Genomic DNA, 115,343 nt, shown 5'->3' with positions numbered 1-115,343 from the left:
ATCAGCATATTGGCATATTCCGCACAAGCAGTTGACATATAATCTAAGAGCTCATCAGCCAAGGGATTTTTTTTGCCAACTAATTTCATTAAATCCTTGATGCCCACCAATAAACCGGCGGCTGTAAAAGGACCTGTAATGGCAGCAGACAAAAATTTCCTGTCGCCTACGGCTTTTTTAACACCCGCTGCTTGCTGTAATATTTTTTGAATCAGTTCGCATTCTTCTAATTGTTGTCTGATTTTAGATTTGTCTAACTTTGGTATTTCAGTTTTAACATCGGTAAAGGCCTCTTCAACAGTCACGTCTTTACACGGTTGTGACGTGATCGTGGGGCAGCCGAATGCTTTCAGCCATCCCGTCCAATTACCCACGGAAACTGTTTCGCTTTTTATATCATCAAAAGCCTTAACCGTCATTTCTACGCCTAAATCTTCCATCCCGTAATAATCATCATAAGAAATTCCTGCTCTGTTAATCGTCCAGGTAGTTCCCAGAAGAATCATTACCGGGACACGGTCCACCGGTTTGTGTTCTAAGGTTGCAATCATTCTCTCCGTTGGTGTCATTTCTTTCATTAAATAATCTCTCCCTTTGTATTAGAATTTTTCTTGCTATGATACAAGTGAGATGGATATAGCTATATAAACCCATCTCACTCAATAATTTGTCTTATTTTATATATAAAAAGCAGCTGTAAAATTATTTAATTTCAAAAGGCACCCCGCATGTTTCCTGCCACGCCGACTCAATTTGGGGCAAAATTTCTTCCCATACCTTGGAAATAACGACTATTTTTGTTTCATTGCCTTTGGCCTGAACCGGCTTGATTTCCACCTGGTCATTCACTGCATCCAAATAGAACCAGCCTTCCCCCCCGTTATGAATAAAACCTTTGATGCGAAAGGCATGATTTAAAAGCCTTTTGGCAAATTCTGCTGCTTGTGCCGGGTCAACATTCTCTTTCGTAGATACCACATAATGAACCGGTCTTTTATAAGGAGTCTTCACGCTGCGCCGCACCGCCAGGCTCCTTTCCTGATTCATAAGATCAAGATCCAAAAGTCCTTCCACTTTAGTAAAACTGGTTTCAACGATAGGTGCATTGGGGTTCAAGGTACCCCGATAATCATAGCGCTCTCCCGTCTGGCTCCTGATTTCCTTCAGCATCTGACGGATCGGCTGGGGATTGGCCATCCCGGAGGTTTCCACCAAAAGGTAGTCCAAAGGATAATCGGCAAACCGGACCAGGGCATCCACAAAATTACCGGCCAAACAACTGCAAAAGATCTGCCCGTTATTCAATTCCTGAATTTCGAAGCCATGGTCATGAAACAAACTGCCGTCAATACCTACTTGTCCCCATTCATTCACGATCACACCGGCTTTGATATTCCTTGCCGCCAGGTCATCTAAAATATTATTCATTAATGTAGTTTTGCCCGACCCTAAAAAACCTGTCACCAAAAACAGTTGAATGGGTTTTTGCTCGGTCATTACATTGCTTCCTCAATTTGTACAATCAATTCATCCAGATTGGGAATAATGGATGAGTATAATAATTTTCCGTTCAGATAAAGGCTGGGCAGCTGGGCAACAGCCATCTTCTTGGTGCGGGCAATATCTTCCAGGTTGTTATAACGATATTCCACCACATCAATTTTATCGCCGAAATGCTTCTGGGCATCCTCGGCAACAGCCCACATATAGGTACAGGCAGCACAGGCCGTGGGGTCAAGCAAGAAAGCTTCGATCATGGGTTTTTTCAGGTTTTCATAATCAGGCAGCTCCACTTCCACATCGATATCGCTTAATTCATAATTGGCCACCAATTCACGGGCTTTATCCGTATGGAGCACGGCATGGGATACGGCAATGGTATTCTCGATAGGTGTGGCGTAAGGCATGTCGCAGCCGGGAGCAATGATCAAATTCTTGTTATTGACGTCAATGGAGTCGATCAGGTCAATCGTGGCCTTAATATTATCCTGTTGATTACCAAAAAGCATAATAGTCGTTAAGGGGATGTTCCCGCCCATGACGATATTATATTTATCGGTAATTTTCTTTGCCTCCGGAAGATTAACATTCTCGTCAATGGAAAGAGAATCCGGGCCGGTTTGGCACATCAGCTCAATAATATGGGTGGCATTACCGCAGACAAAGAAGGATGAAAAAGCACCTTTTTCCCGAATATAGTCAAAGATTCTTTTGTAAGGTCCGGATAAAAATTTGCTGAAAACGGGGGGCGATATTTGTGATACGACAGGATCAACGGGAACGATGACATCAACACCCTCATCTAAGTACAGCTGGGCCATCTGAAGGGAGATTTCGGTACAATAAGCCATGATTTTTTCTACATAGTCCGGATTCTTTTTCAAATCCCGGAATAACTTGGTACCCCGCAAATGAGAAGCAAGGGTAAAAGGTCCGCAGAACAGGCCATAGAGTGCCGTTGTATCTCCGATTTCTTTTTTAATGCGCCGGGTTACGTCAATGACCAGGGGTAAACGGCCATCTTCCTTGGAAATCATTTTAGTAGGAATTTCATCGGTATCTGCCAAAGGGCTGTCCATAACGCAAGGAGGACCGTTTTTTTCAAATCTGACAGTACAACCTAAAATTTCCGCTTCCAACTGCAGATCAAAAAGCAAGACTTGACCGTCCGGACTGTATACTTTATTAACTTCCATCAAAGAATCAAAGAGCTTATTCGCATCGGTATAAACCTCCGTGGCATCATAACCCTTTAAAAATCCGGCATGCACACCGGCAAAAGGAATCCAACCGGGACGAGGTACTTCTTCATGCTGCAAAACCTTGTATATCATTTCTTTTCCTGTCAAAGTCATTACTAATGATCACTCCTTATTATTTTTATCAGCTTTTCATATTGGAAAACAGTCTAATTCATCATAATAATTTAATAAGCAAGATTTATGCCAATACTAAGAGTCAGGTTATATAACATCACAGCCAACCGGGGGTTTACGTGAATAATCCCACATGTAAGTTGTGCCTGCTGACTGATAAATCGTCAACAGGCACAAAAAATAAAGGGATCATGTCCCAAAATAATTCAAACCGGCATGATCATGTATCAAATCACTACACATTGATCATCTTCAATAGATAATCTGTTTTAAAAAACTACATCTCCATTTGATCTAAGCCATATTCTTTCATTTTGCGGTAAAGAGTACTTCTGCTGATACCCAAAGCAGTTGATGCATCCACAATACTCTTTTTCTGTTCCAGGGCATGACTGATGGCCATTTTTTCTGCCTCTTGTAAGGTAATAACCTTTGTGGTGCGTTCCTCGATTTGATGGGTCAGATCCAAAACATTTTTGGGTAAATCATTCACTGATAATTGGTTTCCTTCCGCTAACAGGACGCTTCGCTCTAAGACATTTTCCAACTCTCTAACATTACCCGGCCAATCATATGCTTTTAAGGCACGCATGGCCCCCGTTGAAATACTGGTAATGTTTTTCTGGGAATTTTTGGTCACCTGGGGCAGCAAGGCTCCCACCAACAAGGGAATATCATCTTTCCTTTCTCTTAAAGGAGGAATATTCACGGTGATGACATTTAATCTGAAAAACAGATCTTCACGAAAGGCGCCTTCTTTGACGCGATTGACTAAATCCTGATTTGTGGCGGCAATAACCCGGGCATCGATGGGGATGGGACGGTAGCCGCCGACCCGTACAATTTCTTTCTCTTGCAGAACCCTCAGGAGAATGGCCTGTAAATCCAGGGGCATATCTCCGATTTCATCCAAAAAGATTGTCCCATGCTGGGCCCGTTCAAATTTCCCCGGTCTGCCGTTTCGATTAGCACCGGTAAAGCTTCCTGCTTCATAACCGAAAAGTTCACTTTCAATCAAGCTTCTGGGAATTGCCGAGCAATTCACCGCAATAAAAGGACCTTTTTTCTTGCTGGCATTATGGATTGCCTGGGCAAATAACTCCTTGCCGGTTCCGCTTTCTCCTAAAAGCAGCACCGTGGAATTTGATGTTGCTGCTGTAGCGGCAATTTCCTTGGCTTTCATGAAATTTTCATTTTTCCCGATAATCGATTTAAAACTAAACTCCGCTTGCGCCCCGGTGATTTTATTAACCAGATCAAAAACCCGTTCCCTTTTTTGAACGATCAAGATGGAACCTTCGTATTCCTTGCGATTGTTATAATAAGGATGGATTGTGATATTCAGGTTTTCCATTGCGTCGCCATCTTCACAGGTAACCTCCATAGTATCTGCCAATCCTTTTTGTACTGATTTGGCAACGTTCACCATACAGGGAATGGTGTCTTTTAAAAGCATACCGATCACGTTCTCTTCTTTGATTAATAATAATTTTCTGGCCCTGTTATTTAATTGATTAATCTCACCTCTGACGCTCACATTCAAGATCCCTTGGGGCACGCTTTCCAAGGTACTGTTCAAAATGATATTGGCATTGCTGATTTCTTCCATGGCCTTTTCAATTTTTAACTGGTTTTCGATCGCCTTTGCTGAAGCCACAACCATACCCAGGGTATGGGGATGAACATTTTCCGAATTGGCAGACATATTGATCACGCCTTCCAACTCACCATCCACACCAAAAATCGGACTTCCCGAACAAGTGATCCCGTGATGAATGGTGCAAAAATGCTCTCCACCCACGATTTGCATAGGTCTTTGTTCAATAATTGCTGTGCCCACCGCGTTTGTTCCCGCTTCCTGCTCTGTCCAAATAGCGCCTTCCATCAGATTAATTTTACGATTGATGCGCAGTATTTCTTCATCACCTGTTAACAACAGGACGACACCTTATTCATCGGAAAGAAAAATGACAAATCCAGTGCCCGCCACATATTGATAAAGCAAATTAATAAAAGGACGCGCAATTCTGATTAACTTCTCTTTCCTTGCTTCTACCAGAGCAAACTCCTCCGGTGTAAGGATTCTGGCAATTTCATCGATGAAAGGATCCGTTCTTTGCGCGAGGCAACGTTTCCATGATTGAAGAACAACAGGCCGGACGCTTTCATCTTCCTTGCCATAATGAACGAAGTCTTCCCAGCCCTTCAACAGCTCTTTTTGAAGGTTCTCATTATAACTTTTTACCTTTTGTACCATATAACCTACTCTCCTTGGAAAGTTTTAATATTTTAAATACCTCTTAAAATTTCATTTATTGCTTTAATTGTATCATAATTAAACACATTTGAGTCATAAGAAGACAAATATTATTAATTCTCACTATTAAATAATATTGATTATGATTGCGACAACGATGCTTTCGGAAAATGTTGAAAATTTGCCCTAAACCAGATATTTTCTTGACTTAATTTCGTTTAGAAGGTAAAATAACCTTTGTAATCCTGCTGATGTGGCTCAGTTGGTAGAGCAGCGCACTCGTAATGCGCAGGTCGCCGGTTCAAATCCGGCCATCAGCTCCAATAGTATCAATGGTTTCCGGGTTCTTATTGAACCCGGATTTTTGTTTGTGTGCCAAATATGTGCCCAATTTTTTTTAAATTCAAAAGTTTTATTGGCACACGAACAAAACCGATCGGGTAGGAGGCTGACCATTATTTGGTCAGCCGACCTCCCACAGCACCGTACGTACCGTTCGGTATACGGCGCTTCCACAGTTTACACGTTAATTTGCAGAGTAACATTCCATCAAGCTAATGTAACCGGCACGTTTGAATCTCTCGTTGGATAATGTTCGTGACAAAATTGGGCTATGGGCAGTACGCCAATAGCCTTTTCTTGTGTTTGCCCACATCCATGCTTGTTCATTTTTAGCTCCTAGCTTTTTGAGATTTCCAAATCGTGTGCTGATTTTCTTCCATCGTTTCCATGTCACCATCCGTATGCGACTTCTAATCCATTCATCCAATCCTTGTATTAGTTTCTTTGCATCTGCCAATTTGAAGTAGTTCATCCAGCCTCTAACCACTTGGTTCAGTCTGGTTTTTCTCGTCTCCACCCCCATACCGTTACTCCGTCCGGTGATTTCTCGGATTTTATCTTTTAGTTTCCTGATACTCTTGGGGTGTATTCTAAGTCTTCCTTCTTATATTAATAGCAGGGGGTTAGCCTGCCGTAGATAAGGATCACCTCCTTATTTATTGAGCTTATCGTATATTCTAACAGCAACAGCGGCGAGTTCTGCTCTTGTAAGTGATTTTTCAGGCTCAAATTTGTCGGCCGAAGTTCCGTTCATGAGCCCTAGCTCTGCAGCCTTATCTACGCTGGCAGCATACCACTTCTTATCATCAACATCTTTAAATTTACCCATGTGATTTACCTCCTCTTTCCTCTGCACTCCCAAAAAGGCAAACAGGCCTTTAGATACACCCCGAACAAAGTTTTGTTTATTAGTTTCCGTCTTGATCTGATCGGCATCTGTGCTATCTACAAATCCGCCCTCGATCAATATAGCTGGCATACTCGTTTCCCTGAGCACCTGGAAATTAGCAAACTTGACTCCGCGATTTTTCATCTCGGTGTGGATCACAAGGGAATCCTGCACCGCGTTGGCCAGTTTCTCTGCTTGTCCCCCCGGCGCAAGGGCAAAAGTCTCGATACCAATACCTCCTCCGGCATTAAAATGGGTAGAAATAAAATAATCCGCCCTTGCGCGATTTGCCGCTGGACCGCGAATACTCAGGGGCACGGATAGATCCGTAGTCCGGGAATAGTCCACCACGAACCCTTGTTTGGTCAGTTCCTCGCCCAATGCCAGTGCATATTGCAGGGCGTAATCAGCTTCTCTGATTCTGCCGACCGCCCCGGGATCACTTCCGCCATGGCCTGGGTCAATAAATATTCTTTTAGCCATATCCTTCATCCTCTCCTCCTCTGTAATCCATTGATCTGGTCCCGGGAATCTAAATTTGCCATAACCAGTTTTATTATCAAATCCCGGATCTCCATAATCCTCTGCCCATGTTTTTAGAAAGTCTTTGAAGTCATAAGCGTTGCCTGTCTGGAATATTTCTTTCCATAAACAAGCCACCCCCGATATGGCAGGAGTGGCGCAGCTTGTTCCGTTAAAATTTATAGCTGGCTTTTCTTTATTCCAGTGGGGTATATCTACATATGTAGGAGCAATAATTTCAATCTCAGGTCCCGAATTCGACACTCCCCACCATTCCCCAGTGCTTGCTACATATGCCCCAACGGATATTACCCCGGGCTGGTCGGCAGGAAAATTAAGTTTCTCTTTGCCATCATTGCCGGCAGCGGCGCAAATGACTGTACCTTTATTAATCAGTTTCTTGATTAATGCTATTCTCTCATGCGTTCTAATACCACTTAATGACATATTAATTACAGCTATGTCGTTCTCCAAGCACCATCTAAGCGCGTCTTGCATCTGCCAGCTGCCTTCTGACGCTTTACTCAATACATTAATCCCAAAGCCTTTGGCATTAGGTGCAATTTTTTGAATGATATACTGACAAGAATAGGAATGATAGTGAATAGCACTAAAAGAGTTGACCGGGGTGACTATTACATTACCTGGGGCGTAATCCAGTACAGCGTATCTAACCCCCTTACCTGTAGTATTGCTCCACTGTGGCGGTATGTTTAGCTGATCTAATACCTTATCCACCTTATCCACCTTTTACCCCTTCCTATCTTTTAGTACCTCTAATGCCTTTATCAGTCCATTCGGCATCGGCAATCCTGCCCGGCCTGCATTTTCCATAATACTCAGCCCCTCATTTGCCAAGAAAAAGTAAATCACCAAAGCCCTAATAGTACCATCTCCGGCGTTAACACAATCGATCTGCACCGCCAGAGCAACCACCATCAATATAAATACTTTTTTGGCGATACCCTTTAAACCGGTTGTAGAGTTTAATTTGCCCTCGATTCCAGCCGCGAATATTCCGGTCAAGTAATCCAGTACAACTAGTACGACTAAAGCAGAGAGCAATTTGTCCCACCCCCCAAAAATAAATGTAGCGAATATCGCAAAACCTGATGCCACTGTATCCAGCTTTAAATCCATTCCTGACCTCCTTATACTAAGTTATAAAATAAAAAGAAGAGCCTCTTTAGCCCTTCTGCTCGCAATCTGCTTTTTTCTTAAAGCACTTGCCGTAAATGTTGTTTTCGCATTGAAGATTATTGCACGTGAAGAACTCCACGTTTCACCTCCTGATCTAAAAATTAAGTAAAACATAATCATTTTCCGCGCTTATCGCATACGCATAATTCACATCGTTGTTTGCAACCGCTGAATACGCACCCAATAAGTCAAAACTGTCTGTTAGGGTATACAGTTTCTTATGTGCAGCGTTTAAAAATCGAGGTAAGACACCAAAAAACAAACCACCATGTAGGCTGCTACTGGCAATAGCTGTTCCGGCTGCCTTATTGTAGACTACCTGCGGGTATGTTGTTGCTGATGTGCTGACAAAAATGATCTCCGTGGATTTTTCGTACCTATATGAGTAGGTATTACCGGTTGCAAGTACATTAACAAAAGCTGCACCATTCCATTTTAAAATCCCTGTACCAGAAACAGATGAACTAACAAATATTTCTCCTGATGAGCTCTCAAACCAATATCGCCAACTATTGCTTGAGCTATAAATGCTAACAAAAGCTGCACCATTCCATTTTAAAATCCCTGTACCAGAAACAGATGAAACAAATATTTCTCCTGATGAGCTCTCAAACCAATATTGCCAACTATAGCTTGTGTTATAAACATTAACAAAAGCTGCACCATTCCATTTTAAAATCCCTGTACCAGAAACAGATGAACTAACAAATATTTCTCCTGATGAGCTCTCAAACCAATATCGCCAACTATTGCTTGAGCTATAAATGCTAACAAAAGCTGCACCATTCCATTTTAAAATCCCTGTACCAGAAACAGATGAAACAAATATTTCTCCTGATGAGCTCTCAAACCAATATTGCCAACTATAGCTTGTGTTATAAACATTAACAAAAGCTGCACCATTCCATTTTAAAATCCCTGTACCAGAAACAGATGAAACAAATATTTCTCCTGATGAGCTCTCAAACCAATATCGCCAACTATAGCTTGTGTTATAAACATTAACAAAAGCTGCACCATTCCATTTTAAAATCCCTGTACCATAAAAAGATGAAACAAATATTTCTCCTGATGAGCTCTCAAACCAATATTGCCAACTATAGCTTGTGTTATAAACATTAACAAAAGCTGCACCATTCCATTTTAAAATCCCTGTACCAGAAACAGATGAACTAACAAATATTTCTCCTGATGAGCTCTCAAACCAATATTGCCAACTATAGCTTGTGTTATAAACATTAACAAAAGCTGCACCATTCCATTTTAAAATCCCTGTACCAGAAACAGATGAAACAAATATTTCTCCTGATGAGCTCTCAAACCAATATTGCCAACTATTGCTTGAGCTATGAACCATGTCCCAGATATTAGTAGCAATGTTGAGTTTGTAAATTCCCAGCGCAGAACTATTATTACCGCTGATATATGTATCTCCATTCCTGGCACGAAAAGCATATAGCGTTGTAGCTGCATTCAAACCGGAAGGGGGAGGGATTTCTAAGACAGACGTATCTAAAAAGCCGTTAGTTTTAAACATTTTGTAATTATTTCGGGGTTGAGTTGTTTGGAAAATGCCGTTTTCGTTTTTTGTAAGTACCCACAACCCATATGGCGTATCGACCTCAAGGTCAGTAAGAATATACTCTTTTGTTGTTGACGAAACATCAATAAAATCTTCAGTAATAGGAAGAGACGGTAAGCCATTTTTCTTAAAAGCGATTCGTTGCCCCGCATTTTCAGGTGGTGTCCACCGTAGGAGGATACCGTTAATCCCATGGTAGGTAGTGCTGAGATTAAGCACAGGCATAGTAAGGATTTCGCTTTGGTTAGTGCCTCCCCCAGAAATCGCCGCAATCCTGCCAGGCATATCCTGATGATTAATTAAGGCAGATGTACCATCTTTTTGGCGAATTGCATCACCAATGCCTTTAAATAAATCCGCTACAGTTTCATATGCCATTAAGAAGTACCTCCTAAAATAACTACATCGATATAGTTATTGATATAAGATTCCATACCAGCTACATCTGCAGAAGTCCAGTAATCAGTCCCGCGTACAGGAGTATAGCCGTTAGTACCATTAACGCCGTCGATACCAGGAACACCCTGCGCTCCGGGATCTCCTTTATCACCTTTTGCGCCAAGCTCCCCCGGAGCCCCCTTTAAATCAACAAAGGTATATTCGGCAGTTCCCACAACTCTTATGCCCAGCTGGGTGCCATTCCATAAAAACTCAATAGACTTCCCGACAGCCCCTGTATCACCAGGATCACCTTTGTCCCCTTTATCTCCGGGATCTCCTGGTGGGCCCGGCTCCCCTGGATCCCCTTTTGGACCAGGCAGACCGGGCAAACCTATGCGTATATCACCTATGTTCATGGGCATTGCAGATGCATTTATCGTAAGCAGTATATCAGCCATGGGTTATATCAGCCTCCACATCTACAAAGAAGGTTTCGCTTGATGAAACTACATTGTCATAGGTATATTCTATGTCTAAAAGCAATCTAAAACCAGCCCCCCAATCATCGGTCTGGCCAGCAGAGAATAGATACGTTCCGGGGGTTATTTCTGCTATAACCATTTCGTCTATCAGCTTGTGCGTTCCATTAGTGCGGCATTGGCATCTTAATTTATCCGCTATGCCTGTTAAAACATCACCTGTTACGTTGTCTTTTAGTTCGGCGGTAAATGAAAACGTATCGCCGCGTTTTATTTTGCCTAAAGATTTCAATCGACAACCTCCTTCATACTGCTATTGAATCGCTTGTTTTTAAACCCCACTAAGATTCTTCTGCGCCCACGCTCAGTTTAATCCACACCCCCGTCCTAGGCCCTAAATCTGCCATTACTTTAATCCTACACCCATACATCTCCGGAGGCACACCCGCGCCGGGGAAAGGTTGCCATGTTGCATTGTCTACCGAAATTAAAAATTCCCATGGAGCAGCTGTTGACAGTACCTCTGATATTAATTGCGTTCCCGCTTCGTCTGCATAAGCTCGTACTGCGAAGTGTAATAGCCATTGAGGATCCACTCCCGCCGGAGTCGGGCAAGAAAATACTATCGGGCATTTGGCGCTTGTAGCCTGAAAAGGTTCCAGTAATTGCGGGGGGCTGCACTCAAAAGGGGTAATGGCTGAACTACCTAGTGACACATCAGAAAAAACAGTATATCTATATTCTTTGTTTAAATAGCCCATAACAGGTGAAAATATTCCCTGCGTTAAAGTAACAGTGTATACACTTTTACTTTTTAGTTCAGGAATAACTATATCCACTATTTTGGGATCAGATGTAGGCAGGACGGTTATAGCCAAAAAGTTTTCTACATTATGATAGGTTATATTAGAATTTAGTTTTATGGCTCTTTCATTATGAACAGAAGGATTATCTAACCCCCTAACAAATAATCCTATACTTTCTGGATTATTAGCATTTTGAAAACCTATAGTGCGTCCGTTCCCGTAGTCCTTAGTCGCATCGCCTACAAGGACATCTTTATAATTAAAATAAATTGTATTTGTGTATTCAACAAATACACACTGAAAAGTTAATCCTTTTTCTATTGTGTCATTTTTCCCATAGAAAAAAGTATTTTCCCATGTAATAACTAACTCCCTGGGGCTAGTAGCTTTGACACAATAAGTAATACGGGTTACATCAGGGACGCCCTCAAAATCTCCCGCGAAAGGACAGATTAATGTTTCATGACTCGCATGAGGTAAGGCACTCCCATAGTCGTAACTCACTGTATCATCGAATCCCATAATACCGTTAGTGCCCACGTATAAGGTAGATCTAATAATGTTGTTAAACATTAGATTAAATCCAAGGGCCGATAAATCAATACTTTGAGCCTTATCGTCCTCCGCACTAATCAGTTCTAATAAGGTCCCTTCCCCTTCACGCCAAACATAGGGGGCCTGTTCCGTAGTATATCTGTGCTGGATCTTCAGTGTCTCTTTTGTAATAGATTCAATATCAACGTCATCTTTAAATTGAAATCTTAGCTTGCTGCCTAACTGTACTTCATTATATTCTAGGGAGTATTGTGTATCATTTGGAGTAACGCTGAATGCATTAAGTAACTCTAAATAATAAGATACCGCAGGATTGATTTTGCTGTATTTGGTTAACCGGGAACTAACTTGAGCGTATAGAGCATCTCCCTCAGCAAGGAGATACGCACCATAACCGGGAGAAGGGCTATTGACTCCAAGCGTTTGAACTACAATACTAAGATCGTTTACATCTAAAATATCAATTCGAATGGGGGTACTGTATAAACGATGGTTTCGAAGTACGGCAAGATACTTTACACCGGCCGACACAAATAAAACCATATCCCTAACTACCAGAGTTTCAGTATCTTCAAATCTTTGAACTGTGGCACCGTCGCTTTTTCTGGTTTTCACCAGAATATTAGGGGTTCCGGTAGACCAAGAAGTATAAATGTATTCTTCGTCTGCAGCCCAGCAAACCACGCTCATATTTACGGACGTTGTCGGTATTATCGATGGCGCCGGCCATACAAGCTCTCCTAAATTATCAAAGGCATAAATTTGACCATCAGTCTCGTTAATAGTATTACCATAAAGATCTATAGTAGATAAGACTGAAGGTGGGGAAAGAAAATAAACATGCTGGTTACTTGCATCTAGCCCTAAAATTTTACTGTATTGCCTTACTTGTCGGCTCCATAACAGCTGACCTGAATTAATATCAACACCCGAAAGGAAAGCAACTTCGTTACCTGGTTCGTACCGGTGCCCAAATCGAATACATCGCCCCCAAGGAGTGACTATGCATTCCCCCTCAGATATTAAGGGCTGAACACTATCTCCTTCATAATTATAATCATAAGGTATTTTGTAATCAATTTGCCCGGTTACCGCATCCATCCTTATCCTAAAATAAGGTCCCAATGGATCCGGGTCATTGCTATCATACATATTGAAGAAAATAGCATTGCTTACGCTATCATACGTATAATTATGAAGTGATCCCAAATTACCTGCGGTCCATAATACAGTTCCATCTATCCCAGACAGTCTTTGTATATATATGTTATTTGAAGGGTCTTCACAATAAATCAATATATCCCCTTCATTTGTTAAGGCTGTCGAATAATAATAGAGCGCTCCTAAACGGACCGTTTTAGTTTTCTGCCATAAGATGTCGTAATTCGTAAAATTATAACATGTGATGGTTATCGTTGAGTATGTTGAGGAATCAACGCGTTTTATACCATATAATTTGTTATTTAAAAAAAGCGTTTGATAATTCTCGCTTTGTGGTATATCAGGAAAATAATTTGGATGGCGGAATAAAGGAAATTGTATTATTGAATCATTAGCGAAAGATGAGAGATATTGATCTCGTACTCTAATGCGTGTCCACGGCATAATCTAGCCTCCTCTCCGAATGTATTTTATTATGCATAAATACGTGTTATGCCAGATTCCATTCAATAACCAAAAGCAGCAGAGGTAAAGATATGCCGCTGCCAAAATCTTCTTTCTCGAAGGCGACTACATCTCCATAGTCCATAATCTCTTCCATTATGCCGCCCATGGTGGTCATTTCAAAAGCATTTGCATCATTGCCCAATTTAAAGGTCTTGGTCCCCAGCAATTTATTCTGAGTCTTGTTCACCAACTTTAATTGGCAATAGTCATTATCATCACCGGTTATATTCTCGTGAGGGACAATATGCGCCGCAACAATAGTGCAATCTTCTTTCACGCTGGCGAATACAGGTATTTCAAATTCTCCAGATGATGGCTCTATGAGCAAATTCATCACATCTGAACCATTTATAATCTCATTCGTCCTATTTCGGCTAAAAAACAGATTATCAAAGTATCCATACCCTTCCAGGCCTACTGTCAGCACCTCGAAGTCAGAGGACAGCAGCTCCTGGTCTAGGTCTACCTCACATATAGCCTCTATTGCTGTCCAAACTATGGGTAATCCATGCAAGTCACTATCAAACCATACAAATGCCATCAGACGGTCACCTCTTCAACTACCCCGCCGGCAGCTTCGACGCAGGGTATCAGATGTTCATCTTTACTGTTATCGCCGTAGTGATGAATTACCTTCATGAATACTTTTTTTTCTGGTTCTGTTGTCGGATATTCGGGCAGGAAGAAACCGCCTACTTTCACATCAGGCGGTTGGGTATTTGACGATACAGACTGTTTCATAGATCCCGTTGATGCAATCTGAAAGCAAAAAGTGCTATCTTCCTGGCCTCCCGGTACTACTGCTACATTAAGGTATTCCCAGTATTCCAATGTCCCGGATTCGGCATTGCTATTTCGTAGTTTACTACGAGAATACACAACGGTCATAAGATCGTCCTACTGCCTTCGATTGTTCCGGATAGACCCCCATCATAAGCCAATTCAATCCGTTCAATCACAATATTCGTTAACGGAATCCTGTCTGTTGGATCATCTACTGTTACGACATCACCAATTTCCAGTGCAGGATTCCCCCTTACATCGAGGTAAAAGTTTTTAAAGGGATCACTCATGATAGATAGTATTTCTTCAGCATACTCCTGGGCTACTGTCCTATGCTGCAACAGGTAGTTTTCGACTTGCAGCTCTTTCCGGCCCCAATCCGCCACCAATGCCTCATTAATTACTTCCCTGTGACGCGTCTTCACGGTGATTGGGAAGCCGGTTACCGTTATGTCAAGCTTTTCGTCCTCCCCGGGGTTTTCCGTATTGATGATAATTGACCAGGCATCATAGGCCACTGTGGACATGTAACATTCTTCCGGCTTGAGCAGTGTCACTTTTTCTACCTGCCCAATTGGGCCGCCGGAAAAGTCTGTTTTGTCCAATACGCTTGTACCGGATTCAATCTCTGCGTCCTCGATCTTTAAAATTTCTTCTCTTTTACGTCCCATTCGAACCCCAGAGTAAGTCAGCTTTATAGCATTATAGATACCCAAATACTTCTGAGGGTTTTCGGCATGTAAAATCTGATTAGAGTCCTTTAATGTCGCAACTGCCACACCGGATGGGGTATTCTTTTGCGCTTTAATTCTACCAAAACGGTCCACGTTTACAAAACAATTACCGGCAGCACATAACAATTGCAGTGCTTGATTAACCGACCCTTTCGGCAGCCATCCGATGCTTACAGATTGGATTAACCTTGGATCAACATAAAAACTGTCTACTTCAAGCGCTTCAAACAGATCGGCAAACATAGTGCCTATTGTCGTGTCTTCCCTTGGCTTGACCATCGGAACGTCCATGGCGCCAAGAGCACATAAAGCATCATACCCCGTTACAGTTCCCTCTTTCCATTCTGCCGTATAAAAAATACCTAGCGGTATATCTTCATAAACCCCGGTAGTAATTTCTAAAGCTAAAAAAGCTTCAATTTTTACATTCGGCTTAAGTCGGTTGTAGTATGGGCTTGCTGTATTTGTTGGCGTGAAGTGATGGTTTGTATTATCTAAAGTAATAGTTAATTCATTTGACGATACCGCTCCCAGGGGATTACCGGTTTCCGCTCTTGCTTCTTCCAGCAAGTTTAGGGAGATAACTTCATCCCCCGAAAATTCCGCAGGGATTGTATTAAAATAAACCAGTACTTTAGGGATAATATGTCTGCGATTCGCGTCAATGGCGGCCTTATAAGCTTCTGATACACTAATCACTTCACCACCCCCCTTATTCTTCTTCCAAAGTAATATTAACGTTTTGCGCTAAATCACTATGATACTTTGGTATGTCCTTGGTTAATGCAGTAATGTAAACCGAAACGATATGCTCGCCTTTATCATCGTTATAAATAAAATCAACCGCCTCTCCCGCTTCATAGGCGCTTCTAAAGACAGCCATACTTTCTGGCTTTAAGCCCTTGTAGGACAGGCTGTATTTGTTTTTTATGGCTATTACATCCTTGACATACTTTCCGCTCGCTGTCCGGTTAACTTTGGCAATCTCGAAAGGATCTATTGACATCGTGATAGGTGCGGGTATATCATATCCGTTTAATTTCATCGCGTAGCACCCACCCTCACATCTTCCACAATCCTCATGCCTTTTAATTTTCTTTCCAGCTGCTTAAGACTGTAATCGTCAGCGATTAATGTGCCCACCTGAAGAGCAATACTGCCGCCGTCCTGCCGCTGCCCAATACTCCCGATTACTTTTTCTAGTGCGCTTGCTATAATTCCATCCAGCTTTTCAATCGGGATCACTGCCTCTTGTCCAGACTCACCAACTCCGATCAGCGAAGGTTTATCAAATATCCCTCCTTCCTTATACCATTTCACACCAAATGACGGCACGCTGGGCGGATTAAGACTAAACTTACCTTGTATATCAAAGTGCGGCAGCTTTATTTTCGGCAAAGACCACTCAAATTTAAAAAAGCCCTGGATCTTGTCAATAGCTCCTTTTACCGTATCAACGATGCCGCTCCAAATGCCTTTCAGGCCATCCCAAAGAGCCGCCGCACCCTCCTTAATTTCATCCCAGTTTTCATATAATGCAACACCTATTCCAACCAGCAAAGCGATGGCTGCCACTGCCAGACCGACCGGGCCCGTCAATAGTCCGAAGGCCGCGCTTAATACGCCGGCCGCGGCACCGCCCGCGCCAAAGATACCAATCAGGGAACTTACCCCCATCGCGATCTGACCAAAAACCATTAAGGCAGGTCCAACTGCCGCAACAAGTAATACAATCATACCAATAAAATTTTGAGTTTCCGGAGATAAATCGTTAAACCAGGACAACAATCCCGCTGTCAACTCAGTAATTTTAGTTATAACCGGCGTAAGGGTTTCTCCCAGCTCCGCAATGGCCATTTGTAAGTCAAATTGCGCATTAGCGCTATCAACTAATTCTTTATTAAATTCATTATAAGCGGCATTCACATCTGTCTATGGTAATCTAATAGTAGGCCACCGTAGTCATTGAAAAACCGGCCACAATAGATTAACCTACTTGAGAGGAAATTCAACAGGTAGGGGCTGGGAGAGATGATCACAATGAACATCAAGCAACAAATTTTAATGATGCATATTCATGAAGGGAAATCGCGCCGGGAAATTGCGAAAATAACAGGGATCAATCGGGACACCGTAGGAAAGTACATTGGACAATATGAGGAAGGGAGACAGCAATTATTGTCGAGCGGGTCGGCAGATATCCAGGCACTAGTCGACACCCTCACTTCTGCCCCCAAGTATACTGTGGGCATTCGACCCAAAAGAAAAATGACTGACGAGGTTGTGAACAGGATCCAGTTCTATCTTGACGAGAATGAAACTAAGCGAAATCAGGGGCGGCACAAGCAGCAAAAAAAAGCCATTGATATCTTTGAAGCACTGGAAGCCGAGGGTACTCAACTAAGTTACAGTACCGTTCTTCGAACCATTAGAAGCTTGGAACGGAAACCAAAGGAAGCGTTTATTAAGGCTCTGTATGAACTTGGAGACATTTGCGAATTTGATTGGGGTGAGGTTAAACTAAAAATTAATGGAAAATTTCAAGTTTTTCAGATGGCCGTATTCACAACGGCTTACGGGAACTATCGCTTTGCTTATCTGTTCACCAAACAAACAACAGAGTGTTTTCAGGAAGCACACGCCCTGTTTTTCCAGCATATCGGCCAAGTGTATCGTACCATGGTGTACGATAACATGAAAGTCGCGGTGAAAAGGTTTATTGGAACGGAGAAGGAGCCGACGCAAGGATTGCTTCAATTGTCGCTCTACTATGGTTTTCAGTATCGGTTTTGCAATATTCGCAAGGGCAACGAAAAAGGTCATGTGGAGCGAAGCGTCGAGGTCGTTCGCCGAAAAGCCTTCGCTTTTCGGGACGAATTTGAATCCCTGGAGGAGGCAAATCAATATTTGCAGGATGTGTGCACTAAGCGTAATCGTAAGTCCCATGATGAGTACAACGGCCAGACGGCGGAGGAACGATTGGAAGAAGAGCGCCCCGCATTGCTGCCCACCCTTCCACCATTTGATGCAGCTCGCGTGATTTATGGACGGGTGAACAAATATTCCACCATCATCGTTGATCAGAATCGTTACTCAGTACCGGATCATTTGGTAGGTGAATCGATCATGATTAAAGCATATGCGACCCGGGTGCGATGCTTCCATCAGGAATCCTTGGTAGCGGAGCATGTGCGATTAACCGGCAACCACGAGTGGCGGCTTGATCTGAATCATTATTTGGATACGCTAAGGAAAAAACCTGGTGCATTTGCCGGTAGTGCGGCATGGCAGCAGGCTCCTAAAAGGATAAAAGAAATATACGAAACATATTATACCAAACAAGACAAGGAATTTATACAGCTATTGCAATATATTCGAGACGATGTCCCATTTGCGGAAGTCGAGCAAGCTATTCGGGAGCTGGAGAAAATTCATCCGGCTCAAGTGACTACGGATAAAATTAAAGTGCTTTGTGCTAGGAATCGTGACGCGATGCCTGTTGTTCAACCAAATCTCTCGAAAACGGGAAAAGAGATTGTAGAGCGGTCAGCACAGCAGCTTCGCATGTACGATGACATGTTTGATACCCATACACCAAAAGCAAAGGAGGACGTTGCATGAGTAACGCGCCGCGCAAGGCGTTTAAGGAAGCGATATTGGAATATAGCAAAGAACTGAGACTCCCTATGATTCGTAAGCATTTGGATGAGCAAGTTCGGGAGTCAACGCAGCAGGATGCCAGTTATGAAGCATTTCTGGCGCAGTTACTGGAGAAGGAATGTGATGCTCGTCGGGAAGCCTCGCGGCATAATCGCATTCGTCTGGCTGAATTTACACATAAAAAGTACCTTGAAGATTTGGTCATCGCGGATTTGCCAGATGATGCCCAAAAGAAGTTAAAGCAGCTGAAAACATTAGAGTTTATTCAGGAGGGGCGCAACATTATTCTGGCGGGGAACCCGGGAACAGGCAAGACGCATGTGAGTATTGGGCTAGGCTTAAAGGCCTGCCTGGAGGGATATAAAGTATGGTTTACAACTGTTCCCCTCCTCATTAACCGGATTAAAGAATGCCGAGCAGAGCAAACTCTTCGAGCCTTCCAGAACCGCTTTGAAAAATATGATTTGGTTATTGCCGATGAAATGGGTTATATATCTTTTGATAAGGAAGGATCTGAATTATTGTTTACCCATTTGTCGCTGAGGGCTGGTCGCAAATCGACAATCATCACAACCAACTTATCCTTCGAACGATGGGGTGAAATTTTTCAGGATCCCGTGATGACGGCGGCCATGATTGACCGGTTGACGCATCAGTCATACATCGTCAACATGAATGGAAACTCGTACCGCATGAAAGAAACGAAGGAGTGGTTACAACAACAGCAACTGGCATGAAGAAAAAAACAATAACCCTGTATAAAGGTTTATCATGTTTTTGATAAACATTTATACAGGATGTAACAAGCGATAGCGCGTTAGCATTCATCGTGAAACAATGCTCTTTGAAAACTAAATATGCTTATGAAACGACTAAATTTTTTTTTCTTAGTGGCCGAAAATTAAATGACTATATGGCCTAATTTTAAGTTGACAAATACACACATCAGCTAGGCCTAAACTCGCCAATTGCTGTAAAATGTAATTTTGTTCTTCCCCGCTCGCACTAGCGGCTGTTAACCCTTCGTTAAAAGTATCCAGATCAACGCCCATGCGTTCCAGCAATTCCCCAAAAGGACCGATCGCCTCACCTGTGGCAAGGGTTTCCTGTAACCCATCAGCTAATCCTTCTATTTTAAGGGTGTCTGGGAATTTAATCACTGCACCGGATAATGCGTCCACAGCCTCAAGCAAATTGTTGTTAGTGAAGCCTGCTTGCATGAGGTTTGACAGCGCTTCCACATTACTATCCGTTTCCCCGGATACTGTGTTAAGATTTCTTAATGCCTTTTGGGTTTCCTCAACCCCTGACCCGGCCTGCGCAGCGTTTGTTTCAAGTTTTGCCAAGTCCTCTCTTAATTCCCGGGTTCCTTCCACCGCCGCTACTGCACCGGCAACGATAGGGGCGGTGACTCTCGTACTCATCGTACTGCCGATGTTCTTCATTTTTTCACCGGCATTCCCGATATTTGCACCTGCTTCTTTCCACTTACTGCTTGTGTTGCTTAGCTGCCCCTCCAGCTCCTTTAATTTCTGTGTTGTCCCGATAACTTCCCGCTGGATTGCCCTGTACTGGTCCCCACCCATATCGCCCTTGGCAAATTGGGCCTGGGCTTCCTGCTCGGCCTTCTTAAGCAGGTTTAGTTCCTCTTTAGTATTTTTAACAGATTCCGTTAGTACCTTTTGTTTTTGCGCCAGCAGTTCCGGGCTTTTACTATCCAGCTTTAGCATGCGATTTACGTCTACCAGTTCATTTGAAAGTTTATCACTTTCTTTAGCAGCTTCCGCAAGACTATCCTGGATTACTTGCAGATTGCCTTTCGATACAGGGCCAATGCTTTTTAATTGCCCCTCAAGTTTTTTTAGGTTTTGTTCCGTCGCGATAACTTCCCGCTGGATCAGACGGTAATGCTCCTCGCTGACTTTACCTTGGTTAAACTGATCCTGAACCTGTTTTTCAGCGGCCTTTAATGTTTCAAGCTTTGTCTTGGTGTTGTCAATTGACTTAGTTAATAAATCCTGTTTTTGTGCCGAAAGCTCAACATTTTTCGGGTCAAACTTCAACAATTTGTCAACGCTTCTGAGTTCTGATTGGAGATCTCGTGTTTTTTTGTTTACGCCTTCTAATGCTTTATTTAACGGCTGAGTATTCCCGCCGATCTCAATAGTAATCCCCTTGATCGTTCCCGCCACGATTCCACCTCCAATCAAAAATTATCAAAGTCTGCCTGGGCCGCATCTCGCACTATATCGATGCGTTCATTATCTTTAAGATGTTCATTATTATAAGTGATGATAAAGCCTGCTATCGTTCCAAAGGTTAGATCCTCAAAATCACGTAAAGTTAGACCTCTTTCAATTGCCCGGAGCATCAGTGTTTCCGTGGTCAGCTCAAAAGAGGTCTCATCATCATCTACGCTTTTTTTTTACTTGATACCGTGCTGGATAAACATCTTTGGATCATTTCCTGAAGCTCAGGGATGATGTCATTGAGCGGAAATTCACTAAAAGTATCCAACCATTCAATTGGCGGGGGCAAGGATGGATCCGCCGTCTTTGCCAAGCTCCACGCGATATTATACATTACTTCCAGGTCAAGCGCCTCAACATTGATTATTTCATTGTTTTTATCGATAGCGGTTTGCAGCTTATAAAGATCTTGCAGAGCATCCCTTCCAAATTGCGCTTTGTACTTTAACAGAAAGGCGCCGGTGGATTTAAACTTCACCTGGCGCCCGTCTATTGTTAATATTTTTTCCATTAACAAATCAACTCCAATTAAGGTGTAATAACCGCTTCAAATTCATACACATTAGTATACCAAGCTTCATAAGCCACAGCTTGTGCAGGTTCTGCCTTCGCTTTAACATACCCCGTATCAATCGCGGGGCTGGCGGTAATAGCCAGGGTTTCCGTTTTGACCTCAATGGTCTGTCCTTTGGTCGTGCCTTCCTCATTAGGTCTGGCAGCAGTAACGTTATAAAATACATGTCTGATTGCATTTGCGTCACCGTTGAATTCATACAAAAGCGCAAAAGGCTTTGCCACGGCAAAAGTATCTTCAAATAACACCCCGTTTTCATCTTCCTTGTAGCCCAGGCAATCCTTTTTAAATTGATCCGGGATTAAGGCCAATTCCAAGGTGCCTTCATAGCCGTTATTGGCATTCTGAACAAAATAAGCAATGTCATCAGCATAAAACTCAGACTTATCACCTTGTGGGTTTGCTACCAAATTGACCGCTCCTGGGATCTTTACCGGAACACCATAAGTTATCACGCCAGCTGTATCTGTAATTGGCGCATAATGCACGTTCTTTAAACCGTATTTTACTTTATTACCCATTTGACATTCCTCCCGATTTTAATTTAAATTGTTATATCATAAAACACTTGATACAGGTCTTCGCTTTCGATGTAAGCTTCCAGCTTTTCATAAATGATTTCATTAGCATCAAAAAGAGCCTCAACTGATCCTTCAATTAGCGGGCTCTTTATCACGGTATATAATTCGACCTTGTAATGGTTAATCGCATGATACGTCTTGTTATCTGCTTCATAATTATCTGATTCATCGAACATATAGACAAGATAGGGCGGTGTTTGTTTCTCTTTAAAATGGTGATAAGCTACAGGCATTCCGGTTTCCTGCAACAAAGAATATAGATCAACCATTCTTTATCACCCCCTCAACTTCACTGACAAATTCCTCGACAACCATCCTTTCTACCGGTTCAATATGCGGCCGTCCCTCAACCCTCCCTCCATTTGCTTTCGCATGCCCGTGTTCCAGTAAATGAGTCAGCCGATAAAAAGGCTCTTTTGAATGTATAATCCTTCGCGCCGTGATCTGTGACCCCTTACCTTTTTCGATACTCGACATGCGCCAGCTTTTTGAATAGTCACCTGTGTCTTTAGGTGATGTATCTTTTAACGCCTTAACTGCTTTCTTCCCAATCTTTTCACTGGATACATCAATTTTTTCCACGATGTTAGAGGAATATTTTTCTAACTCACTTGCAATCTCTTTTGCTAATTTATTAATACTAATCTTACTCAATCATTTTATCCTCCTCTCACATATCAGTTCAATTTCCTCAAAATCTACCTGATAGGTCCTGATTACATGATAACGTACCCCCTCAAACTCAACTAACCTTTCCCCGTTATATTCATAACCGTGCATGATAAATACCTTTTCGGGTTTAAAATTAACTACTGCGGCATTATAAAACTCACTTCTCCCGGCTGATTTTACGTCACAAAGAACGGTTGTCTTAGTCTCATCGGGGATTTGATTTCCTACTGAATCGCTTTGCTGGTATGTCTGATTAATCAGAGTTAATTCATAATCATACGTCATCAGTCTACATCCCTCGCATGGATAAATAGATTATGCAGCCTGTATTGCAGATGTCTTGGCATCCCGGTATCTTTGTCCCTGCTCTGATACCGCCATGTCGCGTAGTCAACAGTAAACATTAAATGATAAGGGTTAGCGTCATCAAGTGCTAACCCTTTCTCATCTTCAAGCTCCTTAAGTACGCCGTCAACAATGGCGGTCAGATAAGTATCGCGTACATTTGACTTTATACCCAATCTCTCTTTGACCAAAGCCACCGTAATTGATGCGTCCATTTAACTCACCCTTTCGGATTAAGCTTTAGCTACAACAGAACAGCTACCTACCTTAATTGCTCTGTTATCATCATTAAGCTCAACCACCGTAATAATCGTTCCGGTTGCAGCGGTGATCTCATCGTCACCATCCCAAGCTGTAAAGCCAACAAGTTTAGATCCGTTACTAACACTGATGGCCTTACCTGCCACTTTATAAGCCAGTGTAGTGCCAGAGCTTTCCTTTCCAGCAACTGTAATGATGGTGTCTCCGGATTTAGTTGCAGACGCAGCAGAAGTCACTGCCAAAGTACCGATATCAACATTGGCATAGTCAACATGGAATGTACTGCTTGTTGCCGCATCTGTTTCGTCGAATGATACCATCACAAAAGCCTCCCCAAATACCGGCATTCCGTCATATCTGGCATAACCCTTAAATCCGGTCTGATTCTTAACAAATCTTGCATGCTCCGAACTTTCAACCGCGGATCCTTCTCTTTCGGCTAACAAGTATAAGGATCCAAAGCCGCCGATTATCTCATTATCACCCACGATTTCTAATTCTTCGATAGTGCCCCCTAAAATAGGCATCTGACTACTTACACCAGCCACGAGAGCTGCCCCCGCATCAAACGCTAATGCCTTAGTCATTATATTGATGTGTGTCTTGCGGTTCATCACCCAAAATACGCGACCATCAGAATATGCGGGGCTGGCAATACCAAGAGCTGCGATCAGGTCAGCGTAAAATCCCGCGCCCGTTGCGCCGTTGATATTAAGTTTTTTGATGTTTGTGCTATGCAGATCAGTCCAAGCAGGAGCATAAGTTCCCCAGTCAGATGGAGCAGATGTCTGGGCCAGTCGGGTAACAATGCCAAGAGGCATCTTAACACCGGTACCAAAGAGGACCCCTCTGTCAACACCTTTGCCGATCGCTTTGCCGAGTTGGTCCATAATCTCGCTTCCAAGGGCAATGTCGCTGTCTTTTAGCAAATTATTATGTACCCAGATGATCCCACCGACCATGTAACCGTCAACCTCGATCTGATTAAGCGTCATGTCCAGCTCATTCAGTTCTCCTTCAGCTTCCATCCAGATACCTTCCGGTGCTGCACCCATGATATTTTGTCTTGCGATACCTCCAACAGATTTTACATTCACATACTTAATTAATTTACTGTACTGCTCCATATTGTTACGCAGGATTTCCAGCATGTCGTCCGGCACGGTCAAGCCTCCATTGGAGATACCCCTCGTTTTTATTGCTCGCACTTCATCAATGAAGTTTCTTACATCATCGCGGGCAAAAAAGGCATCCCTCTCCGCATGGTTCATGCCGTAAAAGTTAATTCTGGTCGTCATTCTTTTATCACCCTTTCTTTCTTCCTGTTCTTCGGTTTTTGCAGATAGCGTTTTTGCTCGGCTATCGATTTCATCTAACTCTTTTTGTAGTGTCTGGATTTCATCTTCCAGCTTTTTCTTTGCTACTTCATTCTCGGCTTGCTCAGTTCCAAGGGCTTCCTGATCAGCTTCAAAGGCAGCTACAGACTCATCAACGACAGCCTTATCTTCTTCCGGTGTTTCCTCAGTGATTTCGTTTACTGCTACTTCAAGCTCGGTTTCGCGGACCTCCAGAGCTGCCTTTCTTGTCGCAAAGTCAGCGTCTTTTGCCCTCAGAATTTCAAGCTGACTTTTTAAGTCTGACATACGCTTGTTCAATATCAGTTGTTTTAATGCCATTTTTTCAACCTCACTTTCATAGATTCCCGCCATACTTGTATTTGGCGGTTTTTTATCTGGTCATAATCATTTTTCCGGGCGGCAATGGAAGTGTCTTCATAAGCCGGGAAGGTTACGCAGCTGACCTCATAAAGTTTCACTTTCTTAATCGTCCAGTGGATAGATCCATCATCTCTCCACTCCGTTTCCTCCTCCAAGATATCAAAGCCAAAACTGCACTGATCAACATCACCACGCTCGACTCTTGCATAAAGATTCATTGCATCCACATCTGATTGGTTGATCTTGATTTGCCCCCATAGCCCCCGCTCATCAACCTTTAGTTCAAGGGTTCCAGCTTTATTTCTGCCAAGTACCAGCCAGGTTTTGTGGTCTATTAAGCCCCTGATATCATCGGACAAAGCACCATCAAAAGCATGTGGGTCGATGCTCTCAGATGCTCCCGGCCATAACTCATAGTTGGATCCAAAAACCGCAAAATAACCTTCGATATATTTTTCACCGTCAGCAGCTACCGCCCGGAATTGAGTCTGCAAACTCCGGGCCTGCCTAATCGTTCGGTTCACTTATTCATCACCCCCATTCAACTTTTTCTGATCACCCAGTTTGTTGGTCGGCAAATAATTTTCCAGCATAAGCAGCTCTTCCATGTCTTCCCTGGGTGACATGCCAATCCAATCCCGCCACTCATTCCTACTCATGGCGCCCCGGTCATTCATGGCCCCTCCGGCTGAGATGATATCACTTAAGCTGTATGAGTATAAGCTTCGGGAGTTGAATTTCCAGTAAAGATCAGGCGAATATAGCAGCTTTCGTGTCAGTTCCTGTTCAATTCCTTTCGCCTTCGACATGATCCTGGATCCAACGAAATTATTGTACTCCTCGGCGTTAAAATCACCGACACCAACTAAAAAAGGTGGCACACCGAAGATTCCGGCAACCGTCCTTTTGTCAATCTCTAAGTTTTTGGCAATTGCCAGATCGTTTAATGTCAATGGCTTGATTTGTTCAATTTCAAAAGCTTCAGATGGGATAAACCATGGCCTCCCATTCTCGCTACTATCTAGATATTGGGATGATAGCTTTTGCCGGCCTTCTTTGCTCGCAAACTCTTCAGTCAATCCGTCAACCTTGACGATGATAGATGGTGCAGGGCTCTCCATGAGCGCTTGCTTTGTCTCCCCAGCTTGGCGCAATCCTTTAATTACGTCCTTTAAGACCGCTTTGTACCCGGTACCGATCCAAGGTCTATCCGAATCAGGATTAATAGTAAAATGCAGTACCTCATCCGGGCTAAAATATTTATCGCCATACCTGATCAGATAGCCGTCGTCAGTATCCATAAAGCTAATCCGGGATGGTCTTAATGGTTCTAAATTGTCAATCAGGTCATCTCTAAATCTTGGATAGGTAACCTGATTCCCTTCCCCAGCCAGCATTAGCGTGTTAACCAAGTTATACATAAATGTTTTTCGGGTCATTAGTCTATTGGGCTCGATGTCCAATTTTTTGGACATCTCATTGCGGATGCGGACATCGCCTTTAGCGGTGTTTTGCATCAGGTATAGCGTCATATTGCTAATGAGATCAGCGTAAACATTTGCACACATGCGTACCTCAGGGCAATCAGCCAGCCGAGTATACGGCCCCGCTGTCAGCATGTTATAAGCATCAACAGAGCAAAGCCACGACGTTGTGCTCCTTTTTTCTGCATGAGCATCTCTCATCTTTGTGCTCATGCGCCATTTTCCCATCTAAGCCCCACCTACCTTTAATCAAGCCACTTCCTGGCCCTTTGTGATTTCTCTAAGTTTTCTAACATCCTTACACACGCAAAAACAGCGGCATCAAAAATATCTATCCGCTGTTCAGGCATAACCTTTTCGTATTGGATCATGTCATCGGTCTTTTCTATCGCTCGAACGTTCTGGACGCAATACTCAAAAGCATCAGAGTGTAAATAGTACAATTTACCGTCTTTTGCTTTTTGTTCTATCCTCCGGAACCCCTCAGATTTTTTATAAAAATACTGTGGCTGGTCAATTATCGAAAAGCCGGCCTGCTTCATGCCCAAGAAATATTCCCGGCAAAACTTCCGGTCGTGACCAACTTCTTTAATCTTATGCCCCTTTGTTCTCATGGACTTAAACCAGTTTACTATTTCGGCATGATTGACTGTTGGGTTATTGCTCATATCAAGCCATCCATCATCTTTCCAGCCAAATAAAGGTATATTGTCTTCGTCTGCTTTCCGATGAGCAGCTACTACAGGAAACCAGGCATGAGAAATGATTATATCAATGTCTTGGTAACACCCATAAAGCGCTGACGATGTAAGATCATGAAGTTTTGATAAGTCAGCTCCACCAAACCAAGTAATTGGCATCTGGGCTAATTCTGCCAGCGTCCAGTTATACTTTCGGTCCGAAGCCCTAAATTCCTCAATGTTGAAATAAGCCCTCATAGCCGATGTATAAACATTTAGTGACTTAGCAAAAAAGTCTTTTCTCTGTTGCGGATCATTCTGCGCTTGCATGGCATCGTTCATAATATCTTGGGGCCGAATAGAAACCCCATAAGCAGGATTGGCCATTTCGTGGATCCGCGGGTTAGTGTATTCGACATCGCCATTTTCGTCCTGATCAGCTTTGCAGATAAAAACAAAACAAGCTTCGTCCTTCACGGTACCATCCAGGATCTTTTTGCAGTATTGGAGCCGTTGATAACAAAAGCTTGTCATGTCATCGCCGGCGGTGGTGATGCCTATCATCAGCTTATTGGTGTATGCCTTCATGGCCTCCTTGATGATGTTGTACTGCTTAGGTGATTTATAAGCATGGATCTCATCAGCAATCCCTATGTTGCAGTTAAGAGAGTCTTGCTTATCCGGGCTGGCGGCTAATGCTTGGATAAAAATTGATCCATCACCAAGGCCCCCCTGGATGCTGTGCTCCTGGTTATTGTCAATCACCCGGAAGTTTTGCTTTTCCCCCATTTGATCAAGATTGAAGTTTATAAAATTAAAACTCTCAAGGGATTGTTTTAGAGCAGCCGCCGTAATATAAACCTTCGATCCGCTTTTTCTTTCTAATAATCCCAACGCCCAAGCAAGAGCTGCAGCAAAAGATGTTTTGATGTTCTTTCTTGGGATATAAATAAAACCTTCTTTAAACCGACGGATTCTCGTTCCCTTGTGATGAAAACCCAGCAAGTTATACACCTGGAATTTATGAAACGGCTCCAATAAAAAAGGCTCCCCTCTAAGTGGTGTGCCATCTAGTCTCTCGCCCTGCATGTGGACGAAGGTTTTTTCAATTATCCCGATAACAAATTCTGCATCTTTCGGGTTAAATTCATAATCGGGATTTTTTAAGTCTCTATAAAATCTTTGGCATCCTTGAATTTGTTCTATACATGCGATCTTTCGGCCTTCGACAATACTTTTGGCATACTCAACAACAACATCGTAATTCTTATGTTTTTTATCCAAGGCCACTCAATGCTTCCGCCAATTTAGATTTCTTAGGGACTTCAACAGTGACCGTTTCTAGGGATTTTGGATTGAGGCATAGCCGGTCGGAGTATGCCAAAATATCTTTGCGTAAATTTTCCATCGTACTAACAATCCCAGATTTCTTCGGGTTACCTGCAGCGGTTTCAGTTTCGTATTGATAACCACTCTCCTCAAAATCCGCAACGGCTCTTTGGTATTGATGGACTAATTCTGCGTAGATATCTATAAGTCTGTTAAACTCAGGTTTATGAGTTCCTAATTTTTTCATATCCCTTATGGTAGCTCTTTTAATAGTTTCCTTCGCTGCAATTGCCACGCCTCTCACCTCTCCAAAAAAGTTTTTGGAAGACCGCTCTATTGGAAAGAGTTCCCCTTACCGGTCCCCAGCATTTATTTTATTAATTTTGGGATGGGGGGGATACCCTTTGCATCCACTGATCTCCCGCTCCCGTAAGCTCCCTGCTTGTGCGATCGTGCATTGCGTCATGGCAAGTCGCACATAGACTTATTAAATTGTTGCTCACTAATGCAAGCTCTGGGTAAGAATCAAGCGGATGAATATGGTGTACCGTAGTAGCAGGAGTAGTCTTTCCATATCTTTTGCATTCCCTGCACATATACTCATCGCGCTTAAGTATCTTTGCTCTTTTACGTTTCCACCGTGGCTTTTTGTAGAATGGAGTGTTCATTGTTCCCTCCCAATCCCTTAGTGATCCCGGAAGCGGGTTTCCCCCGCCGTTGTGCCCCAGCCGAATAAATAGAAAAAGAGCCCGAAGGCTCCTTTTTCAAAACTGTTCTTTAATTATTTGTTTAAACCTAGCTTTAGCTTCTTCGTCTTCACCGCGTTCAATAAAACTAAAAATTTTATTTTCATATTCTTCCTTGCCAATAATACCTTTTTCAAGCAATAAGCTAATAATTGTTTCTAGCCTAAAACTATCTAACGCTATCATGTTAGTTAATTCTTCCATCCCATTCATCACGCACACCTCCTTTTTGCTACACAATTCGCCAAAAGGAAGTAACATTCCTTGATAAAAATTTCGACAATTTTCGATATAGCTCCATCCTTATTCGATATCAATAATCCTTAGTCTTGATACTTTAGTCTCTAATGTTCCTGAATCAAAAACTGTCTCCTTTAATGCGTAAACGGTTTTCTCCTTCATAAAGGATTTAGATAGTTTCTCAACATCTCCCCTGTTTAAAAAATCAAAATTATATTCAGATCCAACCATAATCTTTTGATCCTCTGACTGGGTCACCTTTAATCGACCAAAAAATTCTTTGCCATCAACTCTAAAGATTGTGGAGTGCTATAATTAAAGTGCAGTCCAAAATCGCAAGGAAATGATATACTAAAAATACAAAGGAGCGATTTTGGATGGCAAAAAGTTACACAAAAGAGGAACGCATTGAAGCTCTAAAACTAGCTAATGAAATAGGGGCAGCGGCAGCAGCCCAACGATTTAAACTAATATTTTATCCTTGCGCTTTTTTACTGAACCAATATTGACAAATCCAAAGTGCTCTGTAAACTTTTAATTAATAACATAATATATTATTAATCCGAATCATACCATGACATGTTTTTGACATCACATTGCCCTTAGTGCCTCTATTCCAAATAACCTCACCGCGAATTTTCTTATCGCCCGATCCTTAATTCGATAGACATGCCTCTCACTAATATGCATCTCTTCCCCTATCTGATCCTTAGGCTTGCGTTCAATGTACCAATCATGTAGTAATTTCCCATATAGTTCGCACCCATCATCCTTGCTGATATCTTTAATTATAGCATTAACCTCATCCATTGCCTTTTCAGTTTTTAATTTAATATCACTCAAAACCTGAATCTGATATAGGATATTAATCGTCTCATCATGCCCATTACCGGAAGTGGCTGCCTCGCTAATGGCGATAGCCGTCAAATGTTTTGGTCCAGCCTTGACAATCAACCTGCTAATATCCCTTTCATTTTGCCTAATACTTGCATAAAGCTCCCGGTAATATCTAAGCCTTTCTTCCGCTTCTCGGATGTAATTCAAGTACTCACCTCCACCTCGCATCTTTCCTCATATTATCTTATTACATCCAAATTTCAACAATCACGGGATCATCTTTTTCGTCCCGACCTATCCGCCACATAAAATAAGGGATTGCTTTTCTAGCTTCCTCTAAAGTATCTTTTACTACCGCGTAGCGTGTGGGCTTATTAACATCCCAAAGGCGTGCAACGAATTTCCCTGGATAATCTGCCGGATTATTATAGATTACAATAATAGGAACCCGCACCAGTAGGTTAGGTTTTACTTTTAAAAAACTATCTAACCGTATATCATCTTTGGCTTGAAAAGTAGCTGATTTCAAAATAAAAGCCTCCTTATTTCCTTATGTATTTGTTTGACCGCTTCCCTCCAGCCCAGCCAGATAATCCAGCACTATTCCATTCCGTGGCAGGACTTCAATCATATCCGCTACATCGATGTAATTATAACCGCGTTTACCCTTGTTCAGCTGCCAGCGGTCCCAATATTTCAACACTGCCTGACCAGAAATTAAATACCGTTTGTCCATTAGCTTCATATAGCAAAGGATATGCTTAAGCGGGAGTCCTCGTTCATCCTCAGACTCTTTACAATCAAAACTGATTGAAATCCCACCCCGGACCGTACCCCTGAAGTCTAAAGTTGATTTCGGCCGACATAATCCTGGAACCATCTCGGACCACTTGCCAGGGCGTACTGATCTTTTGGACCATGGCTATGCCTCTGGTTTCATACTTTGCATTGGTCATAATAATTTCTTGCTCAAAAACGGCACCCTTATTAGCATATATTCGGTTTTTAGGCGTTTGCTTTTCCGACTTCATGAAATCTTTTTAACCTCTCATTCTCCCGCTTCACATTATCTTTGTTTTAGCCGCTCCTGCATTTTTGTAATCATCACAGACACTTAATATTTCTTCTTTTGATTTATTACGCTCTTTTTCTAAAGTATCATGAAGTGTTTCTGATTTTTTCTGGACATCCGAAAATATCTGTTCCAAAATTCGAGCATTAGTTTCTAAATTTTCTTTTTCCTCCATAAGTTTTGAGTTAGATTCGCAAACCTCTTCAGCTGTCTTTTTAGCATTTTCTAATTTTTTAAGAGCTTCATCCCGCTCCTTTATAGCCTTTTGTAACTCCCGGGTAGACATGCTATCAAGATCGTGATCTTTAATAAATTCTTCCCGCTCCTCTTGGGGGATTCCTAGCAGGGCCACGGCCTGGGTATAGCTCAAATTCCCAAGCGCTTGGGATTTTGCATTGTTATCAAAAAGACTCAGCTGCTCGGCACCGTACTCTTCAAATATCCGCATAAGGTTATGGGCCGTACTGGGAGAGTACTCTACCGACTCCTGGAGCCACGTTCCCCATTCCCCGTGGGGAACGTATGATTTAGCTTCCCATAGGCGTCTGCCTATTTCAATGCTGTTATACAGTAGCATTGCTCTTGTTTGTTTTTTTATGCCATTTATCTCTGCAGCTATCTGTTCTGCATTTCTATAGATATTAAGGGTTGTTTTTATTTCCATATCTCTTGTCTCCTTCCAGGTTATGCCGTGGTAGCTACTCGGATTCTATTATCTTTACGAACAGGCAGCCTACTCAGAAATTCATTAGCGAACTTATTTACTTCTGGCGGAGCGGCTCGATCACTAAATCCATAAAGTTGTAATATCTTTAAATTTTCCATATCAATTTCTAATGTGTAATATGGTTTTTCTGGTTCCCTTGCTCTCCTGACAAAAAATATCATCTTGGTGCCGGCTATATGATTTTGATAGTATCTATCCACGCCAACACAATGTTTTAATGATTGCCCCTCAGCAATAAAATCACTGCGCGAAGCTGGAAATACGATGCAATAATCTCCTTTTTTGTATTCTTTTATGCCATAATAAAGCTTTCCGTAATTCTGCTTAAATGTCTCATCTTCCTTTGCATACTTAATCTTATTAAACCGTAATAAGATTAAATCGTGTGCCTCTTTGATGTTTTTAGGAAAATATACGGATTTTCGTGACATATCAACTTTTAATGATTCCGACATGCTCAGATAATCCTTATATAATATTAAAATATATTGAAGCGCTTTCTCATTATTTAAAGCCTTTTGTTTTGAAAAATAGTTCACAAATCGTTCAAAAGAGACGTTTTTAAGAATATCCACAATATCGTTGTAATCCGTAGTCTTTGGAGCAAGCAAACGAAGTTTTTCAAAGTTTGTTTCGCTAACGTATGTCTTTGCCGCCTTAATAATTTTGTGCTCAAGCATGGTGACGTTAAATTTACTGTATAGCGGGAGATATTGTTTGCTGACACCAAGCACTTCTGAAAACCCCGCACGATTACCCGGTTCTAACCAGTCACATCTGGCCGCCAGAGCAGGCATTCCCAATTTAAAAAGATATTCTGCTGCTGGAATGTTTTTGAGGTTGTCCAGTAATGATGTGAATGATAAACTGCCGGCATCTTTAAGTCCCGCTTCCAAGTCAACATGGTAATAAAAATCGCCAAAAACCTCTTTTAGATTGTTCGTATAAACGAATGATTCCCCATAATGCACAGAGCCATTCTTTTGGCGGTACCAGTTTTCGCCCCAATGTATAACCGGTTTGTAATCGTAAGCGTAAATTACCGGACCTTCCGAGGTGTGGAGGTAAAGATTTCTGTAGTAATCATCGAAATGATATATTGGTTTCGTGTCATTAAACGTACGGACTACTTTTGTCCATCGGATCAGCAGCTGCCCTTTAAATTTATGAGTGATGCAGATATTACTTTTTTCTTTATAGCTGCCCTTGGCCCATATGGCACGATATCCTGCAACCATTTCGCATCCCGGGCAAATCCCATTTTGTCCCGGTTTTACATCTTTGCTTACAAAAAATTTATGTCCACAGTGACCACATACCGCTTCTCTTTTCCCTTTCTGAATCTTGCTTAAGAAAATATAAGTGTAGCGGAAGACATTAGTATCGCAATAATCTGCCAGATCATCAGGATAATCAGGGAACATATTAAAATGCTCAGTCATCTTGGAATATTTTCTTTCCATCGTCTGCTCTTGTTTTTTCTCATTTATACCTCTGATAAAAGATGTCATCTCGTTTTTTATTCCGGACGTATAATACCATGGCGGTTGCTTATCCTTTAACATTTGATGTGCAAGTTCTATGTCGCCTTCTGCAGCTTCAATATACTCAAGATACAAAAATATACTGAGACTCTTGTCCCATCTTTCGACTGGCCACTTTTCGGTAATCAAGAATGTATTTCCGTCCGAGAAAAAGCGGAACAGTAACCCTTCGTCAGCTCTTCGGAAAACATCAATAACCAAAACTTCCCCGCATCTTTTTAATTTTAATACCTGAACCGCTGCAACATATTCACTCATTTTTCCCCCTACAGGAGGTGGATTCGGAAATTCTAGAATGTCAGTTCGCTCTATTTCTCTTTTTATAAGCATTTGCCATTATCCCCCCTTATAGCAAGTCTTCAAGGCGGATATTAAAACTAGTGTCCTCCTTTACCGGCTCCGGAGCGGGAGCTATGATTGCTGATGTGGCCTGAACAGGGGTTCCGTTAATATTATAATATTTTAACACAACCGCGAATCCTTCCTGATCAGTGAGTACGGCAAAATCCCCATGCTTATGTTTTTTTGCCTCAGCTCTCATCGCGCCCATGCTCATTGCTAATGTTTTATCATTCTGCATGATATTCTCTGCGGCACCCGGGTTGCTTTCCAAATATCGCAATAAAAAATTCCCTACGGTTTGCATAAAAACATTATTTTTATTCTTGTCTATGTCCATTTCGGACTTAATTTTATTAATTGCTTTTTCTAGCATTTTATCACCAACCTAATCGTTTATAATTAAATTTTCTCGATAATTTTAAATTCTCCCCGGGCTACTACGTAGCCCGGGCTAATGTCATCCATCTGGCGCCATGGCTTACTGGGTATATCAACTTCGACGAAAAAATCAGGCTTTATTTTTATTTTCTTGTTTTGCACTCTCTGCCGGGCGTTTGAATTCTTACGAGGCATATGACTCACTCCTTCACAAAATTACAAATTTCCCGGAGCAGACATTGATTGGCCATCCGCTGCATCATCATCTTCAATGCTAATATCTACCCTACATTTAGCCATCAAAAGAAGGTAATTTTCTACCGACATTTTCACTTTTAATAAAGCCAAATCTATCACCCCTCTACATTATGACTCTTTCAGAATAGTAATCATTCTCAAAATGGCAGATCGTCATCCGCGTGATCTATTTCCCCTACAATAAATTCATTTTCTACAGCATCTTTAGGGCTCAAAAATCTAACTGACTCCGCAATAACCTCAGCCACCCACCGTTTCTGTCCGTCTTGCCCATCGTAGTTCCTGATCTGCAAACGTCCATCCACAGCAGCGACCTTGCCCTTGGCCAAATAACTAACACATGCTTCCGCTTGTTTCTGCCAAGCAATAATTTTTATAAAATCAGCTTTTTGGCCCACCTTCCTGAGTCCGCAGCCTGTCCACTGCCAGTGTAAAAGTGGCAACGGCTACTCCATTTGGGGTATAGCGGAGTTCCGGATCCCTAACCAGTCTGCCAATTAATACAATACGATTGAGTATATACTTATCCCCCTCTTACAACTCGTACAGAAAACTCATATCCTTCTTTGGCGATTCAATTTTTCTGACACTAGATGACGGGGCTTTCCCCCGCTTCTGTTTTTTACTTTCATAGTCATCAATCCCTTGAATCGTCTTAATATTTGCCTTTTCCCATTCGAGTAAAATTTTATCTGAGTAATTTAAATTAAAGACACCACGTAATACCGATCGTTTAATAGCCTCCCTGATAATTTCAGGGGAATGATTTTTCTCCCATGAAATTATCAGATCACTCTCGATTGGGCTTAAAGCGCGACCGTATTCTTTTTCGATCAGATCAAAAATGTTAATCGATTCATCTCGCGCGCGCGCGTTTTTATTATTATTATTAGTTTCGTTTAGTTTAATAATAGACGCGGTTTGCGGTGCAGTTTGTGACGCGGTTTGCGCGCGGTTTGTGATGCGGTTAGCGTCTTTTAAAACGTCACAATTACTTTCAAAAAAAACAATTGAGTAAAGTGCTGATTGTTGTCCTGATCTGCTTCTGAATGATATTCTGCCAGCTTGTTGCAGCCTTTGACGCGCCCTGTTAATCGCATCCTTCTTCAGCCCAGTCTTGGCTTCCAGGGTAGATATGGCTACAGCGAACTCCGGTACCCATCCTGCTTTATTGCAGATGTGCATTAAGGCATGCCATAAGACAATACAGGAGTCAGATATAGAGTTGGTTTCGAGCCAATCGTAAAAGGCATTGATTTCTCTTATGTAGTTAAAGATGATTTATCCTTGCTAACAAAACTAATAGCACTCACTCCAATGGATCCGGCAAATCGCCATCTGACACCGGGACATTGAGACTGTCTCCCGGGTAAATAGTTTTTGCCTTACCCATAGAATTAGCTTCCAATAACCAATGCACACCCGTCCTGGGGTCAATATCAGGGTAGTAGTGTTTTGCTATCTTCCATAAGCTATCACCCTGCTGAACGGTGTATATCGTGTATATGGTGTATCCCTCTGGTTTTCGTAATTGCTGCCTCTTTGCATAAGAATCAAGTATCCCGGGAAGGGTAATAAATAATAGGGTTGCGATCAGCACAAAGGTTAAAATCTTGCGCATTTCAACTTTCATCTTCACTACCTCCGATCTCAATCACCAATAGGTTTGACTTCCTTGTAGCCGATATACTCCAGCCACTTAATGTATTGCTCCGGACTTTTGCCTTGATCAGCCGGCCGGCAAGATCCTAAATACATGATTTTATCTAATGCTAATCCTTCGAGGCTAAACCATACTTCCAATTCTGGAAGAGTGTCAATAATCACTGCCCGATGCGTCATTCCTTCAGTTAGTATCATTTTAAAGTGCCTCATAAGTGTCCCCTCGTTATTCGGCTTGCTCATCTTTTTGCTCTGATTTGGCAAATGCTAGTACTAGCTCTGCCGGGTCCGTTTTTTGTAGAAACACAATAAATTGCCCCGCTTCCTCGGATGTTAAGTCATTAAGCGCTTTATCATGCTTGATATGGAAGAGGTCCTCTACCATATTTTCATTCAGGCCTCTGTTTTTCCCAATCTCGATAATTGCCTTTTTCTGCTGCTCTAACCGGTTAGGTTGATCCTTTTTGCCATGTGAAGCAGAAGCGGTAGGATGATTTCCATGGTTTCCTTTGTTTCGCTTACCCTTATCGCGCTCATCATTACCGGTGCCGGCGATCCATGAATTGAAATCGTCATCATCCTGGGAGAATAATCCGCTCAATCCCGTAGCGGAAAGTATCGCTGCCACAAAGGCTCTTTTTGTGGCCATCTTCAAAACTGTATTCCATTGGCTAAAAAGATCTTCGTTCTCTACACGGTAAACTTTGAATTGACCATTTTTGCCGATCTTCTCTTTATAGTCCAATGAATCTTTATCAATACTAGAGAGCAGCTCCCATTCCGGTACCCAGCGGTAGCGGTATTTTGATTCGTATGTACTGCAGCTCCCCTCACCTTCGCCAGCTATAATTTGCGATCCCCGGTGGATCAGCCGTACTTTTACCGTTACATCATAATGGCCTGTGTCATAATCCTTCTTTTCTTGCTTTTCTTCAATCATTTTAGAGAACCCATACAAATTGCTGAGCTTGTCCGCTCCTGGTTGAAGCAAAGATGGCTTCTGAGTACCCGGGATAGTACCATAATCAACGTCTTTTTCCATTACACTTTCAAAGAATGACTTTGTTAATATTAATTTTGCTTTTGTCTCCTCAAGCCTCCGGGCCATATCTAATGCACTGCTGCCACTATCTTGAATTAAAATACCGCTTTGTTCTGCTGGGATAATATTCATTTGATTTTCCCTCTCCTTTTTGTTATATTTTTATTAGATAATTTTTTCTGGCCGCTTCAGTAGCGGCTTTATTTTTTAAAGTAATCAGAATAACTTATCCGCTCTGCAAAATATTGACAAGCAGCAAGAAGCGGGTTCATTCTTTTATTCCAGATATCACAGACCATCTTGCTGCTAAAGTGTTGACATATTTGACAGACTTTGCTTTTTCCACTCATATTACAATCTCAATGTTTCTCAGCTTATCCTCGATCTGAGCGATTTTCCTCTCTGTTTCGCGTTGCTGCCTTTCAATAAGCAATCTGATCCGGGGATGGATTTTTTTAACCTAGTCTAATATCTCTGTAACGGAGTATACCTCTTCTTTATAATCTTCCATAAAATCCAGCGCGTCTAAAGCTGATATCTTGTCCCCGGCTTTTACATCTTTTCGGTCAGGTGTATCCACTTGATCCGCTTCCTCCGGCCAGGGTTCCGGATTTACCAGCTCCACCTCGGGCATGGTCGGCTCAACGGCAGTTGTATTCATTTCAACGATCATTTTATCAACCTCCTTTTCAAATTCTTTATTAATCGAAGCAACTTTGGGTTTTTTTAAAATACTAATATCGTCGGCATACATTTTAAAAAGGGTGGATACACTTCCCTGAGAAATTCCTAGTGTCTTCCCTATCTTCCGATATGTTCTATGTTCCCTATAAGCTTTCAAAAAATCATCCTTGGGGATATTTGCTACTTCTACTCCGGAATAATTAGCCACGGAATCACCCCGTTTTTTCATCCTCTTTTCATCTGTTGTAATGCCGACTACCTCACCAAGTACTTCCCCGGTTTCAAAATTTACCGAATAAATCGCTTCACTGCTTAATGGGTTAATTGACTCCTTATTCTTGTCGCGCACCGGTTTAGGATTGACATTGCGATAATACTGGCCGCTCTGTTTAATCGCCATCTGCCTCTACCTCCTCCTTTTCACACTTCCCCCTTCGCTCTATTTATCAGATCCTCCAAATCTACGATTTCATCATGATAATTATCTGCAACTCCCTTGAAATATCGGTCATTTAATTTTTCATGGCTTTCCAAGGCTTTAACCTCGCATCTGCGAATAATGTTTACGTAATTTTCAAGATTACTAATAAGTTGATCTTTAGTCATTTGCTTCACCTCCCTTCAGGTAAAACTCCCTAATGAAAGCTCCACTTATTACATATCTCTCAAGTTCAGCCTTATGGAAACGGTACCCGTGTCCGCATATACGGGCCCTAATTCTTCCTGCCTTTACCTCATCGTATAAAAACTTTTTACCGCATTTCATATAGGCGCATGCTTCTTTTGTCGTTAGTATGGGAGACATCTTCATCCCTCCCTCTTCAATTTTATATGAATTTCCTGACAGGTTTTCCTCCCTTTTGTTGAAATTGGAATTGTCTAAGTACTATTTCACGAAAGGAGGTGTGAATATTGAGTTCAAATAGAGATGCATTTTTCTTTTGAACATTTACTGGGTTGCCCATCATTGTACAGCCAACAGGTTGGACATATTTCGCTAATTTTTATCCCGCAAAATTCACAAAAATTCCCATCATTATCACTTATCCTGTCACAATTTGGGCATACCCTCCTCATTTTGGTTTCAACACTTCTCTTGATTTTTCCCATCCTCGTGCCTTCCCCCTCCTCGTACTCACAGCTACAGCCGCATGAATCCGGTAACCACCTCTTACCCTGACAAAAGCCACTTTAACAGGATTTTCCTCCCTTTTGTCGAAAACGGTAATTGTCCAGACTACCAAATGAAGGGAGGTGTTTACTGTGGCTAAAACTGATAAGGAACTAACTGTTGAGGTCGTCAATTCTTTTATATCTGCCTGGTTTGGCAAGACTAACACAAATATTCTTACTGGTAATGATTTAGCATCGTTGATTAAAGACGTATATACTTCTATTTCTTCACTTGATAAGTCTCAGGAGAACAGTTAATTTTAATCTCTAGGGCACAGCAGCAGCTGTGCCTCTTTTCTATTTCGACAAGTCGTTCAATAATTTCTTCAATCGCTTGCAAATGGTCAACTCTCGCTTTTATTTTTAATTCCATCCTCCCCCGCCTCCTTTTTTTGTTTGATAGGTTTCCCTTCGCCTTTGTCGAATTTATCCAGCATAAGGATGTGATTAAAATTAACAATTTTGTTTTAAGTGTTATAGCCGGGATAGTGGCCTCTATAATTTTAAAATGGCTTGAATTTGTCTTTCGTAGGATTAAGAATAATGATGATTCAGAATCTATAGCATGTTCGAAAAACTACGTGGACAAATTAATTAAACAGTTTTATACTTGTTTCCCATCTGGTATGGGCTTTTTGGTATGGAGGATTTTTACTCCGGATGATTCATTTTTAGCCACACTCCAAGTAACTTTTGCGGCCATCTTATTAATGTTTTCTTTGTTTGCGTTTATGTGCGCGGTAGAAGTAATAAAAACTTTCAGCAACAACGAATCCGAGAATAAAACCAAAGATACTCTCTAATTTCAATCTCCCTCACCCCCTACCCCTTGTGAAAATTTGGGGATTTATCCGAAACTGTGAATAATGTTGCTATAGAAGATATTTCTTTAGCTTCTTCTTTGGTAACCGGTCTAAGCGTTCCCTTGCTTTCTCCCATTTCATTTACAAGCCTCATACCTGCGATAAATCTTTCAACGGAAGCAAAAGCAAAAACTTCCTCACGGTTCCAGCTATTTATTTCGTTTGGTGTATAAATTGCATATAGCAACATGATTTTTCCCCCTTTTTTATGCTTAATTTCCTTCCGTTATTGATTAGATTGCTTCTGAATCTTGTGGAGTTTCTTCCTTGTCGTTAAAGAATTTAATCCATTCAAAACTTAGAACTTTTGCTATAGCTTTTGCTGTTTCTATTGATGGATTTCTTTCTCCATTTTCGATCCAGCTATAATGGTTTTGGGAAATATTGCTTTTATTTGCTACTTCTTGTTGGGTTTTATCGCCTCTTAAATTTATGAGCCATTGCCTTTGCTTCAAATCAGTCACCTCATTTCAAGTTGTTTATATCTCTTAATGAGATATTAATATATATATTTGCGTTTGTCAACTCTTTTTGAGATATTTTTTAAATATTGCTTTATTCTTATCTCATTGAGTGATAAATTAGTGCTAGAAGGGAGTGTGTCTTGAAATGAGCAAAGATAGTGTTGGAGAAGTAATAAAAGAATTAAGAAATGAATGTAGTTATTCACAAAAAGAATTATCTGGTATGCTGAATATAGCTCAAAATACTTTAAGTCAGTATGAAACAGGCACGCGAGAACCAGACAATAAAATACTAATAAAAATAGCCGATTTCTTTAATGTGAGCACCGATTATCTTTTGGGACGCACAACCCCAGAATCTGAACTCAAAAAGCTATCCACTTTAAAAATCCCAGTCCTGGGCACCATCCATGCAGGGCTGCCGGTGCTTGCTGAAGATAACTGGGAATATGAGATAGAACTATCATCTGAAATCATAGCTGATTATGCCCTGAGGGTTAAGGGAGACTCAATGTCATGGGCAGGGATCCATGATGGGGATCTTGCCCTAATGCGCCAGGCTGACGCCGCCTCTCACGGGATGATCGTAGCTGCCGGCAGCCAGGACATGGACTGGGAAGCGACACTGAAATATTACATACAGGAAAATGGGCATACATTACTTAGAGCTGCTAATCCGGCTTATGCTGACATAAAAATAACTAATCATCGAATAATCGGGCATCTTGTAAAAGTCATAAAAGATGCCCCTTCTTTGTCTCTATACAGAGATCACTTAGTTAATAAGCAATTGGCTGATGAAGGTTGGACTGATGCGATTACTACCGCAGTGGGCATGGGGTTCGATCCGCAGAATCTTAAGCAGCAGCTAAAAATTATTGAAATGCTACAAAAGAAATAAAGACCTGCCCAGGTGGAGCGGGTCTTTGTAGTTCACAGACGTTTCGACAAAATATAACAATAATAGACATATTATTTCGTACTTCTTACGTTATAGAATATGAGAGGAGCAGAGCCATATTGCGAGAATTCACTCAAAATGAAATTGATATTTTAATTAAATGCCCCAAAACTATTATAACTAAGCCTAAAAAGCAACTATGTTTAGAAAACGGGCACTACAGAGATAATATAGAAATAAAATCTATTGATGATATTCATAGATTTTATGTATTCATGAGAAAGCATGAAGCGTTTGAAGAAAATTTCACTATCGGGTTAGATTATATTCAGAAAGACGGTTCAGGTAAAATTTGTTTATTACGTTGTAACGGCCCCCATGGAGATCATATAAATGATATAGAAGCCGATCTACCTCATTATAATTATCATATTCATCAAGCAAAAGATTATAATATTAATGCCGGATTAAAAAGTGATAGGTATGCCGAAGTAACAGAGGAGTACGCTACATTTGAAGATGCTCTTGTGTTTTTTTTAGAATACTGTAATATTCAAGATAGGGAAAAATATTTTCCGAAATATCAACAAGTAGTTCTTTTCCCAGAACAGGGGGGATAAAAAATGAATCTAGTTTATCTAGACCTATTAAAAAAACAATTCAACAACAAAATATCTTTCCGGGAAAAACGTCCTGGGATAATGCAGCTTTTTGCACCCTTTTATCATGAAGATGGTGATATGCTTGATATCTTTCTTCAAGAATCAAAAGAAAATCATGGGAAAATACGCATATCTGATTTTGGCATGACTCTCATGCATTTGTCTTATTCCTATGACATAGATTCACCTAACAAAGAACGGATATTCAACAAAATTGTAACTGAAAATGGTTTGATCACCGAAAACGGAACAATCTATACCGATATTGATCCTGCTAATTTATACGCCGGCATTTTTCAATTTTCACAAACCGTGGCCAAAGTATCAAGTATGAGACAATTTAAAAATGAGGTTGTCCAAGGTTTGTTCTATGAAATGCTAAAAGAATTTGTTTTTAAAGATCTCCTTCAGTTCAATCCTGTTGCTTCAGTAAATCCTTTGCCAGACAGGGACGACTTAGAAGTAGATTATGCCTTAACAACAGGGGGAAAACCCATTTATCTATTTGGGATTAAGGGCTTTAATAAAGCAAGATTAGCTACTATTTGTTGTCTTGAATTTCAAAAAGCTAAGAGCTCCTTTAGAAGTGTTATGATACACGAAGACTTTGAAGCATTACCAAAAAAAGACCGGTCAAGATTAACCAGTGCTGCGGACAAACAATTTATTGATTTGGAGGACTTTAAAAAGAACGGCAAGGATTACTTAGAGCGGGAAAGTGCTTAACCCTTGGTGTTGGGATGGCGACACCAAGCAAGAACATATGTTCTTGCCTTATTTGTTCTATGAAAACAAAAAAAAGGGGGTTGTATCATGGCAGGAACCATTAACCCATATAGGGGCAAAAAGGACGAATGGTTAATCACAGTCGAAGCAGGAAAAAATCCCGGTACTGGAAAAAGGCAAAGAATTAAACGCGTTTTTAATGGTGGGATCAGAGCTGCTGAAAAAGAACTTAAAAAACTAGAACAAGAAGTAGAAGATGGTATTTATATTGACACACAGAATATTACATTAGGAGAATATCTGAGAAACTGGCTTGATGATTATGGCTCGTTAAGACTCGCGCCAACTACACTTCGAAGATACAGACAAATTATTACTGGCAGGGTTATCCCTAAGATGGGAGCTATCCCTTTAGCCAAATTAAGCCCTGTTCATTTGCAAAGGTTTTACCGCGAGATAATTGAAGAAGGGCAGTTGCCTAATAAAATGAAAATAAAAAAGGAAGCGAGAAAGGAAAATCAGGAAAATAAGCCCATCTCACATGCCACCATTGTTTATCATCATAGAGTCATCCATAAAGCATTGGACACGGCCTTAAAACAGCAGTTAATACTAACTAATCCAGCTGATGCTGTCGAGATCCCTAAGCCACCCGCTGAGATCATAGACAGCATCGATGATGATTGTGACCTCAATGAAACTGTTAAGGTCTTGTCATCGGCAGAGGTAACTGCCATGCTGGAAGCGGCTAAAAACACCCCTGACAATAAGGTTAATCCTCACGGTAAAATAATACCAAAAACGAGGGTAAAAAACAATGACTACTACCCTATTCTTTTTACTGCCATTCGCACTGGGTTAAGACGTGGGGAGTTACTTGGGCTAAAATGGTCTGATGTAAGCTTTAGAGAAAAAACATTAAAGGTCGTTCGTGCGCTGGCATATGTCCCGGAAAAAGGCATATTTTTTAAAGTACCAAAAACCAAAGAAAGCCGCCGTAAAATTGATATATCAGATGAAGTCGTTAATGTGCTAAAGGAGCACAGGAAAGATCAGGCGGCTGCAAAATTGTTTTGGGGTGAAAAATATAGTAAAGATGATCTTATCTTTTGCCAGGATGACGGAAAGCCAATGCACCCGGATACTATTTCCGGATGGTTTCCGGAATATCTTGAGCAGATCGGATTACCTAGGCTAAACTTTCACTGCCTGAGGCATACCCACGCCAGCCTGATGCTGCATGCCGGTGTCGATGCCCACCGCGTATCTAAGCGCCTTGGTCACTCATCCATCAGAATCACTTTAGATATTTATGGACATTTAATGCCCGGGCAAGGTGCCGATGCAGTAGAAAAATTCGAAAGTCTTTTCCGGTGACCTGCGCATTTCACGTAAAAAATGCGCAGTCCGTGTGCCCTTTGTGTGCCCAATTTTTAATAAATCTCATTTCAGACGGCATCTATGTTTTACCAGATAATAGACCGGAAACCCTTGTGGCGCATGTCTCCTACCATCTCATATGATTTCATTTGGTCTCATAAGAACTAGTGTTATAGACACTCGTAATGCGCAGGTCGCCGGTTCAAATCCGGCCATCAGCTCCAATAAAGTCAATAATGGCAAGGGATTCCTAATTGGAACTCCTTGCCATTTTATGTGTCTATGCCGTTTTGCTAACATTTTACTTACTTATGTTTTTCAGCAAATCCTCTAACTAAAGCGATAGCAGCCATATAAAGAAGTGCTTTATCACTAACATACCCACATAAAGATGCCCAAGCCATCCAAGAGGCGATGGCATAGCCAACCCAGCCGGCTGCCCCTGCATCTGCTATTTAAACATTGTTTTCAGTCATGAAACTGATCATTCCTTTCATTACCCCAAGATACAACACGGGGTGAATTTTAATATTTGAACGTGAATTATTTAACTTATGAAGTGTCAACAAGTATCCTATATCCTATATACACTGTATATAACCTTTTTATTTCAAATGACTCCCCCTCGTAAATTGACTTTTAATATTAATCTTTGTTTTATTGTTTATCGAGCACGGCTTTTTTATTTTTTCCGAAAAATGATATGATCCATAATTAAGACTGAAATTACTCCTACCACAAAACCATTACCTAAAACCGGTCGCAGAAACAAGGGGAAGGTGATTAATACATCTTGGGGTAAAAACGATATCAAAATGCTTAGCATTAAAGAAAGTCCCATCACCAGACCGTCCTCAAAGGCAAAACCTTCCTGGGCATGAAAAGCTGTCATCAGCCCAGCCGCAATTTGAGAACACATTATATAGATCATGGTAGTGCCAATAATAACTGAAGGTATGCTGCCCATAAACGCAATTGCTTTAGGCAGGAAAGCCAAGATCATCAAGCCCAGCGCTGTAGGCACCAGGGTGAACCGGGAGGCTACCCCGGTAGATGCAATTACGCCGGGACTTAAAGAGAAGTTAACAGTACCCACTACCCCAAATAAACCTGCCCCGACATTCAGCAGACCCGTTAAAGTAATCCCTCTGGTGACTCTCTTTTCCATATGGTCGGTGTGAAGCATTGCACCCACAGACTGAATAGAGCCCAGGTCGTTTACGGAAAGGGCTAAGAAACAGATTAAAAAAGATAATAATACACCTGGATTGACAGAAAAATCAAAAGAAAGACTATGAAAAAATCCGGCAATAATTTTGGTATCTTCCCCTATGTAAAAGTGCTCACCAAATATCAACAGATAAATGATACTGCCTAAAATGATGACCCAGAGTAATAATGTAGATTTCCAAAATCCTGGCGCCAGTAATTTATTCGCCGCAAAAATGCCCAACAAAAGAAGTAAAGAGAAAACTAGATTTTCAAAAGGACTGATGGTGCCAAAAGTGGAGGTAATCAGATTAAGAATCATCGGGGTCAGGGTAAAGGCAATTAATATTAAAATTGTGGCCACTACCCGGGGCGTAAAGAGTTGTCTTAAACGGGCAAATAATCCCGTAGCTGCTAAAAGGGCCAGGATTAAACCGCTAATGACAATGGAGGTATCGATGACGCTTTGTCCGAAGCCCTGGCTTGCTCCGATGGCAACTAACAGGACCGTGGCCGGTCCTACGATTAAGGGCATGCGGTGTCCAAAAAGTATCTGCACTAATTGGGATACACCAACCACAAAAAAGAGCCGCTGCAAATAGAGAATTTGCTCCTCCGAGCTTCCTCCGCTTATCCCGGCCACAATCTTACCCACGATAATAATTATTGGCACCGTGATAGCCAGCCACTGAAGGCCAAATGCGATTAATTGGAAAATAGGTGGCTTGTCTTCCAGTCCGTACTTAAATTTCATTTGTGTCAATTAGTATCACTCCCAGGATTCATTCAAACGATCATTTTTTTATGATCATTCCGTGATATTTATTAATCATGATCCTCATGTGGAAACATATGGATGCAGGACTCTGGCATAAGCTTATCAGATTCCAATATTTATTGCAATATCCATCAATATGGTGGTTGTTATACTTATTTAAAAGAAGAGCCAATTATGAGAGATATCTGCTGCTTTTATAAAAAAACACATTGACAATATTTGTAGGCATGATAATCTAATATTAAGGGAAGTCATGGCAAAAAGATCCTTATTTTGACTCCAGAGAGGTGGTTTACTCAGATACAGTCCATATTACTTACTCAGAACCTTTTTAGCCAACTGCAAGCAGAAAAAGCTGTTAGCTTTATTAAATTTTGGTAGATGATTAAGAAAAGGAGTATAGCGATGAATAACGATGAAAAGATCTTATCCCTAATTGAAAAGATGTACATCGAATTTTCAGGAAGATTTGAGAAAATCGATGAAAGATTTGAGAAAATCGATGAAAGATTTGAGAAAATCGATGAAAAATTTGGGAAAATCGATGAAAGATTTGAGAAAATTGATGATAAATTTGATGAGCTTAATAACAAACTAGACCAGAAAGCCAATAAAAATGACATTGTGAGATTGGAAAATGAGCTTAAGCCTAAGATCGAAGCCCTGTTTGACGGTTATAAGCAAAACTCCGACAAGCTGGATAGTATAATTACTCGTCTTAATATAATTGAAGAAAAGGTAGAAAACCACGATATCCATATCGCGGTTCTAAATAAGAGAAAACCGGGTTCCAGATGAACCCGGTTTTTTGTTTGCGTAAAAATTAGACACAATAATAAAGCTCACCGATTTACCTAACCAATGTGCTCAAAATTCACATTTTTATAAAACTTAGATACCTGCTGTTTTTTTCGTTTCCCGATTTTTATTCAGATACCTAAAAAAATATTGACAATATTTAAAGGCGTGATAATCTAATATCAAGGGAAGTCATGGCAAAATAATCCTTATTTTGACTTCGGAAAGGAGTATAAAGATGAGCATCTTTTGTTCCGACTGTGGTTTTCAAAATCCTGATGGCAGCAAATTTTGTCAAAGCTGCGGCAACAAACTGACCCCCCCTGCCCTAACTTTTGAACCTCAACCCTTATCTCAACCCCAGCCCCAAGGAGACTCCTTTCAACGTCCGGACGGCAGAGCGTCTTACACCATCGAAGGTCATGAAATGCAATTCGTTGAGATTGACTTGGAACCAGGTGAATCCATTATTGCTGAAGCCGGTGCCATGATGTATATGGAGCAGGGCATCCAGATGGAAACGATCTTCGGCGACGGTTCCGGCAAAGAAGGGAAAGACCTGGTGGGTAAACTTTTCTCCGCTGGCAAACGCGTCCTGACGGGAGAAAGTCTCTTTATGACCATGTTTACCAACCATGGGCAGGTATCCGCTAAAGTTTCCTTTTCAGCTCCTTATCCGGGCAAGATCATTGTCTTGAATCTGGCAGAATACGGCGGTCAAATCATCTGTCAAAAGGATAGCTTCTTATGTGCCGAGAAAGGTACCCAAATAGAAATTGCCTTTCAGAAAAATATTGGAGTCGCTCTTTTTGGGGGAGAAGGCTTCATCATGCAAAGATTAATTGGGGAAAGAAACATCTTTATTCATAGCGGGGGAACCATTACCAAAAAGGAATTAAAACCGGGAGAAACTTTGCGGCTGGACACAGGCTGTCTGGTGGCGATGACTTCTACAATTAATTACAATATTGAGTTCACCAATGTAAAAACAGCCTTTTTTGGCGGCGAAGGACTGGCTTTGGCTACTTTGACCGGACCTGGCACCGTATGGCTCCAGTCCCTTCCCTTCAACCGGATTGTCGGTCTGGTTTTATCCAGCATGAAAGGCAAAAAAGGAAGCAAGGATGAGGGGAGTCTTTTGGGTAATATCGGTATCGGTGATTTCTTTGGCGGTAACAAATAAGTAAAGGCGCCCTATTACGTTAGGTAATTCATTTGGTACACATAAATCAATAAAAACAGAAAGGTGGTTGTCTTATGAGTTTTTTAAAAAAGTTAAGTGAAACGGTAATGGACACGGCCACATCTATCGGGAACAAATCTGCCGACTTAGTGGAAATAGGGAAATTAAAACTGCAGAAAAACCAGCTGGAAGGTGACATCACCGACAAAAAAGCCGCCATCGGTGAACTGGTTTACTTCGCTCATAAGCAAAGTGTTCCCCCTAGCGAAGAAGATTTAGCCAAAGTATTCGCAGAAATCGCTGAGTTGGAAAACCAAATCCTGGTCATTGAAGAAAAGCTCCGTGAGGATAAGCTGCACAAGGAAGATGAATCACCTGCCGAGACAGGGGGAGATACCGGGGAAGCCACGATTACTTGTCCCGCTTGCGGACAAAAATCGGCTTCGGGAGCAAAATTCTGCAATAACTGCGGCCAGGCACTGTAAAAAAAACAGCATTAAAACAGCACTGGAAAAACACCAGAGACATGAACCGATCCTTTGTCCCTGGTGTTTTTTTTCGTTTTTTTCGATATGACGATCATCATCAATCGTCTGATTTCAAGTTTACCTGATCGGGAACCTCCACCTTGGCCGCTTCCGTCGGTTCAGAAATTCCATCCAAATTTTCCTTGGAGGCAGAACCTAATAAATTGCTCACCAGGTGCATTCGCTCGGAAAATCTCTTTTTCCCTGCTTTACCTTTAAAAAACATCCTCTTTTCCTCCCTTTCTCATGTTCTAGATGATCTTATTCTTTCCCGACAAAGGATAATTATCATAGAATCAAAAAAAATAGCCTTCCTGCAAGGCTATTTTTAATAATGAAAGCAATGTGCGCTTCTTATCTTTATTGCGGGCTGCTGGTTCCCTGACTACATGTTTTTTGCGTCTTCCTTCAGTGCTTCCACCTTATCCAGACGTTCCCAGGGCAAATCCAGATCAGGACGGCCAAAATGACCATAGGCGGCAATTTGCTTATAAATAGGACGCAGCAGATCCAACTCTCTGATAAATCCTGCCGGTGTGAGGTCAAAATGCTTTTGAATCAGGGCCACCATTTTTTCTTCATCCAATTTCCCCGTGCCAAATGTTTCCACAGCAATGGATATGGGTTGGGCCACCCCAATGGCGTAGGACAACTGAATCTCACAACGTTCTGCTAAACCTGCGGCCACGATATTTTTCGCCACATGCCGGGCACCATAAGCAGCGGAACGGTCCACCTTGGTGGGATCTTTCCCGGAAAATGCGCCGCCCCCGTGACGGGCGTAACCTCCATAGGTATCAACAATGATCTTCCTGCCCGTTAACCCGGCATCTCCCATGGGTCCGCCGATTACAAAGCGCCCGGTGGGATTAACATAGTAGCGGGTCTTTTCATCCAGAAGTTCCGGGGGAATCACAACTTTGATAACCTTTTCAATAATATCCGCTCTGATCAATTCCAAAGACGCCGCCGGGTCATGCTGGGTAGAAACCACCACAGTATCGATCCGTACCGGTTTATCATTGTCATACTCCACTGTAACCTGAGATTTACCGTCGGGACGAAGGTAAGAAAGCGCACAGCTTTTTCTCATCTCGGATAATTTTTTCGTTAGCCGATGGGCTAAACTTACGGCCAAGGGCATATATTCCGGAGTCTCATTGGTGGCATAACCAAACATCATCCCCTGGTCTCCGGCACCAAGGCTATCCATAGCTGAACTCTCTCCATCATCTGTTTTTGCCTCTAAGGATTTGTTTACCCCCATGGCAATGTCTGGGGATTGTTCGTTAATAGAGGTGAGCACAGCGCAGGTATCACAATCAAAACCAAATTTCCCCCGAGTATAACCAATCTCCCGCACCGTTTCCCGGACGATAGTGGAAATATCAACGTAACACTTGGTCGTGATTTCTCCGGAAACTAAAATCAAACCTGTGTTGGCAGTAGTTTCACAGGCTACCCTGGCATAGGTGTCTTTTTCAATAATCGCATCTAAGACTGCATCTGATATTTGGTCACACATTTTATCAGGATGGCCTTCTGTGACCGACTCTGAGGTAAAGAGTTTCTTCAAGGATGTCATCTCCCTTATTTTATTCAGCCAGCATTCTAAGGTGATCAAGAATAGCATGAGCTGTATCAATCTTTGTCATTTGGGGTAATCGGTGCATCTGGCCCTCTTTGGTAATAATCGTCACAATATTGGTGGTGGTGCCAAATCCCGCGCCCTCTTCCTTAATATTATTGGCCACGATTAAATCCAAATTTTTCGCTATCATTTTTTCCTGGGCATATTCCAAGAGTGATTCTGTTTCTGCGGCAAATCCCACTAAAATCTGATGTTTTTTCTTTCGTCCCAGCTCCAGCAAAATATCAGGGTTTCTTGCCAATGATAGGGACAGGTCCCCATCTTTTTTCTTGATTTTTTGATTGGCCGTTATTTTCGGACGATAATCCGCCACCGCGGCTGTTTTGATCACAATATCCATCTCCGGAAAGATCTCTTCCACAGCCGCCTGCATTTCCCGGGCCGACTCTACCTTGGTGATTTTTATGCCCAGGGGATCCGCCAAACAGGTAGGACCCGTCACTAAATGCACTGCGGCCCCGCGGCAAGCCGCAGCTTTGGCCAGGGAATAGCCCATGGTTCCGGTACTGCGATTGGTCAGAAAGCGAATCGGATCCAGATATTCTCTGGTGGGACCGGCGGTAACTAATATTTTCTTGCCGGCAAAATCATGCTTCCCCAGAAACAGATCCATGATTTTTTCCTGGATCACCGCCGCCTCTACCATGCGTCCTTGTCCTTGGGTACCGCAGGCTAAATGGCCGGCAGCCGGTCCGATAAAATAAAACCCGTGTTTTTCCAAGGAACGAATATTTTCCTGGACAATAGGATTCAGATACATATTGACATTCATGGCCGGTGCGATCAGCACCGGGCATCGTGCTGCCATAACGGTTGTGGAAAGCATATCATCGGCAATACCTTGGGCGATCTTACCGATGATATTGGCCGTAGCCGGAGCGATGACCATCAAATCGGCCTTTTCCGCCAGGGAAATATGACGCACGTTCCAAGTCCCCGGTTCGGAAAACAAATCTGTTGATACCGGGTTGCCCGAGAGGGTGCGAAAGGTCAAGGGACTGACAAACTGAGTAGCTGCCTCGGTCATGATCACATGAACCTGGCATCTGTCCTTGACCAAACGGCTCACCAGATCTGCCGCCTTGTAGGCGGCAATACCACCGGTAACACCCAGGACGATGGTTTTCCCATCTGCCATGATGATTCCTCCAATTTTTATTTTATCCCGGATGTTTTCGTCCGTTCCCAGGTAACATAGCCGTCAGCTATTTCCCACAGGGCTGATGAGACCGGATTCATCCTAGGACGGTTATTTTCCTGTTCCATTTCCTCTTCTGTAATGCGCCGGGCGATTTGGGCACAAATCTCTACCAGGGTATATTTGGAATCCACCTTTTCCATTAATTCATCTAAAGACGGTTTAATCACAAGTGTTCCCTCCCTTCCAATACTCAAGTTCCTTGTATCTTGAGATACGGCATTTTTCTGCCGATATAATCGCCTTGATTTCTGAAGCTGCCTCTTCCACCTGTCCATTAACAATGGCATATTGATACTCGTTTATAACGGCTAACTCCTGATCCACACAGGAGAGCCGGTAGCGGATGGTATCCGGGCTGTCCTGAGCTCTTCCTTTGATTCTTTTTTCCAGTTCATCTTTGGAAGGAGGCAGGAGAAAAATAAAAACGCCCTCCGGAAAAATTTCTTTGACCTTTAAAGCCCCCTGGATGTCAATTTCCAGTACTACATCTTGCCCTCGGGCTAAGGTTGCTTCCACTGCCCAGCGGGGGGTGCCGTATAAATTTCCATAAACCTCAGCCCATTCCAGAAAATCCCCATTTTCCCTCCGTACCATAAACTCTTCCCGGGACATGAAAAAATAATTCTCCCCGTCCACTTCGCTATTACGTCGAGGTCTGGTTGTGGCCGAGATAGAAAAGGCTAATTCCGGATGTTCCAGTCTTAAGTATGAACAGACCGTTCCCTTGCCCACACCGGATGGTCCGGAGATCACTATCAGCAGTCCTCTATCTTTTAAGGGAAGCACTTTAATCCCCCGATTCCTCATTTTGATTAGTTGAAATTTCGTCTTTGCTGGATAAGCGGTTGGCCACCGTTTCCGGCTGCACCGCCGATAAAACCACATGATCACTATCAGTGATGATCACTGCTCTCGTTCTTCTGCCATAGGTGGCATCTACCAGGGTACCCTTATCCCGGGCCTCCTGAATCACCCGTTTAATCGGTGCAGATTCCGGACTGACAATGGCGATAATCCGATTGGCCGAAACAATATTCCCAAAGCCAATGTTAATCAGCTTAATATCCATCTTGCACGCCTCCTCTTTTCTTTATTTAATATCTAATTTTTCCAGCAGGACTGCCTTCTGTTTCGGACCTAAGCCTTGTATTCTTCGGGATTCGTCGATGCCGATTTCCTCCATGATTTTCCTGGACGTAACCTTCCCTATTTTGGGTAAAGACTCCAGAAGATATTTCACCCTCATACGGGCAACAACATCATCCCCGGCATGATCTAAAACTTCTGCCGGCTTTAATTGGCCTGATTTTAATTGTTTCCTGATTTCCATCCTTTTGCTGCGCATCTCCTGGGCTTTCGCCAAGGCATTGTTCCGATCCTCGTTCGTTAGTTCTGGAACAGCCACAAAATTCACCCCCGTTTCTTACTCCAGATTTTGTACCTGTTCCCGGACTTTTTCCAGTTCGCTTTTTACTTCTACCACGACACGATTAATGGCCAGATCATTCCCTTTCGACCCGATGGTGTTAATTTCCCGATTCATTTCCTGCACTAAAAAATCAAGCTTCCGGCCTACTGCATCGTTGCTGTCTAAAAATAAATTCATCTGACTCAGGTGGCTCTTCAAGCGCACCAGTTCTTCCGTAATGGAAGCCCGATCGGCAAAAAAGGCGACCTCAGATGCCAGTTTACTCTCATCAATCTGAATTTCTCCTAATAATTCCTGCACTCTTTGGGTCAATTTCTCCTGATATTCCTGAACCACCAAAGGACTTCTCTCTTCGATCTGACGGACATAGTCTAAAATGTCCCTGCCCCTATTTTTGAGATCCAGGGCTAATTTCTCCCCTTCCCCAGTCCTCATAGTCACCAATTCCTGACAAGCCTGGATGACGGCTTCTTCTATCCCCGGCCATATCGCTTCCAGATCCTCTTTTTCTTCCTCGATCATAATAACACCCGGCATTTGTGCCAGCTGTGCTAAATTAATTTCTTCCCCAATCTGGCAAAGGGATGATAATTCCTTTAAGGCCTTATAATACGCCAGTCCTATTTCCTTGTCAACCTTGACTAAATTTTTTTGATCCCCGGTTTTCTCCAGGGTCAGGAACAGATCCAACCGACCCCGGGTGACTTTCTCCTGCACCAGTTTTTTAATGCGCTCTTCCAGAGGAAGGAGCTGTTTTGGCATGCGCACGACAATTTCCAAATATCGATGATTCACTGATTTTGCTTCCACCGTAATCATTTGATTAGCGGAAGACCCTGCACCCCGGCCATAACCGGTCATACTTCTTACCAAAGCCGTCATCCTTTCATCAGAAACCTTCTCTAACAATTGAAAGTTTTGCTTGTTTTCTCCCTTATTATTTCCATACTCTTGATCATTCTACTCCTACCCATCAAAATCCTCTTCTTTTCGCATAAATTCTCGGCTTTTATTATTTTTTTAACTGCTTTTGATTACCCTGGAATTGGATTTCCGCCTATGATATACTATCTTTTGAATCATTTATTTTCTTGGAGGGAAATTTTATGCCTTTTGACGGCTTAGTTATGTGCACCATCCAAAAAGAACTGACGGATAAAATTATCTTTGGTAAAATCGTGAAAATCTATCAACCGGAGCGGCACACAGTGCTCTTTAAGATCCGCAAAGGTGCCGACAGCCACCAATTATTGATATCGGCCCATCCACTGGCAGGCCGTATCCACCTCACCACTGATACGAAAGAGAACCCCATGACCCCGCCCATGTTCTGTATGGTGCTAAGAAAACATCTGGAAGGCGGACGCATCATCGCCATTGAACAACAGGGACTGGACCGGGTGCTCCATCTTTCTGTTGAAGCCTACGACGAAATCGGCCAACTGAGCAAAAAAACCCTGGTCGTTGAAATCATGGGCAAACACAGTAATATCTTATTAATCGACCCGGAGAATAATTCAGTCCTGGACGGCATTAAAAGATATACCCATCTAGTCTCCCGGCATCGGGAAGTTTTACCGGGCAGAACTTATATCGCTCCTCCGGAACAGCAGAAACTGGATCCCTTTACCATCAATGAAGAAACTTTTGCTCAAACCCTGCTGGCTTTGCCTTTAAACACCAAAGTAAAGAAAGGACTGGTGCAGATTCTCGCCGGTTTTTCGCCCCTTTTGGCCCAGGAGATCATTTATCGCGCCCAGCTGCCTGAAAGCACGATCATAGACGAGCTGGGAGAATACGAATTAATTCGCCTTTGGCAGGCGCAAAATGAAATCACCGCCCCTTTCAGCAATCAGCAGTTTCAGCCCAATGTGGCCCTGGATGGGGATAAGCCCATCGATTTTTCCTTTATCCCGCTCCTGCAATTTGGTCAATACCGCCCGCTGGAATTTCCCCAGATGAGTGAAGCCCTGGATTTCTTTTTTAGGCGCCAGGAACAAAGTGAGCTTTTTTCCGCCCGGCAAAGAGAGTTAATCAAGGTTGTGGGCAATGAAACCGAAAGGGTAGAAAAAAAGCTGGCCCTGCAAAGGGAAAAGCTGCTGGAAACAGAGGAGATGGACTACTATCGTCTCTTGGGAGATCTGATCACTGCCAATATGTATCAATTATCCAAAGGAATGGATGAAGCGGTGCTGGATAATCTGTATGAACCGGGAAAGACCCTTCGGGTGACGCTGAACCCCACATTTTCACCGGCGGAAAACGCTCAATTCTACTATAAAAAATATAATAAGGCGAAATCATCCAAGATATTAATTGAGAAACAAATGGAAAAAAACCAGGAGGAATTGGATTATCTTTTTTCCGTGCTGACCTCTCTGGAGCAGTCTCAAAACACTAATGATCTGGAGGAAATCAGAAACGAGCTGGTGGAAGCCTCTTATCTCAAAGAAAAACATACCAGGAAGAAACCAAAAAACAAGAGCACCCCAGCCCCGCCTCATACCTTTTATACACAGGACAATTATACCATTTTAGTAGGGAAAAATAACAAACAAAATGATTTATTAACCTTAAAAATGGCTCGGAAAGATGATCTGTGGCTGCATACAAAGAATATTCCGGGGAGCCACGTAATTATCCGGCGTAAGCCCGGTGAAGAAATTCCCTTTGCCGTCATTGAAGAGGCGGCGAGACTAGCGGCTTACCACAGCAAGGCTCGAAATTCCGCCCAGGTTCCTGTGGATTACACCCTGGTAAGTCAGGTGAAAAAACCCAGTGGGGCCAAACCGGGGATGGTGATCTATTTTGAACAAAAAACCTTGTTTGTCACCCCGGAGCAATCTGACTCCCTGAAACAAGAGCAAGAACAAGATGAGCAGAATTAGAAAGTCCGGATTGGAGTACTACAATAAAAATGCAATCTTGTGAATTAATAAAATATGATGAAAAAGGGAACGCAGGTGTGTATTAAATGGCTGAGAACATTATGTCATTTAAAGAGGTACAAGAAAAAACTATTCCCGTTTTTAAGGCGTATCCGGTCAAAAAAAGCCGTTTTATTTGGTTCTTACGCTAGAAATAATGTAACAAACAATAGTGATATTGACTTATATATTGATACCGATGGACGATTGCGAGGGCTAGATTTTGTTGGATTACTGGAGCATCTTGTTAATATCTTGAGGAAGAATGTAGACTTAATTGATAAATCACATATAGAACCAAATTCCTTGATTCTTCAAGAAATTGAGCATGGAGGGATAGTTTTATATGAAAAATCAAATGATCTTCAACAAGATAGTGAACTCGTTCAGCTTTAGCTGAACGAGTTCACTTTTTCATTTATGCTTTTATTCCATCCGCTCTACTTCAGGCGCAAGCTTTGCAAGTCTACCGGTTACCGGATCCATCATAAAGCCATAAACACCAACATCTGCCGGGATAAATGGGTGTTTTCTGATAATGTGAACGGTTTCTTGGACAGATGCTTCAGCGTCATCAAAGCCTTTCAGCCATTTATGGAGATCAATGCCAGCATATTGAACCATATCGATTTTATCTTGGGAAATATTTCTCTCCTTCATTTTCTCGATCAACTTGGATGCCCCAAGACCCTGCATACCGCAGTCATAATGACCGATGACCATAATTTCCTGAACGCCCAATTCATAGATAGCTACTAATAAGCTGCGCATGACGCTGCCGAAGGGATGGGAAATCATCGCTCCGGCATTTTTAATGATTTTAATGTCACCATTTTTAAAGTTCAATGCTGCCGGCAGTAATTCCGTAAGCCTGGTATCCATACAGGAAAGTACCGCTATTTTCTTATTGGGGAATTTTGTCGTAGCCAAAGTTTCATATTGCTTGCTTTCGACAAATTCCTTATTAAATGCCAGTATTTCATCAATATATGACATGATTGCCCCTCCCTGATCAAAAAATTTCTTGTCTTCGTATTTTAACCCTTTAATAAGAAAATTACCAGCCTAAAAGATATGACTTCTTTTCGACTGGTATTCTGATTAACTGATTATCTGATTAAATGATTCAATAATTAAATGACTAATCTATTTTCTTCGGTTCTTTAAATTCAACGGAAATTTCCCGGCAGAATTTATAGACATGGTCGGCAATTCTCTCCAGGTAGTTGACGATATCAATAAAGATGACACCGGCTTCGACAGTACATTTCCCCGCTTCCAACCGCTGGATATGCTTTTGCACTAGCAGGGCAGCGATTTCGTCCACTTTCTCTTCCAGTTCATATACTTCCAGAACGATGGTCGGATCGTTTTCATTCACTGCCTGAATGGACTTATCATACATTTCCATAATGGCGGTTTCCATCTCTTTTAACTCCTGGACCGCTTTCTCGCTAAACTGAAGATGGCGCTCATTTTTTGACGTAGCGAGACTAATAAAATTCTCCGCATGGTCCCCCACCCGTTCCAAATGATTGATACTGTTGATCAGAGCAGGAATCATGATTGATTGGGATTCATGCATGGGACGTTTGGATAATTCCACCATATAAGCAGTAATATCATGCTGAAGCTTATTGACTTTTTCCTCATCCCGTCTTAACTGAGCAAACTTACCGGTATCACCGGTATAAAAGCTATCCATAACATTCAGCACCATCTTACGGGTAATCTCAGCTGCCCGAATAATCTCCGACTGGGTTGCTTTAATTGCCGCAACCGGGGTATCCAGAAGCAATTTATCCAGATGCACGGAAGTACCTTCATCCCTGCCGCGAATGACCGTTTCCAGAAACTTTACATAATACTTGGTCAAAGGCAGAAAGACTAAGGCGCTGAAGATATTAAAAAGGGTATGGGAGTTGGCAATCTCGGCGCTGATATTTGCCCCCGGCTGCATGTATTGGGTGAAACTATGGATAATCGTCAAAAACCAGGGCAGCATCAATGCCACCACAGTCACACCAAAAATATTATAGATGGTATGAGCCCAAGCTGTACGGCGCGCATGAATATTTCCCGTCATACTGGCCAGCTGGGCAGTGATACACGTCCCAATATTGTCACCCAGCATAATTAGAACTGCCGTCTTTAAATCTAAGATCCCTGCCATGCCTAAAACCATCACCAGACCCACCGTGGCACTGCTGCTGTGGACCATGGCAGTAGCCGCTGCGCCCAGAAATATTCCCACTATCGGAATGGAAGCATAGTTAGCAAAGAAATAACGCAGGGTTTCACTTTCTCTCATAATGGGAATCCCGGAATTTAAAATTTTCAGGCCCAGAAACATCAAGCCGAAGCCCATCAAAGCATTCCCTAAATGCTTGACAACATCCCGGCGGGCAAAATATGATAGGGCAAAACCAATGCCCACAACGGGCAGGGCGATATCCGTTAATTTAAATTTAAAACTGAAGGCCATCAGCTGAGCGGTGAGGGTTGTACCGATGTTCGCGCCGTAAATGATACCTACCGCCTGTGGCAGCTTCAAGAGACCGGCATTGACAAAGCCAACGGTAAGCACCGTGATAGCGGTACTGCTTTGCACCAATGCCGTTAATAAGGTTCCGACCAAAAAAGCGCTCCAGACATTACCGGTAAGAACAGCCAAGATTTTTTTCATTAATGGACCGGATGCCTTTTCCAGACCGTCTCCCATCTTATCAACACCATACATCAATAAAGCAGTTCCGCCAATCAGGCCGAAAATCAGTTCCTGCATTTCTGTCCTCCGTCCTCAATCATTGCTGAATCTTTTTGCACGAATTTTGTTAAGATTTGATGAATATTGATGCGTATTTGTTAAGAAATGTTAAGATTTAATTAACATTTAGTTAATATTCGACGGATTCTCTTATTTTCCTTTATTTAATTAATAACAAAAATCATTAGTCTATGCTTATTTCAGCCCCCTGCTGCCCGGTTTCACTGCCGGTGTCCCTTCTTTGCAAAGAGGACAGCTCTCCGGTTCCCAGGCAGGAACTTCCATGGTAATAACTCCAACTTTTCGTACGCCAAAATCTGCTTTGCCGCCACTCCTGTCAACCAGGACGCCAACGCCGACAACCACACCTCCCTGTGCCTGAACCAGATCAATCACTTCTTGCACAGATCCCCCGGTGGTGATGACGTCCTCAACGACCAATACCCTTTGTCCCGGTTGAATGGAAAATCCTCGGCGCAGAGTCATAGAGCCGTTTTCCCGTTCCGCAAAAATATTCTTCACCCCTAAATGGCGGGCGGTTTCATAGGCGACCAAGATGCCGCCCATGGCAGGTCCAATCACCAGGTCCACTTGGTCATCCTTGAAACGGCGGGCAATTTCCTCACATAAGGCGGATGTATCCTCCGGGTACTGAAGTACCTGGGCGCACTGGACATAACGGTCAGAGTGTTTGCCGGAGGTGAGCAAAAAATGGCCTTCCAGCAAAGCACCTGATTTTTTAAATATTGCTAAAGCTTGTTCCTGATTAAGCATGAATCCCTTCCTCCATTTCTGCAACGATTTTTTGAGCCGCTTCTCCCGGCTTTTCCTGGGCTGTAATAGGACGACCAACCACCAAATATGTAGCACCCAGCTGCACCGCTTCCTTTGGCGTCATGATTCTTTTCTGGTCATTGGAAGCAGCCCAGAGGGGTCTGATGCCCGGGGTGACAATGACAAAATCCGGTCCGCAGGCCTTGCGGATAGCGGAAATTTCCTTGGGGGAAGCCACCACCCCGTCAATCCCTGAATTTTGGGCTAATTTTGCCCATTCTACCACCTGGTCTTCAATGGGTCTTTGAATGCCTACTTCATTTTGAAAAACCTCCTGGCTGATACTGGTTAAAACCGTAATCGCCAGGACAATGGGGTTGGTAATCTTCATCTCCGCAGCTGTTTCCTGCACGGCAAGGGCGGATTTTTCCATCATTTCCTTCCCGCCTGAGGCATGAAGGGTAAACATAAAGGCTCCTTTTCCCGTAATGATCCGGGAGGCCTGACTGACGGTATTGGGGATATCATGAAATTTTAAATCCACAAAAACCTTGCCTCCGAGGGCTTGAATATCCTTGACAATATCCGGGCCTACGCTATTATAGAGCTGCATCCCTACCTTGAAGGCCCCGACCTTGTCCCATAGCTGTTCCGCCAAACGAAGGGCTTCCTCACGAGTTGACACATCAAGGGCAACAATTAATTTTTCTTTCATTTTCAACACCCTTTCCCTTGAACTTCTATATTTCCTTAAACTTCTGCTTTCCTTGTCTACTTTCCATTTTCCGCTTTGTGCCTTCTGCTTTCTGCTTTCTACTTTCTACATTCTGCTTTCTGCTTTACCCTTGCTGCCTTTTCCATGCCAGCCCGACGATTTCATTCACATCCTGATAGCCATGCTGTTCCAGGTAGCCTTCGATCCCTTGGATGATCTCTATCGCGGCACGGGGATTGATGAAATTAACGGTCCCCACGGCCACACCGGTAGCCCCGGCCAAGATCATTTCCACCGCATCCTGCCAATTGGTAATCCCCCCCATTCCGATAATAGGCAAAGATACCGCCTGACTGACCTGCCAAATCATACGCACCGCCACCGGCTTCACGGCCGGTCCGGAAAGCCCGCCCATGATATTGGCCAAAATCGGTTTCCTTTGCTCAATATCAATGGCCATACCCAGCAGGGTATTAATCAAAGAAAGGGCATCTGCTCCTCCGGCCTGAGCCGCCTGAGCCATAGCAACGATATCTGTCACATTGGGAGAAAGCTTGGCAATCACGGGCAGGGAGGTATTCTTTTTCACGCCGGATATCACGTCTTGGGCAGCGCAGGGGTCCGTGCCAAAAGCCATGCCCCCTTTTTTTACGTTGGGACAGGATATGTTCACTTCCAGAGCGGAAATCCCCGGTACCCCCTCCAACCGTGCTGCTAATTCCTGATAATCTTCCAAAGAATTTCCCGCAATATTAACAATCACCGGTACCTGAAAATTTCTTAAATAAGGCATGGTTGTTGTGATCAAGGAATCCACGCCGGGATTCTCCAAACCCACGGAATTTAAAATACCCGCCGGAGTTTCCACCAACCGCGGAGGCGCATTTCCGGGCCGGGGTTCAAGGGTTGTTCCTTTTACCGTAATGGCACCCAGCCGGTTCAAATCCATAAAAGGAGCATATTCCGGCCCAAATCCGAAGGTGCCGGAGCAGGTGGTGACCGGGTTCTGCATCTCTAAACCGCCGATATTGACCTTAAGACTAACGGCCATGAATCTGCACCTCCCCAAAGGAAAAAACCGGTCCGTCAGAGCATACCTTGGCATATTTCTTCCCTGTTTCATTTTCATCTTTTCGGGCGCAGGAACAGCTGAGGCAAGCACCTACGCCGCATCCCATCATGGCCTCCAGGGAGACCTCGCCGGGAATCCCTCTTGCGACTCCCAGCCGATCCACATGAGCCAGGACAATTTCCGGACCGCAGGCATAAAGAAAGTCCACCGGATGATCTGTAAGATATTTTTTCAAAAGTTCAATCACATTCCCTTTTTCCCCCAGGCTGCCATCATCTGTGGTCACGAGCACCCGGCAGCCCAGGCCAGAAAACTTCTCCCTGCTTAAAATTAATCCTTCGGACCTGGCCCCCAAAAGCACGGTGACCTTTTTCCCGGCTGATATCAAGCTTTCTGCCAGGGGAAAAAGAGGGGCGACTCCTATGCCGCCTCCCAAAAGCACCCCATGATCTCCGGAAAAATTTAAGGAAAAGCCTTTCCCCAGGGGACCCAAGAGATTAATCTCCTCTCCGGCCTGTCTTTGACTTAAGAGTTTAGTCCCCTTGCCCACCACTTGATAAAGAACCCCCAGTGTTCCCTCTTGACCCTTTATTTCATGCAAACTGAAGGGCCTTCTGAGCAAGGGATCAAAACCCTCACTTACTTTGATATGTACGAACTGTCCTGGCTGTGCCTTTTCGGCTATAGACGGAGCTTCTAGCTCCAGAAAAAAGATGTCCGGTCGCAGGGCACGATGGGAACGTATTGGAGCAGAAATCTGAAACATTTCACCATTCCTCTCAGTTTTAATTAGTATTCACTTTATGATTTCTCCGGTAAAACTAAATTCAGAAAAATACCGGCCAGGGTAGCATAACCGACTTTGCCTGTCCCTACGCCCAGAATCAAAATCACCGCCACAATGATCAGATTGCGGGTAGAAGATAAGTCTGTTTTTGCTTCAATCATGGTGCGAATCCCGGCGGCAGCAATCATCCCGAAGAGCAGGATGCAAATCCCGCCCATAACAGAGGTGGGGATGGTGCTGAGGGCAGCAGCCAGCTTGCCCACAAAGCTCAAAGAAATAGCGATGATGGCCGAGATACGAATTACCCAGGAACTATATACCTTGGTGATTGCCAAGACCCCAATATTTTCCCCGTAGGTTGTGCTGGGTGGTCCCCCAAAGATGGACGCCACGATCGTAGCCAGACCGTTCCCCATCAGTACCCGGTCGAATCCGGGATCCTTGATCAGATCCTTTTCCGTCACATTACCGATGACAAAAATATGTCCCAGATCTTCGATGATGGTGACAAAAGCAACGGGCGCAATGGCCAGCACCGCTACTGCCGTAAATTCCGGGATTGGAAGATGAAAACCGGCAAAAGAAAAGAGCTGTCCGGCAAAATCCTGGGCATATGCCGAGGTAGGATTTGAGAACCAGTCCGCAATAATAATCGGTGTCACATTGATCAGCTGATCGGGGCCGGCCAGACCCAGTTCCTGAAGCTTGGGTAGAAAACCGCCGTATTGGATGACCAGGGCAAATAGATAACCGGAAAGAATACCCATCAGAATGGGGATCACTTCAAACATGCCTCGCCCCAAAATGCTGTAAAACACCGTAATCGCCAGGGTGAAAATTGCCACCACCCAGTTGGTGGAAGCCATGCCGCCCACAGCAGTCTGGGCCAGGGCCAATCCGATAATGATCACAACAGGCCCTACCACTACACTGGGTGCAATACGGTGAATAAAATCTGTGCCAAAAGCCTTAATCAGTAAATAAACAATAAGATAGACAATTCCGGCAATCATGGCGCCGCCCATGGCTTGTCCCAAAGAATGTTTCTCCGTGACAAACAAAAACAGGGGCGCGATAAAGGCAAATGAGGATCCTAAATAAGCCGGAACCTTACCCTTGGTGAAAAAATGGAAGATCAGGGTACCGATCCCCGAGGTAAAAAGAGCGACCGCCGGTGATAATCCGGTGAGAAAAGGTACCAGTACGGTGGCGCCGAACATGGCAAAAACATGCTGCAGAGCCAGGGGAAAAGCCCTTGAGAAAGGCAGCTTGGCTTCAATCGGAATAATTTGCTTGCTCATCGAAAACCTCCATTTTGCAATTTATTTTTTTTAACCCTGACCCGGGGCATGATCAGGATTGAAAAACGATTTTGATCATAAAAAAGCCTGCTGCCGAGAGCTGAGCAGGCTTAAATATACACCGATCAGGAGTGGGTGCATCTTCCTTTGTAGTCTCTCCGGACTATCATAAAGGTCGCTTTTTGTCGGTTTAATTCTACTGGAAAACAAATATGAAGTCAATCAGGATTTTGCCTGGTCCTTTGGGCATGTATTCCTTTCACAAAACCACTATCTTGCACAAGGAGTCCAAAAGAATGCAAAGAAATGTGTTCAGGCTGGAAACAAAACAAATCTTTGATGCGTCTAAGACATAATATCCAAAAATATGCAGAAATCTGTTGACCCTAGCCTTTAAGTTAAAATTTAAGAAGTCGAAGAAACGAAGAATGACCCATTATGTTAATAAAGGGTGATTGATTAATATGATTTTATTATTAGGCAGCATATTGAAAAGCCTCCTGTGTGTGTCTTTTTAAATGAAAGCATATAATGGGATGTTTACGGGAGGTTTTATATGAAAAAATGGTTTAAGTCGTTAGCGTGTTTAGTTATAATGTGCTTCGTTTTTACCCCTGCTGCTTTTGCCGCAGATAATTCAGAAAGCAATTTTAGGCAAATCACTCCATTCTATATAGGCATAAACTATTTATATGCAGGTATAAAAATCGATTCAAGTGGTTTAGCTACATGCAGTGGGCTTGTAACCCTCTCTGATAGTAGTTATTCCACCGATCTTTTAGCTGAACTGCAGAAATGGAACAGTAGCAGTCAATCCTATGAAACAATTAAGTTTTGGACAAATAGTGGTTCGGGTTATTCTGGAGCATCGATACAAAAAAATTGGTATGTAATTAGAGGTAAGTATTGTGTAAAAACAACTGCTAAAGTTTATAATTCCAGTGGTAAATTGATAGATAATGCTTCGGCATGTTCTTCTGAATGGACTTACTAAACTCTGCAATTTCAGTTTATTTAGTAAACGGAGGTGGTGCTTATGAGGGTGTAGAGTTAGTTATGGGATAGAGGAATGAACTTAAATACGTTATATTGATGAATAAAGAAATAATGTTGGCGGGATTTAAATGAAAAAGTCTGTACTGACTAAAATCATTATTCTTACCGGTATTTTAATGGTTTCTTTAAGTGCAGTTGCATTTGCTGTCAGTTTTACCATGAAGGGCAACTCGTATGTATCAAGCGTCATGATGAGAGCAAACACTGAAACCTCAAATATGGTATACAGTGTTTATGTCAAGGGCGATTTCTATAAGGATGGCGTTCTTTTTTACAACCAATCGGAACGTAAAGCTTATGATAGTACTGCTTCCTTGCAAGTAATAAGGCCTTCTGGCATGGGGCTGTACAAGACAGTTGGTTTTCATTCTGCGTATGATGCAACTGGGAGTTTAACAGATAATAGTTCAGCTAGTGATTATTTCAATTTCTAAATTAGGGGGGAATAACTGATGAAAAAGCGGATGATTGTTTTATCTGTTTTGGTTTTGTTAATATTTTCAGCTAGTATCGCAACTTATGCCAATAACTCAACAAACCTGGATGTCCAAGCTCAAAAGCATATCGCTAAAGTAAATGAAAGACTATCTATTGGCTACGAAGATATTGTGAAGACCTATGAGATTGATAAAAATAACTATATTAAATGTGGACCAGAGGATATAGGTGATTTAGTGAATGGAAAAATTGTCGCAATTGATAATCTAGACAGTACAAAACTATGGGATATTCTGGTCTATGATTTTATGAATCAACATACAATTGGCTCCCTTGAACCCGTCATCTTAGCAAAAAACGATGGCAAGGAAATTTTGTTTATGTTCAAGGATAAAGATGGAAATAACATCTGCTTAAAAGCTAGTAAAAACACAAATAATCAATGGGAAACCGGAAAGGAAATAAGGAAAGGTCAGCCAATATTAGCTATAACGACAAATTAATATTAGTTGAAAGGCAACCAGTACGCAGTTTCAGGATAATGGTATTATTCAATCCCCCGGTCCAAATCAATATGATGGAGATAAGACGTGGAAATACTTAAGAAAAGGTCAATACTACTATCCATACATGCAGCCGCCCGGTACAGGAATATGTGTCAATCCTTATGTGACCTTCTTTATCAAAGCTAGTGTCATAGGTATCGAGAGTCAAGGTGAAAACTATTAAGTAATCTAAAAATAACGATTTCGGGCCCTTTTTTAAGGGTTCGAAGTCGTTATAATAAGATAAAAGGAGTTGATATGGTGTTTCATAAATCGAGTTAATTTTTTATTGTCTTGGTCATGTTCATATCTCTGGCTATTATGGCCGTAACTTGCTAGCCCCCAAAAACGGTTAGCGATAATATTGTTTTCAATTTTACAGTAGCCAGGCGTAGTTTTGCTGACAATCTACCATCGCGCCAACAAACACATTTTCACCAACAACCTGAAAAAGCAGCATATAGTGCTTTTCAAAGAGCAGCTTCCTGTATTTGTGTTCGGGTATCAGCGGGTCAATTACCCAAGGGCAGCGTTCCGGCATGGTTTCCAATGTTTTTGCCTGCTTGATGAATTCCGTAACCAAGCGGTTCGCAGCCGTTTCGCTGACCTGAGCAAGAAAACGTGCGTGATGCACAAGCATTTCGGCGGCCGGATCCTGAATCGTAACGGTATATCGCCTACCCTCGTTTGGCATCCGTAACCTCCCGAATTGCCCGGCTCATCATTTTTGCCGATTCATCAATAGAGTGCCCCGGTTTGCCGGCAATCCTTTCTTCCTCTGAGCGCAGCAGCGTTTCCCTGAGCTTCAGCATGCTTTCGCGTCTTGCAAATGCCTCCACATCCATCACTACAAGGTCGCCGGTTCCATTCTTCGTCAGAAAGACAGGTTCTCCTGTACGCTTGCAGAGTTCAGATATCTCGTTATAGTTTTTACGGATTGCTGCGGAAGGTCGTATATTCATCATCAGACTCACCTCCATGAAAGAGTAATTTTGTAATCATATTATATGCTTATTATACTATCTCATGTGTCCGTTGAAAAGTCTATCTTCTTAGTCTCCTTAACTATGCTTCCTTTCTTAATGTCAGTAATAAATCTTCAAAATAATCCGGTAAAGGCGCTGCAAATTCTAAATATTCCCCGGTGCGGGGATGATGAAAGCCGATGACCGCCGCGTGGAGGGCCTGACCCGTAAGGCCAAAATTACCTTTGCGGGGACCGTAAAGGGGATCCCCCACCACCGGATAGCCTAGGTAACTCATATGTACCCTGATTTGATGGGTACGTCCGGTTTCCAGTCTGGCTTCCATCAGGGAATAATCATGAAAACGCTCCAAAACCCGATAATGGGTGACGGCGGGCTTGGAATTCTTCATGACCACAGCCATCTTTTTTCTCTGTACCGGATGGCGCCCGATGGGAGCATCGATCACACCGGCCGGTTCGGCTACAGAACCGTGCACCAGAGCATAGTAGATGCGGGTCAAGGAATGGTCTTTGATTTGACGAGCCAATCCCACATGGGCGAAATCGTTTTTTGCCACCAGCAAAAGCCCCGAGGTATCCTTATCGATCCGGTGTACGATCCCCGGCCGGATCACCCCATTTATCCCCGAGAGATCCTGGCAATAATAAAGGAGGGCATTGACCAGGGTGCCTTCATAATTACCTGCGGCGGGATGCACCACCATGCCCTGGGGCTTATTCACCACCATCAGATCCTCGTCCTCATAAACTACTTGAAAAGGAATTTTTTCGGCCTTTACCTCTAATTCCTTGGGTTCTGGGATATTAAGAGAAATTTCATCCCCCCGGGCCGGGCAAAAATTCGCCTTGACCGTCTGCCCGTTAACAAAAACATCCCCGTCCTTAATCAATTTTTGGATCCGGGAACGGGAAAGGCCGGGCTGAAGCTTTGTCAATACAAGATCCAGACGTTTTGCGGCATGTTCTTCATCTACCGTAAAGGTCACATTTTTTCCTTCTGTTGCTGCCAAGTTATATCACCTGTTTTTTTAAATTTTTGGATCTTCTTGTTTTATTTATTCTTTGAACAAGCTATTATTTTTTAAAACTAATATCATTCTTAAGCACAACCCAGGCGATCAAAACCGCCCCCAGGACAATGGCACTATCAGCTACATTAAAAACAGGAAAAACGCGAAAATCAAAAAAGTCCACCACATAGCCGTGGCGCATGCGATCCAGGAGATTACCCAAAGCACCGCCCATAACCAGGGCTAGACCGAAACGGAGCAAGACCCATTTTTGATCCACCCGGAAATAAACATAGAGAGATACCGCTAAGGCAAGTGCCGTTATGATAATAAAAAAACTAATTTTCCCCGTTAAAAGGCTAAAGGCGGCCCCGGTATTCTCCACATAAGTAAGATGAAAAACATCTAAAATCAGGGGTATGCTCCCCACTTCCATGAGATAAGTCTGGGCCAGGTACTTGGTGATCTGGTCCAGGATCAATACCCCGCCCGTGATCAATATTAGCATCAACATTAAAATTATTCTCCCGCTTTTTAAATACTTTTATCTTTCAATTACTTCTAACATTTCCATCACTTCTATCATTTCTATCTCTGCTATCTTATCACGAAACCGCCGTGCTTCACAAGGAGTCAGGCGGTTATTAATTGCTTTACATCAAGAAAAGAATGCCAACAAATTTGCTTTGTTGGCATTTTTTGGCGCCGGTAAACAGGTTAAATAATCTTATCCCAGCTCAGGAACCTTTTTAAAATGATACTTGACGATGGCCGTCAATCCATCAAGGTTTTTCAATTGGTCAGGTTCCAGGGATAATTTAAATAATGTATCCAGGGAAATATCAGTGCTGGCGCCCAGGCTCATTTTCAGTTCATCTCTCTTTTCCAGTTGCACTTCATTTTCGTCAATTTTAATGGTCAGCGCCATATGGTCCTTAACCTGAGCTGCAAACACCACATTTTCGATTTCAATCTCCCCATTAAGAGCCTGCACCGGATAGGGCAGCCTTGATTTTTCTATCATTAGATCCACAGTTCCCTTGTTCTTAAGGAGATGCCACTGATTGGGCAGATCCAGCTTTAGGTTTAATGCACTCATTAATCCTGTTTCCTGAAGCTCTTCTTGCAGGGTCTTCAGCCATTTGCCCAGATGCTTGTTTGCCTCCCCTTTAATTTTCTCACCGCCTTCACAGGCCGTATACCTGAAGTGGATCACACAGTCTGCGATGCTATGATAGTCAAACTGTCGGAATTTCGGGAGTTCCAGGCGCCATCTGCTGATGACTCCCGCCCCTTCAAAGGGCAGATATCTCTCATCCCTGAAATTCAGTTCAAACATGCCCGTGTCATTTTGACCGGAGCTGGCGGCAATCCCATTGATCGGGATGGCATAGGAACTGAATCTTGGATCTGTTTCTTCCTGGTCTTCCTCATAAGCCTTCCCGCCGATGGCCGTATTGCGGAACTTATTTTTCAGAAGGGTCAGGGTTGCGTTTACGCCGGTGTAAGGTCCCGCGATACACGGAATCGATAAAGCTACAGCTTTAATGCGTCGTTTATAATGTCCGGGATAATCCATATCGAAGAGCACCTCAGGAATTTCAAATTCACATTTTCCTGTTTCCCTCAGCTGCATGACAGCTAAAGGATTTAACTGGTATAAAGAGATCTGTTTTGATACTTCATAGTCATAACCCCGTTCGTTTTGGTATGCTGCCTCCAGCTGCTTTAAGCCCACATAAAGCTGCTCTCCGGCTAATAATCCGTCACGTCCGGCATCAAAATAACCGGATTGGATAAAGTTGGCACTGCCGATACCCCTTTCAAAGCAATAGGTTTTTTCCGCTTTCTTAGCCAGCTCGTAAGCCTGGTTATAAACCTGATGATATAGGGTCTTCAGGCTTCCCCTTATCCAGGTATAAAGCTCTTCATTGGTGTACTTATTTCTGATAAACTCTTCTGCTTCATAGGCATTGTCGATGGCCTGCTGCTGGTTTTTTATTTCCTGCTCCGCAATATTGATCCGTATTTCCTGGGCCGTAATCTGCTTGTCGATCTGTTTAAGCTCGTACCCGGCCAAATTGGCTTGGAAGACACGCTCCTGAAGGGCGCGGGTAAAGCCGCCCTTTTTACCTGCCGTCTGGGATTGATAGAGCAAATGATCTGCATAGATTTTTAAGCCCCGTCCTACAGCAGTGGTGGCATTTGCTAAATTGGGGAAGCCCCAGATCACGCCGGCTCCCACCCCAAAAGGTTTTCCATCAACCGTCATGGAAGGAAGGGCATGGAACACTGAAGCCAAAGTTTCTACTGCGCCGATGCCGGTCTGCCAATCTGCTGCGGCACTGGCCTTATCCATATCTTCTTTTTCGAAGGGGATCAGCTTTAAGCCGCTCTCCCCGTCAACAGTGACAATATCATTAGGGATGCCGTTAAAATCAGCCGTATTATCCGGTACCAGGCTTTCATCCAGACCGCTGAGTTTTAAGTAGTATTTCATTTTGGCCTCAGGTGCCAAGCGGTTTTGCGTTAAACTGTCCAGATTCTTCTGGGCTTCCTCAAGCTGCTTTTTCTTGATTTCCATAAGGAGATTTTGCATCCCCCCCTCGTGTTTGGCGCGAATCTGGTCGATGGTTTCATTATCTTTTTTCTCGAGGGCGGCAAGCAAAGTGCTTCCTAAAGTCTTTAGTTCACTGCAAAGCTCCAGGGCCTTTTGCAGCAAATAGTAGAAGCGGTAGTTGGGCATCGGTGTATTAAGATCATTTAAGACCGATTCAATGCTTAAGCCCTGAGCGGCAGCCTTAACCAAAAGAGCCGGATCAATGGGCGGCTCAAAGAGGGGCAGCTTTCTAAACACACCTTCAATATTCAGACAGTGGCGGATCTTGAACAACCTATCCGCCAGGGTATCCCAGTAGCCCATCAGCTTCGGATTATTCGGGAGGCAGAAGTATCCTGCCGAAGCGGTGCCAAAGATATTGGCCATGGCAATTTCACCATTAATCACATTAAAAGGCAAGGTCGTCTGGTTGCTGAAGGGGGCGGCCAATTCCAACTCCACCATGGCATTGCCAAAAGCATCCCATTTATCCAACAGGCCCAGATAAGTCTCGGCCCTTTTTTTACCCCGCTTGGGAATCATCATCGGCTTTCTGCCCAGGATGTGACCTGCGTAAACGTACAACTGGATGGCCTGGTTGATGGTTTCGATGGTATCCTGACGGAAAAGATGGTCTGCCCAGGCAATCAGGTTATCGAGATATTTCATAACCACCCACTTCATATAAGCGACTGGTCTGCTGCGCGCCACCATGTGCGGCATAAAAGGTTTGTTGCGCCATTCGCTGATGGTTTTATCCCCGGTGTTAGGCTTCAGGTTATTAAAAATACTGTCCAAAATTCTTTGACTGTTGATTTGCTTAAAGGGATTAAACTGCCAAAAACGTGTATCCTCCGTCCCCTGGGCAATGGGATTGAAGACAAAATGGAACCATTTCATGGCTTCTTCATAATGCTGGCCTTTGCTTAAGGCATTAGCCAGCAATATCGGCGTATGGAAGAACAATTCCCAGTTGTATAGGGAGTAAGGCCTCTTTAATTCATGGTAGCTATTGGGAGTAATGGAGCTATCGTCATGGTCAAAGGGGCCAAAGCTGTCCAGGTTGAGAGCCAGGTTTTCCCGGAAGAAGGTCTCCAAAGCACCGATATTGATCATGCCCAGGAGTTTATGGGTATCGGGATGGTTAAATTCACTTAGATAAGGATCCAAGCCCTGGATTTTTTCCCGGGAAGCCTGATCATAAAAATAGATCTCCTTATTTTCCCTGGTTAAGCTGGAGGAATTAATCTGCCAGGAATACAGTCTTTTCGATTGACCCGTTGCCGTTTGCTGATTAAAGTAATCAATGGGCATTGCTTCCGTACTGACTTGAGCCGCGGTTTTCAAAGATGTTCCGTCAAAGACAAAAGCCCCTTTGTTGCCGCCGTCGCTATCGAGAAAGTCATCCACATCAATTAATACCTTATCAGCATAGACAATCTGCACGAACTTAAAAAACTGAAGATCATGCTTGTTATCGATCTGATTTGAAAAAACAGCATCCTTGCTGACCTGTTTCTGCGTCCACTTGCCGTTTCGATACTCGCTCCAGGCCATTTTAATCTCGTAATATTCAATTGGTTTTGATTTACCGATGCCATCACTGTCTTTACCCAGGGTTTCAAACCTACCGCCGGCAGCATCAGAGCTGGGTTTTGTCTTTTTGATGATTTGGGGAAAGAACACCAGCAAGCGATGGTTCCAAAGGGCCGGGATTAGATAGCATCCATTGTCCACTTCATCCTTAATGGCAGTGCCCACATTGGCAGCATCCGGTTTGAGCGCATCATAGCTTGGGATATCAAGCTGCATCTTTTCCCATGGATACCAGTTCCTTTCCTCGGCCTCAAAATAGCGGTAATAAAACATATAAGGTGCATTACGGGTACGGGCGAAGATATGAAGCTTCCGGGGAGCATTGGTTTTATTGCCCCATTCATCAGACTTCATTTCGATATAAAGCCCCACCACTTCCAGATTGGCAACCTCGTCCACCTTATACAGGTAAGACTTAAGGGCATCCGTAACATTTTGTCGGTTAATGTCCTTTTGCAAGAGTTCGCTTTCCAGCTCCTTAAAGAAGGGACTCTTATCATCACGGAGATTGCTTTCAATCCAGTTTTCCGGATAGAGGAACACCTTGCGGTTGGCTTCCCAAACCCTGTAACGCTGCATCCAATCCCAGCGCTTCCTGTCTAAAACATCCGGCTTGATACCGCTCTTTTCTTCCTCTAAGCCAAGGAAGCAGCGCTGAATGAACAACTGCACCGATGAGATGGCCTGTTTGATGCGGGAGGTTTCCATGCAGGCATCCATTTGTACATCGATCAGGAAGTATTCAAACAATCCGTCCGCATCAATCACGTTCCAGTCCAGCAATTCTTTTTGCTGCAACAAATATCCGGTGAGAGCCTCCTTTTGGTTATTGCGCAGCTGATCGTGGAGGGGTTTTGCCGCCTGTTCCCAGTCGCTTTGATTATATTTTGCGCGGATCGTAAATTTAATGCTCTCCGCAGTCTTGCGGCAGGTCTTGAAATGGGAAGTAGGCACCGCCCACTCAAATAACCGGTCAATATCGACGCCTGTTTTATCGGCTACCTTTAAAGCTTGCTGAAGCTTTAGGAGATTTATCTCATTCTGATAATCCTCCCGCCGGTGGATATTGAAATGTTCCTGGGCGATCAGCTTTTCGATGCGCTCTTTTTTCCATCCTGTCAGAGCGGCGATCTTTTCAGATAGCTTGCTCTCCTCCGCTCCCGGGTCAAAGACCCACTTCCAGAACTCCAAGAGATTGAACTCTCCCTGAGGGAGAGAATTTCTCAGTCTGACATAGGCTTCCAGGCGCAGCCACTGCAGCAGGGTAAGCGCGTTAAAGTCCAGGTGATCAAAGCTGCTTTTGTAACGATCTAAAAATTGAATTTCAGCAGCATTCAAATTAAAGGCAGATACGAGAAGGGCAGCTTTTTTCAGCATCACCAGCGCCGGTGCACATCGTTCAGATGCAAAGTCAGGGATCAGGGCTGATGAAGGAATCGGGGCCGCCGTTGAGGCCGGGGTTTTCCAGAAAATATTTTTCAGTTCAATGCCGGTTGTGGTCAGTTGATATAATTTTCCGGATTGCAGCGGTCTTGCTTCGCTCCACCATTCATTGGTGGGGTCTTCAAGTGCCGTAAAATCGAGAATTTCCCCATCGATGGTGACAGTGGGCTGATTGTCCTGATTTTTAACAATAAACCGATAGTTTTCTCCCTTTGGGGGGACCAAATATCCGCTCCAATGCTCCGTATCAGGTTTGGCACTCTCCTTGATTTTTTCGAAAACATCGTAAATGGGCGCTTCGGGAGTACCTGTTTTCAGTACATGTGCAATCAGAACATCGGTAACCTTAAGATCAAGACCGCTGAAATTGGCCAGGCTTTCCATGATAAAACGGCGACTTAACTCCTGACGTAAATAGGGCAAAAATACGGCCAGGAAAGCTGCCCTTTTCTTAGGAGCTGTATTGGGATCCTCTTCTCCCTCCGGTATTTCCTCGATGAGTTTGGTGATATCACCTGATTTGATCACCTCTTCCAGCTGTGTTTTTTCGGCCGCCGTTTTGGTCTTTTCATTTTCAAAGATGCCCGAAAGCAGCTCTTTAAATAATTTATCCTGCTGCTTTTGGATGCGGGTGAGGGTATTGACCCAATCGGCACTATGGTCCAGATTCTGATAGTCAAAAAGCTCCCCAGGGGTTAAAATGCCCGTGACCTGAACTGTTCCTGACTTATCATACTTCAGCTTGCCTTGCAAAGTACTGCTGTCCGGAATACTTAAGATCAAATTCTTGGGTGCATTGGTTATAAAGGTGTTGGTACCCTCTAAGATGCCGATAATTTTTTCTGCCGTTTCGCTGTCAAATATTAAGCCGGCTTTTGTCCTGATCAAATCACCGGTAGCCTGCTCCAGGATATTGATCTTTTGCAATGAGGGGTCATTAATTGCTGCATCGGCTTTGAGGTCCTGATGTGCTGCATCAATGGCATTTAAACCGTCATAAAGATTTTTTGCCGTGAGCAGCATGCTTTTTTGACTGGGCGCCAAGGGTTTCTTTTCATCGTCCTTGTCCATAATAATATAGCTTAACTGCTGATAGGTAAATCCCGCCTCCTCCATCCTTTGCCAGCGATCGATAAATTCCAGGGAGGCATGGGCATTTTTAAAGATTTCCTCTTGACCAAACAAAGTCATAATCTTGATCAAAGCAGGAATTTTTACGCCCAGCACTTTTGACAGTAATCTAAAGCGGTATAACAGGGACAGGTTTTCCAGGTTCAGCTGATCCCGCTCCCCATCATGCTCTAATGCCGCTTCCAGGACCGTCTGAATATCATCTGCGGAAAGATTAAGGGCGGCCATCACAGCCGGCAGATGCTCCCCTAGTTTAGCATTACCCCCCAAAAAATTACCCTGATCATCAGCTTTGAACACTTTATCGATGCCCAGCACATTGTGGGTCAGAAACAGTCTCTGATACAGGGATCTTTCTCCTCTTGTACTGATCTCATTCCAGAAGGTCAGGAGCTTAATAAGTTCCAGACCTGTTCGATCCAGGAGTTCCTTCACAGCTGCCAGCTGATGGATGAGCTTGCTATCAATCTCAAGCAGCTGGGCGGGCTGATCCTCCGGGCATTCGCTGCAACCGGTGTCAATGCACTCATCATTAAAACAATCAGCACAAATGCTCTCCTCCGGATTAGCGTTTCCATCATTCTTCCCACCCAATCCTGCCAGAGCCTGATCCGTTTCATCTATGGTCCAGCCAAGTTTTTTCCATAAGCGGATAAAACGATGGATCCGATCGTATTCATCAGCCGTTAAAGGGGTGCCGTCAAGATGCTGGAGCAGGGCGGTATCAAGGTCGCAGCTGTCTTTTTGTTCGATCATGACCAGATAGAGTTGGCCCTCGATGATCAGGAAACAGCCCTTTTCACCTTTCACCCCGACAAAAAATAAATCCTTGGCAATACTTTTAGCCTGATCATGATATGGGTCCTTTAAGGATACTGCTCCCGTGTTTTTGTCGATGCTACCGATTTCCTCTTGTTCTTTGTTATTAAGAACCAAGTAGATTTTACACTTCTCAACGATAATCCTGCTTCTACTTACCATGGCCATGGCTGTGGTCATATGGGATATGCCCTGCTGCCCGATGATAATTTCACCGTCGACACAGCCTTTGCCGCTTTCAATCACGATCATCCGGCCTGCTTTTTCAAAGCTGCATTTAACCCAGTGGATGATCTCCTGATCCGAAATCTCAGTTTCAGCACAATATGACTTGGGACAGCTCAGGGTGCTTTTACCGGTCGGAAAACCAATTTCATCCTTAAGGAGCGGGGCCAATTCCGCCAATTTTTCACCTTTCACCAAATCCTCTGCCATTTTGTCCAATCCGTGGGCTGCCGCATAGTTCTGCAAAAACCGGTAGCTGAAATGCAAACTCTCCATAATCCTTTTCCCTTTGCCCTTGGGTAGATGGGGATTGATGTATGCTGTTTTTAACAGCTCCACCAGGTGCAGATAGTCGATCCCCGTGCGGCGCAAAAATTCTTTTTTAATCAATGTCAGCCCATTGTCCCCCAGCATAGTTGCGTCATCATCAAAACCGTAGTAGCGGCAGACAGGTTTAACGCCGATCAACTGTTGATATTCGTCATCGGTATGGCTTTTGTTTTTAAGCTTATCCATTAATGCTCTGCTTTCAAAGCATTCCTTAGTCAGAATAACGTATTCTTCCATGGTAAGACCTAAAAATTCAGCATCAGCAGCTCGATCAAGCTCCTCATCCTTGAAACGGGTAAGGTCTTGATCAGGGCTCTCGTTATTTTTTCTGAAGGTTTTAATGACTTCATAACGGCTGGTATCCAAATAATCCAGATAAATCCTGGCCGCATCAACAGGCTGGTGATAAGGGAGGGTAAAAGGATAAACCGCATTTTTCAATATACAATAGGCCTGGTACTCGGTGTGCTGCGGCTCCGCAAGGAGTTCACCGCTGGTCTCATCCTCCACGTTAAAGGTTTTCAGTTGTTTAAAAGCCACATAATTTTCCATGACCTCATTAACCAAATCCACATAGGGCAAAATAGTGTTGGTATTTTTGCAGGTCAGCTCCAGACAGCCCAAGTCCGGCCGGCGCTGAAAAAGCTTTTCCAGGGGCGTGCCGGCAATGTCCTTGGCATTCGGTTTAATTGCCATCTCTCCCCCAAGGTTCGGATCCAGATTGTTGTTACGCAGGTATTGCAGCAGCTCCACATAGTATGAGGCGGCGCTGTAGACGGAATCACACTCTTCGCATTGGCAAAAATCAGCATCCCCAAAGAGCAGCTCCCAGGAAAGATTATGCTTGGTCAAGGTGTCTTTGAGCAGGGCTTCTAACGATTCCACCTGGTCCCCACCCTCAAGCATATGCATCTCATTCCCAGCATCAGCCTTGTTCATGCTTTTGTCGATCATGGCAATGCCGGTGCCCCGGCCTGCTTCTCTTAAAGCCATGATCGCCTGTTCATTTCTCACCCGAACCTGTTGAGCATTGCTGTGGATCTGTAAGAGCATAGTCTCATCTAAGCCGCTGCCCCTCATGGCGGAAACAAACTGTGCCTCGGGGAGAGCGGAAATCTCCAGGGCAGAATGAAGATTTGCTTTGTAAAGAACCGGCAAAGCATCGGTATCAGGGCTGAGGGCGGTAATGCGCTGCAGAATTTTCAGGTTCTTGATCACGCTTTCCCGATTTTCCCCAGGTATTTCCCCTAAGTTCTCTTCATTTTTAATGATCTCATAGACTGATGTGGTTTTAATATTGAAATCAGGCTGTTTTTCTAAGACCGCTGTGAGATTTCCCCCGATCGCGTCATTGAGCAGAGGAACCTTGGGATCCTTGATCATGTTAACCACCATGGCCGTCGGTTCGATGGCAAATAAACTGCGGTGCAGGTTGACGGCGTAAGCCTTTTTATCTTCCTTTGCTGCAACCGGCGCAAGGTCTTCCACCTTTTTGATAAAATCCTCCTTGCTTAATGATAATGCGATCTCATTCATGGAATTGAGCTTCCTGTCTTTTTGAAAAGCAGAGATCAGTTCCTCGTTGTCATGGCTCCAATCAGCAAGCTTTTGGGTAAATTCGATATTTTGTATAATTTTGGGGGTAAACCCCTCTTCCCCTTTAAGTTTAACAAGGTCAGCTTTTATTTGGGGCCAATCGCCTTCGTTTTTTTTGAAAATTACTTCAAAAGTTTTCTGTTGCTGCTCGGATTTTAAATCAGCTTTGAAGAAATTGATCTTCAGGTCCATTAATTTTGGGTTATCAATTCTATTTGCCATAAAATGTTCCCCCCTTGTTGGTGATTATTTGTTTGATTATCGAGACGGTACGAATAACTTCGATCGTATGGGACCTCTTCGCAGGGATTATTAATTTTATTATCGGGACGGCACTCTTACCGGAGGGTTTGGAAGCTGGTTGCCGGATCGGCATACTAAGTTATACACATCATCCACACTTGTAAAACCCGGCGCCTCGGCTGCTGTCATTGAATAAAAGGCTTTTAAATCTTCAAAAGTTTGACTTGGCGCAGGTGGTAATGTGCCCTCACCTGAAGACCGGATGGTCACAGGCCCTATCTCGGCCTCACCAGAAAAGCTTCCGCGCACAGATCGATTCACTATTCTTTGAACCGCGGTGGCCCGGCCATGCTGAGAGAGGAGATCAGTTGAGTGCCCCTCAAGAGCAACCGTCACGGCACTGGCATGGTTTGGATTTCCCGTCGCCGATGGACCTCCCGGAGAATATGATGCTGATTGGTGCACATGGTGACCGCCTTGAGAACTATATGTTCCTTCCGAAACCGGTGGTTCTGAGGATACAGGTTCTGACGCGGCCGGCTCACTGCTGCTGGGCGTTGATTCCTGCTGGGAACTGCCGCCGCCTCCCGATCCCGAAGAACTCATGGTTGCCAAAATCGGCAAGGCTGTTGCCGTTACGCCGGATGCAGCTTCAACCAGCACCGGGGTCACAACAACGGCTTCTGATAATAGGGGTCCTGTTGCCGGTGCCAATGTGCGGCCGCCGATCTGGGAAAGCCCCGCACTGGTAGGACCGGAAAAGGGAGCGGCAAGCAAGCCACCGAAGGCGGTTCCCATCTGGAAATCAGCCTGTTCCTCACTGATGGGATTATTAAACAGGTCCCGTCGGCGCGCAGATTGAACCACAGTAGCACCCGTTACCGCTACGCCGGTTACGGTAAGCCCCACCGCCACCGAAGTCGGAATCGAAATCGGTGCCGTAGCCACGACGGCCACCACCACTAAGGCGGTACCTAATCCCACCGCCACTCCTTTAACAATATCACGCCATGATTTTCCCGTAAAATCATTTCGGCAAATCGGATTGCCCCTGACATATTGGTAAAGATTCACTCCGTCCGCGATGCCAATGGGGTCCGGACTCAGCCATCGGCCCAGCCAAGGAGAATAATACCTGGCACTATGATACTCTAAGCCACTTTCCTCATCCCTTTCCATACCTGTATACCGGTAGCGTTTGGCCGCGCATTTTATCGACGCGTCTTTTGCCTGGTAGGCCGTTGTTCCGAAAGGATGATACTCTTCGTAGCTGATCACTCGGGCAGCAGCATCAAGTTCCAAGGCCGCGGAACCAAGATGATTATGCAGCTGGTAGCGCACGGTACGCTCCGGAGCACTTGCACCCATGGGTATCCCTAATAAAGAACCTGGGTTGGTTTCCGTATCGATCATGACAAAACGGTGCTGCTGATCCATCAGACTGAGGCTGGTACGCTCAAGGCCCGCATCGGCTCCGCTGTGCTGCTTGTAAAGCTCGAAGCTACCCAGATAAATGCGCTCGTCTTTTTTACCGGGGGTGATACCTGGATCAGCTTGATTTTCAGTTATTTTCCTGAGGCGCCGGCCTTGACCGTCATATTGGTAGTACGTAGTCTCCCCAGTGCCCCCGTCGGTACGTTTCTGGCGCGTTGTTCTGATTAGCTCTTCCTTAAAGTTCCAGCCCATCTCCTCTAAATGGGGCATGGCCGTAAGATACCCATGCTGCTTATGGTGCTGATAAGTGTAGATCTGGCCGCCCACCTGAGTGCTGATCAGCCGGTTATTTGCCGGTTCATAACTGTATTCCCTGGTCCAGTTGTTACCAGCGGCCTGATGCCTCATTTGCAGGATATTGCCCGCCCCGTCATAAACATAGCTTTGGGTGTAATTTCTCATATTCATGGGATCACCAGAGTTAAACTGCTTGAGATAGGCGCTGTCATTCCAGTTGTCCTTGCTGTCGAAGGTGAGCGGCTCATTGTTTTCCCTGCCGGTAGCCTCGGCCAATCGGTAAAGGGCGTCATAAGTATAGGCAGCTGCCCCGGCAATTTTTTGGTTATCAAAAAAACGCACCGGAATATTGTGGTCTTCAATATGGGTGATATTTCCTACCGGGTCATAGGTATAGTGCAAATCCTGCAAGGGATCTCCATTTTGCCGTTTTGTTGCCATCCCCTTCAGCCGGAAGGTTTTTTCATCATAATTAAACAGGGTAAAAACATCATTGCCATAGGTAATCTTATTGCGCTGACCCTTTTCGTTATAATCAATATCCTTGATATAAGTTGCAGCAACACCGGCATTATTATGAAGAACCCTTTCCCTATTCACTAAGCCGGTCTCGTTGTATGAGAACATGATAAGGCTGCCATCCGGCACCGTTTGCTGCACAATCCTGCCCAGGGCGTCACTTTCTGTTTTCACAGGATAGCTTTCCGTTTCCAGGTCATTAACCAGATTGGCATCGGTCCAATCCACAATCCCCTGATAATTTTTATAAAGCATGCGGATTGTTGATTTTGGCTGACCTTTAAAATCATATTCCGGCATTATCAAGAGTCCGCCGCTATCGTAATGCTTGATCACCTGACCCCTTAAGTTCTTATCTTCCGGATTTTGCTCTGTTTCCCCGTAAAAATACCGCTTAAAGATATTGTTCAGGGGAGCGGCCCCATCGCCCCCGATCACCTTACTGGATAGTGGGCGCTGCAGGATATCATAGAAATATTGAAACTCATGATTGCGCTCATCCCAGGTACGTAAGGGATGCTCCAGGATATTCAGAAGGAGCCGGCGCTGTCCCCCATCCATGCTTTTCTGATAAACCTTCCGGCCCAAGAGATCATATTTGAACTGCATCGCCGTATTTCCCCGAGGATCGATTACTTTCCGCAGATTGCCTTCGATATCCAATTCAATCCGGGTCAAGTAGAATTCATCTTCCCCGGCGGTGAGATGCCGGTTATGTTCTACGGAGAGAATCGGTCTGCCCAGATTATCAAAATGCTGGATATTAGGCGTATGGGCATGTTTTGCTGCCTTTTCCGCCGCTGTTTTTTCCTTTTCCGGATCCTTACCCTCATTGATCAGCGTAGCATCGATCAAACGACCGGCACGATCTTGATACCAGGAGGACTCCAAAACCGTATCGTTTTGGTCAGAAAAAACTTGTTTCCAGGCGTCAAACTCGACCCGAGTAAATGTCCCGTCCGGTAATTCAGTTTTTATCAGCCTTCCTAAGGCATCATAATACATGATGGGCGTGACACCCGTTTCCACCAGTTCTTTCAAGTCTTCATAACCGTGGACTGCGGAAAAATAGGGCTCATACTGCTTCACCGTATTGCCTTTGTTGTTAAGGACCTTTCTGCCGCTGCCGATCCAGCGAAGCTGCTGGGGGACAAGTTGAGCCGTGTCCACTTCGCTTACCCCGTAGCTATGATCAGGATTGACAACTGTGGTCTTGGCCTTGCCCGGTTCTGCCTGAACCTTCTTCATCACCATCTGACCCAAACCGTTGGAGAATTCAAAGCTGATCTGAAGGGATGCGTCATTATTTTTCACATAATGCTCTTCCCTGGCAATGGCAGCGATGACAGCGGGCTTGCCGGATTTTCGATAAGCGTCAAAGTCGTAGACAAAGCGCACCGTGGCATGGAAGAGCAGATTCTTGCCATGCTCCGTCAGCTCCATGGAGTTTGGGGCATTGACAAAAGCATCCACCAGGGTCTCTTCCGCCGGAGTTGAAAACTCCTTTAAACCAAGGAGATCATCTGCTTCCGACCCCTTGCCCATGACCGCCATAGCCTTCACCAAACCCAGCTCGTCGAAAATTGTCTCCGAGAGATTATGGTTCATATCCTTCATTCTCTGCGGTGCCAGGGTCCTAAAGTTAAAAAGATCCACCCCGGTTTTGTTTCCTAAGGGGTCCTCGGTTTCTTCAATAAAAAGATGATAGCTGCCCAAATACCTGACCTTGGTTTTCGCCCCATAGGGGTCGGTATATGACACCGGCCGATAAAAGCGGTTTTGGGCCTGGATCCTGGCTTCGCCTACCTCCAGATACTGATTTGTTCCGGATCTGATCCACCAGCTGTCCTCCCCTTCTCTTTTGGTGAACCTGCCTTCCAGCATTAGATCTTCGTTAACCCGTGAGCCGAAAATGTCCTCAAGCAGCTGGGGCGTATAGGCCAGCTGATAGCTTTCAAAAGGCAAGGCCATGGATTCCAGCCGAGATAAGGGCAGGGCATCTTTTAAATTATTGCTGCGGTAAAGGGTGCGCAGCTTTTCAACCAGCCTTTTCTGCACGGCTGATGATGGCGGGTTTTTATTGATTTCATGGTAAGCCGCTTCCCCCGCCTCAGCTAAAACGTCCTCAAAATCAGCCACGGTATATAAAGCTTCTTTTTTGCCCAGGCCTTTCAACTCATAAGTTGCCGCTTCTGCCGGGAGCCTAAGCCTATATGAATATTGATCATCAATATCATTGGTATAGCTGTTTTGGGTATAAGTGATCAGAGTCTTTTTCTGAGCTGACTGGGTTTCAGCAGGCAGGGAAGGGTCCGATTTGCTCCTGGGATAGACCACTGCAGCTGATTCCAAGATATTGCCGTATTCGTCCAGCTTAATGTTCAGGTTATGGGTAATTCTTGGATCCTCGGTATTACGCTCATAGTCGTAGGTAAGGGCTTCCCTTTCTTGCACGGCAAAGACGGCATGTTTGTTCCTGCCCTTGGGCTGGAGCAGCTGGATAACACAGTTATGGGCAGCCACAGAATAGGGTGTCAGCTGTCTTTTTAAATCCTCGCTGGAGGGATCATGAACCGGAGCATCGTAGGCGAAGATTTCCCGGTGCAGCTCCATGCCCTTACACGCCCTTAAGGCTTCCTTCCATTCCTGAGCTACCAGCTTGTCCAGAAGGGAGGGGTCAACTCCCGGTGCCGCCATCAGTTTGGCCTCCGGCAGGGATGACTCCCGGCTTTCCACCTCAAAACCCTGGCGTGCCATTTCCCGCTGCCAGTATTCCCCGGCAAAGTGATTCAAAATGTTTTCCCGGTCCAAAAAAGCTCCCGTATGAAACCAGCTTTTAGTGACCACCGGCTCCTGATGCAATACCTTTTCTACAATGTTGCCGGCCGTCCCTTGGACCCAATGTTCAAAATCCTCGGTATCGGTCTGTTCCACCATGCCAAAGCCTCGAAACTCCCTTTCCCCATGATCATAATAGCCATGATGGTAGCGATATTGGCTCACAAAGCGGAGTCCGGAAATTTTGTCTCTCGTCTCTATCTTGGAAAGGCAGTAGACCGGAAAGTGCAGCTTGGTAACCCATGGCCTGCCTGCCAGCTTGTCATCAAGATAAAACCTGGTGGACGGGGTATATGATAAGGTCACTTCTTTGCCCAGATTGTTTTTATAGAAAGTCATCAAATGGGGTTTCTTGCTCTCCATTAAATCGATATATTTCAAGGGTGCTTTCTTATCCTTTGCTAAAGGGCTGGACCAGGTAATGCAGGCAAGGCCATTACCCAGCAAATCGACCACAGTGACCTTGGCCTGATCATGCACCTCAGGAAATGGGTCGATTTCAAAGGGAAGAGAACTAAAGCCATTCCCGCTTACATTCAGCCAACAGCTGAATTTGTTTTTTCCCAGATAAATCACATCTGTCGTTCCTGAGCCGTCGATATCCGCTAAGCGGATGTATGAAGGATTAAAGGAAGCATCATGGTCAAAAACCGGGGCATGATCCATCCCCACCTTGGTGCCGAATCTGCCATAGCCCAGATTCGGCCAGTAACAGATGGCGCCGTTTCTGATCCTGACGATGTCCGACAGTCCGTCACCGGACATATCCGCCAGAAAGATGCTTTGCTCCAGGTCTGAGAAAAGCAGATTAGGTCCTTCTTCTTCATTAAATGATTGGAGGGTTTGATAAGGAATCTCAAAGCCCTTCCGTCCTGATGATTCGTAACAGACCAAAGCTTGATCCTCTGTAATTAAAATATCCTGCTTGCCGTCATTATTGATGTCCATCAGGCGCAGATTATTATCTTCCAAATTAAAGCTGGGCATCTGCCGAAAGGCTTTAAAGGTTTGCCAGTCTTCATTATCCCCTAATTCAAAGTACCCCTTGGGGTTGGCGCTCATGCTAACCAGTTGTTTAGTGCCGTCACCATCCAGGTCCAGCAAGTGCAGCCTGGAACCCAGACCGGCAAACGAAGGTTTAGGCGAAACCTGCTGAGCATCTGCAAAGCTGCCGCCTAAATTCCTTTTATAGAACAAAGCTCCCCCTTGCTCCGTGAGGATGCCCGCTAAACCTTCTCCATACAAATCCGTAAACAGATATTGAGGCTCATCTAATCCGGCCGGAGCATCGAGCAGTTCATCCGGGGCAATGTTTTTTACTTCCTTGCTCCAGCTATGCTCCTGATATTGAAATTCTAGGGGCGGCAAATGCTTTTCCGTATAGGTTCCGTCAGCCTTCTTGATGTAGCCGTGGCTGGTGATGGCAGTGAGAAACGTAAAACCCTCCGCCGCCGTATCGTATTCCAGATTCAGAGATTTTACCAATGATGAGCCTCCGGGCAGTTCATCAAAATAATGAAAGAGCATAATTCTTTCACAGCACCTGGTCGTCCTGATTTCAAAGCCGGCTTGATACTCTGAAAAGGCATCCTTCCGAAAGTTCCACTCCCTGATCTTTTTAAAAGGAGCCCCGCCCTCGTACTCACCGTAATCAAACACGGTTTGGAACATGTAATCTTGCTCATCCGGATATTGATCATTTAAATTCTGATAAGGAGTTTTATTGCCATAAAGGATCTTTGCTAAATAGAGATTGGTATAGGTAATAGCTCCCTGGTCCATCCTATTTTTGTGATGCAGCAATGAGCTTTCAAACCCGGCAGCATCTTCCCTCTGATAGATATAATTAAGGCAGTTTCCTTGATCATCAAAAGCGAACTCCGGTTTCCATTCATAGATCCTGTTCGGGTCTTTGGGGTCGCAGATTCTGGAAGCTTCGCTCCAGCCAAAAAGGGTTGTCCTATTATCCTTAGTGATAACTCTCCATTTGATTTCCCCGGAATTAATGTTGATCCATTTTTCGATCCTGGCAAACAATCCTTCAATTCTCGGCCGGTAAAATCGTACCACATAATCCGGGTGAGGAGAGTCCGGCGGATGCAGCTCTTTATACTGATAGTTTCCTTCATCATCCAAGGCAAAGCCGCCTTTTAGATCCCCATGGCTTTTCTGAAACTCCGGAACCAGGTCTTCGGTTTCTGAAAAAAGGAAGGTATCCGATTCGATATCGTCCAGATATTTGGGCAGACCCTGATCCGTTTTGCGTTTTATTGAGGGGAGACCCAAGCTCCATCCCAAGCCAAAAACGTCATTTCCGGCGCCTGAACTATAAGTTAAATTCAGCGCCGGAGTAACTCCTCCCCTGGCCGGAGAAAAAGGCAGCTGGACAGTGAAGGAAGCTGTCCCATTGACCGGGTTAACAGAAAATTTTTCATCAATCCCTTTAATGGCTCCTCCCCCTTTAGGCAAAGAGATCCCAGGAATTTCGATGGCGTTGGATTTGGTTTTGCCCCCATCAGTTTTCATAAATTGGGGGGATGAATTATTGCTTATCCTTTCATTACTCACCTCATTATTCATTTTACACCTCTTTTCCTCCAAACTTTCGATCCGGCAAACCGTATAAACAATATATTCGTTCTGAAATTTCTAAAATAGTCCGTAAACCGAAAATTTGGTCGGGAAGACCTTTTGAAAATTTGTTTTTAAGGTATTAAAGGATTATGAAAAATTTTCTCGAAAAGTAAACTTATTTTATCAATGGCAAGGGTGATTGGTATGATTGGTATCGTACCTGAAGTTTAAACAGCTTGAAAATAAGATGGAAATTGCCAAAGAAATAGGGCGATAGATATCATGAAATCAAGATAAAAAGGATTGATGAGATTATGCAGATGAAGAGAATTTTGAAAACGACTTTGACAATTGCCTTTATCTTGATAGCTGCTTTGATAATTTTGTTTTTCATGAGGGAGTACCTCTCCAACTATTTTGTCAGATCAAAATTAGATGATATTGTATTGCCTGGTAAAAACGACCATGTTCTTGTCTTTGCTCCTCATAATGATGATGAAGTACTTGGTGCCGGAGAATTGATCGGCAAGACCATAAAAAATGGGGCTTCTGTAAAGGTAGTTATGATGACGAACGGAGATGGTTTTAAAAATGCTGTACAGTTAGATTATTTCAAGCTAAATCCACAACCCTTTGATTATATTAAATTCGGATACCAAAGACAAAATGAGACGACTGCAGCACTGAATATGCTTGGGCTGTCAAGCAAAAATATCGTATTTTTGGGCTACCCAGATCGGGAACTGTCTGTTCTTTGGAGTTCCCACTGGGATAATTCCGATCCCTATATCAGCGCCTATACCCAAGTGAGCCGCTCTCCTTATTACAATAGTTTCACCAAAGGAGCTCCGTATGCCGGAGCAGATCTTGTCAGGGACATCACAACAATAATTAAGGATTTTCAACCTACACATATCGTAATGCCCCATCCCAACGATAAGCATCCTGATCATTGGGCGACTAATTGTTTTGTCAAATATGCATTGACTGCTCTCGACTACCATCCGGTAAAAGAATGGCTTTACTTGGTACACAGGGGGGATTGGCCGACACCGCCTAAGGAAAATATCAATATGTATTTAGTACCCCCGGCCAAACTGATCGGGACCGGTACAGATTGGCAAGCTCTTGATTTAAACGATCAGGAGATTCGTGAAAAAATCACGGCTATCCATTTATATAAGACACAAATTAATATCCTCAGACTGTTAATGATCGCTTTTGAAAGAAAAAACGAACTCTTTGGGGAATATCCGAATGCCAGGATCTCAAGGCTGGACAGAGCAGACAATGCCATCGCACCTGATAACAATAACAGGGTGATCATTGATCCGCTTCAGGATGCATTAAATCTTGAGATCAGCCGTGAAACTGACATTATTGGCGTTTATACAGAGCTGTCAAAGAATAATAATTTACACGTCTTCATTAAAACAGATGGAAAAATAGGCAAGCTGCCAAAGTATTATTTGAATATGATCCTTTTTTATGATCAGAAAATAGCGAGGCTAAGCTTGGCAGATGTTGATAATAAAATTACTTTAAAGCATGAATCAGCATTATCGATAGATAATTCAAGCGGTATCGTATCCGATACCAAGGGACAGTACCTGCATATTATGATACCTGGTAATATTATCGGAGAACCTAACCACATTTATATCAATGCCATGAGTTCCATCAGTGGCTACAGGATGGACAAAACAGCATGGAGAATGCTGGATAAGTGAACTCGTTCAGCTAAAGCTGAACATCGGGGCTTCAGATGGGGAATCTACCCCACCTGAAGTAAAAATCGGAACTCCCACTTATAGAAGTGGGAGTCTTGAAATTTGATAAATAAAAAAATACTTGCTGTTGTTGTGCTTAATCGGCTCTGACCGGAAACAAAACAGATCTTAGATGCGTCTAAGATAAATAATATCCAAAATTTGCAGAAATACATTGCATCAGCGTTAAAGGTCAACTTTAAAAATCAGGGGGTGCAGCTATGAAAAGTTTATCTTTGAAAAATGTATCTAAGAAAAATGTGAAAAAAATTGGTTTCCTTGTTACTTTATTATTGGTTATGGTCGGTGCATTTTGTCTATTTTCAACCTTTGACACAGCCAACGGACAAGGGGAAATTAAAGTGATCTGCAACAATAAAACTTTAAAATTTGACGTTCAACCCCGGATTGTTGATAATTATGTCTTTGTCCCATTCCGTACTGTTTTTGAAGCCTTGGATGCCCAAGTCACCTGGGATGAAAAAACCGGCACCATTAAAGCTGTTTCCGAACAAAGTGTTTTGGAAATTAATCTTCATGAAAACACCGCCATTATCAAGGGAAATAAGGTCACCTTATCACCGAAACCTATCATAGAAAATGGGCAGACTCTTCTGCCCCTGAGATTTGTCAGCGAGGCTCTTTATGCCCGTGTTTCCTGGGACGGGGCTCGGAAAACCGTATATATCGAAAAAATAAGCTCCCGGTGGTGGGCAGCTACCAAAATCTCAAAAAAATCCTGGAATCATCAGAAACAGCACGAAGAGAAGAATATCAAATTACAGATAATGAAAATGTTTCAGGCGGCGCAGGCGCAGGAGCACAGGTTCCCGCAAGCCAGGACATGAGTGAATCAAGGAAATCAGCAGACTATTCTACGACCAACATCCAGGTGGAAGGTGTTGACGAAGGTGATCTGATCAAAACCGACGGCACCTATATCTATCAGGTAAATAACAACCGGGTGGTAATTACCCGCGCCGTACCGGCAGAAAAAATGGCTGTTACCGATATTATTAATTTTACCGCCGGAGAATTTTCTCCCCAGGAATTATATGTGGATGACAAGCACATGGTGGTGATCGGTTCTTCCTATGATAACCGCCCCATGGCTAGACCCGGGATTTCCGAGGATATTAGAATTTACCCCCCGATGCCCAGGAGCCAAACAGTAAAAGCTGTTATTTATGACATTAGGGACAAAAACAAGATCAAAGAAATAAGAGTGGCCGAATTGGAAGGAAGCTATATCTCCTCCCGGAAAGTAGGCAGCCTGGTTTATTTAACGGCTAATAAGTATTTAGACTATTACCGCATCATGAATGGTGAGGAATCAGCAGCTCTTCCAATTTATCGCGACTCCATGCTGAAAGACACCGACATAAAAATCCCTTATAAGGATATCTGCTATTTCCCGGGCAGACCTCAACCCAATTATCTCTTGGCTGCGGGATTGGACTTGAACCATCCGGACAAGGAAATGAAGGTTGCAGCTTTCTTGGGAGCAGGACAAAATATTTATGCCACAGCAGACAGTTTATATGCTGCTGTTACCGGTTATCAGACCGGCGAAAAGGTTGCCCCTGAATTAAATACCCTTGTTTATAAATTCACCCTGGATCAGGGGGAAGTGAAGTTTGCCGCCCAAGGTGAAGTCCCCGGCACGATTCTCAACCAATTCTCCATGGATGAACATCAGGGGTTTTTCCGGATTGCCACAACCATCGGATCAACCTGGCGGAGCGGAGATACCTCCAAAAACAATGTTTATATCCTGGATGGAAAAATGAAGCTTGCCGGTAAAATTGAAGACATTGCTCCTGGGGAAAGAATATATTCGGCCCGCTTCATAGGCGACCGGGGCTACATGGTTACATTTAAAAATGTTGACCCCCTCTTTGTTCTTGACCTGAAAGACCCCAGAAAGCCGAAAATTCTTGGTGCTTTGAAAATTCCCGGATACAGTGATTATCTGCATCCCTATGACGAAAACCACATCATCGGTTTCGGAAAAGACACCGTGGAGCTTAGTCAAAAAGATGGGCAGGGAAAAGATGCAGGTACCATGGCTTTTTACCAGGGAATGAAAATTGCCCTCTTTGATGTCAGTGACGTGACCCATCCCGTGCAGAAATTTCAGGAAATTATCGGAGACCGGGGTACGGATTCCGAACTCCTCAGGAACCATAAAGCCCTTTTGTTTTCCCGGGAGAAAAACTTATTGGCCTTCCCTGTTACCGTGATGGAAATTAAAAACAAGAATCCGAACCAGAGCCAAAACAATTTTCCTGACTACGGAGAATTTACCTTCCAGGGAGCCTATGTCTATCAGCTTGACCTGGCAAAAGGTTTTGACCTGAAAGGGACCATTACCCATCTGAGTCAAGAGGATTATACGAAAGCCGGTTTAAATTGGTACTCCAACGCCAAAAATATCGAGAGAATCATCTACATCGGTGATACCTTATATACGCTCTCCCCGGGGATGATCAAAGCAAACAACTTAAACAACCTTACTGAAATCATGAGTTTGGAAATCCCGCAATAACCGGCCCTGTGGCAGTGCTCGGGAGTAGATCGTATTCCCCAAGGGGAAAAGAAAATATCTGACACTTTTAAGAAAACAGCGTATCCATTGTAGGCCCAATGGATACGCTATTTTCTTAAAAGTGTCGGGGTGTCATGCTTCTATTTTTGCAGATACTGTATTAGACTAACCAGAATAAATGCTGCGCCCAGCAGCAGATACATGAGAATTCAAGGAGGGCAATTCTTATACCAAGGTTTCTTACTCATCATATATGCTCCCTTCTATTCTTTTTTCATATGTGTTTATAGGCTATCTGCTTTAATAGGACTGATCGTAAATTCCGGCAGCCCCATTTTTTTGAGCACGTCAGGAGTTACAAATAACTGCCATTTATAGTTTATATATTCGCCCTCTGAAAGGGTAAACTTCTTTTCCCGATAAGAAACTTGATATTCCCAAACGAAACTACCCAACTGATTGATGTTAATCTTGATCCCCAATGACTCCATCAAAGGACGAAGGGGAATAAATTCCTTGTTTTCTCTTTTAAAAACATAAGGAACCGGAATAACCTGATCACTGATTCCAATTTCGTGCTCGTACCGGACAGTTTCTTCCGGAGTAATTACTTTTAAACCAGCCATCTGCAAATCCTCGGGAGAAATCGGTACTTTAGATGCCTCATCGGGTGAGAGATAAAACCTTTCCCAATTCATTTCCCGTTTTTCCAGTCTGGTTGAAAGATCCAGTGTCCAGTTCTCCCGTTTTGGTTCGTTTTTTACAAATAATATTTGATTGGTTTTTCCATCATAGGCATACAAGCTTCCCGATATAACTTTTTTAAATTCCTTTGTCTCTGGGTAAAAGATATAAATTACGTTCTGTCTCTCATTTTGACTATATTTATAAAACAAAATTGTGCTATCAGGAAGCCAGTAAAATCTACTGTAATCACCGGGGTTTACCAATTCCGGACGTTCTTCAATAGTACCATTTTCCAGATTCTTTAGCAGGAAACTTTTTGTTCTGCCCCCTGATCCATAATAGTCATTATACTGAAGACCCCACTTTTCATCCGGTGAAATTTGATACTGTTTTCCTAAGATCAACCGGTTATTCCCAATGTCATAATAATAATTTATATAGGGGTTGAATTTTTCACCTTTCTTTGCAATCCAAGCTTCGGGTAATTTGACATCATATGGCTTTAAAGGCTTGTAAAGAACACAAAATCTTTCTTCCAAGCGCACCCATTCATCCTGATCCAGGTTATGCATAATCACTGCGTTGTCTGTTACCTTCTCGTTTCTTGGCCGCAAATTATAGATATCGTAATTGGAATTATCATCATGCCAGCCACTGACCCAGTAATTATCCCAGTCTGCGGCAAAAGATGTTATGGGAAAAAGCATCACCGTAAACAGAATTAGTAAAATTCTTAACATTAGATCCACTCTCCTTTTTACTTTCTCCAAATCCTAATTTTCCCTGAAAATATTTGGGGGAGATTCATTTTTTAAATTCTAAATTAACAGACGCAAAATGGAAAATTTTGTTCCCGTTTTAGTCAAGGATCTTTTCTTTTACTTTTTCCAACCTCTTTAAAATTTAATTTCAGACATTTACATCAGATTTAACGACTGGATTAGGTAATGGTATAATGAAAGCATAGAAGCTCGATGAATAGCTGCATTGGATGATGTCATGAAGCTACTCACTACTGTTATGGGAAATATCAGTGTAGATCAGACAACTAATAATATGTTAAAACTTACTGAGCTATTTAATGTAGCTATTCCTGTGGCAAAAGGAAATCAACTTCCCTTACTCTGCAAATATGAAGATGCGGTTGAAGTTCACGGTGAAACCGGAATGAAGGGTTATAATTTTCCAGAACCCTCCCGCAAGGCACTTGAAAGGCATGCGGTTGCAGAAATGAAGGATTGTATTTTAAACAGCAAAGAAAAAATCACGATTGTTGCCATCGGTCCTTTGACGAATCTCGCATTACTCTTATCGGCATACCCGGAAGTAAAACAAAAGATAGCCGAAATTGTGATCATGGGTGGGTCAACATCCTTAGGAAATATGACCTCCTCTACGGAATTTAATATTTATGTGGACCCACATGCTGCACAGATGGTCTTACAATCCGGTTTACCGATTACTATGTTTGGTCTTAACGTAACGGACAGCGCCTTGCTTAAGAAAAAAGACGTTAATCAGATTAAGACTTTTGGAAAAGCAGGCGAGATGCTTTATGCGATTCTTACTAATTATAGAGGGGGAAGCTTAGAAACCGGGCTTAAAATACACGATGCTTGTACCATTGCATACCTTTTAAATCCGGCTTTATTTAAGTTTAAAGATTATTTTATGGAAGTGGCCTTAGAAGGTCCTGCCGCTGGGACCACAGTAGCCGATTTATATATGAAATATCATGATAGTCCAAATGTTAAGGTATGTATAGAAATTGATGCTAAGAATTTCCCCAAATGGATTGTAGAACAATTAGGGAATATAAACAGGTGAGCCGAAGGTACCATCGCCCCGGTTCATCAGGGCATCAGGTCATCAGGTCACCCTAAATCCCTATTCGGTTACCAGTTTTTTGAAAAATCTTTCCGTATCATTTAAAAACCTTTTCGTTATTTGATAGTGATCTGTATCCATATAATTGATTTTTTCCACAGGACGATGATCAAAATTGAGAATAACCCCCTGGGGAAATCCCATTAAGATCGGCGAATGAGTGGCAATGATAAATTGGGCATTGCCCTTTTCAATTAACTGATGCATCAATATTAAAAAGGCCAACTGCCTTTGGGGTGACAAAGCTGCCTCCGGCTCATCCAACAAATAGACGCCTTTTTGATTAAACCTGTTCATAAATAGGGAGAGAAAGGCTTCTCCATGGGACTGTTCATTCAAGGATTTTCCTCCGTAAGGCACGTACACACCATGCCCATCATCTTCAGCTAATTGATCCAGATAACCGGCAAAATTAAAAAACGTTTCCGCTCTTAAAAAGAATCCTCCTTTAATCTTGGGCATCCATGATAAGGTTAAAATATTTTCTAATTCTAAAGGACAATCCTCATCATCCATTCCAAAAATATTATTTTTCCCTCCACCTTGGGGAGAAAAACCACATTTATATGCAATAGCCTCCAGTAAAGTAGATTTTCCGGAGCCGTTTTCCCCCACAAAAAAAGTCACATCACTTTCAAAGGCAATCCCCGTTAACTCAGAGAAACAAGGAATATTGAAAGGATATTTATTTTTTTTGACGCCTTGGACCAGTCAAAATGAATTTCTTTTAGAAATGGCATAGGAACCTCCCCGAGAGATCTAACCCATGTGTGCTATTAATTCGAGAAATTATGCTTCTTTTTTATCCTTCATCCGCTGGGCCAGGGTTTCACCACCGATTAGAAAATCAGTAGTGTGGAGTTTTTTAATTCGCGTTTTGAGAAAAATATAAAACGTTACCGAGGGAGTAAACAGGGGACGGTTATTAAGTGTCATTTGGAAGTAAACAGGGGACGGTTCTTTGTTTGATATAGATATCCTGACTTAACGGGTTTACTTTTAATAAGATTTATTAGGTTAGAACAAAGAAACGTCCCATGTTCTGCCCTACTATTTGAGCAGCTTTGGATAGTCTTTCTTTCCGTTGACGATACGGTAAATGTACACGTCGTCATGAAATACTTTATAAATGCAAACGTATGTGGAAGTAATAACCAGCTTCCGATATCCATTTTCGGAAGTAAACAGGGGACGGTGAAGTAAACAGGGGACGGTTCTTTGTTTGATATAGATATCCTGACTTAACGGGTTTACTTTTAATAAGATTTATTAGGTTAGAACAAAGAAACGTCCCATGTTCTGCCCTACTATTTGAGCAGCTTTGGATAGTCTTTCTTTCCGTTGACGATACGGTAAATGTACACGTCGTCATGAAATACTTTATAAATGCAAACGTATGTGGAAGCAATAACCAGCTTCCGATATCCGTTTTCTGCAAGCACAGGGTCGGGATGCGTCTGACCCATAAGCGGAAACTGAGACAGACGGTTAATTGTTCTCTCTATTTCCACTGTAACCTCCCTCGCAGAGTTAACACCGACCTTTTCAAGATGGTATCTGGCTATATCCAGAATGTCCTCTCTTGCCGGTGCGAGATAGATCAGCTTATTTCTCTGCGGCGGCATAAAGATCCTCCAATTCCTCATGAATCTGCTCCGGCGTAAATGTGGGCATGCCGCTCAGACGTGCAACTTCCGCCTCGTATACCTTATCTCTGTGACGAAACATTTTTTCCCTTTCTTCAAAGGCATCTACACTCAAAACAACGAGATCCGCCTCGCCTTTATTGGTGATGATGATTGGCTCACCAGATGTTTTTGCAAGCTCAGATATTTGCGTATACTCATTTCTCAATGCTGTTGACGGTTTGATATTCATAACGCCACATCCTTCCTCTGATATTATTATATCAGGGATATGATAGATACTCAATGTGCTATTGGGTTTTTTAGTATACGCCGTAGCCACAGCTTGTGTGCCAAGCTATTGGTTAGTTTAGGTGAACCGCAGGGACTGTCCGGTTTGTCTCCCGGTTCACCATTCTGGTCGATTTAAAGTCAAGATTAAAGTCCAGTGTTTTTAAGCGTTTAATATGCCACTGATAAAATCATAGAAAATGGGAGTATCGCATACTTCTTCATACTATTTCGAAAAAGCAGTTCTGCATCACCCCTTTAAAAATGGAACTATGTATTTGCCGTTGATTATTTTTTCCAAATGATTCCAACCCCGGGGCTTCCGGCCCTTTACATTCAACATATACATCACGAGCAGCATTCCAATCACCTGGTTTTACCCTTTCTGCTAAACCTCCTTCCCCAGGTGTCTGATGAGCATGTATTTTTTCATGGAACAGTACAAAGGCTCAACAATCAGTGATTTCCTGACTGTTGAGCTTTTATTAAGGGGATAAATAAACGAAAGTGCAGTTTAATGAGAAGCGGGAAACAGGAAGAAAGGTTCACCTCTGTTATACCCCTCACCAATACCTGGGCCATAACCCCAGCCGATAGATTCATAGCTGCCCCCGGAATTAAACGTAGAGAACATCTTAATTATCATCAGAAAAACATTTCGTATAGATGTGCGGAATAAATTGGTTTTTATAAATGTAAGTGGTGATACGGTAACCCACACACCACATCACCACTTCATGATATTAGTACTTAGAATATTGATTACGAATAGTTTTCATCTCCCCGGCAATACTGTCGACATCAAGTACCATTTCCATCATACCAATCTGTTCTTCATATAAGGCTTCCGGAATTTCTGCTTTTATCTCCGGCTCACAAATATGATATACCTTAAGTCCTAACTGGACTCCTGCCAATGGACCTGCAAAAGTTGGGTCTCCGGCTGTCACTGTTTCGGCGGCAATCCCTGCGGCTTCACCCTCCGCTGCTCCAAGAACTACAACAATGTTCTCAGGGTCGTATTTTTCGGACAGTTCTTTTACCCTATTCTGGTTTTCCAGATCCATCGCACCTGCGGCAGTTCAAACAAAACATTCTGTTGAGGAGAATACAACTTCTGCTCCCGCCTCCTTTACACAGTCTTCAATAGTAGGGCCGGGAATGCCGTCTCTGTCGCCTACAATAATAATCTTCTTTCCTTCCAAAATACTCATTGTTTTCCCTCCTTCCTTAAGTATTCATATATACCAAACCGTTTGGTGTAACGGAGTTGGTGCCTTTTTAAAGATACTTATTAATCATAGCTTCAATATTTTCCCGGGAGGCATCTTCCTTTACCAGTTCCTCCACCTTTACACCGTTCTGATAGATAGCCATAACAGGCAAGCCCATGACCTTTTGCCCAATAGCAAGGCGGCGTGCTTTTGTGGTGTTAAGGGAGGTAAACTTCAGCTTATCTCCGTATTTATCCGCCATTTCATGAACAAAAGGCATCAGCGCCTCACAGGGCACACAGCCATCACCAAAAAAGTCTACGAAAACGCTACCATCCGCCTTTAATACTTCAGATTCAAAGTTTTCTTTTGTTAATTCCAGCATTATTTTCATCCTTCCATAAATGGTTCTTTAAATGGTTCTTATTTTGGTTCTTATTTTGGTACCGAAACTTCGCAAGGCACTCCCACCTGACATTTTCCACAACCATAGTAAGGACTGCACTTTTTTGTAATGCCATCTATAAACTCTGAACAAATTCTATCGTTTTTACCCTGTTCTAATGTAATTGCTCCCACCGGGCAATTATGTGCACATACACCGCACATACTACAGTAGTCGTTAATTCCTGTATATTTCCTTTTATCAGTCGGCAAAGGTATTGCAGTAATTATACTTCCAAAACGACCGCAAATGCCCTTTTTCGTAATTAATCCATTGGAGAGACCAAATGTACCTAATCCGCAAACATAGGCAACATGACGTTCCGACCAACAACTGGCAAAACGCAGGGTACTGCCTTCAATATATTTTTTAACAGAAAACCGTGGATCTAAGATGGGGGCAACACTGTCAAATCCAGCTTCAACTAGATTATTTAGCAAATAGATTGTCAATTTAACAACAAATTCTTGCCCTTCAATTCGGCCGTGAAGCCATTCCGCAGAAGGCCACGACATATCCTTTTTATTTCCCTTGCGGATCTGTTCGGTAAATGGAAGGAAAAATGATATAACCGTTTTTGCGTTGTTAAGCCACTGTTCAGGAATCATGAAATGTTCACCAACTGCAAAAGGTTCCTTTAAAGATTCAAAACAGTCATCTGCCGCATCACCAAAAGCTAAAATAGGAGGCTCAAAAATTCGCATACCTGACATTTCCGGCAAAAGGGCTTTTGCCTCCGGAACAAAGTTGTGTGGTGATATGTTCGTAAAATCTGTTGCTAACCTTATAATTTCATTACGTTCCATTGGCAAAAAACCCCCTGATTTAATTTAATTGTCTTTTTCATCAGATAAACTTTATTCGTCTGCCAATCACTAAATAAAACTTGAATAATACTAACCAACAGTTAAGATTCTTGGCTCAGTAACATCTTGCTGCAATAATTCCAGTGCTTTTTTAACATATTTCCTACGTAATTCTTTTTCCTTTTCCGGAGTCAGTTTAGGATTACCCACAGGATGGGGAACGGCCTCTCCTACAACGACCCTATTTACACCAAGCATTTCAGCGATATTAGGAATAGCCGTAATTTGTACTACCGGGAATCCAGCCTTTTCAATTTCTCTTGCTATCGTTGACCCGCAACGAGTACTGGTTCCTCAGGTGGATGTTAGGATTACAGCATCAACGGTACCCCTCTTTTTGAGTTCGGCGGCTATTAAACTGCCATTTTCAGCACATTTTTTTGATACAGTCGTACAAGCAGGCATAGAGTAAAATGTGTCATGAATTTTGCCAACCTCGCCTTCATTTACCAGATCACGCATAATATCGTAGGGGACTAACCTGTCTGGATCCTGCAAAACATAGTCATTAAAATATCCGGCATGCACAACTTCATAACTTTGGAACATCCCATCCAAATTGTATGCTCCCCAGCGAATGTTACTTCTTGTTGTCATTCTGTCGGGATTTCCTTTAGGTACTAAGCCGCCGTCACTAACAAAGGCAATTTCAGCTTTGCTTAAATCTTTAACAGCAGCCGGAATTTCAAATTTTTCAAACCTATCGGGAGTAACTTCACTGACAAAGGGTTCTCCTTTAATTTTCTTCAGTAAAGCTTCAACGCTTCTTTGGGCAATAGACTTATCACAATACTCATTTCTTAGCTGATCACGGGTAAAATAATCATATTCCTTGGGATCAGGCAGATTTTCAAAAGAGATTAACCTTATTCCATCTTCTTTGGCGGTAAGAGCGGAAGCTAACCGTGCCATTTTTTGCAGAACCTTAATCATATCACGGCTTTGATTTGCTGTCTTGACAATATGAACAGACTTTCTATACAAATCCATACCAGGGGCGGACTCATCCATACCAGATACAACGGGGATACCAAATTCATCACCTACCGCTTTACACATGGCACCGCAGGCAACGCTATAACGTCCGGCAGCAAAAGCAGGACCTGCAAAAAATAGGTCAGGTTGATATTGTTTTACTAATTTCAATCCTTCTGCCGCATTTTCTTCCGAATTAGCGGAAAAATAGTCATCACCGCAAATAATTGTGGCAACTATTTCAGCGTCATCGCCAAGTGCTTTTTGCAAAGCCAAGCCAGGCCCCACTGGACCTTCCTTAACGGAAAAACCAACTGCTGCTTGTTCTTCTCCGCCAACTTGACCAAAAAACTGATTTAGATAGTGAACTACTCTTTTCTTAGCCATTATAGGACACCTCTCTTTATAGACTAATATTCTTTAACGATTATTTCTCTGTTTCCGGTAAGATCGTGAACCCCGGCAAGCAAATACTCCTCAATATCAATAACCGGATCCCCTGCATATTGTTCAATACCTTGACTGTATAATCGGGTATCGGCAGCACCTCCCAGGAACTTTTCCGCCTGAAAATGTATTTTAGTTTTTTCAAATTGGTTGCCGGAAATAGTAATCAAATCAAGAAGCTCATCATTAAACAATATGGTATCTCCAAGCGTACCTGTTGAAGTTAAAGGCGTAGTATAAACGCAGGTTTTAATTCCCAGCTTTTCACATTCTATTCCTGTAGTCGAAATATCGATGTGAGGCATCCCGCCTAATATTTTTTGAATGATCGCTGCGTCGGCACCAAGAATATTCTTAATCAGGTGTGCAGACATGGAAGCACCGCGATTCCTTGAATCGGCATCCATATTTGCCGTTGCTGCGACAACCCCTACAAAATTCAAATCCTTTCCATGGTGCTTATAAAGTTCTTTTATGACACCATGATTTTGAATACAATAGGAATCAATACCTTTCAGGGCATTCCAACCAACAAACCCCCCATCCAGAACCTCGTTGGGATGTACCACGATCGGCATATTGAAGCTGATGTTGTTCCCATAAACAACTTTATCCGAAACAGCAAGATAATCGAATTGGGGACTATATGTCTGATAATACAGGGCTACCCGAGGAAGATCAGATTTTGCGCATTCAGTCAAATCGGATTCAAAAACTTCCACCTCGTTGACAGTAAGTCCTTCAGCAGCCTGCGCCATATAAACTGCCGCTTTATATCCGGCATTTTTTACAGCATCTTCAAAGTCTCTTTCCCCAACCCCTTCTGCAACATAAGGGGCAACAACTAAATTTTTCATTTTGCCATAAGGACTTAGCTCCGCTACAGGACCGCTCATATCAAGAAGTCCGCTTTCAGCTCTGTTTGTGCTCGGGTTGCAGACAACAACAGCTGTACCCCTTAAAGATCTGGTTTTCCCACTTCCGGCAATTTGCATCTTCCCAATAAAACCCGGGAAATCGGCATCCTCTTTATCCACCTTGCACCGCGGTTGTATAACGTCTTGAACATTTAATATCCTAGTCTTATCACCCGGGCAAGCCAGATTTATATCCACAGACTTGATTCTGGCGTCTTTAAGTATTAGCTCCTCCAGCTCTTTAAAATTAATTTGCAACACACCTTCTTGGGCGCAAGTTTTTAAACCTTCTTGAACATCATTAATGTCTATCGATTCGATCACAAGCCTCATTTGATTCTAACCTCCTATTATCAAATTTAAAACATAACCATAAACCCTGACTTATTCCACTATGTCTCCATGGGTGCACACTTTTTTTGCCTACTGCTCTTCTCTACCCTCCTTGAAAAACGCGAATAGGATCACACCCAAAATTAACCCGCAAGCCGGAACAGCAAAAGCTGCCTGGTAAGCCGCCACTGGATACACATTTTTCGCAATCGGTTCAAAAGTACCAACAACCGCTCCCATAACATACTGATAAAATGCCCCGCCGCCAAAGAGAAACATGTTTAATGCCCCTACAGCGGTTCCCGCAAATTTTGGCTCGTAGATTTCTTGTGAGCAGGTAAAGCAGGAAACAAACGTACCTCCCGTCAATCCATACCCAAAAAACAGTGCATATAACATTGTTGTAGACAAACTGCCTGCTAAAAAGATTAATGGAATATAAAACAGAATGTGCAGAAGACAACCCCAGAACAGAACTTTTTTACGGGATTTCAAAATTTTGTCCGACATATAACCTGCTATAGGACAACCAAACACCATACCCAGAGGGAACATCATAAGAACGCTTCCTGCCAATTCTTTCGATAGACCATATACATTTTGCAAATATGGACCTGCCCACAATGATCCCACACCCATAAAAGAACCGTAATAGGAGAAAAGCAATATAGCGAGCAAGTAGAACTTTTTGGTGCCGAACACTGTTTTTAAAGATTCACCTAATGAAGGTTTCACTACTTCGGTTTGCATCACAGCGCCGTTCACTTGGTTAGGTGAAGGTAACCCCATATCACTTGGTTTATTGCGAATAACCCCGTAAGAAATTGCCGCCGTTACAAAGGTCAATATTGCTACCAAGCTGAAAGAATTTCTCCATCCGATATTCCCCATAAGAAAAACTAAAGGAGTAGTGGATATCAACGCCCCAACATTTCCAACAGCTAGCAAAATACCTGAATACGTACCTCTTTCATCAGATTTGTACCAGTCAGCCAGAATTCTCATAGCTGCCACGTATACAACTCCAACACCTAAACCGACTATAAATCTTCCCGTAGCAAGCATTATCATACTGGTACCCAAAGAGAAAATTAATCCTCCGATACCTGCAAGAAATACAAATGCAGTGATCGTTTTGCGTGCTCCCCAGGAATCAGCCAATAGACCCCCAGGTACTGCAGTTACCGCATACGCCCAAAAATACATGGAACCGACCAGGCCCAGTTCAGATGGCGTTAAGGAAAATTCCCTCATAAGCTCCGGTCCCACAACAGCCGGAGCTGCTCTTTGGAAATAAGAGAGTATATATGTAACAGAAATGGCAACAAAGATCCAGAGCCTATACCTCTTTAGTTTGACAATCAACACCTCATCTTGTGGAGTACTACTTTTTGGCTCAACTTTCATGTTTGAACTGGCATCTCCTTTCTTTAATTTTGATCTTTTAATTTATATAAACTGGCATTCTGGAATGCCAGGGAAATTAAAAAATTTTAATTATTTTTAGTTTGGAATTCCGGTATGCCACTTAGATTAAAAAAATTTATGAAATGTTGAGCTATATTTTTTTTGAATTCTGTTATGTCAAGATGTAATCAAGAGATACCCATTTTGCTAAAGTCCTGCCGATGGTTCTGCATAAACAGAGTTCTTGGCATTAGGGGAGTTTTTACTCCATCGGATGCTTAGAAATCGTTATCCAGAAATTAAGTGTCACTTTCCACTTATCTCGCCGATAAAAAGTTCTTATGATAATATGTACAATTAACCCAATTTTATTGGCATTCTGGAATGCCAATAAAATTGGATATTTTTTAAGTTACAAAATTGGAATATCAGAAATAATAAAAGGCTGCACAGTTACTCTTTTATTGCATTGTGCAAGTCACATAGATGTTCGTGCATAGCTAGAGTAGCTTTTTCCACATCTTGTTCTTTGATCGCTTGAAAAAGTTCTTTATGGTATGATAATGCCGTGTTTTGTTGCAAAATTTCTTTTAATGATAGCTTTCGTGAATACTTTAATGGCTCCATCAAAATTTCATTTATCTTGATTATTATATCATTACCGGAAGCAGCGATTATGGCGGAGTGAAAACGGATGGATGCATTACCCACATCTTTTTTCATAATTATATTTCTTTCCATCTCCATTATAGCGTCTTCCATTATATCCATATCTTTTTTTGTGCGATTCTGTACAGCTAATTGAACTGCTTTGATTTCAATCGCATCACGTGCTTCAAATAAGTCATGCAAGCTATTCTCGGGATCAAACAATAAAAAACCAATATTACTTAATAAATAATTAATATCTATCTTCTTAACAATAACCCCTTTTCCACGAACATATTGTATAGCACCTAAAAACTCCAAAATTTTTAGGGCCTGACTAACAGGCATTCGACTAACATTTAGCATTTGTGCCAGTTCCCGTTCCGACGGAAGTATATCTCCTTCTTTTAAATACCCTTTCATTATCCACTCGCGAATTCGTTCGACAACTTGGAAATAGAGCATCTCTGAGTTCTTTTTTGTCATTTTGTTCAATTCTAGCTCTTCATCTGGAATACTTATTTTAATCATCCTTTTATGGAATGCCAACATTCCGGTTTATGAATTGAGTATATTCCCAATGTATTTAATTGTCAAGCATTTTTATAGTATTTGTAGTATTTGTAAAACCGCTTTGTAAATAAAATTTCCTCCGAAGAAAACCAGTAATCCGCCAAGTACTGCAATGATTATACGATAAATATTCTCTTTAATGAATTTACGGGTGGAGCCCACGACCGTGGAAACTAACCCATACCAAATAAAATCAGCGGAAATATGACCTACATAGAATACCAACACTCCCAAAGGGCCAAATGACTTGTATGCCTCCAGAAGAAAACCCAATCCGATAATTACCCACCATATAAGAAAATAAGGGTTGGCCGCACTAATCACAGCCCCCGAAAGGAGCATATTTTTTGTATCTGAGCCATTATGTTCCATTTCAATTTTAATTTTATTCTTTGCTGAATTGACAATCATTTCAATACCCATGAAAATTAATAATAATCCACCGATAATTCCAATAATGATCTGGGCCATATCCGATTGCAGGATAATGTCAAACCCCAAAAAAATCAAGGCAATAAGAATAACCTCCAATAGAGCATGTCCAAGGGTAATAATAAAACCTGACAAGGGACCGGTATTTAATGACTGCCTGATTGTGTACGTAAGTAAGGGGCCAGGCATCATGGCACCGGAAAAGCCTAATGCCAAGGCAGTTGTAAAAATAAGAAGCATTAAAATATACACCCGCTTTCAATTACCATAGGAGCAAACAGGGCAAACAGGGGACGGTTCCTTGTTCTAGCACCGGTAAATCTTATTAACATTAAAAACAGTAAGTATGGATATCTTTGTCAAACAAGGAACCGTCCCCTGTTTGACTCCCCTGTTTGACTATTAACCGATAACATTGAACCCCCGTCAATGTCTTTGATGGCTTCTCACGGCTTTAACCCGCATCCGACTAAAATCATGGATCCTATAACCAAAAGAACACATAGACTCTTTTTCATATTCATCCCCCACTTATTTAAAATCACAATTCCGGTTCGCCTGTTTGTGACCAATTTATATCCATATCCACATCTACATATCCACATATCATTTCAACATTGGCAAACTATTTCCTGCCGAAAATCAGATTACCTCCTTGGTTTGGTTTCCGATTTGGATAATTCGCTGGTTAAGAGTATTCTCATGTAAGCGGTGGGAAATAGAAATCACGGTTCGTCCTTGGGAGGCACGTTTTAACGCTTCCAAAACCCGGCCCTCGGTATCGCTGTCCAGGTTGGCGGTGATTTCATCCAACAGCAGGATTTTTGGAGAAGCGGCTACCGCCCGTGCAATGGAGAGCAGCTGAAATTGACCTTGTGAAAAAGCAGCATGTTCAGCCTCTGTGTCATATCCTTTTGCCAGAGCCAAAATACTCTCGTGAAGACCAACCAACTTGGCCGCATCCTCTACCTGTGTGAAGCTGATTTCCGGGTCAAACAAAGAAATTTGATCTGTCACCGTACCGGCTACCTGGTGAAAGGACTGCTCCACATAACCAAACAATTTTCTTTTTTGTGTATCGGGGATTTTATCGGCATCCACACCATTTATCAGCACTCTTCCTTCATCGGGGCTGTACATGCCCAGAAGCAAACGGAAGATGGTGCTTTTCCCGGCACCAGTTCTTCCCGCGATGGTAACTGCTTCACCAGATGCTACCGTAAAGCATAGATCATTGAAGATTGGATTTTCTAAAGTTTTTTCCTGATCATAGCTAAAACTCACATGGTCAAAGTGAATAAATGGACCGTTACCTGGGTTAAGTTCCCTATTAGTGATCGATGAATCCGTTTTCTTACGCTCCGGTTCCTGTAAAAACTCATTAATTCTTTTTATACCGGCCACAGCGGATTGGATGTTCTGAATCTCCATCCCGATACTTTCTATCGGTTCAAATACCCTGCTTACATAAGCAATCATCGCTACCGCCGTACCAACGGTAATTCCAAAAAACTGCTGTACCTGACCGCCCAAGGCTGCTAAGATCATCATTGATGCAATGATACAGGCGCTGATAAAGATGACAATGGGTGAATAAATAGAATCATACAGATTGGACTTATCTGTGGCACGATAGCTTTCCTCAATGTAATCATCATATTTTTGCTCCATGTATTTTTGGCGAAACAAGGTGTGAATCATGCGAATATTGCCAATGGTCTCCGGTACATGGTTGTTGACCTTGCTGATGGCGATGCGATTGGCCAGCTGAGCCTGGAGTATCTGCTTTTGGAATTGGCGTGTCATGACAAAGATCAGGGGTGTAATCAGGATCATGATCAAACCAAGACCTTTGCTTTTGTAAAAGATCACCGCCAGAATACTGAGGACCTTGAAAGCGTCGGCAAACATACTAATGATCCCGTTGGTGAACATGGAATCCACCGCATCCACATCGTTCACAAAGCGGGAAGTTATTTTGCCAGGTTCATGCTCTGTGAAATAAGCAACTGGCAGATATTGAAGCTTGGCGCACATTTCACTGCGCAAACCCCTGGTGACCTTTTGTCCAAACTTCGTAATCATGACATTCTGCCCCGACTCAAATAACCCTGAAATAGCGAGCAAGCCAAAGTAAGCGAGGGGGAGATTAAGGGGAACCTGCTCTGGTGCAATCAGGAGATTGACGATTCGTTCTAAAACCAGCGGCGGGAAGAGGGCGGTCACAATCGCACCTGCGATGATAAATACCATCGCAAGAGTCAGCCCTTTAGAGGACGAAATAATTTTGAAGACCACAGATTTAAGACCCCTCTCATGATTCATTTTGCCCGCCCCCTTCCGCTTGCGCCTGATAGAGCTTTTGATAAACGCCATTTACCTGCATCAATTCCTCATGGGTAGAAAATATGCCGGTGCCCTTGTCTAAAAAGAGCACTTTATCTAATGATGGAAACAGGTAGAGACGATGAGAAATAAGCAGCACAATTTTATCTTTGGTCAGCATGTGCAGGTTTTTAAATATTTCTTGCTCCGTGATTTTATCAACTGCGGAAAAGGGATCATCTAAAATCAAAATTTGCCGGGCGTTATAAAGGGTGCGGGCTAGGGCAGTCCGTGATTGCTGACCTCCCGAAAGCCTGATACCGCTGCTGCCAACTGTTGTGGCAGCCCCGTGGGGCATTTGTGCTATTTCTTCATCAAAACATACTGCCTGAAGATAAGGTGTAATGTCCCTTTCTTCTCCCAGCCGGATATTTTCCTCGATACTGTCGCTCATCAGTTCCGGCTCGTGTCCCATATATGAAATCAGTCTGCTCCGTTCGTAGTCACTTAACTGGGATAATTCCCGATCCCCCACTCGGATGCTCCCATGATAGGGCACTTCACCAATAAATGCTTTGCCCAGTGTGGATTTGCCGCAGGCAATGGGCCCTGTGACACCGATGATCTGTCCTGGATCGCCAGAAAAAGAAATACCTTTCAGCACCTGGGCACAACCCGGCCAGCGCAGTGACAGATCCGATACCATAAGTTTTGCCGGCTGTGAAAAATCAATTGAGGTGCGGGTATCCGGCTCCCTATATTCTTTCATCAACGGCTTAATCCTTGCCCATGATACCTGTGCCTTTTGCACTGAATTAAACAGTTTGGCCGCCTTTGAGGATTTAAGGGCCATTTTTGTAAAGGCGGAAAGAAAGGTGGTAAAGGCGGCGATATTCCAGCTGGTCCAGCCTGTCCCCAGCACATTTTTTGCTCCAAAATATATAATCAGGACAGCACCGCTCATAGCTATAATGTTGTAAAGGGGCTGCATGGTGTTTTCCCATATATTTGCAGCCACAGCACGTGTTTCGTAGTCCTTGAGATGGGATTCATAAGCAATGTCACGGTTGGTCTCGCCGCCATAAATACGATAGGTAACACCATTGGAGATCCTGTCCATGGTGGCATTGTTCAGGCGGCCCGCACTTTTTTTGTATTCCCCATTATAATAAGCGATGCGGGTTTTCAGCTGACCGGCAATGAAATAGGCAATGGGTGTGAAGCTGCAAGAAAGCAAAGCCAGCCGCCAGTCATAAAAGAAAAGCAAGGCGAGATAGGCCACCAGCACCACACCGGTATCAAACACCTCTGTGGTAAATTTGCGCATGCCCTCCACGCAGGCATCCACATCGGCGATTGCTTTGGTCATTACAGGACCAAGACCCTCCTGCTCCAATTCGTCCTTCCTCATGTTGACCAGACTGTTATAGAGCATATGGCGCATATTGCGGCTGGTATTATTGGCGAAGCGGCGCACATAAAACCGTTTGATGCTGCGCATCAGCTGAACCATGAGGATGACTGCCAAGTAGAAAAAAGCAAGTCTGACCATGGAGTAGAAATCCTTTTCTCCTTTAAAAATGTCCAGCAAACGCTGGGCCAGCTGCCCTTCAAAATAGGGCCCGGCCAGCATGCCCACGTTATAAAGGATGCCGGAAACCGTTACCAATGTCAGTGGCCATAATTCCAATTTGAAATAGGACAGGATACGATTGGGTTCTGTGACATTTTTAATCTGTCGTTTTTCGTCCCGTTTTCTGCCCATCTTATCTGCCTCCTTCTTTAAAAAGCCTTTTGTTAGATACTTTTCAACGCCGTTAAAATTTTTCCTGCCAAAAAATAAAAGCCGGTTCAGGGCAGTTTTGCCCCACCGGCTTTTGTTGAAATTTTTCACGTTCTGTTAAAGTTTTCATGCCTAGCTAAAATCCTGATGAATAATCCCATCCCGGGAACGAACATAGGGGATCTGATCCACATCTGTCACCCCACCCCGATCCTCTTCCCAATGCTCATAGACATTAGGATATTGAGCATCGCTGCCTTCTCCCAGATCCTGAGGCGTGTCGGCGGTACCAAAGCGGGCCACAGCCTGCCAGGCATCTTCCCCGTCAAAGGCGTTCTGTTCGGAAGAACCATCGACATGGTTTCCGAAAGGCGGTTGAATCACTTGCTCTTCTATGGGGCGGGGAGTACGGTCCGGTCCTGTTTGCTCCTTTTTACACTGGAAACATAAATCTGTTGAAGGCATGGCTTCCAGTCTTTCCCTATCAATGGGCGTCCCACACTGAGCACAAATGCCATAAGTATGGTTATCGATTTTTTCTAAAGCCCTCATTACATTTTGATACTGGATTTGGGCACTATCTCTCAGGGAAAGATCCTTGCTCCGTTCAAATAATTCATCTCCAATATCTGCCGGATGATTATCATACATGGATAATTCACCGATGGAAGAAGCCATCGGGTCGTCTAATCCCTGGCTGATGCTTTCGATACTCCTCTTAAGTTCTTCCTTCTCCTCTAAGAGTTGGGCACGGAAACATGCTAATTTATTTTGATCCAATTTGGGTTTCCTCCCTTTAATTAATAACAGAGTAATCGGAAAATTAGCGCACTCTTAACCCTTTGCTTTCCTGGACGTAATTCATTAATTCTGCGATAAAATCCCCGATTAATGGCAGATTTAAACCGACCAGATGCTGCAAAATCAAAAAGGCAACGGCACCTAAAATTGTAAAACCAATGGCAATGCCAAATCCCCGGGCTACTCCGGAGATTAAATTGACCCAAAGCAATCTTTTGGTATCATGCAGCAGGTCTACGTATTCCGCCAGCTTCATTTTTTCCATATACAAGGACAGTTGATCCAACTTTTTTTCTAAATGCTTATCCAAAATCCCGCAACCTCCCCCATCATTTTTATCTTTTCCTGCAGAAAAAAAATTATCCTCCCGGAAGGGACAGTGCAATTTAACCTGACGAATTTGCTGCAAAAATAAAGGGTGTCTCCTTAGCATAATAAAGATCCACCCTGATTATACCATATTCATTTTCCTAAAATTCCATAATATTTTCCATAATATTTCCCGGCCATCGGCCAAACAGGGTCCAAACAGGGGACGGTTCTTTGTTCTGGCACCAGTAACTCTTATCCAAACAGGGGACGGTTCTTTGTTCTGTTATCCAAACAGGGGACGGTTCTTTGTTCTGGCACCAGTAACTCTTATTAGTTGCAAAACCGGTAAGTCTGAATATCTGCATCAAACAAAGAACCGTCCCTTGTTCTATACCTTGTTCTATATCCCTTCCTGCTAAAGGACGCTGCCTGTAACAAGGGCCAAAATCGCCATGCGCACAAATAACCCGTTATGGGCCTGCTGAAAATACAGCGCCCCCGGGTAAGAATCCACTTCCAAGGCAATTTCGTTGACCCTGGGCAAAGGATGTAAGATGATCATGCCTTCCTTGGCCTCCCGAAGCAAATCCTGATCCACAATGAACAGATCCTTGACCTGATCATATTCAGCTACAATGGGGAAGCGTTCTTTTTGCACCCGGGTGACATATAACACATCTGCATCAGCAACGGCTTCTTTTAAAGAATCGATTTCTTTGACATTGATGCCCCCTGCTCTCAGGTTCCTGACAATCTCCGGCGGCATTTTCAGTGCTTCGGGAGAGGCCAGAATCAGATCGCAGCCATAAAGAGCAAAGAAATCGACTAAAGAATGAACTGTGCGGCCATATTTCAAATCACCCACCAGAGCAATGGTTAATCCTTCTACCCGGCCTTTTGCTTTCATAATAGTATAGATATCCAAAAGTCCTTGGGTGGGATGCTGCCCGGAGCCATCGCCGCCGTTAATCACCGGATGCAGGGCTGCCTGGGCTGCCCGGTCCGCGGTGCCGGTAACCGGGTTTCTGATCACGATCACATCGGCGTATCCGTCAATGACGCTAATGGCATCTTGAATGGTTTCCCCCTTGGCAGTGGAGGAAATTTGATTGGTTTCCGATTCAGCCACGGTGATAACAGCACCGCCCAAGCGCAGCATCGCCGTCTCAAAAGACAGACGCGTCCTGGTACTGGGCTCAAAAAAAGAGCCGCCATAACCTTCCCTTCCATATCCTTAATCACTTTCTTGTCTATTAAGAGCTGCTCATAATGGCCTGCCGTATTCATAATCGTTTCGATATCTTCCAGTCTAAATTGAGCAGCATTCAAAATATCCTTGTTGAAAAACGAAGCTAATTGTTCCTGCTGAGGTTTTTTAAATAGGACTGCCATGTAACACCTCCCAAAATCATTTTTTCTCTTTTCTATGTATTTTCGCGAAAAAATGACCAAATGTCAATTCTTTCGAGCTAAATTCTTTTTAGCAAATTGTCCGGGCACAATTTCCGCATGCTCCCTGCGGGACAAGGATCGAGTAGCCGGGTCCTTACGGCCCCAAGCCCTCCCAGAACCGGACGTGCCCTATTAAGGCATCCGGCTCTTCACTCCACCATTTACAGAACATAGCCTTGACCTGCTCCTAACTCGAATATGTTTACATAGGTTTGCGGTTTCGGTAATGGATACTTCCTAAGAAATAGGTTAAATTTGTCCCAATTGAAACTCTTACGTTGACTTCTCCGATTTAGCCATTTGTATACCAATCTCTTGACTTCATCGATGTAATTTGAGACTGCTTCCCTATTGCCTGTAATACCATAATATCGACAGTATCCCTGTAGCTTAATTCTTAGCTTCTTCATGAAGTCTTTACTGGGCATATGTCGATTGTTTCTTATCCATTCCTTACACCGAAGGAGACTAGCCCTAAATTTCTTCTTACTCGTCTTCCTTCGAATGTACTTAACGCCTTTGTCACTGACCCAAAGATAATGTGTGAATCCCAGGAAATCAAATGAGCTATTGGTATGTTTTCTACCGGGTCCCCCATCATCCTTATCGTTGTGTTTATTACCCTTACGTTCATTGAGACAAACAATCTTCGTCTTTTCTTCTGCCACTTCTAAGTTAAATTTCCTCAACCGTACTATCAACTCAGTATAGAATGTCCTGGCATCCTCTTCGTATTCGAAGCAAAATACACTGTCGTCAGCATACCTTACCATGTAGGCTTGTCCTTTGCAGATTTTCCTGACCCGTTTCTCAAACCATAAATCTAGTACGTAATGCAGGTAAACATTCCCAAGAATGGGGGATACGACTCCTCCCTGAGGGGTTCCCTCAGGTGTATCATAAGTTATGCCTGCCTCAACTATACCGGACTTTAGAAATCGTGCGATGAGTCTTAATATATTAGGGTCTGCTATCCTATGCTCTAAGAATTTCATGAGCCATCCCTGGTCAACATTGTCAAAGAATCCTTTTACATCTGTGTCAACTACATAATTGATTCTCCTCTTGTTGACGATTTTATTCAGCACTTTCAAAGCATCATGACATCCTCGATCAGGTCTAAATCCAAATGAACATTCTAGAAAATCTTGTTCATATATAGCATTGAGTATCTGCGCAAGGACCGCCTGTACTAGTTTATCTTCATATGCTGGGATTCCAAGGGGTCTTTTCTTGTCACTTCCCGGCTTAGGGATGTAAGTTCTCCTTACTGGTTGAGGTTTGTAGGCTTGCCGTTTCATTCGTTCTATGAGATCTTGCACATTAGCGTCCAGATTTAATTCATAATCCGCTTTCGTCTTCTGATCTACTCCGGCTGCCTTCTTACCATTCATTCCATCATGGCATTGTTTGATTGTCTCTTCATTAATAAGGTGGGCCAGTGATGTAAACTTTTCTTGCTGATGCATTTTCGCTACTTCTGCTATCCTTGCCAGTTTCGTTTCCATAGTTCTTCTACCTCCGGGTGTAGTCTATGTTTCTCTTTTAAGGTCGATGTTGTGTTACCGCCTTCCCTCTACAGGCATTACCCTGTTTCATCAGTACTATGCAGTAATCTGACTCCCTAAGGCGTTCGGCCTCCTAACTTTCTTATCGCTTGTTAGCCTTACTTTCTCTGTGTAAAGAGCGCTTAGGGCCTCCCACGTTGACGCATCATAACCATGTATAGCATGCCAAGGTCACCGACCCCGGGGAAGCTAGGCTATTCTTGCATAGCGAATAGACTAGTGTTGTTTTCTACTCAGGTAAAAGTATCAACCTTCCCATTTGGGATTTCGGGGCTCCATCCCTTCACTTGCGTTTCGGCCTACTACCTTGCTGTCTACGCTTAACATCATAAGTTACCCGATGATGTCCAAGACTCGCTATGAGTGATTTGCTAAATCTTACTCAGTGGGATTCCCACCCACTATATGATGCGCCCCTGCGTGGCGCACTACCTGTCCCCCTGTCCCGCCTGAAGCCCCGATGTTCAGCTTTAGCTGAACGAGTTCACTAGTGATATTCAGGAATGAATGAATTTCCCCCCGGGTATGCCCACAATTTCTCCATCTTTCGCCACGGTCTTGCCCCGGACAATGGTTTGCACCGGTGCACCCTGCAGCTTCATCCCCTCATAGGGAGTGACCTTGGTTTTACTATGTAATTTTTCTTTTTTGATCCTGGTTTCAAGCTTTAGATCCACAAGGGTTAAATCGGCATCAGTGCCTACTTGCAGGGAACCCTTCTCCGGATAAAGACCAAAAATTCGTGCAGGATGCTCCGATAAAAGCTTGGCTAATTGATTGACGGTAAGCTTCCCTTGGTTAACACCGTGAAGCATCAGCGGCACCATGGTTTCCACGCCGGTGATCCCCGCAGGAGCCTGCCATAAGTCCAGTTTTTTTTCTTCCTCCGTATGGGGCGCATGGTCGGAGCTGAGCACCGGCAAAGTGCCTTCATTCAAACCCCGCCAGAGCATCTCCTGATCCTCCCTGCGGCGGATAGGAGGATAAACCTTCATCAGTGACCCAAGGCGGGGAAAATCCTCATCACATAAATACAAATAATGAGGGCATGTTTCCCCGGTGATGGGATAACCTTTAGCTCGCGCCTCCCTAATCAAGCCTACCCCTTCTTTGGTGGTGACATGCAAAATATGCAGCTTGGTTCCTGCCTCTTTGGCAAAGGAAATCCCCGTCTGAATCGTGGTTTCCTCCGCAAGATTGGGCCGTCCTTTAAGAAATGCCTCATAATCTTTTGCTCCGCTCTTTGCCACTTCCTGGGTTAAGGCTTGAATCAAAGCAAAGTTTTCCGCGTGAATGGCCAGCACCTTGCCCGTTTGGGCCACCTTTTGAAACACTTGATAAATTTCCCCTTCATCCAAAGGGGGAATCAGATGCTCCATAGAGGGATGATAATTATAAACCAGTTGAAAGGTTTTAGTGTCAATGGCATAACCCCAAAAAAACTTAAAAGCAATGGCTCCGGCAGAACTTAACTGCTCTAATTGATCCATGTTCAGCTTTCCAAGACAAATCCCCCACAGAGCGAAATCCACAAAGGCTTTCGGAGTGAAATTTTTAACCTGGTTTTTCAAATTTTCAGCATTGGAAATGGGCGGATTAATATTAGGCATATCAAAAATCGTGGTCAAACCACCAATAGCGGCAGCCATGGAGGCATGATAAAAATCTTCCTTGGGACTGGTGCCCAGAACTCCCTCCCGAGAGTGGACATGGATATCAATAAACCCGGGAAAGACATGGCACCCCCGGGCATCTGTCACCTCCCGGGCTTCCCCGGGCAGATCGCCTTGGGTAATGGCCGCAATTTTTTCATTTTGGATATAGATATTTCCCGGATAGGTTTTTTCCCCATCTACCAGGAGTCCGTTTTTCACCACATGATCCCACTTCATCACAGAGCACATCCTTTCTGAGCACAATCAAAGCGCAGGTCAAAGCGCAGGGACGGTTCTCTTGCTACCTTGCCTGGCTTTTAATTGCTTTGATCTTTCCCGGGCTTTATTCCTGTTAAAAAATCAGGAAGCAATTGCATGTTGTCTCCAAGGGTTATTTCAATATATTTGTGCATATGTTGCTGGAATTCCTCTAAAACAATCGGCAATTGTTTTGTTTTCAATGCATTAATTATCCGTAAATGCTCCTGTGCCTTCTCCTCAAAGGAGCCCAAGGACACAATATTTTGGTTCATCACAAGCAGAAGCTGGTAAAACAATCCCTCCAGAATCTGCATACGCCGGCGGCTTTCAGAAGCATTCCATAAGTAGCGATGAAAAGACAAATCCAATGTATTCAATAAAAATACACGTTCTTCATCTTTACTGCATAGTTGTTCGCCATCCAGCAACTGCAACGTAAGATTCTCTAATTTCTGGTAATCCCCCTCTTGAAGTATATTTTGAGTGACAAGTATATTCAATACCTGTATTTCCAGGGAGATACGGATCTCAAATATCTCCAAAATCTCTTTTGGGCTCATTTCCAGAACCTGATTGCCCTTTCTCGGTGAAAAAGAGACACTCCCTTGTTCATTCAGAATTCGCATCGCTTCGCGCACGGGCGCGCGGCTGATTCTTAACTCGCTGGAGATTTCGGATTCAATCAATTTGTCGCCGCTTTTTAATGAGCCGGACAAAATTCTGTTTTTTACATAAGAAACAACGATATCGCTCAAGCTCTTCTTCTCGTATTTCGGCATAATCGCCATGGTTTCACCATCTCTTCATCAATTTATCTATTAATTATACCGCCTGATATCCTCTCTGTACAGATCGGCCGCAATTGTCAGGCGAATCAGAAAACGCAAAAGGGGACCTGCCTGGTCCCCTAAATTTTTACTTTCTGATGTAACAAGGAAATATGGGTTGAACCGAGCCTCTGGTGAAAATGTAAGGAGTGGTGCTCTTAAAGGGGTTCTTCACTCAGTGCTTTGTAGATGCTGTAACACATAACAAGCATAATCAACATGAATGGGAAAGCTGCCGCAATAGAAGCCGTTTGCAGGGTTTTAATTGCCGCAGTACCGCCCACCAAAATCAACATGATGGTAACAGCCCCTTGTGCAATACCCCAGAAACTGCGCAATTTTTTGCTGGGGTTCATATCCCCGCCCGAAGTCAGCATGCCAAGAACATAAGTAGCGGAGTTGGCTGCACCGACAAAAGATGCCACAATCAGGACAATGGCCAGGGGGGCAGTAATCGCATAAAAGGGCAATTGTTGAAGCGTTGCAAACAAAGCTGTTGTATAATCAGTATTAACGGCTGCCTGGATAGCACCATTGGAAAGCGCATCCAAATTGAAGGCGGCTCCGCCGAAAATCGCCAGAAAAACGAAGGAGAAACCGGCAGGGAGCAAGGTTACTGCTAAAATGAATTCGCGAATGGTACGCCCTCTGGAGACCCGGGCGATGAATTGGCCTACAAACCCCGCCCAGGCAATATACCAGGCTCTGTAGAATACCGGCCACGCTTCAGCCCATTCAACGTTGCCCATCCACAAACTCTGGCCAATAAAGTTTTGCAGATAATCGCCAAGAGTATGGGTAAAAATATTCATGATGAAAACCGTGCCGCCGAACAGGAATAAAAACACCATAAAAGCAATTGAAAGCCAAACTTTGGCGTCGGCAACAACCTGCATGGCCTTGTGCAGCCCGGAGACAGTAGCCAGGGTAAAGATAGCCGTCATGGCTGCGATAATGACAGCAGTCAGCCCCGGTGACGACTCAATCCCCCAGATATACTGCAAACCGTTGGCTATCTGACTGGAACCCAAACCCAAACTGGTCGACACACCAAATATGGTGGCAAACACTGCCAGAATATCAATGGCTTTTCCGATAGGTCCGTAAATGCGATCCCCCAAGAGTGGGTAAAAAGCCGAACTGATCAAACAAGGAAGATCTTTCCGATACTGGAAGTATCCCAAGGCTAAACCGCAAATCGTATAAATGATCCAAACATGGATACCGAAATCATTAAATACGAGGCGCATGGCTAATAACATGGCCTCTATGGTTCCGCCCTGACCAACGGGAGGAGATACGTAATGTATCATTGGTTCAGCAACCGACCAAAAGACCAGACCGATCCCCATACCGCCGCCGAAAAGCATGGTAAACCACTGGAAGTTGTTGAATTCCGGCCGTTCATCATCTTTTCCCAGCTTGATTTTGCCAAAGCGGCTAAAGGCAATGCTATAGACAGTTAATGTAAAGATAAATACTGACAGAAGATACAACCAGCCAAAATTGGTAGTTAAAAATGCTAACACTGCATTTGCCGCTTTGCTCATTTGAGTGGGCAGAAATATACTAAATGCTACAAACAGTAAAGCTAGAGTCGCCGAAACGTATAAAACAGAACGGTTTTTTGAGTCTTGACCATTTGACATAAATTTTCCTTCCCCTTTCTAAACCCCAGAACTTTCAATTCTGATCGTGAATAGCTTTCATCTCCATGACAGGCTGTCCACATTCGCATTTTTTAATCATATCCATCATACTGATATGTTGTCCATATTTCTGTGGATCTACCCCGACCTTCACTTCAGTCTTGCATATGTGTTTAATCCCAATCCCGACAGACTCCTGCCAAAGGATAACACTATGTTTGCGCCGTAGTTCTCACACTCTGTGCAATCGCGGGATCGGGGGTGCCATCCCTATCGCCGCTGATAATGACTTTTCTGTCTTTCATCAACTTTGTGTGATACCTCCTTTTTGCTCCTTTTGTCGTTTGTCGACAATTCAATAATCTTTTCTTACTATATAGTTAATTTATTATCAAGATTAATTTTAAAACAACCTGTGTCTTTCCTCAATTGGATATGCTACCAATTAAGCTTGCCAAAAACGTTACCAATGATATAAAAAAGAAGGAAGCACGGGGACAGTTCCGTGCTTCCTTGCC

Annotated in this window: 114 protein-coding genes, 2 tRNA genes and 2 pseudogenes (1 of these 118 running past the window's edge); 21 read left to right on the top strand and 97 right to left on the bottom strand. The window is 43.2% G+C overall.

The genetic code is table 11. The features are described from left to right. The 5 genes from CEQ75_RS09435 to CEQ75_RS09415 all read right to left on the bottom strand — a co-directional run. Positions 1-578, bottom strand: the 5' portion of a protein-coding gene (locus CEQ75_RS09435; protein ID WP_089610106.1) for a uroporphyrinogen decarboxylase family protein. The gene continues 475 nt to the left of window position 1, outside the view; only the first 578 of its 1,053 coding nucleotides appear in the window; the start codon lies at positions 576-578; the stop codon falls past the left edge of the window. Positions 579-702: 124 nt separating this feature from the next. Then, positions 703-1,497, bottom strand: a complete 795-nt coding sequence (locus CEQ75_RS09430; RefSeq protein ID WP_089610105.1) for a CobW family GTP-binding protein — start codon at positions 1,495-1,497, stop codon at positions 703-705. Next, positions 1,497-2,855: a uroporphyrinogen decarboxylase family protein gene (locus CEQ75_RS09425; protein ID WP_089610104.1), complete on the bottom strand. Its 1,359-nt coding sequence runs from the start codon at positions 2,853-2,855 to the stop codon at positions 1,497-1,499. Before CEQ75_RS09425 ends, CEQ75_RS09430 begins: the two co-directional genes overlap by 1 nt. A gap of 298 nt (positions 2,856-3,153) precedes the next feature. Then, a complete protein-coding gene (locus tag CEQ75_RS09420) occupies positions 3,154-4,812 on the bottom strand; it encodes a sigma-54-dependent Fis family transcriptional regulator (RefSeq protein ID WP_089610103.1) in 1,659 nt (552 codons plus the stop codon). A gap of 12 nt (positions 4,813-4,824) precedes the next feature. After that, positions 4,825-5,133 (bottom strand): hypothetical protein, encoded by a 309-nt coding sequence (locus tag CEQ75_RS09415; protein ID WP_089610102.1) that lies wholly within the window; start codon positions 5,131-5,133, stop codon positions 4,825-4,827. A gap of 247 nt (positions 5,134-5,380) precedes the next feature. Between CEQ75_RS09415 and CEQ75_RS09410 the strand changes: the two genes are divergently transcribed. Beyond that, positions 5,381-5,456: transfer RNA gene (locus CEQ75_RS09410), tRNA-Thr, on the top strand. 203 nt (positions 5,457-5,659) lie between these two features. Here CEQ75_RS09410 and CEQ75_RS09405 read toward each other — a convergent pair. The 12 genes and pseudogenes from CEQ75_RS09405 to CEQ75_RS09350 form a co-directional block, all read right to left on the bottom strand. Beyond that, positions 5,660-6,079: pseudogene (locus tag CEQ75_RS09405) on the bottom strand (group II intron maturase-specific domain-containing protein); the annotation flags it as partial. A gap of 48 nt (positions 6,080-6,127) precedes the next feature. Next, positions 6,128-7,633: an N-acetylmuramoyl-L-alanine amidase gene (locus tag CEQ75_RS09400; RefSeq protein ID WP_089610101.1), complete on the bottom strand. Its 1,506-nt coding sequence runs from the start codon at positions 7,631-7,633 to the stop codon at positions 6,128-6,130. 3 nt (positions 7,634-7,636) lie between these two features. Further along, entirely contained in the window at positions 7,637-8,026 is a 390-nt protein-coding gene (locus tag CEQ75_RS09395) for a phage holin family protein (RefSeq protein WP_089610100.1), read from the bottom strand. A 154-nt stretch (positions 8,027-8,180) separates the two neighbouring features. Then, on the bottom strand, positions 8,181-10,046 hold the full coding sequence (locus CEQ75_RS09390) for a fibronectin type III domain-containing protein (RefSeq protein ID WP_089610099.1): 1,866 nt from the start codon (positions 10,044-10,046) through the stop codon (positions 8,181-8,183). Further along, a complete protein-coding gene (locus CEQ75_RS09385; protein WP_089610098.1) occupies positions 10,046-10,507 on the bottom strand; it encodes a collagen-like triple helix repeat-containing protein in 462 nt (153 codons plus the stop codon). The genes CEQ75_RS09390 and CEQ75_RS09385 overlap by 1 nt, the downstream gene beginning before the upstream one ends. Next, positions 10,500-10,820, bottom strand: coding sequence for a hypothetical protein (locus CEQ75_RS09380; protein ID WP_089610097.1), 321 nt, complete (start codon positions 10,818-10,820; stop codon positions 10,500-10,502). The genes CEQ75_RS09385 and CEQ75_RS09380 overlap by 8 nt, the downstream gene beginning before the upstream one ends. A gap of 49 nt (positions 10,821-10,869) precedes the next feature. Further along, positions 10,870-13,494 carry a hypothetical protein gene (locus tag CEQ75_RS09375; RefSeq protein WP_089610096.1) on the bottom strand — a complete coding sequence of 875 codons (2,625 nt, stop codon included), beginning with the start codon at positions 13,492-13,494 and terminating at the stop codon, positions 10,870-10,872. 46 nt (positions 13,495-13,540) lie between these two features. Beyond that, positions 13,541-14,098: a hypothetical protein gene (locus CEQ75_RS09370; protein WP_089610095.1), complete on the bottom strand. Its 558-nt coding sequence runs from the start codon at positions 14,096-14,098 to the stop codon at positions 13,541-13,543. After that, positions 14,098-14,436 (bottom strand): hypothetical protein, encoded by a 339-nt coding sequence (locus CEQ75_RS09365; protein WP_157677396.1) that lies wholly within the window; start codon positions 14,434-14,436, stop codon positions 14,098-14,100. The genes CEQ75_RS09370 and CEQ75_RS09365 overlap by 1 nt, the downstream gene beginning before the upstream one ends. Positions 14,437-14,441: 5 nt before the next feature. After that, positions 14,442-15,773, bottom strand: a complete 1,332-nt coding sequence (locus CEQ75_RS09360; RefSeq protein ID WP_089610093.1) for a hypothetical protein — start codon at positions 15,771-15,773, stop codon at positions 14,442-14,444. Positions 15,774-15,786: 13 nt separating this feature from the next. Beyond that, positions 15,787-16,119, bottom strand: coding sequence for a hypothetical protein (locus tag CEQ75_RS09355; protein ID WP_089610092.1), 333 nt, complete (start codon positions 16,117-16,119; stop codon positions 15,787-15,789). Beyond that, a complete protein-coding gene (locus CEQ75_RS09350) occupies positions 16,116-17,000 on the bottom strand; it encodes a hypothetical protein (protein ID WP_089610091.1) in 885 nt (294 codons plus the stop codon). Before CEQ75_RS09350 ends, CEQ75_RS09355 begins: the two co-directional genes overlap by 4 nt. Before the next feature lie 105 nt (positions 17,001-17,105). On the opposite strand from CEQ75_RS09350, the gene istA reads away from it, so the two are divergent. Together istA and istB are read left to right on the top strand one after the other, a co-directional pair. Then, positions 17,106-18,695: an IS21 family transposase gene (gene istA, locus CEQ75_RS09345; protein WP_089608934.1), complete on the top strand. Its 1,590-nt coding sequence runs from the start codon at positions 17,106-17,108 to the stop codon at positions 18,693-18,695. After that, a complete protein-coding gene (gene istB / locus CEQ75_RS09340; RefSeq protein WP_089608935.1) occupies positions 18,692-19,471 on the top strand; it encodes an IS21-like element helper ATPase IstB in 780 nt (259 codons plus the stop codon). The genes istA and istB overlap by 4 nt, the downstream gene beginning before the upstream one ends. A 150-nt stretch (positions 19,472-19,621) precedes the next feature. Here the strand turns inward: istB and CEQ75_RS09335 are convergent, their stop codons facing one another. The 15 genes from CEQ75_RS09335 to CEQ75_RS18350 all read right to left on the bottom strand — a co-directional run bounded on the left by CEQ75_RS09335 (position 19,622) and on the right by CEQ75_RS18350 (position 29,844). Next, positions 19,622-20,926: a coiled-coil domain-containing protein gene (locus tag CEQ75_RS09335; protein ID WP_089610090.1), complete on the bottom strand. Its 1,305-nt coding sequence runs from the start codon at positions 20,924-20,926 to the stop codon at positions 19,622-19,624. 220 nt (positions 20,927-21,146) lie between these two features. Continuing rightward, positions 21,147-21,494 (bottom strand): hypothetical protein, encoded by a 348-nt coding sequence (locus tag CEQ75_RS09330; RefSeq protein ID WP_089610089.1) that lies wholly within the window; start codon positions 21,492-21,494, stop codon positions 21,147-21,149. 17 nt (positions 21,495-21,511) lie between these two features. Then, on the bottom strand, positions 21,512-22,078 hold the full coding sequence (locus tag CEQ75_RS09325) for a major tail protein (protein WP_089610088.1): 567 nt from the start codon (positions 22,076-22,078) through the stop codon (positions 21,512-21,514). Positions 22,079-22,101: 23 nt separating this feature from the next. Further along, positions 22,102-22,407 (bottom strand): hypothetical protein, encoded by a 306-nt coding sequence (locus tag CEQ75_RS09320; protein ID WP_089610087.1) that lies wholly within the window; start codon positions 22,405-22,407, stop codon positions 22,102-22,104. Then, positions 22,400-22,792 (bottom strand): HK97 gp10 family phage protein, encoded by a 393-nt coding sequence (locus tag CEQ75_RS09315; protein ID WP_198306493.1) that lies wholly within the window; start codon positions 22,790-22,792, stop codon positions 22,400-22,402. Before CEQ75_RS09315 ends, CEQ75_RS09320 begins: the two co-directional genes overlap by 8 nt. Next, positions 22,793-23,095, bottom strand: a complete 303-nt coding sequence (locus tag CEQ75_RS09310) for a phage head closure protein (RefSeq protein ID WP_089610086.1) — start codon at positions 23,093-23,095, stop codon at positions 22,793-22,795. Next, positions 23,095-23,370, bottom strand: a complete 276-nt coding sequence (locus tag CEQ75_RS09305) for a hypothetical protein (protein WP_089610085.1) — start codon at positions 23,368-23,370, stop codon at positions 23,095-23,097. The genes CEQ75_RS09310 and CEQ75_RS09305 overlap by 1 nt, the downstream gene beginning before the upstream one ends. 18 nt (positions 23,371-23,388) lie before the next feature. After that, positions 23,389-25,092, bottom strand: a complete 1,704-nt coding sequence (locus CEQ75_RS09300; RefSeq protein ID WP_157677395.1) for a phage major capsid protein — start codon at positions 25,090-25,092, stop codon at positions 23,389-23,391. After that, positions 25,083-25,658, bottom strand: a complete 576-nt coding sequence (locus tag CEQ75_RS09295; RefSeq protein WP_089610083.1) for an HK97 family phage prohead protease — start codon at positions 25,656-25,658, stop codon at positions 25,083-25,085. The genes CEQ75_RS09300 and CEQ75_RS09295 overlap by 10 nt, the downstream gene beginning before the upstream one ends. After that, complete coding sequence (locus tag CEQ75_RS09290) at positions 25,659-26,846, bottom strand: phage portal protein (protein ID WP_242965075.1); 1,188 nt, start codon at positions 26,844-26,846, stop codon at positions 25,659-25,661. Positions 26,847-26,863: 17 nt separating this feature from the next. Beyond that, positions 26,864-28,588, bottom strand: a complete 1,725-nt coding sequence (locus CEQ75_RS09285; protein ID WP_242965073.1) for a terminase large subunit — start codon at positions 28,586-28,588, stop codon at positions 26,864-26,866. Next, a complete protein-coding gene (locus tag CEQ75_RS09280; RefSeq protein ID WP_089610082.1) occupies positions 28,575-28,922 on the bottom strand; it encodes a P27 family phage terminase small subunit in 348 nt (115 codons plus the stop codon). The genes CEQ75_RS09285 and CEQ75_RS09280 overlap by 14 nt, the downstream gene beginning before the upstream one ends. 82 nt (positions 28,923-29,004) lie before the next feature. Continuing rightward, entirely contained in the window at positions 29,005-29,223 is a 219-nt protein-coding gene (locus tag CEQ75_RS09275) for an HNH endonuclease signature motif containing protein (protein ID WP_242965468.1), read from the bottom strand. Between the two features lie 168 nt (positions 29,224-29,391). After that, on the bottom strand, positions 29,392-29,586 hold the full coding sequence (locus tag CEQ75_RS09270) for a hypothetical protein (RefSeq protein WP_089610080.1): 195 nt from the start codon (positions 29,584-29,586) through the stop codon (positions 29,392-29,394). Between the two features lie 90 nt (positions 29,587-29,676). Next, the gene (locus CEQ75_RS18350; protein ID WP_157677394.1) at positions 29,677-29,844 is read right to left on the bottom strand and encodes a hypothetical protein; all 168 of its coding nucleotides are present in this window, start codon (positions 29,842-29,844) and stop codon (positions 29,677-29,679) included. Positions 29,845-29,990: 146 nt separating this feature from the next. Between CEQ75_RS18350 and CEQ75_RS19215 the strand changes: the two genes are divergently transcribed. After that, a complete protein-coding gene (locus CEQ75_RS19215; RefSeq protein ID WP_276327710.1) occupies positions 29,991-30,122 on the top strand; it encodes a hypothetical protein in 132 nt (43 codons plus the stop codon). An 82-nt stretch (positions 30,123-30,204) separates the two neighbouring features. Here CEQ75_RS19215 and CEQ75_RS09265 read toward each other — a convergent pair whose 3' ends face one another. From CEQ75_RS09265 to CEQ75_RS09185, 20 genes and pseudogenes are all read right to left on the bottom strand, one after another. After that, a complete protein-coding gene (locus tag CEQ75_RS09265; RefSeq protein WP_089610079.1) occupies positions 30,205-30,657 on the bottom strand; it encodes a hypothetical protein in 453 nt (150 codons plus the stop codon). Between the two features lie 40 nt (positions 30,658-30,697). After that, complete coding sequence (locus CEQ75_RS09260) at positions 30,698-30,979, bottom strand: hypothetical protein (RefSeq protein WP_089610078.1); 282 nt, start codon at positions 30,977-30,979, stop codon at positions 30,698-30,700. Positions 30,980-31,000: 21 nt separating this feature from the next. After that, entirely contained in the window at positions 31,001-31,195 is a 195-nt protein-coding gene (locus CEQ75_RS18640) for a hypothetical protein (RefSeq protein WP_198306492.1), read from the bottom strand. A gap of 55 nt (positions 31,196-31,250) precedes the next feature. Further along, positions 31,251-31,481: a Holliday junction resolvase RecU gene (locus CEQ75_RS18635; RefSeq protein WP_198306491.1), complete on the bottom strand. Its 231-nt coding sequence runs from the start codon at positions 31,479-31,481 to the stop codon at positions 31,251-31,253. Between the two features lie 30 nt (positions 31,482-31,511). Beyond that, positions 31,512-32,186 carry a DUF3102 domain-containing protein gene (locus CEQ75_RS09250; RefSeq protein ID WP_089610077.1) on the bottom strand — a complete coding sequence of 225 codons (675 nt, stop codon included), beginning with the start codon at positions 32,184-32,186 and terminating at the stop codon, positions 31,512-31,514. A 20-nt stretch (positions 32,187-32,206) separates the two neighbouring features. Continuing rightward, positions 32,207-34,123: a PcfJ domain-containing protein gene (locus CEQ75_RS09245; protein WP_089610076.1), complete on the bottom strand. Its 1,917-nt coding sequence runs from the start codon at positions 34,121-34,123 to the stop codon at positions 32,207-32,209. Between the two features lie 16 nt (positions 34,124-34,139). After that, positions 34,140-34,508, bottom strand: a complete 369-nt coding sequence (locus tag CEQ75_RS09240) for a hypothetical protein (protein WP_089610075.1) — start codon at positions 34,506-34,508, stop codon at positions 34,140-34,142. 26 nt (positions 34,509-34,534) lie between these two features. Beyond that, positions 34,535-34,708 carry a hypothetical protein gene (locus CEQ75_RS18345; protein ID WP_157677393.1) on the bottom strand — a complete coding sequence of 58 codons (174 nt, stop codon included), beginning with the start codon at positions 34,706-34,708 and terminating at the stop codon, positions 34,535-34,537. A 21-nt stretch (positions 34,709-34,729) separates the two neighbouring features. After that, on the bottom strand, positions 34,730-34,861 hold the full coding sequence (locus CEQ75_RS19210; protein WP_276327709.1) for a hypothetical protein: 132 nt from the start codon (positions 34,859-34,861) through the stop codon (positions 34,730-34,732). A gap of 47 nt (positions 34,862-34,908) precedes the next feature. Then, positions 34,909-35,290, bottom strand: a pseudogene (ssb, locus tag CEQ75_RS09235) (single-stranded DNA-binding protein). A 15-nt stretch (positions 35,291-35,305) separates the two neighbouring features. Continuing rightward, entirely contained in the window at positions 35,306-35,956 is a 651-nt protein-coding gene (locus tag CEQ75_RS09230) for a DnaD domain-containing protein (RefSeq protein WP_089610074.1), read from the bottom strand. A gap of 124 nt (positions 35,957-36,080) precedes the next feature. Beyond that, entirely contained in the window at positions 36,081-36,404 is a 324-nt protein-coding gene (locus CEQ75_RS09225; protein ID WP_089610073.1) for a LysM peptidoglycan-binding domain-containing protein, read from the bottom strand. Positions 36,405-36,421: 17 nt separating this feature from the next. Next, positions 36,422-36,631, bottom strand: a complete 210-nt coding sequence (locus tag CEQ75_RS09220; protein WP_157677392.1) for a hypothetical protein — start codon at positions 36,629-36,631, stop codon at positions 36,422-36,424. A 28-nt stretch (positions 36,632-36,659) separates the two neighbouring features. Next, positions 36,660-37,607, bottom strand: a complete 948-nt coding sequence (locus CEQ75_RS09215) for a hypothetical protein (RefSeq protein WP_089610071.1) — start codon at positions 37,605-37,607, stop codon at positions 36,660-36,662. Positions 37,608-37,935: 328 nt separating this feature from the next. Beyond that, positions 37,936-38,559, bottom strand: a complete 624-nt coding sequence (locus CEQ75_RS09210; RefSeq protein WP_089610070.1) for a hypothetical protein — start codon at positions 38,557-38,559, stop codon at positions 37,936-37,938. A gap of 20 nt (positions 38,560-38,579) precedes the next feature. After that, positions 38,580-38,765 (bottom strand): hypothetical protein, encoded by a 186-nt coding sequence (locus tag CEQ75_RS09205; protein WP_089610069.1) that lies wholly within the window; start codon positions 38,763-38,765, stop codon positions 38,580-38,582. Continuing rightward, positions 38,758-38,964 (bottom strand): helix-turn-helix domain-containing protein, encoded by a 207-nt coding sequence (locus tag CEQ75_RS09200; RefSeq protein ID WP_157677391.1) that lies wholly within the window; start codon positions 38,962-38,964, stop codon positions 38,758-38,760. The genes CEQ75_RS09205 and CEQ75_RS09200 overlap by 8 nt, the downstream gene beginning before the upstream one ends. A 588-nt stretch (positions 38,965-39,552) precedes the next feature. Then, entirely contained in the window at positions 39,553-39,705 is a 153-nt protein-coding gene (locus CEQ75_RS18340) for a hypothetical protein (protein ID WP_157677390.1), read from the bottom strand. Positions 39,706-40,154: 449 nt separating this feature from the next. Then, the gene (locus CEQ75_RS09190) at positions 40,155-40,385 is read right to left on the bottom strand and encodes a hypothetical protein (protein WP_089610066.1); all 231 of its coding nucleotides are present in this window, start codon (positions 40,383-40,385) and stop codon (positions 40,155-40,157) included. A gap of 43 nt (positions 40,386-40,428) precedes the next feature. After that, positions 40,429-40,650, bottom strand: coding sequence for a helix-turn-helix domain-containing protein (locus CEQ75_RS09185; RefSeq protein ID WP_198306490.1), 222 nt, complete (start codon positions 40,648-40,650; stop codon positions 40,429-40,431). A 154-nt stretch (positions 40,651-40,804) separates the two neighbouring features. Between CEQ75_RS09185 and CEQ75_RS09180 the strand changes: the two genes are divergently transcribed. The 5 genes from CEQ75_RS09180 to CEQ75_RS18335 all read left to right on the top strand — a co-directional run bounded on the left by CEQ75_RS09180 (position 40,805) and on the right by CEQ75_RS18335 (position 44,552). Then, complete coding sequence (locus CEQ75_RS09180; protein ID WP_089610064.1) at positions 40,805-41,560, top strand: LexA family protein; 756 nt, start codon at positions 40,805-40,807, stop codon at positions 41,558-41,560. A gap of 119 nt (positions 41,561-41,679) precedes the next feature. Beyond that, the gene (locus CEQ75_RS09175) at positions 41,680-42,180 is read left to right on the top strand and encodes a DUF6978 family protein (RefSeq protein WP_089610063.1); all 501 of its coding nucleotides are present in this window, start codon (positions 41,680-41,682) and stop codon (positions 42,178-42,180) included. 3 nt (positions 42,181-42,183) lie between these two features. Then, entirely contained in the window at positions 42,184-42,948 is a 765-nt protein-coding gene (locus CEQ75_RS09170; RefSeq protein WP_089610062.1) for a DUF1828 domain-containing protein, read from the top strand. 87 nt (positions 42,949-43,035) lie between these two features. Then, positions 43,036-44,325 (top strand): tyrosine-type recombinase/integrase, encoded by a 1,290-nt coding sequence (locus tag CEQ75_RS09165; protein ID WP_089610061.1) that lies wholly within the window; start codon positions 43,036-43,038, stop codon positions 44,323-44,325. A gap of 144 nt (positions 44,326-44,469) precedes the next feature. After that, positions 44,470-44,552, top strand: a tRNA-Thr gene (locus CEQ75_RS18335). Positions 44,553-45,010: 458 nt separating this feature from the next. Here CEQ75_RS18335 and CEQ75_RS09160 read toward each other — a convergent pair. After that, positions 45,011-46,291, bottom strand: a complete 1,281-nt coding sequence (locus tag CEQ75_RS09160; protein ID WP_242965467.1) for a uracil-xanthine permease family protein — start codon at positions 46,289-46,291, stop codon at positions 45,011-45,013. Positions 46,292-46,720: 429 nt separating this feature from the next. Between CEQ75_RS09160 and CEQ75_RS18630 the strand changes: the two genes are divergently transcribed. The 3 genes from CEQ75_RS18630 (at position 46,721) to CEQ75_RS09145 (ending at position 48,781) form a co-directional block, all read left to right on the top strand. Continuing rightward, positions 46,721-47,113 (top strand): hypothetical protein, encoded by a 393-nt coding sequence (locus CEQ75_RS18630; protein WP_198306677.1) that lies wholly within the window; start codon positions 46,721-46,723, stop codon positions 47,111-47,113. 238 nt (positions 47,114-47,351) lie between these two features. Continuing rightward, positions 47,352-48,296 (top strand): TIGR00266 family protein, encoded by a 945-nt coding sequence (locus CEQ75_RS09150; protein WP_089610059.1) that lies wholly within the window; start codon positions 47,352-47,354, stop codon positions 48,294-48,296. A gap of 74 nt (positions 48,297-48,370) precedes the next feature. Next, positions 48,371-48,781: a zinc ribbon domain-containing protein gene (locus CEQ75_RS09145; protein WP_089610058.1), complete on the top strand. Its 411-nt coding sequence runs from the start codon at positions 48,371-48,373 to the stop codon at positions 48,779-48,781. A gap of 100 nt (positions 48,782-48,881) precedes the next feature. Here the strand turns inward: CEQ75_RS09145 and CEQ75_RS18330 are convergent, their stop codons facing one another. The 8 genes from CEQ75_RS18330 to CEQ75_RS09110 all read right to left on the bottom strand — a co-directional run bounded on the left by CEQ75_RS18330 (position 48,882) and on the right by CEQ75_RS09110 (position 53,986). Further along, complete coding sequence (locus CEQ75_RS18330; RefSeq protein WP_157677389.1) at positions 48,882-49,049, bottom strand: hypothetical protein; 168 nt, start codon at positions 49,047-49,049, stop codon at positions 48,882-48,884. 159 nt (positions 49,050-49,208) lie between these two features. Next, the gene (gene metK / locus CEQ75_RS09140; RefSeq protein WP_089612575.1) at positions 49,209-50,408 is read right to left on the bottom strand and encodes a methionine adenosyltransferase; all 1,200 of its coding nucleotides are present in this window, start codon (positions 50,406-50,408) and stop codon (positions 49,209-49,211) included. 10 nt (positions 50,409-50,418) lie between these two features. Beyond that, on the bottom strand, positions 50,419-51,612 hold the full coding sequence (gene coaBC / locus CEQ75_RS09135; RefSeq protein ID WP_089610057.1) for a bifunctional phosphopantothenoylcysteine decarboxylase/phosphopantothenate--cysteine ligase CoaBC: 1,194 nt from the start codon (positions 51,610-51,612) through the stop codon (positions 50,419-50,421). Positions 51,613-51,629: 17 nt separating this feature from the next. Further along, positions 51,630-51,842, bottom strand: a complete 213-nt coding sequence (gene rpoZ / locus CEQ75_RS09130) for a DNA-directed RNA polymerase subunit omega (RefSeq protein WP_242965433.1) — start codon at positions 51,840-51,842, stop codon at positions 51,630-51,632. Continuing rightward, positions 51,835-52,482 carry a guanylate kinase gene (gmk, locus tag CEQ75_RS09125; protein ID WP_089610056.1) on the bottom strand — a complete coding sequence of 216 codons (648 nt, stop codon included), beginning with the start codon at positions 52,480-52,482 and terminating at the stop codon, positions 51,835-51,837. Before gmk ends, rpoZ begins: the two co-directional genes overlap by 8 nt. After that, complete coding sequence (gene remA, locus CEQ75_RS09120; RefSeq protein ID WP_089610055.1) at positions 52,463-52,744, bottom strand: extracellular matrix/biofilm regulator RemA; 282 nt, start codon at positions 52,742-52,744, stop codon at positions 52,463-52,465. The genes gmk and remA overlap by 20 nt, the downstream gene beginning before the upstream one ends. A gap of 21 nt (positions 52,745-52,765) precedes the next feature. After that, positions 52,766-53,080: an integration host factor, actinobacterial type gene (gene mihF, locus CEQ75_RS09115; protein ID WP_089610054.1), complete on the bottom strand. Its 315-nt coding sequence runs from the start codon at positions 53,078-53,080 to the stop codon at positions 52,766-52,768. Positions 53,081-53,098: 18 nt separating this feature from the next. After that, positions 53,099-53,986: a YicC/YloC family endoribonuclease gene (locus CEQ75_RS09110; RefSeq protein ID WP_338032013.1), complete on the bottom strand. Its 888-nt coding sequence runs from the start codon at positions 53,984-53,986 to the stop codon at positions 53,099-53,101. Positions 53,987-54,210: 224 nt separating this feature from the next. Between CEQ75_RS09110 and CEQ75_RS09105 the strand changes: the two genes are divergently transcribed. Beyond that, positions 54,211-55,992 (top strand): Rqc2 family fibronectin-binding protein, encoded by a 1,782-nt coding sequence (locus tag CEQ75_RS09105; protein ID WP_089610053.1) that lies wholly within the window; start codon positions 54,211-54,213, stop codon positions 55,990-55,992. Between the two features lie 54 nt (positions 55,993-56,046). Then, the gene (locus CEQ75_RS09100; RefSeq protein WP_157677388.1) at positions 56,047-56,427 is read left to right on the top strand and encodes a nucleotidyltransferase family protein; all 381 of its coding nucleotides are present in this window, start codon (positions 56,047-56,049) and stop codon (positions 56,425-56,427) included. A 30-nt stretch (positions 56,428-56,457) separates the two neighbouring features. Here CEQ75_RS09100 and CEQ75_RS09095 read toward each other — a convergent pair whose 3' ends face one another. From CEQ75_RS09095 to CEQ75_RS09065, 7 genes are all read right to left on the bottom strand, one after another. After that, positions 56,458-57,027, bottom strand: coding sequence for a beta-class carbonic anhydrase (locus tag CEQ75_RS09095; protein ID WP_089610052.1), 570 nt, complete (start codon positions 57,025-57,027; stop codon positions 56,458-56,460). A gap of 145 nt (positions 57,028-57,172) precedes the next feature. Then, positions 57,173-58,816 (bottom strand): Na/Pi cotransporter family protein, encoded by a 1,644-nt coding sequence (locus tag CEQ75_RS09090; RefSeq protein WP_089610051.1) that lies wholly within the window; start codon positions 58,814-58,816, stop codon positions 57,173-57,175. A 177-nt stretch (positions 58,817-58,993) separates the two neighbouring features. Beyond that, positions 58,994-59,572 (bottom strand): orotate phosphoribosyltransferase, encoded by a 579-nt coding sequence (gene pyrE, locus CEQ75_RS09085; protein ID WP_089610050.1) that lies wholly within the window; start codon positions 59,570-59,572, stop codon positions 58,994-58,996. After that, on the bottom strand, positions 59,565-60,287 hold the full coding sequence (gene pyrF / locus CEQ75_RS09080; RefSeq protein WP_089610049.1) for an orotidine-5'-phosphate decarboxylase: 723 nt from the start codon (positions 60,285-60,287) through the stop codon (positions 59,565-59,567). Before pyrF ends, pyrE begins: the two co-directional genes overlap by 8 nt. A 124-nt stretch (positions 60,288-60,411) precedes the next feature. Beyond that, entirely contained in the window at positions 60,412-61,338 is a 927-nt protein-coding gene (locus tag CEQ75_RS09075; protein WP_089610048.1) for a dihydroorotate dehydrogenase, read from the bottom strand. Beyond that, positions 61,328-62,125, bottom strand: coding sequence for a dihydroorotate dehydrogenase electron transfer subunit (locus CEQ75_RS09070; protein WP_089610047.1), 798 nt, complete (start codon positions 62,123-62,125; stop codon positions 61,328-61,330). Before CEQ75_RS09070 ends, CEQ75_RS09075 begins: the two co-directional genes overlap by 11 nt. Before the next feature lie 35 nt (positions 62,126-62,160). Beyond that, complete coding sequence (locus CEQ75_RS09065) at positions 62,161-63,447, bottom strand: solute carrier family 23 protein (RefSeq protein WP_089610046.1); 1,287 nt, start codon at positions 63,445-63,447, stop codon at positions 62,161-62,163. A 556-nt stretch (positions 63,448-64,003) separates the two neighbouring features. Between CEQ75_RS09065 and CEQ75_RS09060 the strand changes: the two genes are divergently transcribed. The 3 genes from CEQ75_RS09060 to CEQ75_RS09050 all read left to right on the top strand — a co-directional run bounded on the left by CEQ75_RS09060 (position 64,004) and on the right by CEQ75_RS09050 (position 65,444). Continuing rightward, the gene (locus CEQ75_RS09060) at positions 64,004-64,441 is read left to right on the top strand and encodes a hypothetical protein (RefSeq protein WP_089610045.1); all 438 of its coding nucleotides are present in this window, start codon (positions 64,004-64,006) and stop codon (positions 64,439-64,441) included. 130 nt (positions 64,442-64,571) lie between these two features. Continuing rightward, positions 64,572-64,937 carry a hypothetical protein gene (locus CEQ75_RS09055; RefSeq protein ID WP_089610044.1) on the top strand — a complete coding sequence of 122 codons (366 nt, stop codon included), beginning with the start codon at positions 64,572-64,574 and terminating at the stop codon, positions 64,935-64,937. An 18-nt stretch (positions 64,938-64,955) separates the two neighbouring features. Next, a complete protein-coding gene (locus tag CEQ75_RS09050) occupies positions 64,956-65,444 on the top strand; it encodes a hypothetical protein (protein ID WP_089610043.1) in 489 nt (162 codons plus the stop codon). Between the two features lie 418 nt (positions 65,445-65,862). On the opposite strand, the gene CEQ75_RS09045 is transcribed toward CEQ75_RS09050, so the two are convergent. From CEQ75_RS09045 to CEQ75_RS09015, 6 genes are all read right to left on the bottom strand, one after another. Then, complete coding sequence (locus tag CEQ75_RS09045; RefSeq protein WP_089610042.1) at positions 65,863-66,180, bottom strand: type II toxin-antitoxin system RelE/ParE family toxin; 318 nt, start codon at positions 66,178-66,180, stop codon at positions 65,863-65,865. After that, entirely contained in the window at positions 66,164-66,448 is a 285-nt protein-coding gene (locus CEQ75_RS09040) for a type II toxin-antitoxin system prevent-host-death family antitoxin (RefSeq protein WP_338032023.1), read from the bottom strand. The genes CEQ75_RS09045 and CEQ75_RS09040 overlap by 17 nt, the downstream gene beginning before the upstream one ends. Positions 66,449-66,551: 103 nt before the next feature. Next, on the bottom strand, positions 66,552-67,484 hold the full coding sequence (locus CEQ75_RS09035) for an RluA family pseudouridine synthase (protein WP_089610040.1): 933 nt from the start codon (positions 67,482-67,484) through the stop codon (positions 66,552-66,554). Positions 67,485-67,548: 64 nt separating this feature from the next. Next, positions 67,549-67,998: a signal peptidase II gene (gene lspA, locus CEQ75_RS09030; RefSeq protein WP_242965431.1), complete on the bottom strand. Its 450-nt coding sequence runs from the start codon at positions 67,996-67,998 to the stop codon at positions 67,549-67,551. Positions 67,999-68,211: 213 nt separating this feature from the next. Next, complete coding sequence (locus CEQ75_RS09020; RefSeq protein WP_089610038.1) at positions 68,212-77,445, bottom strand: Tc toxin subunit A-related protein; 9,234 nt, start codon at positions 77,443-77,445, stop codon at positions 68,212-68,214. A 99-nt stretch (positions 77,446-77,544) separates the two neighbouring features. Continuing rightward, positions 77,545-85,134, bottom strand: a complete 7,590-nt coding sequence (locus tag CEQ75_RS09015) for a SpvB/TcaC N-terminal domain-containing protein (protein ID WP_089610037.1) — start codon at positions 85,132-85,134, stop codon at positions 77,545-77,547. A gap of 314 nt (positions 85,135-85,448) precedes the next feature. Between CEQ75_RS09015 and CEQ75_RS09010 the strand changes: the two genes are divergently transcribed. The 3 genes from CEQ75_RS09010 (at position 85,449) to CEQ75_RS09000 (ending at position 89,445) form a co-directional block, all read left to right on the top strand. Next, positions 85,449-86,858 carry a PIG-L deacetylase family protein gene (locus CEQ75_RS09010; RefSeq protein ID WP_157677387.1) on the top strand — a complete coding sequence of 470 codons (1,410 nt, stop codon included), beginning with the start codon at positions 85,449-85,451 and terminating at the stop codon, positions 86,856-86,858. Between the two features lie 260 nt (positions 86,859-87,118). Then, on the top strand, positions 87,119-87,745 hold the full coding sequence (locus tag CEQ75_RS09005; RefSeq protein ID WP_089610035.1) for a copper amine oxidase N-terminal domain-containing protein: 627 nt from the start codon (positions 87,119-87,121) through the stop codon (positions 87,743-87,745). Then, positions 87,742-89,445: a beta-propeller domain-containing protein gene (locus tag CEQ75_RS09000; protein WP_089610034.1), complete on the top strand. Its 1,704-nt coding sequence runs from the start codon at positions 87,742-87,744 to the stop codon at positions 89,443-89,445. Before CEQ75_RS09005 ends, CEQ75_RS09000 begins: the two co-directional genes overlap by 4 nt. A gap of 284 nt (positions 89,446-89,729) precedes the next feature. Here CEQ75_RS09000 and CEQ75_RS08995 read toward each other — a convergent pair whose 3' ends face one another. Continuing rightward, a complete protein-coding gene (locus CEQ75_RS08995; protein WP_089610033.1) occupies positions 89,730-90,872 on the bottom strand; it encodes a hypothetical protein in 1,143 nt (380 codons plus the stop codon). A gap of 259 nt (positions 90,873-91,131) precedes the next feature. Between CEQ75_RS08995 and CEQ75_RS08990 the strand changes: the two genes are divergently transcribed. Continuing rightward, on the top strand, positions 91,132-91,959 hold the full coding sequence (locus CEQ75_RS08990; RefSeq protein WP_089610032.1) for a nucleoside hydrolase: 828 nt from the start codon (positions 91,132-91,134) through the stop codon (positions 91,957-91,959). 60 nt (positions 91,960-92,019) lie between these two features. Here CEQ75_RS08990 and CEQ75_RS08985 read toward each other — a convergent pair whose 3' ends face one another. The 22 genes from CEQ75_RS08985 to CEQ75_RS19525 all read right to left on the bottom strand — a co-directional run bounded on the left by CEQ75_RS08985 (position 92,020) and on the right by CEQ75_RS19525 (position 114,979). Next, positions 92,020-92,634, bottom strand: coding sequence for an AAA family ATPase (locus tag CEQ75_RS08985; protein WP_242965430.1), 615 nt, complete (start codon positions 92,632-92,634; stop codon positions 92,020-92,022). 692 nt (positions 92,635-93,326) lie between these two features. Next, on the bottom strand, positions 93,327-93,644 hold the full coding sequence (locus CEQ75_RS08980; protein WP_157677386.1) for a type II toxin-antitoxin system RelE/ParE family toxin: 318 nt from the start codon (positions 93,642-93,644) through the stop codon (positions 93,327-93,329). Then, positions 93,625-93,897, bottom strand: a complete 273-nt coding sequence (locus CEQ75_RS08975) for a type II toxin-antitoxin system Phd/YefM family antitoxin (protein ID WP_089610029.1) — start codon at positions 93,895-93,897, stop codon at positions 93,625-93,627. The genes CEQ75_RS08980 and CEQ75_RS08975 overlap by 20 nt, the downstream gene beginning before the upstream one ends. Positions 93,898-94,678: 781 nt before the next feature. Beyond that, positions 94,679-95,149 (bottom strand): glycine/sarcosine/betaine reductase complex selenoprotein A, encoded by a 471-nt coding sequence (gene grdA, locus CEQ75_RS08970; RefSeq protein ID WP_089610028.1) that lies wholly within the window; start codon positions 95,147-95,149, stop codon positions 94,679-94,681. A gap of 67 nt (positions 95,150-95,216) precedes the next feature. Beyond that, positions 95,217-95,534, bottom strand: coding sequence for a thioredoxin TrxA (gene trxA / locus CEQ75_RS08965; protein WP_089610027.1), 318 nt, complete (start codon positions 95,532-95,534; stop codon positions 95,217-95,219). Between the two features lie 50 nt (positions 95,535-95,584). Continuing rightward, the gene (locus CEQ75_RS08960) at positions 95,585-96,400 is read right to left on the bottom strand and encodes a 4Fe-4S binding protein (RefSeq protein ID WP_089610026.1); all 816 of its coding nucleotides are present in this window, start codon (positions 96,398-96,400) and stop codon (positions 95,585-95,587) included. A 90-nt stretch (positions 96,401-96,490) separates the two neighbouring features. After that, positions 96,491-97,822 carry a glycine/betaine/sarcosine/D-proline family reductase selenoprotein B gene (locus CEQ75_RS08950; RefSeq protein WP_242965429.1) on the bottom strand — a complete coding sequence of 444 codons (1,332 nt, stop codon included), beginning with the start codon at positions 97,820-97,822 and terminating at the stop codon, positions 96,491-96,493. A gap of 23 nt (positions 97,823-97,845) precedes the next feature. Beyond that, positions 97,846-99,132, bottom strand: coding sequence for a glycine/sarcosine/betaine reductase component B subunit (locus CEQ75_RS08945; RefSeq protein ID WP_089610023.1), 1,287 nt, complete (start codon positions 99,130-99,132; stop codon positions 97,846-97,848). A gap of 90 nt (positions 99,133-99,222) precedes the next feature. Continuing rightward, entirely contained in the window at positions 99,223-100,539 is a 1,317-nt protein-coding gene (locus tag CEQ75_RS08940; protein ID WP_089610022.1) for an MFS transporter, read from the bottom strand. Between the two features lie 453 nt (positions 100,540-100,992). Continuing rightward, positions 100,993-101,718: a FadR/GntR family transcriptional regulator gene (locus CEQ75_RS08935; RefSeq protein ID WP_089612570.1), complete on the bottom strand. Its 726-nt coding sequence runs from the start codon at positions 101,716-101,718 to the stop codon at positions 100,993-100,995. A gap of 72 nt (positions 101,719-101,790) precedes the next feature. After that, positions 101,791-102,432, bottom strand: coding sequence for a LysE family transporter (locus tag CEQ75_RS08930; RefSeq protein ID WP_089610021.1), 642 nt, complete (start codon positions 102,430-102,432; stop codon positions 101,791-101,793). 402 nt (positions 102,433-102,834) lie between these two features. Then, a complete protein-coding gene (locus tag CEQ75_RS08925) occupies positions 102,835-104,517 on the bottom strand; it encodes an ABC transporter ATP-binding protein (RefSeq protein ID WP_089610020.1) in 1,683 nt (560 codons plus the stop codon). After that, positions 104,507-106,282: an ABC transporter ATP-binding protein gene (locus tag CEQ75_RS08920; RefSeq protein ID WP_089610019.1), complete on the bottom strand. Its 1,776-nt coding sequence runs from the start codon at positions 106,280-106,282 to the stop codon at positions 104,507-104,509. The genes CEQ75_RS08925 and CEQ75_RS08920 overlap by 11 nt, the downstream gene beginning before the upstream one ends. 150 nt (positions 106,283-106,432) lie before the next feature. Continuing rightward, a complete protein-coding gene (locus CEQ75_RS08915) occupies positions 106,433-107,080 on the bottom strand; it encodes a TraR/DksA C4-type zinc finger protein (RefSeq protein ID WP_089610018.1) in 648 nt (215 codons plus the stop codon). A 43-nt stretch (positions 107,081-107,123) separates the two neighbouring features. Beyond that, positions 107,124-107,414, bottom strand: coding sequence for a DUF5665 domain-containing protein (locus CEQ75_RS08910; RefSeq protein ID WP_089612569.1), 291 nt, complete (start codon positions 107,412-107,414; stop codon positions 107,124-107,126). A gap of 414 nt (positions 107,415-107,828) precedes the next feature. Beyond that, on the bottom strand, positions 107,829-108,563 hold the full coding sequence (pyrB, locus tag CEQ75_RS08905; RefSeq protein WP_242965428.1) for an aspartate carbamoyltransferase: 735 nt from the start codon (positions 108,561-108,563) through the stop codon (positions 107,829-107,831). Further along, positions 108,449-108,805 carry a hypothetical protein gene (locus tag CEQ75_RS18940; protein WP_242965509.1) on the bottom strand — a complete coding sequence of 119 codons (357 nt, stop codon included), beginning with the start codon at positions 108,803-108,805 and terminating at the stop codon, positions 108,449-108,451. Before CEQ75_RS18940 ends, pyrB begins: the two co-directional genes overlap by 115 nt. Before the next feature lie 221 nt (positions 108,806-109,026). Next, entirely contained in the window at positions 109,027-110,373 is a 1,347-nt protein-coding gene (ltrA, locus tag CEQ75_RS08900) for a group II intron reverse transcriptase/maturase (protein ID WP_089610017.1), read from the bottom strand. Between the two features lie 557 nt (positions 110,374-110,930). Beyond that, positions 110,931-112,325 (bottom strand): allantoinase AllB, encoded by a 1,395-nt coding sequence (gene allB / locus CEQ75_RS08895; RefSeq protein ID WP_089610016.1) that lies wholly within the window; start codon positions 112,323-112,325, stop codon positions 110,931-110,933. 80 nt (positions 112,326-112,405) lie between these two features. Continuing rightward, positions 112,406-113,137: a GntR family transcriptional regulator gene (locus tag CEQ75_RS08890; RefSeq protein ID WP_089610015.1), complete on the bottom strand. Its 732-nt coding sequence runs from the start codon at positions 113,135-113,137 to the stop codon at positions 112,406-112,408. Between the two features lie 197 nt (positions 113,138-113,334). Next, positions 113,335-114,825: a glycine betaine uptake BCCT transporter gene (locus tag CEQ75_RS08885; protein ID WP_089610014.1), complete on the bottom strand. Its 1,491-nt coding sequence runs from the start codon at positions 114,823-114,825 to the stop codon at positions 113,335-113,337. Between the two features lie 34 nt (positions 114,826-114,859). Beyond that, on the bottom strand, positions 114,860-114,979 hold the full coding sequence (locus CEQ75_RS19525; RefSeq protein WP_157677384.1) for a hypothetical protein: 120 nt from the start codon (positions 114,977-114,979) through the stop codon (positions 114,860-114,862). Between the last annotated feature and the right edge of the window lie 364 nt (positions 114,980-115,343).

It is taken from the genome of Dehalobacterium formicoaceticum, assembly GCF_002224645.1.
Taxonomy (GTDB): domain Bacteria; phylum Bacillota; class Dehalobacteriia; order Dehalobacteriales; family Dehalobacteriaceae; genus Dehalobacterium; species Dehalobacterium formicoaceticum.
The sequence above is the reverse complement of the archived record's forward strand: the minus strand, read 5'-3'. Positions and strand labels throughout refer to the sequence as shown.

Coding starts and splice junctions, on each gene's coding strand:
- CEQ75_RS18635 (WP_198306491.1), bottom strand. CDS start 31,481: ATGAAGTCGGAAAAGCAAACGCCTAAAAACCGAATATATGCTAATAAG.
- CEQ75_RS09395 (WP_089610100.1), bottom strand. CDS start 8,026: ATGGATTTAAAGCTGGATACAGTGGCATCAGGTTTTGCGATATTCGCT.
- CEQ75_RS09370 (WP_089610095.1), bottom strand. CDS start 14,098: ATGGCATTTGTATGGTTTGATAGTGACTTGCATGGATTACCCATAGTT.
- CEQ75_RS09170 (WP_089610062.1), top strand. CDS start 42,184: ATGAATCTAGTTTATCTAGACCTATTAAAAAAACAATTCAACAACAAA.
- CEQ75_RS08925 (WP_089610020.1), bottom strand. CDS start 104,517: ATGAATCATGAGAGGGGTCTTAAATCTGTGGTCTTCAAAATTATTTCG.
- CEQ75_RS18640 (WP_198306492.1), bottom strand. CDS start 31,195: ATGAAGCTAATGGACAAACGGTATTTAATTTCTGGTCAGGCAGTGTTG.
- CEQ75_RS09320 (WP_089610087.1), bottom strand. CDS start 22,407: ATGGTTGATCTATATTCTTTGTTGCAGGAAACCGGAATGCCTGTAGCT.
- CEQ75_RS09300 (WP_157677395.1), bottom strand. CDS start 25,092: ATGGCATTAAAACAACTGATATTGAACAAGCGTATGTCAGACTTAAAA.
- CEQ75_RS09075 (WP_089610048.1), bottom strand. CDS start 61,338: ATGGCCGTTAGTCTTAAGGTCAATATCGGCGGTTTAGAGATGCAGAAC.
- CEQ75_RS08885 (WP_089610014.1), bottom strand. CDS start 114,825: ATGTCAAATGGTCAAGACTCAAAAAACCGTTCTGTTTTATACGTTTCG.
- CEQ75_RS08975 (WP_089610029.1), bottom strand. CDS start 93,897: ATGAATATCAAACCGTCAACAGCATTGAGAAATGAGTATACGCAAATA.
- CEQ75_RS18350 (WP_157677394.1), bottom strand. CDS start 29,844: ATGGTTGGATCTGAATATAATTTTGATTTTTTAAACAGGGGAGATGTT.
- CEQ75_RS09250 (WP_089610077.1), bottom strand. CDS start 32,186: ATGGAAATAAAAACAACCCTTAATATCTATAGAAATGCAGAACAGATA.
- CEQ75_RS09375 (WP_089610096.1), bottom strand. CDS start 13,494: ATGCCGTGGACACGCATTAGAGTACGAGATCAATATCTCTCATCTTTC.
- CEQ75_RS09040 (WP_338032023.1), bottom strand. CDS start 66,448: ATGAATATACGACCTTCCGCAGCAATCCGTAAAAACTATAACGAGATA.
- CEQ75_RS09100 (WP_157677388.1), top strand. CDS start 56,047: ATGATGAAAAAGGGAACGCAGGTGTGTATTAAATGGCTGAGAACATTA.
- CEQ75_RS09275 (WP_242965468.1), bottom strand. CDS start 29,223: ATGTGCAGGGAATGCAAAAGATATGGAAAGACTACTCCTGCTACTACG.
- CEQ75_RS09215 (WP_089610071.1), bottom strand. CDS start 37,607: ATGAATATTATCCCAGCAGAACAAAGCGGTATTTTAATTCAAGATAGT.
- CEQ75_RS09165 (WP_089610061.1), top strand. CDS start 43,036: ATGGCAGGAACCATTAACCCATATAGGGGCAAAAAGGACGAATGGTTA.
- CEQ75_RS09105 (WP_089610053.1), top strand. CDS start 54,211: ATGCCTTTTGACGGCTTAGTTATGTGCACCATCCAAAAAGAACTGACG.
- CEQ75_RS09240 (WP_089610075.1), bottom strand. CDS start 34,508: ATGCTAGAAAAAGCAATTAATAAAATTAAGTCCGAAATGGACATAGAC.
- metK (WP_089612575.1), bottom strand. CDS start 50,408: ATGACATCCTTGAAGAAACTCTTTACCTCAGAGTCGGTCACAGAAGGC.
- CEQ75_RS09190 (WP_089610066.1), bottom strand. CDS start 40,385: ATGTTGCTATATGCAATTTATACACCAAACGAAATAAATAGCTGGAAC.
- CEQ75_RS09330 (WP_089610089.1), bottom strand. CDS start 21,494: ATGGAAAAAATATTAACAATAGACGGGCGCCAGGTGAAGTTTAAATCC.
- CEQ75_RS08935 (WP_089612570.1), bottom strand. CDS start 101,718: ATGATTAAAATAAGTATTCCAGATGAAGAGCTAGAATTGAACAAAATG.
- CEQ75_RS09015 (WP_089610037.1), bottom strand. CDS start 85,134: ATGAATAATGAGGTGAGTAATGAAAGGATAAGCAATAATTCATCCCCC.
- CEQ75_RS18340 (WP_157677390.1), bottom strand. CDS start 39,705: ATGGAATTAAAAATAAAAGCGAGAGTTGACCATTTGCAAGCGATTGAA.
- CEQ75_RS18630 (WP_198306677.1), top strand. CDS start 46,721: ATGAATAACGATGAAAAGATCTTATCCCTAATTGAAAAGATGTACATC.
- istB (WP_089608935.1), top strand. CDS start 18,692: ATGAGTAACGCGCCGCGCAAGGCGTTTAAGGAAGCGATATTGGAATAT.
- CEQ75_RS09050 (WP_089610043.1), top strand. CDS start 64,956: ATGAAAAAGCGGATGATTGTTTTATCTGTTTTGGTTTTGTTAATATTT.
- CEQ75_RS19215 (WP_276327710.1), top strand. CDS start 29,991: ATGGCAAAAAGTTACACAAAAGAGGAACGCATTGAAGCTCTAAAACTA.
- CEQ75_RS09355 (WP_089610092.1), bottom strand. CDS start 16,119: ATGAAATTAAACGGATATGATATACCCGCACCTATCACGATGTCAATA.
- CEQ75_RS09070 (WP_089610047.1), bottom strand. CDS start 62,125: ATGTTTCAGATTTCTGCTCCAATACGTTCCCATCGTGCCCTGCGACCG.
- CEQ75_RS08920 (WP_089610019.1), bottom strand. CDS start 106,282: ATGGGCAGAAAACGGGACGAAAAACGACAGATTAAAAATGTCACAGAA.
- CEQ75_RS09145 (WP_089610058.1), top strand. CDS start 48,371: ATGAGTTTTTTAAAAAAGTTAAGTGAAACGGTAATGGACACGGCCACA.
- CEQ75_RS09110 (WP_338032013.1), bottom strand. CDS start 53,986: ATGACGGCTTTGGTAAGAAGTATGACCGGTTATGGCCGGGGTGCAGGG.
- CEQ75_RS09270 (WP_089610080.1), bottom strand. CDS start 29,586: ATGAATGGGATGGAAGAATTAACTAACATGATAGCGTTAGATAGTTTT.
- CEQ75_RS09385 (WP_089610098.1), bottom strand. CDS start 10,507: ATGGCTGATATACTGCTTACGATAAATGCATCTGCAATGCCCATGAAC.
- CEQ75_RS09055 (WP_089610044.1), top strand. CDS start 64,572: ATGAAAAAGTCTGTACTGACTAAAATCATTATTCTTACCGGTATTTTA.
- CEQ75_RS08940 (WP_089610022.1), bottom strand. CDS start 100,539: ATGAAAGTTGAGCCAAAAAGTAGTACTCCACAAGATGAGGTGTTGATT.
- CEQ75_RS08995 (WP_089610033.1), bottom strand. CDS start 90,872: ATGTTAAGAATTTTACTAATTCTGTTTACGGTGATGCTTTTTCCCATA.
- CEQ75_RS08980 (WP_157677386.1), bottom strand. CDS start 93,644: ATGCCGCCGCAGAGAAATAAGCTGATCTATCTCGCACCGGCAAGAGAG.
- CEQ75_RS09180 (WP_089610064.1), top strand. CDS start 40,805: ATGAGCAAAGATAGTGTTGGAGAAGTAATAAAAGAATTAAGAAATGAA.
- CEQ75_RS09210 (WP_089610070.1), bottom strand. CDS start 38,559: ATGGCGATTAAACAGAGCGGCCAGTATTATCGCAATGTCAATCCTAAA.
- CEQ75_RS18330 (WP_157677389.1), bottom strand. CDS start 49,049: ATGTTTTTTAAAGGTAAAGCAGGGAAAAAGAGATTTTCCGAGCGAATG.
- coaBC (WP_089610057.1), bottom strand. CDS start 51,612: ATGGCAGATGGGAAAACCATCGTCCTGGGTGTTACCGGTGGTATTGCC.
- pyrF (WP_089610049.1), bottom strand. CDS start 60,287: ATGAAAGAAAAATTAATTGTTGCCCTTGATGTGTCAACTCGTGAGGAA.
- CEQ75_RS09290 (WP_242965075.1), bottom strand. CDS start 26,846: ATGGGAAAATGGCGCATGAGCACAAAGATGAGAGATGCTCATGCAGAA.
- CEQ75_RS09010 (WP_157677387.1), top strand. CDS start 85,449: ATGAAGAGAATTTTGAAAACGACTTTGACAATTGCCTTTATCTTGATA.
- CEQ75_RS18345 (WP_157677393.1), bottom strand. CDS start 34,708: ATGCCTCGTAAGAATTCAAACGCCCGGCAGAGAGTGCAAAACAAGAAA.
- CEQ75_RS08990 (WP_089610032.1), top strand. CDS start 91,132: ATGAAGCTACTCACTACTGTTATGGGAAATATCAGTGTAGATCAGACA.
- CEQ75_RS09160 (WP_242965467.1), bottom strand. CDS start 46,291: ATGAAATTTAAGTACGGACTGGAAGACAAGCCACCTATTTTCCAATTA.
- CEQ75_RS09430 (WP_089610105.1), bottom strand. CDS start 1,497: ATGACCGAGCAAAAACCCATTCAACTGTTTTTGGTGACAGGTTTTTTA.
- CEQ75_RS09390 (WP_089610099.1), bottom strand. CDS start 10,046: ATGGCATATGAAACTGTAGCGGATTTATTTAAAGGCATTGGTGATGCA.
- CEQ75_RS09305 (WP_089610085.1), bottom strand. CDS start 23,370: ATGGACGCATCAATTACGGTGGCTTTGGTCAAAGAGAGATTGGGTATA.
- allB (WP_089610016.1), bottom strand. CDS start 112,325: ATGAAGTGGGATCATGTGGTGAAAAACGGACTCCTGGTAGATGGGGAA.
- trxA (WP_089610027.1), bottom strand. CDS start 95,534: ATGCTGGAATTAACAAAAGAAAACTTTGAATCTGAAGTATTAAAGGCG.
- CEQ75_RS09425 (WP_089610104.1), bottom strand. CDS start 2,855: ATGACTTTGACAGGAAAAGAAATGATATACAAGGTTTTGCAGCATGAA.
- CEQ75_RS09415 (WP_089610102.1), bottom strand. CDS start 5,133: ATGGTACAAAAGGTAAAAAGTTATAATGAGAACCTTCAAAAAGAGCTG.
- istA (WP_089608934.1), top strand. CDS start 17,106: ATGATCACAATGAACATCAAGCAACAAATTTTAATGATGCATATTCAT.
- remA (WP_089610055.1), bottom strand. CDS start 52,744: ATGGATATTAAGCTGATTAACATTGGCTTTGGGAATATTGTTTCGGCC.
- CEQ75_RS09020 (WP_089610038.1), bottom strand. CDS start 77,445: ATGGCAAATAGAATTGATAACCCAAAATTAATGGACCTGAAGATCAAT.
- CEQ75_RS09225 (WP_089610073.1), bottom strand. CDS start 36,404: ATGAAAGTTGAAATGCGCAAGATTTTAACCTTTGTGCTGATCGCAACC.
- CEQ75_RS09230 (WP_089610074.1), bottom strand. CDS start 35,956: ATGCACATCTGCAATAAAGCAGGATGGGTACCGGAGTTCGCTGTAGCC.
- CEQ75_RS08960 (WP_089610026.1), bottom strand. CDS start 96,400: ATGGAACGTAATGAAATTATAAGGTTAGCAACAGATTTTACGAACATA.
- CEQ75_RS09045 (WP_089610042.1), bottom strand. CDS start 66,180: ATGCCAAACGAGGGTAGGCGATATACCGTTACGATTCAGGATCCGGCC.
- CEQ75_RS08930 (WP_089610021.1), bottom strand. CDS start 102,432: ATGCTTCTTATTTTTACAACTGCCTTGGCATTAGGCTTTTCCGGTGCC.
- CEQ75_RS09060 (WP_089610045.1), top strand. CDS start 64,004: ATGAAAAAATGGTTTAAGTCGTTAGCGTGTTTAGTTATAATGTGCTTC.
- lspA (WP_242965431.1), bottom strand. CDS start 67,998: ATGTTGATGCTAATATTGATCACGGGCGGGGTATTGATCCTGGACCAG.
- ltrA (WP_089610017.1), bottom strand. CDS start 110,373: ATGGAAACGAAACTGGCAAGGATAGCAGAAGTAGCGAAAATGCATCAG.
- CEQ75_RS18940 (WP_242965509.1), bottom strand. CDS start 108,805: ATGGCAGTCCTATTTAAAAAACCTCAGCAGGAACAATTAGCTTCGTTT.
- CEQ75_RS09325 (WP_089610088.1), bottom strand. CDS start 22,078: ATGGGTAATAAAGTAAAATACGGTTTAAAGAACGTGCATTATGCGCCA.
- CEQ75_RS09220 (WP_157677392.1), bottom strand. CDS start 36,631: ATGATACTAACTGAAGGAATGACGCATCGGGCAGTGATTATTGACACT.
- CEQ75_RS09000 (WP_089610034.1), top strand. CDS start 87,742: ATGAGTGAATCAAGGAAATCAGCAGACTATTCTACGACCAACATCCAG.
- CEQ75_RS08890 (WP_089610015.1), bottom strand. CDS start 113,137: ATGGCGATTATGCCGAAATACGAGAAGAAGAGCTTGAGCGATATCGTT.
- CEQ75_RS09095 (WP_089610052.1), bottom strand. CDS start 57,027: ATGTCATATATTGATGAAATACTGGCATTTAATAAGGAATTTGTCGAA.
- pyrE (WP_089610050.1), bottom strand. CDS start 59,572: ATGCTTAATCAGGAACAAGCTTTAGCAATATTTAAAAAATCAGGTGCT.
- CEQ75_RS09150 (WP_089610059.1), top strand. CDS start 47,352: ATGAGCATCTTTTGTTCCGACTGTGGTTTTCAAAATCCTGATGGCAGC.
- CEQ75_RS09090 (WP_089610051.1), bottom strand. CDS start 58,816: ATGCAGGAACTGATTTTCGGCCTGATTGGCGGAACTGCTTTATTGATG.
- CEQ75_RS09005 (WP_089610035.1), top strand. CDS start 87,119: ATGAAAAGTTTATCTTTGAAAAATGTATCTAAGAAAAATGTGAAAAAA.
- CEQ75_RS08945 (WP_089610023.1), bottom strand. CDS start 99,132: ATGAGGCTTGTGATCGAATCGATAGACATTAATGATGTTCAAGAAGGT.
- CEQ75_RS09205 (WP_089610069.1), bottom strand. CDS start 38,765: ATGACTAAAGATCAACTTATTAGTAATCTTGAAAATTACGTAAACATT.
- CEQ75_RS09245 (WP_089610076.1), bottom strand. CDS start 34,123: ATGCTTATAAAAAGAGAAATAGAGCGAACTGACATTCTAGAATTTCCG.
- CEQ75_RS09310 (WP_089610086.1), bottom strand. CDS start 23,095: ATGACGTATGATTATGAATTAACTCTGATTAATCAGACATACCAGCAA.
- CEQ75_RS09065 (WP_089610046.1), bottom strand. CDS start 63,447: ATGAGCAAGCAAATTATTCCGATTGAAGCCAAGCTGCCTTTCTCAAGG.
- gmk (WP_089610056.1), bottom strand. CDS start 52,482: ATGAGGAATCGGGGGATTAAAGTGCTTCCCTTAAAAGATAGAGGACTG.
- CEQ75_RS09200 (WP_157677391.1), bottom strand. CDS start 38,964: ATGTCTCCCATACTAACGACAAAAGAAGCATGCGCCTATATGAAATGC.